The sequence below is a fragment of the Tessaracoccus coleopterorum genome (assembly GCF_011174705.1).
GTDB classification, from domain to species: Bacteria; Actinomycetota; Actinomycetes; order Propionibacteriales; family Propionibacteriaceae; genus Arachnia; species Arachnia coleopterorum.
On the sequence record NZ_JAANIJ010000001.1, the window covers coordinates 1153544 to 1262711 of the forward strand.

Genomic DNA, 109168 nt, shown 5'->3' on the forward strand with positions numbered 1-109168 from the left:
TACTACGGTGGCGACATCCATGGCTGCGAACTCAAGAGGTCGACTTTGGCCCTGTGACTTCAACGAGCATGACCATTACAGACGAGGGCTTGCGAAACTCTTCCGCGAAGTGGATCCCAAGCACTGCGTAATCGTTGCGATGTACGGCGCGACGGCAGCGAAGGTCGCGGTCAACGAGATCCCGCTCACCACGAACCAGGCATGCTGCAACCTTCAAATTGACCCAGAGCAAGCGGACTACCGCTACGTCTTTTATTGGATCGCCAGCCAGTACGAACGGCTCAAGAGCCTCGGAGAGGGCTCGCAGTCCAATCTGAACGCGAAGAAGGTCAAAGACTTCCCGATCCCAATACCGCCCGTCGAGATGCAGCGAGAGGTCGTCACGTTGCTTGAGAAGTTTGACGCATTGGTCAATGACATCGGTGTTGGCCTTCCGGCCGAGCTAAGCGCCCGACGCAAGCAGTACGAGTACTACCGCGACAAACTCCTCAGCTTTGAGGAGGCCCCGGCGTGATCGAGTCGCTCGCACGCAAGTTCGATCCAATTGCCGTCTCGGCCGAGAGCACGGTCGTCGCCGAGTACATCGCCGATCCAGCGTCGCAGGCGGCGTATCAGTCGGAGGCCGCGCTTGAGCAGGAGCTGATTCGCCTCCTGGAATCCCAGGCATACGAGTATCTGCCCGTGACCTCCGAGGCGCAGCTCGTCGCGAACCTGCGCGCTCAGCTGGAGGCGCTGAACGACATCTCCTTCTCCGACGCGGAATGGGCGGGCTTCTTCGAGACGAAGATCGCGGGAAGAACGATGGCATCGTCGAGAAGACCGTGCGGGTCCAGGAGGATCACGTCCAGCTCCTGAAGCGCGACGACGGCTCAACGAAGAACATCGCTCTGCTGGACAAGCAGAACGTCCACAACAACCGGCTCCAGGTGATCAACCAGTACGAGATCGGCCAGGGCGAGGGCGGCGCGAACTACGCGAACCGCTACGACGTGACGATCCTGGTCAATGGGCTGCCGATGGTGCACGTCGAGCTGAAGCGTCGCGGCGTCGACATCAGGGAGGCGTTCAACCAGATCAGCCGCTACCAGCGCGACAGCTTCTGGGCAGGCTCCGGTCTCTTCGAGTACGTGCAGCTGTTCGTCATCTCCAATGGCACGTTGACGAAGTACTACTCCAACACCACCCGCAGCCAGCACCTCAAGGAGGCGCGCAGACCGGGCAAGGCCGGAAGACGTCGAACTCGTTCGAGTTCACGTCGTGGTGGGCCGACGCGCAGAACAAGCCGATCCAGGATCTGGCCTCGTTCGCGAAGACCTTCTTCGCCAAGCACACGCTGCTCAACATCCTCACCCGCTACTGCGTGCTGACCGCCGACCGCCTGCTGCTGGTGATGCGGCCGTACCAGATCGTCGCGACAGAGCGGATCCTGCAGCGCATCGACATCGCCACGAACTACAAGAGGCTCGGCACCGTCGCCGCGGGCGGGTACGTGTGGCACACCACAGGCTCCGGCAAGACCCTGACCAGCTTCAAGGCCGCACAGCTGGCGTCGAAACTGTCGAGTGTCAGCAAGGTGCTGTTCGTCGTCGACCGCAAGGACCTCGACTACCAGACGATGCGCGAGTACGACCGCTTCGAGAAGGGTGCGGCGAACTCGAACACGTCGACGGCGGTGCTCAAGAAGCAGCTAGAGGACCCGGCTGCGCGGATCATCATCACGACGATCCAGAAGCTCTCGACGTTCATCAAGGCGAACAAGGGCCACGCGATCACCCACGATCACGTGGTGATCATCTTCGACGAGTGCCACCGCTCGCAGTTCGGCGACATGCACACCGCGATCACGCGCGCGTTCAAGCGCTACAACCTCTTCGGGTTCACCGGCACGCCGATCTTCGCCGTCAACGCCGGCGCCGGCGGCAACCCGCAGTTGAAGACCACGGAGCAGGCGTTCGGGGAGAAGCTCCACACCTACACGATCGTCGACGCCATCACCGACAAGAATGTGCTGCCGTTTCGGATCGACTACGTCAACACCATCCGGGTCGGTGACGTGACCGACGCGCAGGTCTCCGCGATCGACACGGAGAGGGCGTTGCTTGCGCCGGAGCGCATCAGCCAGGTTGTGCAGTACACGTTGGAGCATTTCGATCAGAAGACGAAGCGCTCCTCCAGCTACGAGCATTCCGTCGTGACGAACGTCGCTGCATCAACGCGTGTGCGCCGACAGGCTGAAGCGGTGCGTGAGCGCAAGCGCGTGCGAGGGTTCAACGCGATCTTCGCCACCGCCTCGATCGACGCGGCCCGGCGGTACTACAACCACTTCCAACTCCAGCAGGAGGACCTGCCTGCCGAGGGTCGCCTCAAGATCGGCCTGATCTACTCCTACGGCGCCAACAACGCCACCGACGACGGCATCCTTGACGACGAGGCCTTCGACACCGATGCCTCAGCCTGGACGCCCGGGCATTCCTCGAGGACGCGATCCAGGACTACAACGACATCTTCGGCACCAGCTACGACACCAGCGCCGACAAGTTCCAGAACTACTACAAGGATCTCTCGCAGCGGCTGAAGAACCGGGAACTGGACCTCGTCATCGTGGTCAACATGTTCCTCACCGGCTTCGACGCCACCACCTCAACACGTTGTTCGTGGACAAGAACCTGCGCGCGCACGGCCTGATCCAGGCCTACTCACGCACCAACCGCATCCTCAACTCCGTGAAGACCTACGGCAACATCGTCGCCTTCCGAGACCTCGAGGACGAGACCAACGCCGCGCTGGAGCTGTTCGGCAACAAGGACGCCCGCGGGTTGTGCTCCTCAAACCCTACGGCGACTACTACAGCGAGTACGCCGAGAAGGTCACCGAGTTGCTGGATGCGTTCCCGCTGGGGCAGCAGATCATCGGCGAGGCTGCGCAGAAGGAGTTCATCCAGCTGTTCGGGCAGATCTTGCGGCTGGAGAACATCCTGACCTCGTTCGACGACTTCACCCGTAACGAGATCCTCACCGCACGCCAGGGCAGGATTACCGCAGCGTCTACCTCGACCTGTACGCCGAGTTCCGCAAGGACAAGGACGCCGACAAGGAGAGCATCAACGACGACATCGTCTTCGAGATCGAGCTGATCAAGCAGGTCGAGATCAACGTCGACTACATCCTGATGCTCGTCCAGAAGTACCGCGAGCAGCACGGCGACGGTGAAGACAAGGAGATCCGCGCCGAGATCTCCCGCGCCGTCGACGCCAGCCCCAGCCTGCGTAACAAGCGCGACCTGATCGAGGACTTCGTCGATCGCATCAGCATCGACGGCTCCGTCGACGACCAGTGGCAGGCCTACATCGCCCAACGCCGCGAGGCGGAGCTGCAGACCATCATCGACGACGAGCACCTCAGACCCGCCGAGACCCGGCGCTTCGTCGAGCGCGCGTTCACCCACGGCGCGATCCAGACCGGTGGCACCGCCGTCACGACGATCCTCCCGCCGATGTCGCGATTCGCCCCACCGGCGGGCACGGCGAGAAGAAGCAGCGGGTCCTCGACCGGCTCACTGCGTTCTTCGAGCGCTTCTTCGGCCTGGGCTCGGGCAGCGACCCGCAGCCGTAGCCCCGCCAGCTCCCAACCGGCTAGTCGGCGGCGCTGAGAGCGAAAAGCGCCTGCTCATCGACTTGCCGCGCTTTGCGTTAGTGCGAGTCGGCTCTGGGCTGCGACGCGCATGCGTTCTGCCACCTTGTCATACACGGATCGCTAGACGCTCGTCCGCCTTGCGCCAGAGCCATCCGGAGGACCGCACGGTGACCGCGCTCGCCACCAGTCGTTGGGCTAGGGAGGTCAGGAGTCCGTCGTAGTCGTTGGCCGCGGACTCGAAGATTAGCGGCACATCCAGAGGCTGGAAGCCCGACTCCCGAGGCACCTGCCAGCCGTTGTGGGACCAATGCACCGTGGTGGCGTCCCGGCTCACATCCACGCTGAGCGCGCCACACTCGAGGTCGCCACATTGCTGGCAGACGAGCATGGCTGCTCGGCCGTCGGGGAACTCGCCGGCGCCCGCGGATCTGAGGCTCTCAAGCCAAGCCAGCCCGCCCGCTAGGTCCCAACCCGTCACCATCCAAGTGGTGTTATCCGGGGTGTCTCCCAGCCGAGCATGCTTCGCAGTAGTTGGCCGTTCACCGTCCAGTCCAGGAATGCGTGCTCCTTGGCCTCAGCTGTGTCGCGATTCAGCAGCGACGTCGCCGTTGTTGCTTCGGCTACGGCGAGGAGGCCCATGTTGCCAGCCTAGAAGCCGTCGCACGGATGGAACCCCAGACGCCTGGATCTGACCCGAACACGGTGCCGACGAGGGCGGGTCTGTCAAACGAACGGTGTAACTGGGTTGTGTTGTCATGCTGGTCTGGGGCTGCTGAGGCGGCCGTCGAATCGGATGTCGAAAGCGTTGAGGGCTTCCTTCCATCTCTGGGTCCAGCGGCCTTGCCTTTGCCTGTGGGGTCGAGCGCCATGACGGCGAGGTAGACGCACTTGAGCGCGGCCTGCTCGTTGGGGAAGTGCCCGCGGGCTCGGACTGCCTTGCGGATGCGGGCGTTGACCGACTCGATCGCATTCGTGGTGCACACGATGCGTCGGATCTCGCGGTCGAAGCCGAGGAACGGGACGAACTCGGCCCAGGCGTTCTCCCACAGCCGCACGATTGCCGGGTACTTGTCGCCCCACGCTTCGGCGAACTCGAGGAATCGTTCCTCGGCCTCGGTGAGGGTCGCAGCCTGGTAGACGGGCTTCAAGGCCCGGGAGATGGCGTCCCAGTGCTGCCGGGCGGAGTACTTGAAGCTGTTGCGCATCAGGTGCACGATGCAGGTCTGCACGATCGTCTCCTTCCACACCGTGTTCACCGACTCGGGCAGCCCCTTGAGGCCGTCGCACACCACCATCAGGACGTCGTTCACGCCGCGGTTCTTGAGCTCCGTGAGGACCTGCAGCCCGTACTTGGCGCCTTCCCACCGTCTCCTGCCCACAGGCCGAGGATGTCCCGGTTGCCCTCCGTCGTGACCGCAAGGGCGACGTAGATGGGGCGGTTGGCGACCTGGCCGTCTCGGACCTTGACGTGGATCGCGTCGATGAACACGACCGGGTAGACCGGGTCCAGGGGCCGGTTCTGCCACTCCGACATCCCGTCGAGCACCTTGTCGGTGATCGTGGAGATCGTGGTCTTCGACACCTCCGAGCCGTACACCTCGGCCAGGTGAGCGCTGATATCGCCGTGGGTCATGCCCGCGCCGACAAGGACAAGACGATGTTCTCGATCGACCCCAACCGGCGCTGCCGCTTCGCGACGATCGTTGGTTCGAACGTTCCGGCACGGTCTCTAGGGACGCCGATGGTGACCGGACCGGCCTTCGTCAGCACCGTCTTCGTCCGGGTGCCGTTGCGGGCGTTGCCGTCCGCAGAGGCGCCCTTGGTGTGCTTGTCGTAGCCGAGGTGGTCGGTGATCTCACCTTCCAGCGCGGACTCCAGCACCAGTCGGGTCAACTCAGACAGCAGACCGCCCTCCCGTCGACCGACAGGCCCTGGCGTTGCGCGTCACCCACGAGCTGGGCACCCAGCCCCGGTCCACCACCGGCGGCTGTGTCGCCTCCGTCATCACAGCCAATCCGGCTCCCTCCACCACAGCCGCTGGGGCCATGCCAACCTGCTTGCTCATCGTGTTCCTCCTTGATCGGAGTTACACCGTTGACCGTACAGTCCCGCACATCGCGCCAGCTCCGGGGCAGCGCCGCACACATGGCCGCTATCTCCAGGATGCAGCTGGCGACACCGAGGAGGCTTCGGGCCGCCTGCCCGAATCCGCGTAACCCAACATTCGAGCGACCTCATCGAACGATGGGGCTGTGCCCCTGGCGGCCACAGACGATGGCCGCAGCAGCGACACCGCGATCAAGCGCTCTTTGGACATCGTCGAAGTCCGGGAGAGGGACGACAAAAACCCAGCCATGAACGTATCGCCCGCGCCGACGGTATCCACCACTGCCACTTCTCTACCAGGAGAAGCGACCTGCCGGCCGTCGGGTGTCACAGCCATCGCGCCCTCGGCACCGAGTGTGACTACGAACATAGAGAGGCCGAAGTCGCTGGCCCAGCGCTGCGCGTAGTAGAGGGGATCCGAACCGTCCTCCACCAACCACGCGATGTCTTCGTCACTTGCTTTGACGATGCCCGCATTTCGCCCAACAGCGCGCATGAGGCTGGAGACCCGCTCAAGGTATCGCGATCTGTCGGGCATCGTTGAGGGCCGTACGTTGATGTCGTAACTCAAGGAGGCGGCAGTCTGGTTAACGAAATCCAGCAGCGCCGGGGCACCAGCTCCGACCACGGTTCCGATCGAACCAAAATGCAACCAGTCGCCGGCTTGCAGCGTGGGGAAATCACCAGCCTGCCAACCGAAATTTGAGGTCTTGTCGAAGTGGAAGCAGTAGTCCGCCTTTCCCACATCATCCAGGGACACGATTGCCAGGGACGTTGCTTCCTCCGTACTGGTCGAGAGGCCCAGCCCCACACCGGCACCTGCCAGATGCATCCGCAACTGCTGCCCGAAGGCGTCGGTACTGAGCCTTCCCAGGAAGTCGACGTCCTCGCCCAACGTCGCGAGGGCTCTGGCAGTGTTGAAAGGGCCACCGCCCGAATAGGCGGTCCACTTCCCAGCGGTTGCCGCAGGCGCATGATCAGGGATCAGATCGATCAGTGCCTCGCCACAGACGACAAACCTCATCCGTCACTCCTTGTCGTACTATCGTGATCGCCTCGGGTACAAGGAACGCGACAGGCGCGATTCCCCGGATACTCCGGTGCTCATCCCTCTCCCAAGGGGTGGGGTGGGCACGACAGAGCGCCGTGCCCACCGCGCTAGACCCGCGACGCTTTGATCCAACCCTGCATCATGCTGCGGGCGTGGGTCGCCAGGGCTTCTCCGCTGTCCCAGAGATTGCGCCAGATCGCCAAGTCGCTACTCAGGCTCTCCATCACCACTGCGCTGGAGAAACTCTCGAAGGTGATGGCACCTTCGTACCGAATATCTGCCAGCGCGCTGAAGAACGATCCGAAGTCGATGTGCCCGGATCCCAGATAGCCGCGGTGGTTTTCGCCAATGTGGACGTACCCCAACCTGTCGCCCACCAACCGCACGGGTCGCGAGAAGTCCGACTCCTCAATGTTCATGTGATAAACGTCCAAGTGGATGAACATGTTCTCCGCCCCGATGTCGTCGATGAGGCTCAGGGCATCCGCTGCTGTGTTGATCACGTTCGTCTCGTAGCGATTGCAGACCTCCAGGCCCAGATCGACGCCCAATTCAGCAGCCATCTGGGCTGCATCCTTGAGGCTTGCGACGATGTTGGCGCGACCCTTCGCAGACAAGGGAGCCTTAGCCTTGCCGAAGGCGCCATAGAGAGCGCCCGTCAGGACCTTGCCACCCAGTTCATGGGTGATCTTGATCGATTCCTCGATCAGCTCGAGCCCACGCTTCACCACAGCAGGGTCGTCGCTGGAGACATCCGCATCCGGAGCCAACCCCGAGAGCAAGCGACGGACAGTCCTGCCTCTTTCAGGAGGCTGGACGCCTCATCTGGGTCAGAGTCGAAACCAGCGTGGAGCGAGAACTCCAGCAGATCGAAGCCAGCCGCTTTGGTACTGGCGACGGCCTTCTGCACGGATGCTGCACTTGTGTCGCCGGCCCAGACCAGAGCGTGAATTCCTAGCTGGTTCATGGGGCTTCCTCTCAAACGTTCTCAACAAGTTCGACGGGCGTGCCGTCAGGGTCATTCAGGTAAACGACCTTGTTGCCGGCCCAGGGCCCATCGCAACCACCTGCGGTGCAGAGTTGAATTCAATGCTGTCCTTTAGCTCGCCGTAGAGCTTCTCGACATCCTCTACGTTGAGGGCGACATGCATAGCTCCGGCATCGCGGTTGGGGCGATCGTTTGTCGGGCGTCCCTGGGCGTCTGGTACTCAAGCAACTCGAGCACCGAACCCTCATCCATTGGAAGGAAGGCAACGCGGATGACCGCTTCCTCTTCCTGCACCAGCTTGCTGAGCCAGTCGCCTTCAATCGTGAAGATCCACTCCGCCGGCGGCTCGCCGAAACCGAGTCGCGTGTAGAACTCGACGGAGCGCTCGAGATTCGAGACGGTGATTCCAACGTGATTCAAAATGCCCATGACATTTTCCTTTCATAATTGGGCTGCTATGCAGCCACAGAGGGAACTGATTGCTTGGTCAGCTTTCGGCGTTTCCAAGGGAACTTCAACGGGGAGTTGAGCAACGACGCCCCAAGAGCAGGACGCCGAGTGCCAACAACTGCATCTGAGACCCGGCGTTGCCAGGGACCAGCAGCAGGATTCCGGCGTTTAGCCAGACGACCACGAGCGTCGCCAGCAGCACACCGGCGACTCGTCCGATTCCGCCGGTAATGGCGACACCGCCCAACACAGCGATGGTGATTGCAGGAAGCGCCATTCCATTGCCCGAGACCCCAGCGTCCGGCCTCGCAGATGCGAACTGCGCGACGACGAAGACTCCTGCGAGCGCCGAGATGCCACCGGACAGGGCGTAGCTCAAGGCCCGGTAGAGCCGGTTGGGGAGCGCAGCCCAACGTGCCGCCTCATCGTTGGTGCCGGCGGCGTACAGGACCCTACCGAAGGTGGTCCGGTTGAGGAGGGCCCAGACCAACACCGCCACCGGAACCAGGAATGTCAGCAGACCCAGCGGGACGAGAGGCAGGAACCGGCCAATCAGCGGGATCTCAACTGACTGTGCAGCCGAGTAGAAGTCTTGGATGGGCTGCGTGTTGATTGGTGACTGGTTGCTCACCAAGATCGCAATGGACTTCAGTGCGTAGAAGCTCGCCAAGGTCGCAATGATGGGGGGAAAGTCGATGTAGGCGATCAGGACGCCGTTGACCGCCCCGCACGCTGCTCCGACAAGCACTGCCAAGAGAATTGCTAGGAACAGCGGCCAGCCCCACACACCGTAGGCGAAACCGAAAACGATCCCGCTAAGTGAAACCACTGCTCCCACCGACAGATCGATGCCGGCCCGCCCCGAGAGGATCACAAGGAGTTGCGCAAGCCCAACATGGCGAGCGGAATCGCATTGATCAGGGCCATAGCCATGTAGTCGGGCGTGTAGCGGGCGGAGGTGAATCCTGCGGCGCTGAGGGACATCATGCCCACCACCACGACCACAAGCAGCACAGCAAGCAGCAGCACCCGATTCGTGGTCAGATTGGCAAGAACTCGCTGGATTGGGTTTTGCTTCATGCTTCTCTCCTATGGCGGCGCTCACGGATGATGTCGACGCCAACAGCCAGGACGATGGCGATACCTACGAAGAGGTCAGCCGACTGTGACGGCCATCCGAGCTGGGTCACACCCGAACGCACCGTCTGCACAAGGACGGCGCCCAGGAGCGTCCCGAGCACTGAACCTCGGCCTCCGAGGACGGACGTGCCACCGATGACGACTGACGCAATCACGAGCAACTCCATGCCGATGCCCACCGACTGCTCAACGGTGCTCGTGCCCGAAGCAATCACGAAGGTGGCGGCGAATCCGGCCAGCAGTCCTGTGACGGCGTACGCCATGATGGCCAGGCCAGACACGCGAACGCCGGCTCTCACGGCTGCCGTCTGGTTGCCGCCAACGGCATAGAGATGGCGCCCAGCGCGGTATTGGCGAAGAAACACCCAGGCGAACGCCACCAAGATGCACGTCAACACGAAGCTATGGGGAATGCCGAACGTCCGTCCGTTGACGCCCCGCCCGAACACATCCAGGACCGACGGGATGCCGCTGACCGTGGACGAATCGAAGATCCTGAAGGCCACGAACTGGAACAGGTTTGCAGTGCCAAACGTGACGATGATCGGGTGGATCTTGCCGAGGGCGACGACCGTGCCGTTGAACAGGCCCAAGACCGCACCCAAGGCGACGGAGACGACGATGGCCAGCACCGCCGGGGTACCGTTCACGAGGAGCTTCGCCGTGACGACGGCGGCCAACATGACCATGCCGCCGACTGAGACGTCGATTCCTCCTGTGATCATGACGAACGTCATGCCAACGCCTATGAGGGCGATGGGAGCAACACTCACCAGCAGGGGAACGATCGAACCTTGGGTGAGGAAGGCTGGCGTGGTGAGCGCCAAGAATCCCCACAGCGCCGCGATGAGAACTATGAGGACCCATTCTTGGCCGGTCACCAGGTTCGGTAACACCCGTGGCGCTTTACCCTCGGCTGAGCGGGCTGAGCAGCGTCATACTCATGCTGAAGCTCCTTCTTCCTCGGTCACTCCTGAAGCAGCTGCAAGGAGTTGAGACTGTGTGAACCCAGAGCGGAACTCACGCACGATCCCGCCTTCCCGGAAGACGAGGACCCGGTCACACATGCGCGTCAGTTCAGTGAGATCAGTCGTGGCCATGAGGACTGCGGAACCCTCTTCGGCCATCTTCTCGATCAGCTGATGGATCTCTTCCTTCGCGCCGACGTCGACGCCCTGGGTCGGTTCGGCGAGGAGGAGGAGCCTTGGCGAACCGACCATCTGGCGAGCCATGACCACCTTCTGCGCGTTACCGCCCGACATCGCTGCAACGTGCTGATGAGGAGAAGGAGTCTTGATGCGCAGCGCGGAGATGAGTTCCTTCGACCGCTTCAGTTCCTTTTGCAGAGTGAGGAATCCTGCTGAACTGAAGCGTTGCAGTTCGCGAATGGTGATGTTGAACTTGATGCTCTGGAAGGAAAACAGCGCTTGGCGGGCTCGGTTCGCAGGGACAACGCTGATACCGGCAGCCTTGGCTGACCGCGGATCGGAGATTTGAACCCTCTTGCCATCGAGGTGGACGTGGCCACCATGGGTCGAACGCATGCCATACAGGGATTCGACGAGTTCGAAGGTTCCAGATCCGAGCAGCCCGTAGAGCCCTACGACCTCTCCGGTGTGCACGGTCACGTCATTGAAGGGGCCTGCCTCCGAGAAGCCAATCGACTTGGCCTCGAGAACCGGTTCACCGCTCGTGGGACTGGTCGCCTTCTCCCTGGTCTGGATGTCGCCGACCATCCACTCGATGACGTCCCGCATTCTTGCTTCTTTGGTTTCCACGGAAGTCACGAGTTGGCCATCACGCAGCACGGTGATCGCATCGCTGATCTTGAAGACCTCGTCGAGGCGGTGCGTGATGTAGATGACGGCCACCCCACCTGAGGCGAGCCGGCGGACGATGTCGAAGAGGCGGCTGATCTCCGCGTCGGTCAGGATGGCCGAAGGCTCATCCAGGATGAGAATCCTCGCATCGTCAGCGACCGCCTTCGCGATGGCGACTTGCTGCTGTTCCGCTATGGAGAGTCTGCGCACTGGCATTGCAGCGCGTCCGTTGGGGAAGTCAATCAGATCCAGGATCTGCTCGGTTCGCCCGGCCTGCTCCTTCCACGAGATCCGTCCGCCTCGCGTCACCTCACGCCCCAAGAAGATGTTCTCGGTAACCGTTAGTTCGGGGACCAACTCCGGTTCTTGGTAAACAGTTCTCACGCCCAGGCGCATAGCTTCAGCGGTACTGGAAATGGTGACGCATTCTCCATCCATGAGGATCTCGCCCGCATCAGGCGATTCAAGACCGGCAATCATCTTGATCATGGTGGACTTGCCCGCACCGTTCTCACCGATGAGTGCGTGGATCGAGCCTGGCTCCACCACAAGGGACGCACCACGAAGGGCATGGACGCCGCCGAATCTCTTGTGGATATTTCTGAGTTCGATGCGCGGAGGGACGGAAGTCATATCTTTCTCCGGGGTTGAGAGTGCACGCCGGGCAGAGCCGCCAGGCCCGAGGCCCGGCGTGCAACCTGTGATCGCTGGATGGCCTAGTAGTCGAACTGGTCGACGTTCTCGGCAGTGAAGACGAAGGGGCCTCCGAGGAGCATCATCTTGGACTCGGGGTCGTACTCAACACCCTCAAGCTCTCCCACGCTGATGGACTCTTCGAATTCCTCGCCCTGGGCCAACTGCCATCCGGCCCAACCAGTCAGGTAGCCAAGATCCGACACGTTCCAGAGGACGGAGCCGCTCGACGAGCCATCCTTGAGGTAGGGCTTCAGGTCATTGGGGTGCCGCCACCGACCGTGAAGACCTCCCCGATCCTCCCTGCGTCCTGGACCGCCTGCGCGACCGCCGGAGCTGCCGAGGCGCAGATGCCGATGAGGCCGTTGATCTCCGGGTCAGCGTTCATGAGATCCGTTGCCATCTGTGCAGCTTTGGCCTGATCCTCGCCGGCGTAGACGGTTTGGGTGAACTCGATGTCGGGGTAGTCGGAGGTCATCTTCTCCTTGGCGGCATCGATGTAGGCGTTGAGGTTGGTCGCGGTCTCACCACAGGAGACGATTGCGAACTTGCCGCTACCGCCCATGGCATCGGCGAGCGTCTCAGCGAGGGTGGCACCGTGGTTCTGCGTAGTGGTCTGATTGACGAACAGTTCACGGATGGAGTTGGGGCATCGGTATCCGAGGTGGCGACGCGGATCCCTGCGCTCTGCGCCTCCTTCAGGAGGGGCGCAAGCGAATCGGGGTCGTTCGGTGCCACGATGAGCGTGTCGACGCCCTGCTGGATGAAGGAGCGCACGATATCGGACTGCGCGGCGGCGTCAGACGTCGTGGGGCCCTGGTAAAGCCATTCAAAACCGAACTCCGCGGCGGCCTTCTCTCCCCCGCGGTTCATCTCCTCAAAGTAGGGGATGCCCTGAAGCTTCGGGACGAAAGCCACCGTGATGTCACCATCGCCCTGGGCTGTGGCGCTGCTGGCCGTGGTGCCTGCTGTGGCTGCATTCTGGTCATCGCTCGTGCTGCGTTCAGTGCAGCCGGCTGCTAGGAGGAGAGAGGCGGTTGCGGCGAGCGCAACCAAGGAACGCGTCTTCATGATCAACTCCGATCTATGTGTGGTGGAGGGGCCACCCCGTGCCATGCCGCCTTGGAATGGCAATCGATTTCCTTTTATTAGTGTATTCCAGGACACGCGGGGCCGTCAAGCCCTACTATGTGACGATGGAACAGGGTGGTTTGACAGTGACGCAGGAAGTTTCGCAGTGACGCAGGAAACGGTACGGATCTCGGACGTGGCCCAAGCAGCGGGCGTCTCGCCCGCCACCGTTTCACGCGTTCTCGGTGGCAGCACGCATCGCGTGAGTGCGAAGACCCGGGCAAAGGTCGAATCCACCGCACGGGCTCTTGGCTACCGCGTTAACCCGATCGCACGCGCTCTGAGGCTATCCACCACCGGTTCTGTTGGCATGGTGGTTCCAAGCATCGGCAACCCCTTCTTCACCGAACTGGTCGAGGCAGTCGAACACCAACTCGCGGCGGCGCGGGTAAACCTCTACCTGTGTGATGCCCGAGGCGACATCGAGATGGAGGCCTCACGACTGAAATCGTTATCCAACGGAGCTGTCGACGGCATTTTGTCCGTGCCACTCCACGAAACGCTCAGCGAACCCGCCGCATCAGCCGCTGCCGCCAGAGTCCCCTTGTCCAGCTGGACCGTCAGGTAAGAGGGCTGGAAGCGCCTTGGGTGGGCGTCGAGGACCACAAGGGATCCAAGAGCTCATGTCTCACCTCAATGCGATCGGTGCCCGCACGATCGGCATGGTGACCAGCACCTCGGCCAGTATCTCCGCAGGCGTGAGAACACAAGAAGTGATGCGTCAAGCACAGCGGCTGAACATGGACCTCTCATCCGAGCACCTCATTGACACGCACCTCTCACTCGAAGACGGTGTTGCCGCCGCCGGAGTCCTTCTGAAGGCCGGCCCCTGCCAGACGCCATTGTCTGTGTGAACGACCTCCTGGGCATCGGACTCCTCAACGGCTTGCGGCGTCATGGGATCAGTTGTCCTAGAGACGTGCTGGTCACCGGCTTTGACGGCATGAGGTTCTCATCAATCATGGCTCCGAGCCTCACGACTGTGATCCAGCCACTGGCCGGGATCGCGGCGGAGGGGATCCGCCTGCTCTCCGATCCGCACAACGCCCGTACCGGCATCACGGTGGCGTTACCGGGAAAGCTCCGACTAGGAGAGAGCACCGGCGGTCCCATTTCGAGCCAGTAGGCAGTCAAGTCGAGCCAGTAGGCAGTCAAGTCGAGCCAGTAGGCACTCAAGCGTGGCATAAGGCCAAGTCGTGCCGATGGCGCACTCGCGCCGCCTGGAGTCGGAGTCTTGCTGCGTCACCAGCGGTGTTGCACCAGAAACCCGGTGGGCCTAGCGCGGCTCAAGTCCTGTGTGGTGGGCCGCGAAGGTAAGGAGGTCCGCCCACTCGCTGGCGATCGTGTCGAGAGACTTGCCCGCGCCGTGACCGGCTGAGGACTCGATGCGGAGCCAGGCGGGGTTTTCGACAGGCTCAACCAGCGCGTGCTGCAGCGCCGCGGCGAGTTGAAGCTGTGCAGCGGCACCACGCGGTCGTCGTGGTCAGCGGTCAGGATCATCGTCGGCGGGTACTCGACGCCCTCCTCGATGCGATGCAACGGCGAGTAGGCGTGCGCGGCCGCGAAGCCGTCGGGGGTGTCGGGGTCGCCGTAGTCGCTGATCCACGCGGCGCCCACGGTGAACTTGTGGAACTTCACGACGTCGAGCACGCCCACCGTCGAGAGGGCCGCGGCGAACAGGTCGGGGCGCTGCGTGAGCGACGCGCCGACGAGGAGGCCCCGTTGGAGCGGCCGTAGATCGCCAACTGCTGCGAGGTGGTGACCCCCGTCGCGATGAGGTGTTCGGCAACGCCGATGAAGTCGTCGAACACGTTCTGCTTGTTGGCCAGGCGGCCGTCGTCGTACCAGGTGGAGCCGAACTCCCCGCCGCCGCGGAGGTTGGCCAGGACGAGAGCGCCGCCGGCGGCGAGCCAGGCAGACCAGCCGGGCGGTAGTCGGCGAGGACGGGGACGTTGAAGCCCCGTAGCCGTAGAGGAGCGTGGGCGGGGCCCTGGTGGTCGCCGTCGGGGGTGATGAGGAAGTACGGGACTGGGGTGCCGTCGGCGGAGGGGCGCGGTGTCGCGTGATGGTGTGGTCCTTCGACCTGCCCGGCTCGTTCACTTCGACAAGCTCAGCACGGCGCCTCGCGGGGGCAGGCTCAGGAAGCGGCTGAATCCTCAGGTCGTGGAGGGAGACGTGGAAGGAGACTGTCGGGGTGTCGATGGTGCTGATGCCGACGAAGGCCTCGTCGCGCAGGGGCGAGGAGTCCCTGATGATCGCCGGATACTTGGTGCCCCAGGCTTCGGCGAACTCCAGGAACCGTTCCTCGGCTTCTGCCACGGTCGCGGCCTGGTAGACCGGCTTCAGGGCGCGGGAGATGGCGTCCCAGTCCTGCCGGGCGGAGTACTTGAAGCTGTTGCGCATCAGGTGCACTATGCAGGTTTGCACGATCGTGTCCTTCCAGACCGTGTTCACCGCGTCGGGCAGACCGGTCAGCCCGTCGCACACGACCATGAGCACGTCGCCCACGCCGCGGTTCTTGATCTCGGTCAAGACCTGCAGCCAGTACTTCGCGCCCTCGCCGCCGTCGCCGGCCCACAACCCGAGGATGTCCCGGTTGCCCTCCGTGGTGACGGCGAGCGCGATGTAGATGGGCCGGTTCGCGACTTGGCCGTCGCGGACCTTGACGTGAATGCAGTCGATGAACACCACCGGATACACCGGATCGAGCGGACGGTTCTGCCACTCCGACATGCCTTCGAGGACCTTGTCGGTGATCGTCGAGATCGTGGTCTTCGACACCTCCGAGCCGTACACATCGGCCAGGTGCGCGCTGATGTCGCCGTGGGTCATCCCGCGCGCCGACAACGACAACACGATGTCCTCGATCGACCCCAGCCGGCGCTGCCGCTTGGCCACGATCCGAGGTTGGAACGTCCCTTGACGGTCCCGGGCACGTCGACCTGGCCACGGCTGGTGGTTGAGAGTCTTCCTGGCCTTCATGGCCAGGCTCCATTGCGGCGAGCTCGGAGCACACGACCAAGCGGGCGCCTGCGAGCTGGTCTTCCTGGCCTTCATGGCCAGGCTCCATTGCGGCGAGCTCGGAGCACACGACCAAGCGGGCGCCTGCGAGCTGGTCTTCCTGGCCTTCATGGCCAGGCTCCATTGCGGCGAGGTCGGTCAGCTTCTCCTCGTTGATCGCATCAATCGTCTTCCTGGCCTTCATGGCCAGGCTCCATTGCGGCGACTTCGACTCTGACCGTGGCGCGTTGGCTGGCGCGGGTCTCCCTGGCCTTCATGGCCAGGCTCCATTGCGGCGAGCCCGCAGTCCTGACGCCGCTCCTCGCCCGCCAGGTATTCCTGGTCTTCAGGACCAGGCCCCATTGCGGCATCACCTCCACCGTGCTGCCCGACGCTCCAGCACCTCGGGTCTTCCTGGCCTTCATGGCCAGGCTCCAATACGGCGCGACGATGGAGCCATGCCGACTCGGCCCGGGAACCACTTCAACGAGCAGCGACGGGTCAACGTGGCTCGCCACCCAGCATCCGAGATCGACCACCCGCAGCATCGGCAGCCAGGAACCACGTCCCTACAACCACGCGCGGCCGACGTCACCCACGGGCGGGTGCTTGCTGCTCGTCTACCGCCATCGGATGCCCTGTCTCCATGCGTGCCCGATCGAGCCCGCCATGTGCCGGTTTGCGGCTTCGGGGTCGTGCCTGTTTGAGTTCGGGGTGCTGGGTGGGCTGGGTCAGCGAGGGTTCCCTACGGCTGGGCCAGGCCTCCGAACGTGAGCCTGCAGTCCGAGACCTCCGTCCTTCCATCAGGCCCGACGTCCAGCACCCCCAACGGGGCGTACCGGTGCTCGACACCGTCGGGGCGCCTGGGACGCGGAACCTGCACCCGTCGACCTCCTCGACCGGCCACAACACGTCACCGGTCGCCGTCCTCGCCGGGATCATCCAGTAATCGCCGGTCCGGTACTCGTTCGGCTCCCCGTCGACGACCGACGCGGGGAACTGCACACTCACCCCGTCCTCCAACTCGATCCACGCGTCCTCGGCCCCGGATGCCTCCTTCACGAGCAGCGCCCCGGCGTCGCTGGTGTTCGGATCGTCCGGCTTGTGGTCCCACCGCTTCAGCACGGGGTGCAACTCCGGCAGCCGGCCCGTGTCGTCGGCGTCGCCGGAGAGCACGACGGTGAACTCGTCGCGGTCGATGCTCTCCACCCGCAGGATCGGCGACCCGCCGCCCGCAAAGTGCTGACGTCATCGACCAGCTGCACCGCATCACCGGGCTGCAGCCCGGAACGCTCGTCGCGCCCCAGCGTCTCAAGCTCGACGACGACCGTGGTGCCGTCGTCGGAGCGCCGCAGCACCGGGAACAGCACCGAGCCGTTCTCCCGTGACCACACGAACGTCGCCCCGTCGCCGACGGTGCCGCTGCGGTGGATCTCCACCCGGTACAGCTGGTTCTCGGCCCCGCGGTAGCGGGACTCGGGATCGATCACGCACGCATCCATCGACTCCTTCGGCTGCCGGGCCCGCGCCCGCAGCAGCGGCCAGCTCAGCCGTCGGAGCGACCTGTAGTCGGCGCAGTCCAGCGGCCCGTCGCCCCGCAGGACGCGCACCTGCCAGACCAGCTCGGCCGGGTGGCCGTGTCGATCCCGCCAGCGCGACCTCCAGGAGGTCGGCCCGCTCGGCCCCGGAGACGTGCCGCTCCCACACGTCGAGGTACACCAGCGCGCCCCGCGCTCCCTGGAGCTCGTCGACGGTGGTGCCGTCGTCGAACGGGTAGCCCAGCTGCTCGCCGTAGGTCTGCCACGTGTCGCACTGGGCCTGCAGCCCGTCGACGTAGTAGCGGCCCTGCCCGATCAGGAGGTCGCCGTCCTGCATCCGCGCGGTCAGTTCCTTGATCCGCTCGGGCCGGAGCGGGCGCCCGAGGTCGTCCTTGAGGTTCTCCAGGAGGTCGGGGTTGCTGACCAGCTGGAACCCGCAGTTGCTCACCGGCCCACCGTGCGGCCCGATCAGGTCGGCGGCGAGCATCCGCAGCCGCTCGTGCCCGATCGCCGCCTGCTCGTTCCAGTCGGCGTCCAGCTGCACCCGCCCCTGCTGCATCAGCACCCGCGTGTAGTGGTTGCGCCCGCGGTAGGTGTCCCGCGTGAAGTCGCCGTTCATGTTCCCCTCCTGGTTTACGAGATGAAGAAGATGCCGGCCTCAGACCCGGCGGGGTGAACTCGTCGAGCCGGGCCCTGAGGTTGGCCGCCCGCTGAGGCTGGTACAGATCGTGGAAGGCGCCGAGCTCGGCCTCGTCGTCGGCCCCGCGCCAGATCTCCTCGGGCACCGGGTCGGCGAGCTGGCAGTAGCCCGGGTGCCCGTAGCGCAGGCTCGTGAACGACGGCCGCACCCTCTCGACGGCGAGGGCGCGGGAAAGGTCGTCTTCCGCGTCCGCCACGGCCGAGTCGGGCTGGCAGTGGTGCCGCCGCGGGGTGCGCGACCCGGGCGCGAGGTAGCTGTACCGCACGCACCCGACCTGCCGGCGCGCCACCGTCAGCGGCGACGTGAGGATGGAGTCGGTCACCAGGTCGACGGCGTGCACGAGCACCTCGCCGACGACGGTGCAGCGGGCCAGGCTCAACCGCACGAACGCCATCCGGCCGTCGTCGTCGGAGACGGCCACCCGCGCCGGCGACGTCGAGTCGAGGATGGAGTCGCTGAGCGACACCTCCACCGGGTCGCTGCGCCGCTCGTCGGCGGCCACCATGATCGACCCGAGGATGCTGTGCTCCACCGCCAGCCGGGCGCGCGTCCGGTCGAGCGTGATGCTCGGCTCGTCGGGCCGCCCGGGTGAGCAGTCACAGTCGAGATCCCAGCCCGGCACCAGGGTGCAGTGGCGGATCGTGACGTCGCACAGGTCGCCGCCCTCCCGCTCGCCGCCCTCCTCGGTGTCGTCGACGGCGTCGCGGTCACGCCCCGCGACCAGCAGCCCGCGCCCCGTCACGAGGAACCCGTCGAGCACGAACCGGGCGCCCGCCGCCCCGGAGATGCGGAACGGGTCGGGCTCGTTGACGCGGTAGTCGAGCAGCCGCAGCACGGGCCGGCAGCCGGAGGCGGCACGCAGCTGCACGTACTCCCCGCACCGAGGTCGAGCAAGAGCCGCTCCTCGTAGACGCCGCTGTCGGCCACCTCGATGACGGCCGCCCGGGTGGCGTCGCCGCCGTCGGCGAGCCGGTCGTCGCGCCACCGCTTCCAGGCGTCGGCGATGGACGCCGACTCGCCCTCGCGGGGGTCGCTCCCCGCACCCGGTAGACGAGCGCGCCGGCGGGCTCCGACAGCGTCCTTCGGTACTCGCCGCCGCCCATGTCGGCGCTGAATCCGTAGCGGTAGCCGACGGTGACGCCCCGCGGCAGCTGCCCCGACGGGAACACGATCCGCCCGCGTTCGGGATCGACCAGGATCTTCCCGCGCGGGGCCCGGTAGGCGTGCCAGTCGGACAGGTCGGCCGGGATCACCGACTCCGCCGCAACGACCCCGCCCTTCCCGCGCCGGGGCCAGTCCGCCACCCGCACCCACAGGCTCCTGCCCTCCCGTACCACGTCGGCGATGCGTCGGCCCGCAGCGGATGCTCCGATATGCGGTGCTCGAGGACGCGGCGCCGGAGGGGCACCGGGAGGTTGGCCTCGACGGCGATGTGGTCGGGGTCGGGCTCCTCGGTGGGCGCGATGTAGAGGGGCGTGTCGTTGCCGAGCACGCTGAACGTGAAGCACTGGCTGCCCTCCCGTTCGACGCAGTGGGCGGGGGTCTCGGTGACGGGATAGGAGCCGAGCCGCCACACAAACAGGCCGACGCCGGGCACCGAGGCGCGCCCGCGGGTGCGGTGCGAGATGGGGCGCCGCACGTCGACGGTGCGGGTGAGGTCGTCGAACGCCGGGCGGCCGAGTCGCTCCCCGAGCCGGAGGTCGACGGTGCGGGCGCGGTCGGGCCGCTGGTGGTCGAGGTGCTGGGTCCAGCCGAGCAGCCGGTAGAACTCCACCACGCGCGCCGGCCAGCCGGTCGCCCCGGCCGCCAGCTCCTCGAGCAGCGCGACGGTGCCCTTGCGGCGCCGGTTGGCGATGGTGTCGGCGACGTCACGGCGCGGCACCAGCAGGCGGGTGCGGCGCCCCGACCGGGCCGACGGCGGGTCGGGAGCGTCGGCCAGGCCAGCGTCGTCGATCGGGTGGTAGCCGACGAGATCGCCGAGGTAGGGGACGACCCAGTCGTCGCAGGTCTCGATGAACCAGTTGGCATACATCCGCTCGATGTCATCGTCGATGGAGCTGACCTGCTCGCCGATGACGCGCAGCACCTCCCGCAGCGGCCCGCCGAGCTCCTCGTCGCGCCTGCGGTGCAGGCCCGGGAGCAGGGAGTAGAGGTAGTCCACGTCGCGGCTCATCACGCCTCCTCGGTGATCTCATTCAGGATCAGGCAGTCGGGCACCCCGGGCTGCAGGTAGGCCAGCCCGGCGGGCTGGATGACGCCGCCCTCGAGCCGGGCGGTGCCGACCTCGATCCGCGCGGCCGGCCCCGCCCGCGACGCCCCGGGCCCGGGAGTCACATTGCCGGGCGCGACACCGATCCCCGCCTCCAGCCGTCTGGCCACCTCGTCGGCGTCGAGGGCGGCCAGCAGGTCGAGGTCGACGTAGTCGACGCCCGCACGGCCTGGGCGCAGGCGATCACCTCGCTGGCGAGGACGTCGCGGCCGAGCTCCCGGCGGTCGAAGCCGAACCCGTCGAGCAGCGCGGCCCGCAGCCTCGGCTCGACGACGTCCCAGTGGTGGTCGGGCAGCACCCGCACCCGCGCGCTGATCACCAGCGCGAGCAGGTGCCGCACCGCGAGCCGCAGCGGGAGGGCCGGGTCACCGAAGCGGTGCAGGGCCTCGCGGAGGTTGCGGAACAGGTCGGACGTCTCGTCGATGGGCCCGTCGTCGACGCCGGCGATGGTGACGTGCACCACGGTGCGCCTACCGTCGGTCAGCCGCGCCGCGGCGGCCTTCGCCACCCCGGCGAAGGTGCGCGCGAAGTCGGCGTGGTCGCGGGTCGACACCAGCCGGTCGAGCGCGAGCACCGCGGTGGGCACGTTGCCGCGGATCAGGTCGCGGCCCTCAGCGTCGGCTCCGCCGCCGGCCCGGACGGGGTTGACGACGTCCTTCACGCCGAGCGGGCGCGACCCGAGCTGACTCAACTGCCCGGCCCGCACGTTGCCGGCCCGGCCGAGGCCCTGCCGGTAGATGGCGCGCACATTGTCGACCCCGCTCGGAAGGCGCGCGCCGTGCACGCCGTCGCCGAAGGTGACGGTGGTGTAGCCGGCGTCGTCCTGCCGGGTGAGGAACCCGCGGGTCGAGGCGTCCAGCGCCCGGGCCCCGGGGCCTCATGCCAGGTGACGTCGTCGACGCGCACCTCCAGCGAACTCTCGATGCCCGACGTGGTGGGCGCCGACGTCCACGTCAACGGCGGCTGCCTCAGCCGGAACGCCTGCCGCGGCACCCGCGGGTCGCCGCCGCCGAGCACCTCCACCCGGGTCTCGCCGTGGGTGGCGGCCGCGACGTTGCCGTACAGGACGGCGGTGTCGCGGCGGTAGCAGTAGGCGAGCGGCGAGGCGAGGGTGACGAACGTGTGGAGCGCGTCGCCCGGCAGCGGTTGCGCCCCCTTCCCCGTGCTCCCGACCCCGGAGCCGGCCCGGTCGGCGACGGTCTGCACCCGTTGGGAGACTCCCGCCAGCATCACGACCTCGGCGGCCCGCACGCCGGGGATGCCCCGGATGTCGGCCCGTTCCCGGCAAGGATCATCCAGCGCCCGGAACGGAGCCCGTCGTAGAGGCCGTCGAGCTCGAGCTCGGCCCCGCACAGCGGGTCGGTGATGGGCGCCTCCGCCAGGGCCAGCTCCTCGGCGCCGCAGTGCACGACGGCGGCCCGGAGGACGTCCATCCCGTCGCCCCGTCCCCGCCCTCGACGTCCCGGGTGGGGCCCACCACCGGTCGGCGAACTGGAGCCAGGTCGACTTCCCCGTCATCGAGTACGCGTTGCGGGAGAGGTGCCGCACCGCGCTGATCCGGGTCAGGACGGCGGCGGGAAGCTGTCGGTCTCCGGTCGCGTGACCAGAGCCATCCCGCCCGCCAGCACCTCGGGTGGTCGCGGTCGAGGAAGGCGGCGTTCTCCGTCTCATCGCGGCGCAGATCCCATTCGGTGAAGCCGGTGAAGACGCCGTCGCTGAACAGCGCCTGCTGGGGTGCGTTGTGCCCGAACAGCGGCAGCGCGAGTCGCAGCGCCCACACCCTCAGCCCCCGGGAGGGGCAGCGGGCACCGAGCCAAGGGCCCGTACAGCGACGGCGCGAGCTCCGGACGCAGCCGCGCGAGGAGGGCCGGGTAGGTGTCGGCGCCCCGCTTGAGCGTCTCCTCCGCCGTCCGGCCGAGTTGGCGGGTGCTGCGCGGTGGGAGCGACCCCGGTCGCGCGAGATCGTCCAGCAGCGCGTCGAAGCCGTCGTTCTCGGCCCTGGCCAGCCGGCGGGTCTCGACTGGGCCGTCGGCCGGAAGCAGCCAGGCGAGCCGGTCGACGCCCTCCGACAGCCACGCGGTGAGCCTGCCCCATCCGTTGCGGCGGGCGAGGGCCAGCTGGGTGCCGGTGACGGCCAGCGCGTCGGCGATGGCGGAGTTGGGCACCTCTCCGCCACCCGCGGCGTGCCCGCTGAGCGTGCCGAGGGCCTTCAGCACCTTGACGGCGGTGGCGCCGTCGGGATCGACCTCGAAGGCCTGCGGGTGACCAGGTGCCTGACGGTGGCCTCGACGACGGCCGACGACAGGCTGGCGCCCGACCATGCCTCGAGGGTGACGGTGGTGCGCTCGGCCACCGGATCGGGCGTGACGGCGCGCACCCTGTACGGCTGCGGCCCGAGCCCGATCCCGAGCTCGACAAGCAGGGCGGTGCCGACGGCGAGCCCGGTGGCGGTCCCGGCCAGCACGAGGCCGCCGTTGACGACATCGGCCGCGGTCTGCGGGCGGTGGAGCCGGACGCCGATGCCGTTCCACTCGCGGCGCGCCTCGAGCGGCTCGGTGGTCTCGAAGGTCTGCATCGTCTCACCGGGGCCGGGCACGCTCGTGATGCGCGAGCCCGCCGGGATGACGACGGGGCCCGAGTTCTCGTCGATCGTGTAGGCGACGTGGGTGCCCGCCGCGACGCCGGGTCGCGGCCGGTAGCCGACCAGCGCGGCCAGTTCCACCAGCGAGCGCCGCTCGGTGGCGGTGCGCAGGTAGCCCTCGTTGCCGATCCGCTCCTGGTAGAAGGTGAGGACGTCGCCGACGACGGCCCACGCGTCGAGCAGGGCCATGGTCGGGTCGCCCGCTTCGCGGGTGGTGAGGCCCGCGAGCGCCGGGAACTCGGCGGCCGAGAGCCGCGCCGTCATATCGGCCAGCATCGAGGCGTGGGTGCCCACCCGCAGGGCGAGCGTACTCAGCCCCGGCCGGTTCACCACGCGCAGCGGCGCGACCGCCTGCCCACAGCATCCGCAGCCGCTCATCGTCCGCCTCCCATCGTCACGACCAGCCGGCCGAGCTCCGGCAGGTTCGGGTCGCCGGAGAGCCGGGCGATCTCCAGCCCGCGCACCGGCAGGATCCCGTCGTCCAGCTCGCCCCGGTCGGGCTCGCCGAGCCGGCGGAGCCGGGTGACCTCGACGCTGACCACGCCCGGCACCGCCTGCACCGCCGCGACGATCCGCGACAGCCGGACGGGGTGCCGAACGTGAGCCGGTCGGGGTGGAACAGCCCCGTCCGGCCGCCGGGCAGCCGCCTGCTGCTCAGCACATCGAGCACATCGGCCTTCACCGCGGCGCGCGACTGGTGCGGCGCCACGCAGACGGCGACCTCGAGGTCGACCGGCACCTGCGTCGCGGGCCGGACGGCGACGTCGTGGCCGAGGCGGCGCAGCGGTTCCAGGGCCGCGGCGGCCGCGGCCAGCAGGTCGGGGCCCGCCACGTCGGTGCCGACGGCGTCGAGGGCCACCCGGGCCTCGTACCAGCTGCCCGTCCAGGCGAGCCCGGCGGCGGCCGACTGGACGCCGGGCAGCTCCCGGGCGGCGGCCGCGTAGTCGTCGGCGGTGATGGCGCGGCGCTGCCGGAGCCGGAACGCGCCGGGCGCGAGCAGCCTCGCCTCGCCTACGGGTTGCTGGGCGGTGCCGCCGGTGGCCGGCAGCGGGTTGCGGGGCCGCACGTCGAGCCCGCTCCACGCCTGGTCGCGCAGCACGAGCACCGAGATGGCCTCCCGCCCGACGTTGCCGCCGGGCCCGCCGCCGACGCGGTAGCGGGCGGCGAAGGTGGTGCCGATCGCGGGCAGGGCGCCCAGCTGGCCGTCGCCGAAGCGCAGGTGGGCGCCCCGGTCGTCGTCGATCTCCACCACGAGGTCGCGGTCGTCGGGGAGGCTGTGCAGCAGGTCGGGTCGGGGCAGCCACACCCCGGGCGGGCCGTCGGTTGCGGTCAGGGTGACGGCGGGGTGCCGAGGTGCGGGTCGCGCGCGGCGACGGCGGAGGCGGGGCCGGCCCCGTCGACCGGGTCGGCGAACACGAGCGGCCGGGCGCCGAGCACGGGGTGAGCCGGTGCGGCCGCGTCGTCGACTCGACGACGGCGCCGTCGCAGGCGCACTCCCCGGTGTCGTCGTTCCGCCGACGGGCCGAGCGGCTCGGTGACGGTGGCACCCTCGTCGACGAGAACGACGTTGCCGCGGGCGAGCGACACGTCGCGCACCAGCTCGCAGCCGGGCGCGGGCAGGCGGACGGAGAGGCAGAGGCTGAACGGCAGGGCGTCATCGGGGCCCCAGCCGACCTCGACGATGTCGATCCCCAGCAGCTCGTCGCGCGACGGCTCCACCGAGGTGAGGCGAACGGGGTGACGGTGGGTGGGGTCGGCGTCGACGGGGTTGCCGGTGCGGGTGCCGCGCACCTCCTCGAGGATGAGCACGTCTCCGACGGCGAGGCGGAGGCCCGGCCGGGGTCGAGGAGGGTGGCGGAGGTGGCGCCGACGGGCAGGCAGCACTCGTCGTCGCCCCAGGTGTGGAGCCGGATGGCGCTGTGCGCGGCCAGGAAGACGACCTCCCCATCGGGGTCGCCGACCGGCTCGAAGATCAGCCGCCCGGCGCCGGTCAGTTCGTGTTCGGCGACGATGCGCCGGCCCTCGTCGACGGCGGTGGTGAAGCAGAACCGCGAGCGCGGCAGCGGCGGGGTGTCGCCGTCGGTCCAGACGCTCACCCAGGCGCGGGCGTTGAGGCCCTCGTGCAGCGCGTAGTCGACCAGCCGCAGGTGGCGGCGCACCGAGATCCGGCGCCGCGCAGTCATCAGGTACGCCTCGGTGCCGACCGCGTCCTGGTGGTAGCTGAGGTGGTCGGCGGCGTAGGCGAGCAGCTCCACCAGGGTGATGCCGAGGTCGGCCTCGTGACGTTCAGCCCAGTCCGGCATGGTGACGGCCATCCGGTCGAGCAGCAGCCTCCGGAAGGAGGCGTAGTCCTTGGCGAGGTAGTCGATCACGGGCCCGGGCGCCTCGGCGTCGTCGTCGCAGGGCACTGGAGCGCAGTCGAGGTCGGTGGCGCAGTCGAGCCGGAAGGCGACGTCGGCACAGGTGTAGCGGGGATCGGCGCCCGCGACGTCGACGAGGCACACCGAGTAGGTCGACAGGTCGCCCTCCCGGTCGAGCCGCAGCCGCAGGCAGTCGTCGCGTTCGGGGTCGTCGCTGGTCTCGAGCGAGATCCCGACGATGCGGATGCCGGTGATGCGCCGCCCGCCGCGCACCCCGAAGTTGGCCGCGGTCAGCCCATCCGGGTGCTCGGCGTCGCGGAGCGGGGGACGGCGCCGAAGAAGTGCACGCACAGCACCGGGCCGGGCAGCACCTCCACGAAGTCGATCCCGAAGACGGTGTCGCTGGCCAGCAGCGCGGCGCGCCGCCCACCGGGCGGCAGTCCAGGTCGCTCATGGCGTCACCTCCCGGGTGAACGTGGCTGATCCGGGGGCCCCGGTCGCGAGGTTGACGTAGGTGGCCTCGACGCGCAGGGTGGCGTCGTCGCTCGTCACGGTGAGCGTCTGGACGGCGAGCACGTCGCCGAGCCAGCGCTGCAGGGCCGCGCGGACGGTGAACTCGACGGTGGCGGCCAGCTCGGGGCTGTTCGGCCCGAACACCAGGCGGAGCAGGCCGCACCCGAAGTCGGGGCGGTCGACCCGCTCCCCAGGGGCGGTGAACAGCACCTGCTCGACCATGTCGCGCAGGTGGTCGTCGGCGTCGGTGCGGGCGGTGCGGCCCGTCTCGTCGATGCGGAACGGGAAGTCGATCTGCAACGGGCCGGTCATTGTGCCGTCACCCGGCTCTGCACGATGGTGGGGAACAGCGGCGTGCCGGTCGGCACGCAGGTGGCCTGGCTGTCCAGCAGGAGGAGCGGCACCCCGCCGGAGGTGACACGGGTGGCCGCCGTCACGAACGTGGCGGTGACGCACGGCCCGTTGCCTGCCGTGGGAGGCGGCAGGACGCAGCCCGCGATCATCCAGGGGCCGTTGAGGCCGACCACGGGCTGCCCGAGCACCGTCACCCTGGGGACCGGGACGGTGGGGTGGCCTGGCCGGCGTGTGCGCACAGGACGGTGGCGCCGACGTGGAGCAGTGGGCCGGGCATCTCACACCACCGTCAGCGCGCCGTTGTTGACGGTGACGCTCGGCCCGGTGAGGGTGATGGTGGCGCCCTTGCCGTTGCTGATGGTGATGCCGACGTCGTTGATCAGGATCATCGCCCCGGTGGAGCTCTTCAGCATGATGCCTCCCGTGGGGCCGGGGACGTCGCTCAGCACGATGGAGTGCTGCAGCGCCGTCTGCAGGACGATGCTGGGGCTGACGGGGTTACCCGCCAGCGCGAGGGCGGGCACGTCGGCCGCCGATCCCCAGAACCCGCCGTCCAGATGGGGTAGTCGAGGTCGCCCTGCTCGAACTCGATCCACACCCCGGAGCCGATCTGCGGCACGACGTAGGTGCCCATCGACTTCCCGGTGAGCGGCACGCACGCCGTCGCCCAGGTGCCGGGCACCATGCCGGTGGCGTCGGGCACGATCGCCTGGATGCGGCCGCGCTGCTCGGGGTCGACGTTCTGCACGACCGTGCCTCGGTACTTGCCGTAGAACCTGGTGGCGTTGTTGCTCATGCGGAAACCTCCGGAACCGTCGAGATGAGCCCGTTGCGGGTGAGGGTGAACGACTGGCGGTACTCGCCGCGCTTGATGGAGTGCTTGACCTCGGAGACGTAGTGGAGCCCGTCGAACGCGAGCCCGACGCCGCGGACCCCGACCAGCGAGCGGGCCCTGAGGATGTGTCCGTAGCGCTGCACGTCGAGGGAGCCGGTGCCCTTGACGCTGTCGGCCGAGCGGCTCGCCTCCGCGAGCCCGATCAGGATGGCCTGCACCGGCGTCAGCTTGGCGGTCTCCGGCAGCGCCTTGAACCTGCTCGGGATCGGCCCGATCAGCCCGAGCGGCGGGTTGAGGGGCCCGATGTCGGGCAGCGGGACGGGCAGCGGCACCTTCGTCTCCTCGTTCTGCACGTAGACGACAGGCAGGGTGCGCGACTGCGGGTCGTAGCTGAAGGTGATCGCATCGCAGTTGGTCGCGACGTCGAGGTCGACGTTGAGGGCGGGCTGCGGGACGCCGACCTTCACCTTCGGGCCCCAGTACGCCACCGACATGCCCGGCTCGGGGCCGGGCGTGAGGTAGAAGACGTAGCCGACGCGGTTCGCGAGCCACCTGACGTACTCGAGGTCGGTGCCCTTCTGCGTGGGGATCCGCTTGGTGGGATCGGCACGTCGATCATGATGCTCGGCACGATCAGCGCCACGATGCCGAGCGCGAGGTACTTCGCCAGGATCACGGCGACGATGGCCTCGCCGGGCATGGCGGGATACGGCAGGCCGGTCATCTCGATCTTGTCCATCACGGTGATGAGGTCCTCGCCGATCACCTTCAGCGTGGAGTGCTCCGCGTCGTCACCCGGAGCGACCTGGGTGCTGGTGACGACGCCGTCGACGATCACCTCGGGGGTGCCGTTGAGCGTCACCACGACGATGACCCGCACGATCGGGATGGGGCTGCCGCCGGCCACCATGAACAGGGTCGGCAGGATCGAGCGGTTGCTCATGGAAAACGACAGCGAGAAGCCGCCCATCCCCTCGTCCTTCGACGTCACCTCGACGGAGGTCAGCGCGTCGAGCACGTCGCGGGGCACCGGCACCGCCACCACGGGCCGACCATCAGCGTCAGGTGCACTCCCTCAAGCATCGAAACCCCCGGGATCCGGCGGGCAGCGTGATCCGCAGCCGTCGTCCGAGCTCGATCAGGTCGTCGGGGCGCAGCGCGCGGTTGGCGTCGGCGATCCGCCAGAACTGCTCCGGGTCGCCCAGGTGGGTGGCGGTGACGTTGTCGAGGCGGTCGCCCTGGGTGACCTCGTGCCAGCCGAGCAGCGCGAACGACTCGGGTTGAGGCACGGTGCGGCGCCGCAGGTAGGCGATCTCCTCGCCCGTTGCGGTCTCGAGGACGGCCACCTCGACGGTGGCGTAGCGGCTGGTGGGCGGAAATGCGGTGCTCATCATCGAAGTCCCGTCAGTCCGAGGGTGGAGAGGGCTGCAGAGGGCAGGAGGCCGGCGAGGCGTTCCTTCTGCCGCAGGTAGGTCATGAAGACGCCGCCGCCCTGGTGGGCGAAGCCGAGGTCGGCCACCGAGAGCACCCGCATCCCGAGGCTGACGCGGGCGCGGATGGGGTTGAGGGCCACATCGAAGGCCTCCTCGGTGACGGTGAACTCGGTCAGCCGCACCGGAACGACCCGGGTGCGGCTCCAGACGAACAGCACCAGCGCCGTCTCCATGGGCACGATCTCGAGGGTTCCGGCAGAGGCGAGGGCGTCGTTGGCCTGCAGCTGCGCGCTGGTCGGGTAGAGAATCGTCTCCAACGCAGACAGCGCGGGGAAGATGCCGGCCTCGGTGACGCCGGGGAAGCCGCCCGGCTGTTCCAGCTGGTCGGTGGCGTCGATCTCGGCGTCGAGCTTGATGGTCTCCACCGGTGGGCCGGTGAGCCGCAGCGCCTCGGCGTGGTCGGGCCGGTCGCGGCCGGCGTTGCTCGGCTGCAGGGTGCGGGTGAGGGTGTCGGGGTTGTACTGCAGCGCGATGACGCGGCGCAGCGCGAGCGTCGTCGGGTCGGCGAGCACGATCCCGCCCTTGAGGACGGGCGGCGAGCCGGGGAATCCGGTCATGGCGCCACCCCCTCCCGCCGCGCGACGCGGCCCCCGCCCACCGTGACCGACCCGTCGGGCGCGAACCCGACGACGACCTCCCTGGCCTCCGCGCCCCTGCACCACCAGAAGCGCACCTCCGCCAGCCGCCCGTCCGCCCCGAGGAGCGACCCGGGTGCGGCGACGACGCCGCCGTCGTCCGCGCGCCAGCCGGCCACGTCGCCGCCCGAGCGGAGCACCTCGCGGCGGCCGAGCGGGTCGAGCAGCAGCGCGACGGCGTCGCTCACGTCGGCGGCCGGGCGGCGACCGCCCCAGACCCCGGCCAGCAGCGCGAGCGCGCGGGTCGGGTCGAGCACCGGGGCCTCCCCCTCCCTGAGCAGGCCCGATGCCGCGTTCTCCGAGCCAGCCGCGCCCAGGCGGCCACCACGATCCGGTCGCCGGGGCTGCCCGGCACCGGCGCGAACGCCAGCGCCAGGTCGGAGGGTTCGAGCGTCGCGCCCAACTCCCGGGCCCGCTCCACGAAGGCCCGGCGCAGCTCCGCTCCCCGGCCCGTCATCGCGACGCCGCCACCGGGTCGACGTTCGCGTCAAACCACGCCTTGGTGTTGGGGTCGACGTCGTTCAGCCGGGCGCCCTTCCCGCGGGAGTCGGGCGTGTAGTAGAAGTCGTAGGCCTCGGCGAACCACTCACCCTCGTCACGGAACTGATAGGCGGTGAGAAGCCTGGCGCGGGCCGCGACGTCGTAGCGCACCCAGGTGGGCGTGTAGCTCTCCTGGTGCATGTGGAGGCCGAGCGCGGTGCCACCGTTGGGCTTGAACCAGGGCTGGGCCAGGCCGACCGTGACGGCGTCGAACGTCGGGTCGGCCGTCACGGCATCGCGGGTCGCCTGCGGCAGCGGCGCGAACCAGGGGCGCGCCTTCACCCGGGCGACCAGCCCGGCGGTGGTGCGGGAGTTCATCGAGGTCTCGATGTCGGTGACGACGTCGGCCTGCTCGGGACGGGAGGGCCGCGATCCCGCGGCGGCGTCGTTGATCATGCCGATGGCGGCGTCCGTGTGGGTCGCGTGCGTCACCCAGCCACCCGCTCCGGCTTGGCGGGCTCCGGGCCGGTGGAGTAGCCGATCTGCCGGTCGACGGAGTGGCCGGTCTCGTGGCGGATGGTGCCCTGCTTGTCGCCGGCTGGGGTGGCGTTGATGGTGAGCTCGCGGCGGGCCCCGCTGTAGACGCCCATCGTGATGGTGCCGTTGGTCCATGGCGCCGTGAACTGGGTGATCGACCGCAGGCTGGCGTTGCGCGCGGTGTGCGCCTCGGGCAGCTGCTCGAGCGTGAGGTAGGTCTCGCGGAGCGACCCGGCTCCCACGGCACGGGCGCGCGGCCGGGATCGTGGTGGGGCCGACGGTCATGTCGAACCGGATGCCCGCGGCCAGCGTGAGGGTCGGCAGGTCGTCGGTCTCCCGCACGATGGTGCGGAACACGCTGAGCTGGTTGGGCGTCAGCCTGCCCCGCGTCATCGTGTTCATCCAGGGGTGCAGGTAGAGGCTGAGGTGGCCGGCGTTGGAGTTGGCGATGAGCCGGCCGAGCCGGTTCGCGGTGTGGAGCCCCACCAGGAACGTCTCCTGCTGGGCGGGTTGCAGGTTGGCGAACGTGTTGTAGACCCGCACCACATCGGTGTCGGTGACGGCCCAGTCGAACAGGCCGTAGTTGAGGTCGGAGACGGCGGTGGCGAGCGTCCGTACCGGCCCGGCCACCCGCACCACGCGCTGATAGGCCGGGCCCGACCTGGCGGCGTCGGGCAGGTTGTCGAGCAGCCGGTCGACGTACTTCGTGCCGAGCCGCGTCATCCCCGCGGTGAGCGCCGCGTCGGGCAGCGCGTTGAGCAGGGCGAGGGCCTGCATGGCCTCGGATTCGGTGACGGCCCAGTCGAGCACGCCGTAGGACAGCAGGTTCTGGACGTCGTCGATCGCGTCGAGTTGGACGACCTGCGCGCCGCTCTGGGCCTGCGCGACGGCGTGGCCGACCTCGTGCACGAGCACGGCCTCGGAGGAGGCGGCGCGGGTGTCGCCCAGCAGCACGTGGCCGCCGACGGTGAGCGCGCGGGCGCCGAAGCGGTGGGCGGTGCCCGCGGAGTAGGAATCCGAATGGACGCGCACGCCGCTCAGGTCGTGGCCGAACGCCCCGCCGAGGGCGGCCGCGGTGGGCGCGGGGAGCGGCGCCCCGCCGTCGGGAGCTTCGCGATCACGCGGCTGGCCAGCAGCGCGGAGGCACGGCCTCCGGCGACGTGGCCGGCGTCCTCGCGGGTGGGGTGGGCGTGGGCGAGGTTGCTCATGGCCGGGCTCCTCCGATGTACAGGTACACCTGGCGCGCCACCCGGGCGGCGGTGTCGGCGGCCGGGCCGGGGAGCCTCAGCGGGGCGACGGCGCGGGGTCGGGCCGGTCGCGGCCGGGGTCCGGCAGGTCGTGCTCGGCGAGAAGCCGCGTCAGTTCGGCCTCGAGGGCCCGAGGAACCGGTCGCGCTCGCGCGGGGTGACGCGCACGCCGTCGAGCACCACCGTGTCGATGCTGAGCTCGATCCGGGCGTTCATGCCTGCCTCCCGCGGGTTCGGGCCAGCGGAAGTCGGCCTCGTTGACGGGCTTGTCCAGCTTGCGGAGCTCGGCGCGGGCCGCGTCCAGCAGCAGCGGCATCGTGACGGGCGACCCGGCGGCGGCCGCGAGGAACGCGGCGTTCAGCGCGATGGCCTGGATGCTGCCGCCGGTCAGGTCGAGGCGGGCGAGGCGGGCCGCGTCGATCCCCTCGACGGGCACCGCGGGAGGGAGGGCCGCTGCCACATCGCGGTGCGCTGGGCGAGGCCGGGGAACGGGAACGTGACGATGAAGCGGAGCCTGCGCACGAACGCCAGGTCGAGGGCGCTGCGGCGGTTGGTCGCGAGGATCGCGAGCCCTCGTAGCTCTCGAGCCGCTGCAGGAGGTAGTTGATCTCGATGTTGGCGTACCGGTCGTGGCTGTCGCGCACCTCGCTGCGGCGCCCGAACAGGGCGTCGGCCTCGTCGAAGAACAGGATGGCGCCGCCGCCCTCGGCCGCGTCGAACAGCCTGCGCAGGTTCTTCTCGGTCTCGCCGATGTACTTGTCCACGACCGCGGACAGGTCGATCCGGTAGAGCAGCAGGTCGAGGTCGCGGGCCAGCACCTCGGCGGCGGTGGTCTTCCCGGTGCCGCTCTCCCCGCGAACAGCACGCTGATGCCGAGGCCCCGGTTCATCCTCGTGCGGAAGCCCATGGTGTCGTAGACGTCGCCGCGGTGCGCCACCTGGTCGGCGATCCGCCGCAGCTGGGTCATCTCCTCGGCGGGCAGCTGCAGGTCATCCCAGCCGGCAAGGGGCGCAGCCGCCGGGCCAGTTCGTCGAGGCCGGGCGGGTGTGCACGAGGCAGGCGGCCCACGGGTCGGACCGCTGGTCGCCACCCGCACCCTCACCGATCCGGCCGATGGTGGTGAGGTCGAGGTCGAACTGCCCCGTCAGGCGCCGCGCGACGTCCCGTCGTCCCGGGAAGCGCCTCACGCCACGCGGCCAGCTGCTCGGCCTTCGTCGGGCGGCCCACGTCGGCCGCGAGGGCGCCGTCGGCGAGGTCCTGCCAGGGCTCACGGACGTCGACGAACACGAGGCCGGGCGCCTCCCGGAGCCAGCGACGCAGGGCGGGCGCGGTCGGGCCCGAGCGGTCGACATCGTGCGCGTCGATGTGGAGCGACACCGGCGCGAGCAGCGTCTCACGGTGCCACAGCCGGGCGAGCGTGGCCAGCTCGGACGGGTCGGTGGGCAGGTCGTCGGCGGTGAGCTCGAACAGGCGCAACTCCGAGCTGCGGGCCACCTCGGCCGCGACGAGCCGCTTGCCGTCACGGTCGGCACCGAGCAGGAGCACGGGCGGCGGGGGTGCGGATTCCCCGCGCAGCCTGGTGAGCCGGGCGGCGAGGTGGTCGGCGACCGCGCGCTGCGAGTCGGCGAGGCGGCCGGTTGCGGCCCCGGAAGGGCATGGACGACGGCCGCGAGGCGCTCGTCCAGATGGTGGAGGCCCTTGATGAAGTTGACCACCCGGTCGTCGGCGCGGAGCCTGGCGGAGGTGAGCGGTTCGGCGCCGATGCGCGCCGCGTCGATCAGCCGCCAGAAGCGCAGCGGGCCCTCCGGCGAGAGCGCGTCCCAGGACGGGTCGTCGAAGATCGTCATCGCGAGGGCGAAGGTGGGGTACGACATCGTGGGCGCGCGGTGGGCGCGGGCGCACAGCGCGGGGATGCGGGTGTCGAGCTCCATGGAGGCGGCGAGCAGCACCACGTTGCGTTCGAACGCCGTCAGGCCCGCCCGGTGGGCGAGCTCGACCAGCAGCGGCGGCTCGTCGAGGTCGCCGTCGGGCGGGGCGGCGGCACCCGCGGACACCTGCAGGGGTTCCTGGCCGGGAGGGGCGTCGCCCGGTGCGGCGCCGTCCGCCTGCCGAAGATGGCGCGCGGCTCGGCCCGCCCGGCGGCGGGCTGCGGCGCGGGGATGGTGGGTTCGGCCGCCGACTCGAGTCGCTCCCGCAGCCAGGTGAGGGCCTCGGCGAGGAACCGGTCGTTGGCGGCCAGGAAGGCCTCGTAGCCGGTCATGGCACCAGCACCTGCTGCCGGGATCGAACGACGGCACCGGCGGGTCGCCGGCGTAGAGCGCCGGGATGCTGTCGATCCCGTCGACGCGCAGCCGGACGGTGTGGGTGCCCGCCGGCACGTCGGGCACCTCGAAGGTGAGGGTGGTGGGCGTGGCCTGGAAGGCCGGGTCGCCCGGCGTCGGGTTGACCATCGACGTCGGGGCGACCTGGCGGCCACCGAGCAGCAACAGCACCCGTTGCCCGGGCCGGATCCGCGGGGCGCAGGTGACGGTGAGGGTGGAGCCGACGGCGGCGGGTCCCGCCGCCACGTCGGGAGCCACCGTGATCGCCGGGCGATGGCCGCGGTGACCTCGTTGCTGATCAGCACCGGGATGTCCGGCCGGCTGACGGCGGCGGCCACGGACAGGAAGCCGGGGCCCAGCGGCCGAGCGCGTCGGCGTCGTCGGCCAGCGCCGGGACCCTGACGGCCACCAGGTCGGCCGGCTCGCCGGGGTGGGCGGGCGCCCGGTGAGTTCGACGGGGGCGGCCCGTCGGGCAGCAGGGAGGTGAACCGGAACACGGTGCCGGGGCCGGTGAGCTGCGCGCCGTCGACCACGAGTTCCTCGCCCAGCCGCACGGCCTGCTGCCGGTTGGGTGGGGTGAGCGCCCGCAGCGACGGGCCGGCGGCGGCGACGGCCGTGATGCCGGAGTCGCCCGGGCCGCGGGTGAGCACCGGGAGGGGCTGGCGGTGGGCGGGAGCTGTCGATCAGGACGACGCTGACCTGGTAGGCCACCGACAACCGGTACTGGGTGGCGAACCCGCCCAGAGCTTGGAGATGTCGTCCACGGTGAGCGGGAGGGGCGTGACGCGGATGCGCTCCAGCTGCTCGTGCACGTCGGATCCCGCCAGCGCGGCCCGCAGCTCGTCGCCGTCGAGGACGGGGTGGTCGTGCAGCGCCCCCATCGCGGCGCCCAGCGCGCGGTGGCTGGCCGCGGTGGCGTCGCCTGCCTCGGCGCTGTAGGCGGTGAGGAGGTAGTTGAGGTCGAGCGCGAGCGATGGCAGGCCCGACTCGCCGGGCCGCACGACGCGGGGTGGGTCGAGGTTGGCCCAGGCGGCGTTGACCGCCGCGCGGTACAGGAACAGGTTGAGGGACTCGCCGGTCACGTTGGTGCGGGCCTGGTCGGGCGTGCGGGTGGTGATCTGGATGCCGAGCAGGCCGGGGTCCAGGCGCGGGACGGCGACGTCGAGCAGCCTGCGCAGGGCCAGGGTGACGGCGGCGATCGACAGCGAGTTGCTCATCGGTTCACCTCACGTCCCGGCCGGGCGGTTGCGGTGGTCGAGGTAGTCGTCGAGGCTGACCATCCGGCGCTCCCGGGGCGGGGCGGCGGCGCGGCGGCCGGCTCGGGCACGGCCCGGATCTCGAGCCGGCCGATGGTGACGTGCACCGTCGGCGGGGCCTCGGGGGCGGGATCGGGCTGACGGTCGGGGCCGCGGCGGCGGCGTCGGGTGGTGGCCTCAGGCTCGACGGGGGCGCGGTCGTGCCGGGCGGGGGCACCGGCGCAACCGCGGTCTCGGGGCCGGCCGTGGCGCGGGGCGGAGGGCCCCGTCGACCGCTGTCGGCGGCTTCCCCTGCGCCCTCGGGCGGGCTGCGGGTCGCTCCGGGCCGCACGGTCACGGCGCGTGGCGGGGCTGGTTCACCGACCGGTGCTCGCCCGGGGGCTCCGGGGCAGCGGTGCGACGGCGGCCGTCACCTCGCGCTCCACCCGGGTGACCTCGGAGTAGGCCTCCGTGTGCACCCGCACCGTCGCCTCCGCGGCGGGTGGGACGGTGGCCGCGCCGTCGACAGTGGTGGGGAGGGCGGCGGCTCGGGTGCAGGGAGCGACCGGGCGACCCGGGGCGCGACCGGCTCGTCCGGCACGGCGGTGGGGCCGGTGAGGGGTCCTCGAAGCGGGAGGGAAGCCGCGGCGCGAGGCCACCGGCGGTGCCGCGCTCGACGGCCAGCAGTGCCGCCAGAGGCTCGGGAACGGGTGCGGGTCGGGCCATGGCGCTCACTCCCCCACCAGTTGCAGGTAGGCCGCGCGGCGGGCGGGCGTCAGGGCGAGGATGTCGGCCTCGCGCCAGCCGTATGCGCCGGCCAGGGCGTGGACCTCGCGCAGGGTGCGGCGGGCCCACGCGTCGACCTCGCGCCAGAGAAAGCCGCCGACGTCGAGCGGTTCGCCCCAGCCGTGGCCGCATTCCGCACAGCTCAGCCCCACCTCGATCAGGGCCGCGGGGTCGCTCCCGGCGAGCGCGGCCGCCAGCGGCCCGACCAGCGCGTCGGGCACCGCGTCGAGGCGTGCGCCGTCGGGGCCGGTGAGGCAGAGGAGGCACCGGGCGACCAGCTCGGCGGCCGGGTCGACGGCGTCGAGCGCGGCGAGGGCGTCGGCGCTCGTGAGGGGACGCAGCACCGCGGTGTGGCCGTCGACGACCGACTCGGGTCGCTCGGTTGCCGGCCCGGGCAGCGAGGCCAGCAGGCCCGAGACGGTGAAGGCCACGTCCAGCTCCGCCCCGCACGCAGGGCAGGAGGCGAGCGCCTCGACCGGGTCGCCGAACAGCTGGGCGCGCAGCTCGAGCAGGGCGATGTTGCGCTCACCGAGCGGGAGGAGCGCCGGGTCATCCCGGTGGGTGGGCGGCGGCGAGCAGGCCGACGGCGCGGCCGGGCGGCCCGGCGGCCAGGGAGTCCTCCCAGGCGTCGAGCAGGATGCCCACCGCTGGTGCAGCCATTTCGCCGCTCCCGTCAGGCCGGCTCGGTGAAGCTGGGCTCGGACGGCTCCGCAACGTCGTAGTCACGCTCCCACCCCTCGTTCTCCAGCTTGATGTGCTGGATCGCGACGGCGTTGGCGTTGGCGTCGAGGTCGGGCAGGCACTGGTACTCGGAGACCCAGCAGCGGAACAGCTTGTACGAGATGGCGAGCTGGCCCGCCTCGTTGTAGAGCTCGATGGTGATGTCCTTGCGGAAATCCTTGAGCGACACCTCCGCCCCGAGCCCCGAGCCGAAGTTCCACACCTTGTTGGCCCACTGCTCGAAGTCGCGGTCGTGGGTGACGCCGCGTTCGAGGGTGACGGCGTCGTACTCGGTGCGGCCCGGCGACTTCCGGCTCGACGACGGATCGCCGCCCTCGCGGTGCTTGACCACCTCGGTGGTGCGCTTGAGCCCACCCACCTTGCTGATTCCGGCGACGTACCTGCCGTCCCACTTCACCCGGAACTTGAAGTTCTTGTAGGGATCGAATCGCTGCGCATTGACGCTGAACTGAGCCATCGTGATCACCTACACCTGAATCTGTCCGGCCAACTGCTGGATCGTGATGACGACGAACTCCGCAGGCTTGAGCGGGGCGAAGCCGACCACGATGTTGACGATGCCCAGGTCGATGTCGTTCTGGGTGGTCGTCTCCTTGCTGCACTTGACGAAGTAGGCCTCCTGCGGGGTGGCGCCCTGGAAGGCCCCGAGCCGGAAGAGGTTGTGCATGAACGCGCCGATGTTGAGCCGCACCTGCGCCCAAAGGGTTCGTCGTTGGGTTCGAAGACCACCCAGTGGGTGCCGCGGTAGAGGCTCTCCTCGAGGAACAGCGCGGTGCGGCGCACCGGCACGTACTTCCACTGCGACGCGAGCCGGTCGTCGCCCTGCAGCGTCCTCGCCCCCCAGACGACGCGGCCGGCGGCGGGCATCGCCCGGAGGCAGTTGACCGCGCGCGGGTTGAGCTCGCCATTCTCGCCGTCGGTGAGTTGGACGCTCAGCGCCGGAACCCCGACGAGGGTGGCCGACATGCCGGCGGGGCCTTCCAGACGCCGCGCTCGGTGTCGGTGCGGGCCATCACGCCCGCCACCGCCCCACAGGGCGCGAAGCTGCCGAGCTGCCCGCCGCGCAGGGGTCGGGTTGGGTGAGCCGCGGGAAGTAGAGGGCGGAGTTGGCGCTGTTGGTGCCGACGGCGGCGACTCCGTCACGGGCCTTGTCCTTGTCGTTCCACGTCGACGGCGGGTCGACGAGCAGCAGCGCGCGGCGCGACTCGCAGTAGGCGGCCGCCTTCGCGACCAGGTCGGCGTCGACATCGTCGGAGGCGAGGTAGGGCGGGATGCACAAGAGGTTGAACAGGTCGGCCCTGCTCAGCGCGTAGAGGCCCTCCTTGCCCGCCTCGGTGCCCGGGCCGGTGAAGTCGTTCTGGGCCAGGAGCCCACCGTCGGAGGCCATGCCCGCTGCCTCGACCTTGTGGTTGGTGGCCGGTTCGTGGTCGGCCCACACGTCGCTGTCGCCCGGAGCGAGGCCCGGGTGGCCGTCGGACGGTTGGCGGGAGGGTGGCGGGGTCGGCGACCCGCACGAGCCGCGACTCGTTGGCGAGCACGGTGTCGACGCGCCGGATGTGGCCGGCCGCGACCGAGAGGTTCCGGTGGCTCTCCACCTGGCCGGTGACGCCGTCGCGGACGGTGAGGTTGAACAGGTCGGCCGTTCCCCCGGCCACGTCGTGGTCGATCCGGGCCCTGAGCCGGTTGCCCCAGGATCCGGGCTGACCGCCACGAGGTCGAAGCCGACGTCGAGCACGGCCCTGTCGAGCGGGGTCGCCCGGACGCCGCGGTCTTGGCCGCCGCCGTCACCTGGTCGACCGTCACGACGCTGGCCGCCTCGGCCGCGTCGGCCACCTTCGCGGCCGACGTCTTGTCCGGGTCGGTGGCGTACGTGTCGGCCTTCGCGCGGCAGGCGGCTGCCGCCGCAACCGCGTCCGCCCCGTCGCGGCCGCCGCGGTGTCGCGGGCGGCCTGGGTGTTCTCGGCCTCCGCCGCGGCCCTCGCCGCCTTTGCGACGTCGCCCACGGATGGTGGGCCGGCGGCGGCGGTGGCCGCGTCGGCGACGATCTTCGCGGCCGACGACTCGTGGTCGCTGACGTATGTCGCGGCCTTGGTGCGGGCCGCGGCCGCGGCGGCGGCAGCGTCGGCCGCCCCACCGTCGCGTCGCTCGTGGCCTTCGCGGCGGCGACCGCGGCGGCGCGCTCCTCGTCGGAGCCGTAGACGCCGTGATGCAGGCGCACGATCACCGCCTGGCTACCGCCGTTGAGGTAGAAGTCGCGCACGGCGTAGCCGAGGCGGCTTCCGAGCGAGAGCCCGCCGAAGATGCGCTCGAAGTCGGCGTAGCTGTTGATGGTCACCGGGTCGTCGGTCGGGCCACGATCGGCGCGTCCGACGAAGGCTGCGATAGAGGTGGCGACGCCCGTGATGGTGCGGACCCCGCTCTGCGCTTCCTGGATGTAGACACCCGGATAGCTGGTCTGAACCGGCATTGGTCCCTCCCTCCGCGCCGACGGCGTCGGCGACATAGGTGAGCCTGCGTCGGAGGCCGATCCCGGCCAGGTGAGTCGCTCGCGGAGGGAATGTGCGACCGGCGCTGGGTTTGGTAGCGAGCCTAGGCCGGGTGAGCGGGGTCGCTCCCGGTGACGGGAGAGCCGGTGGACGGCATTCCGGCGTGTCACGCAAACCGTGAGGAACGCGAAAGGCTCCGGTGAGGAACGGGCAAGACTCCCGGCGCTCCCGCACCCCGCCCACCGCCGTTCGGAGGAGGGTGTATATGGTCAGACCAGGGAGGCCCCCATGAAGACCACCACGATCCAGATCGGCCCGCCTACCCGACCTGTGCGGCGCCGCAACAAGCACCGACTCCCTCGTGGGCGCTGAAGACCACGATGGCGGTCTCGGGCGCGCTGTGGGTGGCGTTCGTCTCGATCCACCTGTTCGGCAACCTCAAGGTGTTCCAGGGCCCCGAGGCGTTCAACGGTTACGCGGCCTGGCTGCGGGAGGCGTTCTATCCGCTGCTGCCGAAGTCGGGCGTGCTCTGGGCGCTGCGGGTGGCGCTGGTCGTCTCGCTCGTCGCGCACGTCGGCTCGGCCGCCGTGGTGTGGTGGCGCGGCCGCCGGGCCCGCGGCCCGCACCGGGCCAAGCTGCACGGCCTGGCCTCGTGGTCGTCCCGGCTGATGCCGGTGACAGGCGTCGTGCTGCTGCTGTTCCTGGTGATCCACCTGCTCGACCTCACCACCGGCACCGCGCCGGTCGCTCCCGACGGCTTCGCCCACCCGGCCGAGGGCACCGCACACGCCTACCAGAATCTCGTCGCAAGCTTCGGCAGGCCGCTGATGGCCTGGTTCTACGTCGCAGTGATGGCGCTGCTCAGCCTGCACATCGCGAAGGGCGCCACCACCATGGCCGCCGACCTCGGCGTCATGGGCAGGCGGTGGCGCGCCGGGTTCACCATCGTCGGCGGCATCCTCGCCGTTGCGATCCTGCTCGGCAACGCGGCCATCCCGGTCCTCGTCCAGATGGGAGTACTCGCATGAGGTGGCCACGCCGGGCAACCGGTACCCCAGAGGCGACGCCCGTCGACGACTGGCGCGCACCCCGCAGCACGGTGCACGGCGTGCGCACCGGACACACCCTCGACGGGCGCATCCCCGACGGCGACCCCGCCACCGCGTGGGACAGGAGGAGGGCCCAGTACAAGCTCGTCAGCCCGCTGAACGCGAAGAAGTTCACCGTCGTGGTGGTCGGCACCGGGCTCGCGGGTTCCGGCGCGGCGGCCGCGTTGGGCGAGCTCGGCTTCGACGTGCACGCCTTCACCTATCACGACTCCCCCAGACGGGCGCACTCCGTCGCGGCGCAGGGCGGCATCAACGCGGCCCGCGGCCGGAAGGTCGACGGCGACTCGCTGCGCCGGTTCGTGGTCGACACCGTCAAGGGCGGCGACTTCCGGGCCCGCGAGGCGGAGGCCTACCGGCTCGGCCAGGAGTCGGTGCGCGTCATCGACCACCTCAACGCCATCGGCGCGCCCTTCGCCCGCGAGTACGGCGGCATGCTCGCGACCCGCTCGTTCGGCGGGGTGCAGGTGTCGCGCACCTATTACACGCGCGGCCAGACGGGCCAGCAGCTGCAGATCGCCGGTGCGCAGGCGCTGCAACGGCAGGTCAAGCGCGGCACCGTCACGCTGCACGAGCGCACCGAGATGTGTGAGCTGATCGTCGACGACGGGGTGTGCCGCGGCGTGGTCGTCCGCGATCTCGTGACGGGCCAGGTGTGGGCGCAGCCCGCGCACGCCGTCATCCTCGCCACCGGCGGCTACGGCTCGGTGTACTTCCACTCGACGCTCGCGATGAACTCGAACGCGACGGCCGTGTGGCGGGCCGCCCGGCGCGGCGCGTACCTGTCGCACGCCTCCTTCGTGCAGTTCCATCCCACGGCGCTGCCGATCTCGACGCACTGGCAGTCGAAGACCATCCTGATGTCCGAGTCGCTCCGCAACGACGGCCGGATCTGGGTGCCGAAGCGCGCCGGCGACGAGCGTGCCCCGGGCGACATCCCCGAGGACGAGCGCGACTACTACCTGGAGCGCAAGTACCCGTCGTTCGGGAACCTGTCGCCGCGAGACATCTCGTCGCGGGCCGCGAAGGAGCAGATCGACGCGGGCCGCGGGGTCGGGCCGCTCTCCAACTCGGTGTACCTCGACTTCTCCGACGCGCTGCGCACCCACGGCCGCGAGACGATCGCCTCGCGCTACGGCAACCTGTTCGACATGTACGCCCACGCCACCGGCGAGGACCCGTACGAGGTGCCGATGCGGATCGCGCCCGGCGCACACTTCACGATGGGCGGGTTGTGGTCGGACTACGACCAGATGACGTCGCTGCCCGGCCTGTTCGTGGGCGGCGAGGCCAGCTGGGCCTACCACGGGGCCAACCGGCTCGGCGCGAACTCGCTTCTGTCTGCGTGCGTCGACGGCTGGTTCACGCTGCCGTTCTCGGTGCCCAACTACCTGTCGGGGCACCTCGGTGAGCGGCTGCCCGGCGCAGACGACGCGTGCGTGCGCGACGCCGTCGGCCGGGCTACGGAGCGGACGAGGGCGCTGCTCGGCGTGCGCGGCAAGCGCGCCGCGTCACACTTCCACCGCGAGCTGGGCTCGATCATGTACCGCGGGGTCGGTGTCGAGCGCACCGCCGAGGGGCTGCGGGCCGCCGTCGACGAGATCCGCGACCTGCGGGCCCGGTTCTGGCGCGAGGTGCGGGTGCCCGGCGAGGGTGCGCAGCTCAACCAGGCCCTGGAGAAGGCGGGCCGGATCGCTGACTTCCTCGAGTTGGCCGAGCTGATGGCCGTCGACGCGCTCGACCGGCAGGAGAGCTGCGGGGCGCACTTCCGCTCCGAGCACCAGGCAGAGGGCGAGGCGCTGCGCGACGACGGGACGTGGGCGTTCGCCTCCGCGTGGGAGACCCGCGACACGAAGGACCCGCACGAGCTGGCCTTCACCCGGCACGCGGAGCCCCTCACCTTCACGTCCGTTCCCCTGGCGACGAGGAGCTACAAATGAGGCTGCAGGTTGAGGTGTGGCGGCAGGCCGGCCCCGACGCGAAGGGCCGGTTCGAGGCCCACGAGATCGACGGCGTCGAGCCGCACCTGTCGGTGCTGGAGCTGCTGGACGCGCTCAACGAGCAGCTGATCGACGGCGGGCAGGAGCCGGTGGCGTTCGAGTCGGACTGCAGGAGGGCATCTGCGGGGCCTGCGGCGTCACCGTCGACGGCGACGTGCACGGGCCTGAGAAGAACGTGCCGAGCTGCCACCAGCGGCTCGTCCACTACGCCGACGGGTCGAGGATCCGGATCGAGCCGATGCGCTCGGCCGCGTTCCCGGTGCTGCGCGACCTGATCGTCGACCGGGGAGGCCTGGACGAGGTGATCCGCGCCGGCGGCCACGTCGCCGTCGACGCCGGCACTGCGCCCGACGCCGACTCCGTCCCCGTGGGCGGGCCGGTGGCGGAGGTGTCGCTCGACTTCGCGGCCTGCATCGGCTGCGGCGCCTGCGTCGCGGCCTGCCCCAACGGGCGGCGCACCTGTTCACGGGGGCGAAACTGACGCACCTGTCGCTCCTGCCGATCCCCGCCCTGGAACGCACCCGGCGGGCCACGGCGATGGTGGCCGAGATGGATGAGCTGTTCGGCCCGTGCTCGCTGTACGGGGAATGCGAGCAGGCCTGCCCCGCGGGCATCCCGTTGACGGCGATCGCCGCGGTCAACCACGAGCGCTTCGTGGCGGGCACCCGCAGGAGGCTGTGATGACCCATCACGGCCCGCGGACCACCCGGATGGAGGCCCCGACACCGCTCGGCATCCGTAGGAGGCTGTGATGACCCATTTTCGGCCCGCGGGCCACCCGGATGGAGGCCCCGACACCGCTCGGCACCCGCAGGAGGCTGTGATGACCCATTTTCGGCCCGCGGACCACCCGGATGGAGGCCCCGACACCGCTCGACCGGCAGGTGAAAGATCCTTGGCAGACGTTGGTCCTCTCGAGGCAACCGGTTGTTCCCTCGGCCCCTATGGCACCGGCCTCGCGCGGTCCACACAGGCCTCCGGCTAGTGTGTTTCCCATGAGCCACGTCCCTGACCCGTTCCCTGCCCGCCACGTGGCGGCTCGGAAATGGGGCGCTCTGATCGTGCGTTCCGACGGGCTCGCGGCTGAGGCCGTCTACCGGGCCAGACACCCGTGGATCGCCAGTTATGCGGCCCGCACGCAGAACAGCAACCGCGGCTGGCTACGGACCTGGGAGGAGGCGGTCGTCGGGATCGGCATTCCCGTCGCTGCGGTGTTCGCGGCCGGGTCGCTCCAGATGCCTGCCGTCCTGATGCTCCCTTCTGTGATCGTCTCGGTCGTGCTCGTCGTCCTGATGCGGATCCTTGCGGGCAGGGCCGTCACCGGGCGCATCCTCATCCCAGGGAAGGCGATCGCCAGCCTGGCGACCTCCGGCAACGACGACCTGATCGATGCGGCGATCGACCCTGTCATCCGATTCGATTCCGACCCCGCGGGTGCGGCCGCCCTCGTCGACGAGCTCCGCGACGCCTGGGCTGCCGCCGAGGCCAGCACCGCCAACGAGAAGGCCTCCATCATTGCGGCCCTGCGCGCCACGGCCGCGAACTTCCCGACCACCGATGAGGCCGTCAGGCAGGTGCGGGGAGAACTGGCGGTGATGCGCCGCTCGCTCGAGGCGCTCGACACCGCCCAGCGCGCCCTGGACGCGACCACCTCCACCGCGGCCATGGCCGACCCGCCGGCCCCGCCCGCCTCGCTGGGACTGCTGCGGGCGGCGGCCGAGTCGATCGCCGAGGACGCGAGATTGGTCAGCGAGGTAGCCGACGAGACCCGGCGTCAGCTCGATCAGGCCTGACTGCCCCAGCACTCGGTGCCGTCCCCGAGAGGAACCCGGCCCCAGCAGTCGGTTGAGCCGGCCCCGCGCGAAGCGCCGGGCCGGGTCGAAACCACCCCCAACCCGGTGCAGAGACACCACCGCAGCCTGGGGTAGGAGCGATGGCCGAGTACCTGCCCATCGACGGGAGTGGTTTCGACACGGGCGGCGACTCGTACCTCGCCGCCGGCCCGGCTCAACCGACTGCTACTGGCCGACCCCGACGAATACCCCCGACCCAGCGCAAGAAGCCCGGGCACAGCAAGAAGCCCGGGAAGAGCAGTCGATGCTGTCCCGAGAGAAACCCGAGCCCAGCAGTCGGTTGAGCCGGCCCCGCGCGAAGCGCCGGGCCGAGACGAAACCAACCACCCCCGACACGGTGCAGAGACCCCACCACCACAGAAGACAAGAAGTGCTGGTCGAGTGCCTGCCCATCGACGGGAGTGGCTTCGACACGGGCGACGACTCGTTCCTCGCCGCCGGCCCGGCTCAACCGGCAGCCACTGGCCGACCCCAGCTTCCACCGTGGCCCGGTGCAGGATCCCCGCCACAGCGAGGGCGCGCAGGAAGGGGGTCCCTCGACCCGATGTGCCGGGCGGCGCGCCCACCGCACCCCGCTACTGGGGTGACCTGCCCCAACGACCCGTATCGAACAGTGAGTCGCAATCCCATCGACATCCCGGTTTCACCGGAACCTGCGCACCGATCTGTCCGAGCAACACACATAGTCAAACGTCGAATCTGTTCCAAGAAATGTCTTGAGACTAGGTATCGAACGTTGTATCGTAGTTCCATGACAGGGCAGCCGGGTCAGAGTCGACGCGAGGAAGCGATCACGCTCCTCGAGACCGGCCTCGCACTGCTCACAGACATCACCCACGACACCTCCCTGTCCCCAGTGAAGAACTCGGCCTGTTCGCACGCCTCAACACCGCAGCCGACAAACTCGCCACCCGCCTCACCATCACGGCAGCCGACCTCGACCACCGGCACATCGCCGAAACCGCCACCGGCCTGAACCTCTCAACCTGGCTCATGTCGAAACGCCACGCCACAAGAGCCCAGGCCTCCAAAGTCATGCGCACCGGGCACGCCCTCGCAGCCCACCCCCAGGTACAGGAGGCCGCCATCAGCGGCGCCGTATCCAAGGATCAGGCCAACGCCATCACCACCCTCCTCGACAACCTCCCCACCCGCCTCCGAGACGAGCAGAAGGCCAGGGCCGCCGCATTCCTCGTCGAGAAGGCCAAGAGCAACAACACCAACCAGTTGCGAGGTCTCACCACCGAAGCGCTCGACGCCGCCGACCCGGCCATCTCGGAGGCCGACGCAGCCGAACGCGAACAGGCCCACCTCCAGGCCCAGCGCGAACGAGCCATCCGCAACCGCGCCTTCCGTCACCGCTACGAAGACGGCTCCCTCCACTTCAGCGGACAGGTCCCCACCAGCGAAGGCGCCGAACTCGTCCGGCTCCTCGAAGCGCAGGTCGCCGCCGACCGCCGCGACGAACGCGATCACCCCCAGGCAGGCGCCCTTCACCCACACCCGAGCAGCGCAACGCCGATGCCCTCCTCACAATCCTCCGCCGCCGCAACGGCTCAACGAAGGTCGCCGGCGACTCCGCCCGCATCGTCGTGATCATGCACGAAGAATCCCTGGCCGCACGCGTCGAACAGGCAGGCCTCCTCCCCGACGGAACCAAGATCCCCGCCGGTGACCTCCGCCGCATCGCCTGCGACGCCGACATCACCCCGATCGTGCTCGGCACCCATTCCGAAGTGCTCGACGTCGGCCGCAGCCACCGCCTCGTCACCGACCCCATCAGGCTGGCGCTCAGTATCCGCGACGGAGGCTGTGCCTTCCCAGGCTGCACCGAACCCGACTACCGGTGCAGCGCTCACCACCCCGTCCCCTGGTGGCAAGGTGGCACAACAGCCCTCAACAACCTCGTACTCCTCTGCAACCTCCACCACACCACCGTCGAACCACCCCGATTACACCCAACCCTGAACGGGCGGGTACGCGACGGAACCCCAACCAGGCGTGACGACAACCGGGAACGCTGGGAAGTCCGCATCAACACCAACGGACTCCCCGAGTTTCTCCCACCCGCCAGACTCGACCCCGACCGTAGACCGATCCCCGCCCACGGCACCCTGCCCATCGCCAGCTAGCTCGCAACCTCAGCAGCGTGGGCAAATGGTGCTTCGTGCCATTTGCGTCGTGGCCTCACGTCGACCTCCGATAACCCTGGGCAGTGAACCTTCCGTCGTCCGCTCCCTGGGCGGGCAGCGCAGGACCCTAGGGACGACGGCCGTGGCCATCAAGATCCGACGACCTTCCGGCCCAAAGGGCCTGTGTGCAGCGCGCTCACGTTCTCGCATCACAGTGTCCAGTCTCCGGGGCGGCGGACACCGGGGCGCATTGAGGGCGCTCACAGCACCGAGCGCAGCATGCGCCTGAAGATCGACCTCAACGGACCTCAGGGAGGCCAGTACGAAATGGGCGCGTAGCCCCTCGCAACATCCTGGCCAGCCGCTCCAAAGCAGAATCGGCGCCTGACCTAGTCAGACGCCGATTCTCTCGGTGGAGCTAAGGGGATTCGAACCCCTGGCCTTCTCATTGCGAACGAGACGCGCTACCAACTGCGCCATAGCCCCATGCTCTCTCAAGCGTCGACAAGTCTAGCAGCGCCCAGCGGCCGGTCACAAACCGGGCGCCTACTCCCCGACCGCCCGGGGCGGAACTCAGTGATGTTCTCGGCCAGCGTCAGCTCGTCGGACTCGACCACGTCGTGGGCCGGGTTGTCCGCCGTCGGCACCAGAGGCGCCTCCGCGACCACCGGGGCGGACAGGTCGATCGTGCGAACGGTGCGCGGCAGCAGCGGCTGCGACACGTACGTCGCGGGCGTCACGGGGATCGGGTCCCACAGCATGCCCGTCGTCGTCGGCATCGACAGGTCGACGGAGATCTCGATGCCCTCGGTGCGCTCGAGCACACCCAGGTCGATCGCCACGGTCTCCTCGTCCTCCAGGAAGCCCTCGTCGACGGCGGCGGCGCGCGCGTCGAGGCTCCGATGCATCGCCACCACCGAGAACCGGGCCACCGCGAGGAACGCCACAAGCAGGCCGGACGGGATCGCGACGCTCCACCAGGGCGTCACACCGGTGCCCGACAGCACCAGCAGCGTCAGGGCGGCGCCCAGCAGCGTGCCGACGACCGCGAGCCGGCGGCGGGCCGCCTGCCGGGCCGTCATCCGCAGCTCGTGGATCTCTGCGCGACGGGTCAGCGGCGTGGAGACCGCCGCGGTGTCCTCGTCACGGTAATCCTCGACGTCGCGACGCAGGATCCGCACCGAGTTGGAGAACCGCTCAGCGGGGTCACCCTCGAACTCGACATCGGTCGCCCGCTGCGCCATCACCCACGGAGGGCGAAGGCAAGCCCGGCGACGACAACGATTGAGATGAGGATTCCGGCGAGCATGGCCCTACCGTAAACAACAAGGCTGTAATTAGTCACCCGACAGGCCGGGCGCGTCCCCGGTTGCGAGAAGATTCTGGCCGATCAGCCCTCCTCGCGGAGGCGCCACATCCCCAGTCGCCCCAGAAGAGCCCCAGCTCAGTCCTCGTCGAGGAGCCACACCTTGACGGCCTCGCCCGCGCGCACCTGCTCGACGGTCTCGTCGACCACGATCAGGGCGTTGGCCGCGGCCAGCTCGCCGAGCGCGTGGGGCATCGAGACCGGCGCCACGTGACGCACCGAACCCTCCGAGGTGACGCGGCCGCGCAGCAGGTGCAGCTGCCCCGCGACGGAGCGCACCCCCTGGGTCGCGATCGCCCGGACGGCGCGGTGTTGCGTTCCGGCGCCCATCAGCTGGAGGATCAGCGGCCGGGCGAACGCCTGGAAGGTCACGTAGGCGCTGACGGGGTTGCCGGGCAGCATCAGCATCGGCACCCTGTCCTCGCCGATCAGGCCGAACGTCTGCATCCGGCCGGGCGACATCGCCACGTTGACCGAGTCGACGAGCCCGCTCTCCTCCATCACGGCGACGACGGCCTCGTAGTCCTCGCGGCGGCCACCGGTGGTGGAGATCACCAGGTCGGCGCGGATCAGCTGGTCGGTGATGGCCTGCCGGATCGCGTCGCGATCGTTGGAGTGGACGGCAACCCGGAAGACGGTTGCACCTGCGGCACGGGCGGCCGCGGCGATCATGAACGAGTTCGCGTCGGCGCTCTCCCCATGCCCGATGTGGGCGCTGGGATCGACCAGGTGCTCCCCGGAGCTGACCACCACGACCCGCGGCCGGGGCCGCACCATCACCTTGTCGATGCCCGCGCTGGCGAGCAGGCCGATCGAGCGGTCGTCCAGCCTCGCGCCCTGGGTCAGCAGCCGGGTGCCCGCGCTCAGATGCTCACCGGCGGCGCGCGTGTAGTCGCCGGCCTCGACGCGCTCGACGAGGCACACGGTGCCCTCGGCGACGGTGCCGAACGTGACGGGCAGGACGGCGGTGGCCCCGCGGGCAGCACGTCACCGGGAGCGACCACGACGGCGGCGCCCTCGGGCAACCGCTCGACGTCGGCGTCGACGATCCGCAGCGGCTCGGCGAGGTTGCCCTCCTCATCGACCAGGTCGGACGCACGGACGGCGTAGCCCTCGATCTTCGCGGTGCTGAACGGGGCACGTTCGACATCGAGTCGATGTCCTCGCACGCCACCTGATCCCAGGCATCCAGCAGCGACATGCCGAACGGGCGCAGCGGCTGCACCAGTTCGAGCAGGTAGTTCAGGTGATCCTCGACGCTGCGGAGCCCCGCCGCGTCGGCAGCGGGCGGCTCGGGCAGCCGCGGCTCCTCGACGACGGGTTCGGGAGCGACGGGCTCTTGCTTATTGCGGGCAAACCAAGCCATGGCACCTACCATATGGCAATGCACAGCGAGGGCCTGAACGCGGGCAGCAAGTCGCAACTCCGAGCCGCCGTCCTGCAGGCGCGGGAGGCGGTGCCCGCAGCCGAATGGCGGCTCGAGGACGCCGCCCGCCTACGCCACATCGTCGCGCACCTCCCACACTCCGCCGGCACCGTCGCGCTCTACGCCGCGCGGCACGGCGAGCCGGGCACGCACGACCTGATCGATGCGCTCGGCACGCTGGGGTGGCGGGTGCTGCTGCCCGTGCTGCGCCGTCAACCCGACTGGGCAGACTTCACCTCCTGGGACGACATGCGCCCTCGTGGGCGACATCCCGGAGCCGACCGGCCGACGGCTTGGCCCGGAGTCACTGAGCCGGGCCGACCTGATCCTGGTGCCCTGCCTCGCCGTCGGGCGCGACGGTTCCCGGCTCGGCACCGGCGGCGGCTGGTACGACAGGGCGCTCCCCACCGCCGCGACGACGCCCGGATCGTCGCCATCAGCCGGGCCCCGGAGGTGTTCGCGTCGGTGCCGATGCTGCCCCACGACGTCCCCGTAGGGGCGTTCGTCACCGAGACCGGTTGGGTCGATCTTTGAACCCTGAACTATCATGGCCGGGTAATCCCACAACCTGACCCGAAAGAGCCCATGCCTACGTACCAGTACCGCTGCACCAACTGTGGAAGCGAACTCGAGGCCGTGCAGAAGTTCTCCGACGCCGCGCTCACCGTGTGCCCCGAGTGCGACGGCGAACTCCGCAAGGTGTTCTCGGCGGTGGGCGTGGTATTCAAGGGCTCCGGCTTCTACCGCACCGACTCGCGCAAGTCGTCGACCATCCCGGCCGCCTCCACGGAGAAGAAGGCCGAATCGAAGCCCGCCGCCGCGAAGGTCGAGGCCAAGTCGGCCTGATCCGACCGGAACCCGCCTGTGGACAGGCGTGACGGAGGGGCTGCACCGCCGGATAAATCGGGGTATGCGTAACCTCCTCTCCCGGCTCGCCGGGTTCGTCTCCTGGCACCGCAGGTCCATCGGTGCGCTGCTGGCCGCCTCGGCCGTCCTGCTCCTCGCCCCGGGCCTCCGCCCCGAGGGCCCCACCCGGCGGGTCGTCGTCACGGTAACGTCCCTCACCGCCGGGCACCGTCTCGAACCCGCCGACCTGACGCTGCACGAGCTGCCCCTCGACGCGCTTCCCAGCGACCCCCTCACCTCGCTTGACGACGCCGTCGGCCGCACCCTGACGGCGCGCTCCGGCGGAGGCACGATCCTGCAGCCGGGCAGCCTCACCACCGACCATGCGGCAGGCCCCGGCCGGGCCGTGGTGCCCGTGTCCATCGCCGACGCGTCGCTGCGGTCGTTGCTCGACCCGGGCGACCTCCTGTCGCTGGTCGCGCAGGGCCCCGACGGCATGGAGGTGCTGAGCGGTGACGCGCGGGTGGTGACCCTGCCCGCCCGCCGGAGGAATCGTCCCGGCTGGCGGTGGCGACCTCCCGCGACGAGGGCATGATCCTGGTCGATGTCGCCGCCGCCGATGCGCCGATCGTGGCGAGCCTCGGGCAGGCCGGCGAGCTGGCTGTGGTGCTCGGCACGCTCGACGCCGCGGACGGCGGCCCCTGAGAGTTGGCCCGCAGGCGGCGGCCCTGAGAGTTGCTCCCGCAGGCCGGCCCCACGCCTGTGACGAGGCCCGATGCAGCCGGTGTCACGGCGGCGACGGGCGGGCAGAACCCGGTTGCCGCTATATTTCCGCCCGGGCCGCTCAGCCCACCCGTCGAAGGCACCACCCGACGGGACATCCGCCCCGCCTGAGAGCGGGGTGCACGAAAGGACTCATCGCATGAAGGGCTTCAAGGAGTTCCTGCTTCGCGGCAACCTGGTCGAGTTGGCCGTCGCATTCGTCATCGGCGGCGCGTTCGCCACGGTGGTGACCGCCTTCACCACCATGTTCATGGACATCCTCGGCAAGCTCGGCGGCACTCCCGACTTCTCCGGCTGGAACCCCGGCGGCATCAGCGTCGGCGCCTTCCTGACGGCGCTGGTGGCGTTCGTCATCATGGCCGGGATCGTCTACTTCGGCGTCGTGCTGCCCTACAACAAGGCCAAGGCGCTGTTCGAGAAGAAGCCCGCCGAGGAGGAGGCCACGGCCCCCACCGCCGAGGAGCTGCTCACCGACATCCGCGACGCGCTCGTGGCCAGGAACAACTGACCACCCGCTGAACAGACGAGGAGGGCGCCCCACACAACGGGGCGCCCTCCTCTTTTCATCTCTATCCCCAGTGGGGTGGCCGATCGGCTGAGAGCCGCTGCTCGTCCCGGTCGAGCGGACGGCGGGCCTGCAGGTGCCGGTTGAGGCCGTCCAACCCCAGCACGCGACGGGCCTCGGCGAGGGCGGCATCGAACCGGGCGAAGCCCAGCGCCCTCCGCTCCTCGAGCGGCACGGCGAACGGCCAGGGCCGCTGCCCCTCCTGAGCCGCGTGCCGGATACCGGCGAGTCGGTCGGCGTCGTAGCCGGCGGCCGCGAGGTCGTCGGGCAGGCTGGCCACGCTCACCGGCTCCAATCGGACGCCGGTCAGCGCCAGTGCGAGGGCCGAGGCCAGGTCGGCGTCAGTCGCCAACCCGCGACCCGGCGGGAACCGTGGCGGGGCCACCCTGATCGTGCAGGACGGCGTTGCCGACAACCTTGACGCCGGGCTCGAAGGTCCAGTCGCCCTCAACCTTGAGCGACCTCGCCTTCCGCAGCGACGGCGCGGACGGGATGCGCTCGCTGAACTCGTCGACGAGCTTGAAGTACGACGTGTCGAGCGAGATCTCCGGGGTCGCGTCGGTCTGCGCGATGAGCTTGCCCTCGGAGGTCAGCTCGTACACGTCGGAGCGCAGCAGGAGCAGCTCGTTGGTGGTCTTCACGGGCAGGAACCGGTCGCGCCCCACGCAGATGGCGGTCGCGCCCTCGAACACCTCGATGGCCGCGCCCATGGCCGACTCGATCTGGATCACCGGGGTCGACGACTTGTCGCCGGGATCGACGGTCTTCTCGTTGCGGATCAGCGGCAGGCCGAGCACCGAGCCGCGGGCCGTCAGCGCCTCGCGCAGCGCCACCAGGTCGAACCACAGGTTGTTGGTGTGGAAGAACGGGTGACGGTGCTCGTCGGTGAAGTAGTCCATCTCCTCGGGAGCAGTCTGGGCGGTGTCGCGCAGGATCAACTGGTTGTCGGCCCGGCGGATGGCGAGGTGACCACCCTTCTTGTCGTTGACGGTGCGGCGGCACAGCTCGGCCGCGTACGGGCGCCCGACTGGGCGAACCAGCCGGCGATCGTCGCGTTCGGGCAGGCACCCAGGTTGTCGCCATTGGAGACGCAGGCATAGCGGAAGCCGTGCTCGATCAGCTGGTCGAGGACGCCGGAGCCCTCGAGCGCCGGGTACAGGTCACCGTGGCCCGGCGGGCACCACTCCAGCGACGGGTCGGCAGGCCACTCGACCGGGGTGAGGTCGTCGGCGCGGAGCTTCGGCTCCTGGTTCTGCATGAAGCTGAGCGGGAGGCCCTCGACCGCCAGCTCGGGGTACTTCGCGAGGTATTCGAGGGTGTCGGCCTCGGTACGGAACGAGTTCATCAGCAGCAGCGGGAGCCGGGCGTCGTAGCGCTCGCGGGCAGCCAGCACCTGGCGCGCGATCAGGTCGAGGAAGTTGGAGCCGTCGCGCACGTTCAGCAGCGTCTTGGCCTTGTCGAGCCCCATCGACGTGCCGAGGCCGCCGTTGAGCTTGATGATGACGGTCTTTCCGATCGCCTCGCGGGCCTCCGCGTCCGTGATGTCGACATCGCTCAGCATGGGCGGATCGAGCAGCGGCGCGATCGTGTCCTCGGCGATGACACCGGTCGCCCCGGACCCCAGCAGCTCGTAGAACCGGGAGAACACCTCGATCGCGGGTGCGGAGACGCCAGCGGCGATCATCTTCTGACGGGCGGCTTCAAGACCGGCAACGGACACGACTGTTCCCTTCGATAAGAATCGCTCCGATCCTAACCGGCGGTGGCTCCACACGGGAAAGACACCCTCGGCGTCACTCACAAGCGCTGCCCAAGGGAGACACAGCTTCCGCACAGACTCGGCCTGTGTGGTGGGAACCAGCCGGAAACCCCATACCGGCGACAAACGGAAAGGGACCGACATGCCGCGCTACCCGCACGAGGCGACGTTCTCCGCTCTGGGACTCGACTGCCTGCTCATCACCACCTGCCCGGAAGATCTCCTCCGCTCGGTCGACCTGGTTGTCGAGGAGCTGGAGGAGCTCGCGGCCGTCACCTCCCTCGACCTCCACACGTCGGAGGCTTCCCGGCTCACCCGCCTGGCGTGGGCTGCCGACGTCACCGCACCGGCGAGCCCGGTGCTGATCGACTACCTGAGTGCCGCCCTGTGGGCCGCCGAGTTGACCGACTCCATGCCCAGCGGCGACTCGCGGCTCGGAGACTGGCGCCGCATCGAGATCGGCGACGGCACCGTCTCACTCCCCCGCGGCTGCGTGCTCGATCTGGGCGACACGGTGGCAGCGCACGCCGCCGACCTCCTCGTTCTGCTGCTGTCCGACCTGCACCCCGGCGGCGGCTTCCTGCTGGGCATCGGCAACGGCCTCGCCGTTGCGGGTGAGGCCCCCGACGACGGCTGGCAGATCCCGGTGACGGCGCCCAGCGGACGCACGCTCCAGGTCGTCTCGACGCGGAGGGCCGCCGTGTCCAGCACCATCGACCACGGGCACGGCACCTCCGATGCCGAACTCTGGGCCAAGGTCACGGTCGCAGCAGGTACCGCGCTGGAGGCGCAGGCCTGGGCCGCGGCCTCCCGCGTCAAGGGTGAGCTGGCACCCGCCTGGCTCACCAACCGCGGGGTGCCCGCGAGGCTCGAGCGTCGCACCGGCACCACGCGCTACACCGCGGGCTGGCCGGCCCCGGTGCGGATGCCCGCCTGACTCAGCTCACGTGGACGATGCCGTGCGCCCCGCGCTCCGCGTCGCTCATGATGTGGCTGACGACGGCGTAGTGACCCGGCTCGGTGAACGTCATCTCGACGAAGCCGCCTCGGCCGGCTGCAGCGCCAACGCCTGCGCCCCGCCCCGCTGGTGCCGAACGCGTCGATGCCGTCCATCAGGTGGTAGCCGCCCTCACGGTAGAGGGTGTCGAACTGGCCACCGACAACATGGAAGCTCATCGCCCGGTTGGGGCCGGCATCGAGCACGAAGAACCGCACCTTCTCCCCACCTTGGCGTCGAACATCTGCTGGTCGTACTGGTTGGCGATGCCGTTGAACACCACGAAGTCGGGCTCCCCTGTGATCCGGTCGGCCTGCACGTCGGTGGCCTCCGCGGCGGTGACAGCCTGGGTGGTGAACACCTCCGACTGCACGACCACGTATTCTCGGTCGACCTTCGGCAACCCACCCTCCGGGTCGATGATGACGGCGCCGTGCATGCCTGCGGCGATGTGGGCGCTCATCGGCATCGTCGAGCAGTGGTACATCCACACGCCCGCCCGCTCCGCTGTGAAGCGGTAGATCAGCGTCTCCCCGGCGCGATGGTGCGCATCGGCTCGTCGGGTGCGACGGCGCCGGCGTGGAAGTCGATCGAGTGGCCCATGGTGCCGTCGTTGATCAGCGTGATCTCGAACTGGTCGCCTACGCGGCCGCGCAGCGTCGGCCCGACAGAGCCGCCGTTGAACGTCCAGCGCCGTTGCCACACGCCGGGAGCGACCTCGAGCGGCACCTCGGTGACGCGGAAGTCGTAGCGGTGCACGCTCTCTCCGGTCAGTTGCGGTGCCACCGGGTCGATGACGGTGCTCAGCTTCGCGTCGGGGTCAGCGGTGGCGCCGTGGCCCGAGTGTCCGCCGTCGGTGGGTTCCGCCGTCGGCTCCGGGTTCGCCCCGCCGCGGACGATGACGTCGAAGGTCATGCCCATCTGGCGGTGACCGACGATGGTGCACCAGCCGTTGAGAGTGGAGCCGACGACGCCGAGGTCGAGCTCGGCCGTCTTCCCGACCGCGAGCCGCGGGTACGGGCGTCCCCGATCATCAGGTCGTGCAGGTTGGTGGGGTCGGTGTTGGTGAGCTCGATGACGACGCGGTCGCCGGGGTCGACCTCCACCGAGCTGGGCTCGAAGCGCATGTCGACGGCTCTGACCTCGACCCGCACCGTCTGGCCGGTGGGCGCGACGCCCGCCGTCGGGCCCGTTCCGGGCCGGTGAGGCCCGCCGCGCCCGGGTCGATCCCGAACCCGACGCTGAGAGCCAGCGCGAGTGCGGCGACGCCCGCGACGAGCCCGCTGCCGGTGAAGGCCGACCTGCGCTCGACGGGAGTGGACGGCTCCTCCCCCGCGGCGATGCGGCGGCGCTCCCGTACGGAGGCGAGCGTGCCCGCGATCAGGATCGGTACGAACGCGGCGAGGGCCACGAGGCCCACGGTGGAGACGGTCACCTTCGCCCAGCTGGGCAGCGGCAGCAGCCACAGCAGCAGGCCGCCGTTGATGACCGTGAGCCGCGCCGCGGCGGCCTTGTCGAACCAGGCGGCGCCTGCGCGCACCACGCGCGGGCCTCCGCCGAGCACCGACGGGATCAGGTAGGACAGGGCGCCGGTGACGAGTTGGAGCAGGAATCCGACGACCCAGACGCCCCGAGCAGCGGGTAGTTCGTGGCGAGCGTGACGTCGTCGGCGAACGCGACGTGCACCGCCGTCATCACCAGTGCGACGCACGCCCACAGGGCGCCGGCGAGAATGGAGGCGGGCGCGAACTCGCGCGGCGGCCGCTTCCGCAGCGGCGCGATGAGGCAGCGTCCGAACCAGACGAGCCCGACGGCGTAGCCGACGATGCCGACCGCAGACACGATGCGGACGCTGAGCAGCGAGCCCACGAGAATCACAGCCAGCGCCCCGAGCAGGATGGGCAGCGCCTGCCGGGCGAGTGCCTCGGCACGGTCGTCCATCCGGGTGCGCAGCACGGTGGGCCAGAAGGTGACGAGCGTACCGACCACGGTGAGCCCCACCCAGCCGAGCAGCATCGTCATCGAGTGGGCCACCAGCAGGTTGGCGTGCCAGCGGTCGTCCAGGCCGAACGCGAGCGCGACGCCGAACACGGCGCCCACCGGCAGGGTGCAGGCGGCGGCGATGTAGTAGCGGATGCAGATCCGGAACCGGCCGGGGAGCGCCCTACGCAGGTCGCGGACCAGGACGGCTGCGTGCCACAGCACGGCTGCCGACACGACGGTCGCTCCCACGATGACGAGCCACCAGGTGGCCGTCGGGACGCCGATGAACACCAGGAGCGAACCGACCGCGAGGACGCCGAGCCGCACGTCGGCCCTGCGGCGGGAGGCGTCGTCGTCGCGCGAGCGCAGCAACGCCGAGGTGAAGTGCGCGCTCCACACCATCACGGCGTGGGTGATGGCGCCGAGCGCGACGAGGTGGATCATCAGCCAGGTCGACTCGGGCACCCAGCGGTGCACGAGCGAGATCGCGACGGCGAGGACCAGCCAGAGGACGAGCACATAGTCGCGCACCGAGCGCTTGCCCCTCATCCCTTCACCACCGATGCGACGACGGTGACGGCGAACAGGAGCACGGCGACCACGGTGAGCGAGCCTCCAAACTGGTAGAGCGGGACGATCCGGGCGAGGCCGCCGGTGAGCCGGAGGGCCAGGCCGATGTTGAGGGTGACGAGTGGCACCCACATGAGCGGCCGGTACGGCAGCGGCCGGGAGATGACGGCTGGGAAGATGATCGGCGCGTGGGCCATGATCATCATCATCCCGAATCCGAGGAAGACGCCGTGGATGACGGCATCGTACGCGCCGGAGCTGGAGGGTCGGCCGACGATGAGCCAGACGGTGCCGGAGACTGCGAGCCACACGTTACCTGCCAGCAGGGAGGCGGCGTTGAACCGGCGCAGGCCGGTGGAGCGGATCATGCGCCTGCCGACGTCGTCGCGGATCAGCCACAGCGCCGTCAGCAGGCAGGCGAGGCCGAACGCGCGGGCTCCTGCGTCGGGCAGCACGAGGCTGAGGGCCGCGGCGAGCCCGGTCAGGGTGGCGACCGCGAGCAGCATCGGGACGGCGCGCCTGCCCATCGTCAGTTGGGCCAGCTCGGCGCGCTCGGCGGCGATCGTCATGACGAGGAACGCGGCGAGCATCGGCAGGATGGCGGGCAGCTCGGCCACCAGCCACAGCCCGGAGGCCAGCGCGGCGAACGTCGCGGCGAGCACCTGGGCGGCGACCAGACCGAGCGGCGCCCGTCGCCACAGCGCGAGGGTGAGGCCCACGAACGCGAGGGCGCCGTCGAAGAGGAGGAGCTTGCCGAGCGTCACAGGGGCGCCGACGATCAGGGTGAGGGCGCCGAGGCCGAGGAGCCCGGGCGCGAGGTAGGCGAGGGGTTGCGGAGGGCCTGGGCGCGCTCCAGTGAGATGAGGGTGCCCATGAAGCCGAGCACCATGACGGGGCCGTGGAGGTCTGCGATGCGGTCGGAGGCGACGGGCGCCCACACGCCGAGCCGGAGCAGGCCGGCGTTGAGGCCGGTGATCAACGAGACTCCCGCGAGCGCGATCAGCGCGACCCGGAGGGGTCGCGTGTCCTCACCCGGGGCGGCGCCGCGGAGGGCGGTCACGGGTGCGGCGCTTCGTGGTCGGTTCATGGCGCTTCGCGGGATGTTCGAGGGTGTCGAGCCGCGCAGCGGTGTGGCATGGTCCGCTGCGCGGCTCAGGTTCGGCATCAGACGTGGGTGAGCTTCAGCTTCCAGGCCTCGGGCCCACGCTGGACGTACTCGACGGCGATGTCGTCGCCGTGGCGCTCCGAGATCTGGGCGAGCAGCGGGATGGGGTCGTGGGGAGCGACCAGCACGAAGGCACCGCCGGGCTGCAGGCCGTCGACGACGCCGTGGATGGCTGCGTGCCGGACGGCGTGCGGGATGGTGCGGGCGTCGAGCTCGGGGAGATGGTCGTGGGCGCCGCCGCAGCCGCAGGAGGACTTGGGGGTGAGGTTGATCTCTGTCATGGCGGACATATTACTTATAAGTTTCTTGGTTTAATACCGGGGTCCGGTTTGGCGGCCCCTGGGCTTCCCCGATGCGGCCCCGGCGGCCCGCCGCGATGCGCGGCCCGGCCCATGGGGCTATCCTTGGTCGCGCTGGCCCCGTAGCTCAGGGGATAGAGCACCGCTCTCCTAAAGCGGGTGTCGTTGGTTCGAATCCAACCGGGGTCGCCAGCACGACGAGTCGTCGGAAACGAAACGACCCGGCGACATCGGTCGCCGGGTCGTTCGCGTGTGTCAGTTGACCTCGTTGGGGTCGGCGCTCACGCGACCCGAGCCGTCCGCGATGTCCAGGGCGGAGATGGCCGCGACCTCATCGGTGCTCAGCTCGAAGCCGAAGACGTCGAAGTTCTGCCGCAGGCGATCGGCATGCACCGACTTCGGGAACACGATCCGCCCCTCCTGCAGGTGCCAGCGCAGCACCACCTGGACGGCGCTCTTCCCGTGCGCCTCCGCGGCTGCCGAGATGGCGTCGAACCCGCCGAGGTCGTACTTGCCCTGGCCGAGCGGCCCCACGCCTCGACGGCGACACCGTGCTCGGCGCACCAGGCGGTGACGGCGCGCTGCTGGTGGCGCGGGTGGAGCTCGATCTGGTCGATCGACGGCGTCACGCCGACCTCGGCGACGAGCCGGTCGAGGTGCGCCACCAGGTGGTTGGAGACGCCCGCGCTGCGGGTGAGGCCGCGGTCGCGGATGGCGACGATCTTCTCCCACGCGTGCACGTAGTTGTCCTTGGCCGGGGTGGGCCAGTGCGTGAGGTAGAGGTCGACGTGGTCGAGGCCCAGCTTGGTGAGGCTGCGCTCGATCGCCTCGTCGGGCAGGTCACCGTCGTGCATGTCGTTCCACAGTTTCGTGGTGATGAACAACTCGTCGCGCGGGATGCCGCTCTTGGCGATGGCGGCGCCGACGCCCTCCTCGTTGCCGTAGATGGCCGCGGTGTCGATGTGGCGGTAGCCGATCTCGAGGGCCTCGCTGACGGCGCGCTCGGTGTCGGCGGGGTCGACGCGGAAGACGCCGTAGCCCAGCTGGGGAATCTGGACGCCGTCGTTCAGGGTGATGGGGGAACAGTCATGCCCCATGCAACCCCCTTCCTCCGGCGGCGCAACTTCCCGAAGGTCCGGTTCACCGCCGGGTGAAGCGAGGACCCGCGGGCAGTGGCCGAAACTTCCAGGCGGACCGACCAGAACCGGCCACTGGCCGATTTTTCCGGGGGCCCGACCCACGGCAGTGGCCGAAACTTCCAGGCGGACCAACCAGAACCGGCCACTGGCCGATTTTTCCGGGGGCCCGACCCACGTTTCCCGGGGCGGGCCCGAGCCGTCGGCGCGGGGTCAGCGGAGCGACCCGTACGTCGACTTGGCCTTCTCCAGGGCCGACACGTAGCCCTCACGCTCGTAGGCGTCGGCGGCCGCGTTCTTCGGCACGGCCAGCAGGCCCCTCGCCTTCGCAAGCGGGATCTCGTGCGACGTCAGCCACCGGTCGAGCCCGTCGACAAGCACCTGCGCGTACGCCGGCCCACGCCGCACCAGCGACGAGGTCGTCATGACGACGTCGGCGCCGGCCAGCACGTAGCGCACCACGTCGTCCGCGGTGTCGACGCCCGTGGTCGCGGCGAGCGACGCGTTCAGCCGCCCCTGCAGCACCGCGATCCAGGTGCGGGGCAGCCGGCCCTCGATCGGCGAGCTGAGCGACACCCCCGACTCCACGCTCACCCGGTCGATGTCGATGTCGGGCTGCAGGAACCGGTTGAACAGCACCAGAGCGTCGGCGCCCGCGGCGTCGAGTTGCACTGCCATGTTGCCCACCGACGAGAAGTACGGGCTGAGCTTCACGGCCACCGGGATGCTGACGGCCGACTTCACGGCGCTCAGGATCTCCAGGTGCCGCTCCTCCACCTCGGCCCCCGACACCGTGATGTCACCTGGCACGAAGTAGATGTTGAGCTCGACACCCGCGGCACCCGCGTCCTGCAGACGGCGCGCGGTCTGCGTCCAGCCGCCGACGTTGGCCCCGTTGAGCGACGCGATCAGCGGCACGTCGATCGCCTTCGCGCCCGCCTCCACGAGCCGCAGGTACGCGGAGCTCGCGTCGTCGTTCGAGCGCGGCACCGACGGGAAGTAGCTCATCGCCTCCGCGTTGGCGTCGTCGTACAGGTCCTCGAGCAGCGCCGTCGCCTCCGCCTCGCGGCGCAACTGCTCCTCGAACAGCGAGTACATGACGACCGCGCCGACGCCACCGTCGGCGAGCGACCGGATGCCCTCGACCGACTGCGACAGCGGACCGGCCGACGCGACGACGGGGTTGCGCAGCTGCAACCCCATGTAGCTGGTTGTCAGATCCATCTCAGTCCCTCCTGGGGTTGACGGCGAAGCGTTCGGCGCCGCGCACGGCGAGTTCCTCGTACTCCTCCCAGCGCCGGTCGACCTGCGCCTGCGCGAGCTCGGCCAGCCGGGCGGCCTCCTCCGGGTCGGCGGCCTTCAGCACCTTGTAGCGCAGCTCCGCCGAGCGGTACTTCTCCAGAGACATCCGCGGCCGCGGGAGTCGAGCAGGAACGGGTTGCCGCCCGCGTCGCGGATGATCGGGTTGTACCGCATCAGCGGCCAGTGGCCGGAGTTGACGGCCTTGTACTGCTGGTCGAGGCCCTTGCGGATGTCGTAGCCGTGCGCGATGCAGTGGCTGTAGGCGATGATCAGGCTCGGCCCGTCGTACGCCTCGGCCTCGCGGAACGCCTTCAGCGTCTGCTGCGGGTCGGCGCCCATCGCGACGCGCGCGACGTAGACCGAGCCGTAGGCCATCGCCTGCATGGCGAGGTCCTTCTTGTTGCTCAGCTTGCCGCCGGAGGCGAACTTCGCGACGGCGCCCAGCGGCGTCGACTTGGATGCCTGGCCGCCCGTGTTGGAGTACACCTCGGTGTCCAACACGAGGATGTTGACGTCACGGCCCGACGCGAGCACATGGTCGACACCCGACGAGCCGATGTCGTAGGCCCAGCCGTCGCCGCCGACGATCCACACGGATCGGCGCACCAGGGTGTCCGCGACGCTCTGCAGGTCGGCGATCAGCGGCCCGTCCAGCTCCGTGAGGCGCGACTTGAGCCGCTCCACCGCCTCCAACTGCTCGGCCAGCTCGGAGCCCTGCAGCTGCGCCGACCCGAGGATCGAATCGACGAGGGCGTCGTCGCCGATCTGGTCGCGCACCTGTTCGAGACGGACGCGGGCGAGGTCGCCGTGCAGGTCGGCGGCCAGCCGCATGCCGAGCCCGAACTCGGCGTTGTCCTCGAACAGCGAGTTCGACCATGCCGGCCCGCGGCCCTGCGCGTTCTTCGCCCACGGCGTCGTCGGCAGGTTGCCGCCGTAGATCGACGAGCAGCCGGTCGCGTTGGCGATCGTGGCGCGGTCGCCGAACAGCTGGCTGAGCAGCTTCAGGTACGGCGTCTCGCCGCAGCCGGAGCAGGCCCCGGAGAACTCGAACAGCGGCTCGAGGAACTGGGTGCCACGCACGGTTCCGAAGTCGACGCGCTTGCGGTCGTTCATGTCGATCGACTCGAAGAAGTCCACGGCCTGCCGGTCGGGCTCCCGCTCCAGCTTCGGCACCAGGTTGATCGCGCGACGCGACGGCTGGTCGATCGGCTTGACGGGGCACGCCTCCACGCAGAGGCCGCAACCGGTGCAGTCCTCGACGTAGACCTGCAGCGTGTAGCGGGTCGACGGGAGGCCGGCCGCGTTAAGCGGCGCGCTGAGGAAGCCGTCGGGGGCGCCGTCGAGCGCGGTATCCGGGTACGACTTGGCGCGCAGCACCGCGTGGGGGCAGACGAACGCGCAGTTGCCGCACTGGATGCAGCTCTCGGCATCCCATTCGGCGACGATCTCCGAGATGTTGCGCTTCTCGAACTTCGTGGTGCCGGACGGATAGGTGCCGTCGACCGGGAGCGCCGAGACGGGCAGGTCGTCGCCGCGGCCCTGCAGCATCGTCGCGGTGACGGTGCGCACGAACTCGGGCGCGTGGCCGGGCACCGGCGGGATGAAGCCGTGCTCCGACGTGGCCTCCCGGGTCGCTCAAGGTGGTGCAGGTCGGCGAGCGCGGAATCGACGGCGAGGTGGTTCTTGCGCACGACCTCCTCCGACTTGCGGGCATACGTCTTGGTGATCGCCTGCTTGATCTTCTCGATGGCCGCATCCCGCGGCATCACGCCCGAGATGGCGAAGAAGCACGTCTGCAGGATGGTGTTGGTGCGGCTGCCGAGGCCCGCCGCGCGCGCCACCCGGCCCGCGTCGATCGTGTAGACGTTGATGTCGAGATCGATGATCTTCTGCTGCATCTCCGCGGGCAGATGGTGCCAGGTGTCCTCGCCGTGGGGCGAGTTGATCAGCAGCGTGGTGCCCTTCCGGGCGAACTCGAGCACGTCGACGCGCTCCAGGATCGACCAGTGGTGGCAGCCGATGAACCCGGCCTGGCTCACCAGGTACGGGGCACGGATCGGGTTGGGCCCGAACCGCAGGTGCGACACCGTACGCGAACCCGACTTCTTCGAGTCGTAGACGAAGTAGCCCTGCGCGTACGTCTTCTCCTCGGAGCCGAGGATCTTGATGGTGTTCTTGTTCGCGCCGACGGTGCCGTCGGAGCCGAGGCCGTAGAACACGGCGCGCAGCGTCTCCGGGTCCTCGAGATCGAGGGTGGCGTCGTAGTCGAGCGACAGGTTGGTCACGTCGTCGGTGATGCCGACGGTGAACCGCGGCCGTGGCGCCTCGGCGTCGAGCTCGTCGAAGATGGCCTTGACCATGCCCGGCGTGAACTCCTTCGACGACAGGCCGTACCGGCCGCCGATGACCGTCGGGAGCGACCCGCGGCGGCCGCCGGCGACGGCCTCGGCCAGCACGCTGGTCACGTCGAGGAACATCGGCTCGCCCGAGGCTCCCGGTTCCTTCGTGCGGTCGAGGACGGCGACCCTGCGCGCCGTCGCGGGCAGCGCCTCGAGGAACGCGTCGCTCGGGAACGGGCGGTACAGGCGCACCTGGATGACGCCGACCTTGCCGCCCTCGGCGTTGAGCCGGTCGACCACGGGGATGATCGCCTCGATGCCCGAGCCCATCACGACGACGACGCGCTCGGCATCCTCGGCGCCGTGGTATTCCATCAGGTCGTAGTGGCGGCCGGTCAGCTCGCCGAACTTGGCCATCTCGTTCGCGATGACCTTGGGCGCCCACTCGTAGTAGAGGTTGGCCGTCTCGCGCGACTGGAAGTAGGTGTCGGGATTCTGCGCGGTGCCGCGGATGAACGGGTTGGCCGGGCTCAGCGCGCGGCCACGGTGTTCGAGCACCAGCTCGGTCGGGATGAGCTGACGCAGCTCGTCGTCGGTGAGCTTCTTCATGGTGTTCAGCTCGTGCGAGGTGCGGAAGCCGTCGAAGAAGTGCACGATCGGCAGGCGCGTGCGCAGCGTCACGGAGTGCGCGACGGCGGCCATGTCGTGGGCCTCCTGCACCGACGCCGAGCTCAGCAGGCAGACGCCGGTCTGGCGCACGGCCATCACGTCCTGGTGGTCCCCGAAGATCGAGAGGCCCTGCGTCGCGAGCGAGCGCGCGGCCACGTGGAACACGGTCGAGGTGAGCTCACCGGCGATCCGGTACATGTTGGGGATCATCAGAAGGAGGCCCTGCGACGCGGTGAACGTCGTGGAGAGCGCCCCGCCCTGCAGCGCGCCGTGCATCGCGCCGGCTGCGCCGCCCTCGGACTGCATCTCGATGACGGTGGGCACCTGGCCGAAGATGTTGGGGCGGCCGTGGGCGGCCCACTCGTCGGCCAGCTCGGCCATGGTCGAGCTGGGGGTGATCGGGTAGATCGAGCACAGCTCGCTCAACCGGTAGGCGACGTCGGCCGCAGCCTCGTTGCCGTCGATGATGGCCTTCATCGGTTGCCCTCCTGAATCATCTCGATGGCATGCACGGGGCACTGCTCGTAGCAGGTCGCGCAACCGGTGCATAGCTCGTAGTCGAACCGGTATCTGTTGCCCTTACCCAGCTTGATGACGGCGTCCTCGGGGCAGGCCCGAAGCAGCCGTCGCACTCGAAACAGTTCCCGCAGCTGAGGCAGCGGCGGGCCTCGAACTCGGCCTCGGCGTCCGTGAGTCCGGCGACGATCTCGCCGAAGCCCTCGATGCGGTCCTCGACGTCGGCCTCGGCCTGGGTGCGGCGGGCGTGGTCGCCGAAGTACCAGACGTTCATCTGGTCGAGGCTCACGATCGGATGCTTCGGGGTCTGGACCCATTCCTCGGTGTTGAGCCAGGCGTCGATCCGCTTGGCGGCCTTCTTGCCGTGGCCGACGCCGATGGTGACGGTGCGGTCGGACGGGACGGCGTCGCCGCCGGCGAAGATGCCGGGCACGGCGGTCATCAGCGAGTAGGGGTCGACGTCGACGACGTCGTCGTGGAAGCTCATGCCGGGGATCGCGTGCAGGAAGTCGGTGTCTGCGCGCTGCCCGAGGGCGAGGATGACGGTGTCGGCGGCCAGTTTCTCGTAGCGGCCGGTGCCGACGGCCTTGCCGTCCGCGTCGAGTTCCATGATCTCGACTGTGAGGTCGTCCTCATCCATCGAGGCGATGGTGCGCAGCCAGTTCATCTTGACGCCCTCGGTTTCGGCGCCCTCACGCTCCTCCTCGTGGGCGGGCATCTGCGCCTGGCTGCGGCGGTACACCACCACGGATTCCTCGGCGCCGAGGCGGCGGGCCACGCGGGCCGCGTCCATCGCGGTGTTGCCGCCGCCGTAGACGGCCACCTTCCGGCCGATGACGGGTCGCTCGCCGGATGCGACGTCGCGCAGGAAGCTGACGGCGTCGACCACGCGGGAGGCGTCGGCCGACGGGATGTCGACGCGCTTGGAGATGTGGGCACCGACGGCGACGAAGACGGCGTCGAAGTTGCCCTCGGCCTGCGTGGCGAGGAGGTCCTTGATGGGGGCGTTCTGGCGGAACACGACGCCCAGGGTGCGGAGGCGGTCGAGTTCGGCGTCCAGCACATCGCGCGGCAACCGGTACTCCGGGATGCCGTAGCGCATCATGCCGCCGGGCAGGTCTCCTGCATCGAAGATCTCGACGTGGTGGCCAAGGCGGGCGAGGTGGTAGGCGGCGGACAGCCCGGAGGGGCCGGCACCGACGACCATGACGCGACGGCCGGAGACGCGCTTCGGCTTCGGCACCTGCCAACCGTTGGTGATGGCGAGGTCGCCGAGGTAGCGCTCCACCGAGTGGATGGAGACGGCGTCGTCGAGGTCCTTGCGGTTGCAGGCGGTCTCACACGGGTGGTAGCAGACGCGGCCGTGGATGGCCGGAAAGGGGTTGTCGGTGACCAGTTGGCGCCAGGCGGCCTCGGCCTCGCCCGCCTTGATGAGGCGCAGCCACTCCTGGATGTTCTCCCGGCGGGGCACCCGGCGTTGCACGGCGGCAACATGTCGAGATAGATCGGCTTTCGTGAACGGACCGGGGCCACCCGGGCCTCGGTGCTGCTCAGGTCCGGCTGGACCGTCATATCCCGTCGTTCCGGCGCCATTGCCATCATCCTCCTCGGTTCTACTACAAAGCATCGTAGAACGTGGGGTGGGGAATGAGACAACCGGGTTGGACAAGCCCGGTGGATTGGCCTGCCTGCTTCGTCAGCCGGGCCCGGCCGCCACGGACCTGAAACGAGGCCCGACCCCGTCCGGGGCGGGCCTCGTCAGGATCGGCTCGGCGGGAGTGCCTTGTCAGGCCTGCTTCCTGGCCTCCGCCAGCGCGGCGTCGACGTCGAGATCCTTCACCTGCTCGATGAGGCTGTCGAGCTGCTTGCCGTTCAGCAGCCCGGCCTGGCGGAACACCAGCTGGCCCTTCTTGAAGGCCATGATCGTGGGGATCGACTGGATCTCGAGGGCCGCGGACAGGTCGCGGGCGTCCTCGGTGTCGACCTTGGCGAACACGACGTCCCCGTGACGCCCGGAGGCGTCCTCGTAGATCGGGGAGAAGCGCTTGCACGGCCGCACCAGTCGGCCCAGAAGTCGACGAGGACGATCTGGTTGTCTTCGACGGTGGTGGTGAAGTTCTCGGTGGTAAGGGCGGTGGTCGCCATGGGTGACCCCTTTCAGCGTTTGGTCCAATCAGGTTCAACGTTCAACCGTCGATCCGTATTCCCGATCCAGCCTAGGTGCCGGGGCGGCCGAAGCGAAGACCGGACGGTCTCCGTCCTCCTCCGGGCCGGCGGCGACACCTGCCGTGCCACACAGGTGGGGCGGAGCGACGTCGGTATCCGCGGAGAGCAGGCAGGTGCCCGGGTGGACTGCTACTTGATCGCGATGATCCGCCGCATCGGCAGCGGAACGCCGACGGGGCCGTCGACCATCCGGCTGCGGAGGAACTCCACCGCGGACGCCGCCCGCTCGGAGTCGACGGGGGCCCGCAACCCGGCCAGCAGCCGACGCGCGTCCTCCTCGTCGCCGACCTCGTAGTAGTACTTGGCCGCGCGTCCTCGGCCTTGGTGAGCCCGACCGCGGCGAGCGCCTCCCTTGCCCTGAACTCGGTGGTGCCCGGCAGGTGCGGCGGCACGCGCAGGTAGCTGGCGAGCCGGGAGATCAGCCGGATGTCGTCGAGGTTGGCGGGACGCATCGACGGCGTGAGCGCGGCGAAGATCCCTCCCGGGCGCAGCACCCGGGCGGCCTCGGACAGGAAGCGGGGCGGTCGGCCACCACACCGATGCCGAGCGACGTGACGACGGCGTCGAACGAGTTGTCCGCGAAGGGCAGGTAGGACGCGTGGCCGAGCACCAGCGGCCCGCGGCCACGGTCCTTTGCCGCGGCCAGTTCCGACTCGGAGCGGTCGACCCCGATGACGGTGCGCCCTCCCGCCCGAGCCGCTCGATCATCGCGCCCGCCCGCAGGCCAGATCGAGCACGAGGTTCGCCGACGACGAGACGGCGCGCGCGAGCCACTCATAGGGGTGCGGGTTCCGCCGTAGGAGCGGGAGAGCACCTCTTCCATGGCGCCGGGCTGACGGCTGCCGAACCACCTCAGCGTGCGGTCCACGGCCCTATCCCGCGTCCACGAACAGCAGTTCGGCCGCGAACGGGCTGAGGTCGACGACCTGGTCGCCCACGAACAGGGCGATGCCGTCGGCGCGCCGGGCCGCCTCGAACATGGTGCCGGGCCGCAGCCCTGCGGCCGCGATGGCGGCCAGCACCTCGGCGTCGGCCTGGATGTTCTCACTCATCCGGCGCAGCTTGAAGCTGCGCACGTCGGTGGCGACCACGTCGGCCAGCGGTTCCGCATCGTGCCGGAACGGCTCGTGCTGGGTCATGACGCCCAGCTCGCGGAGGCCGGGGATCGGGTTGCCGTACGGGGAGAAGGTGGGCTGGTCGAGGATCTCGACGAGGCGTTTCTCCACGTCGAGGGAGATGACGTGCTCCCAGCGGCAGGCCTCGTCGTGGACCTTGTCCCATTCGAGACCGATCACCTCGGTGAGCAGGCACTCGGCGAGGCGGTGCTTGCGCATGACGTCACGGGCGAGCTTTGCGCCCGCCGGCGTGAGCTTGATGGTGCGGTCGGGCTCGACCACGAGCAGAGCGTCGCGCTCCATCCTGGCCACGGTCTGGGACACGGTCGGCCCGGACTGGTGGAGACGCTCGGCGATCCGGGCACGCAGCGGTTGGACGCCCTCCTCCAGCAACTCGTACACCGTCCGGAGGTACATCTCTGTCGTGTCAATCAGATCGCCCATCACCAGCCCTTTCCGTGACCATCCTAGTGTTGCGCACCAGGGCCGCGTTGATCGTCGGCGGTGTACCCGTGGATGCATCGCACGGCCGACGACCCGAGCCGGACCGGGACGTTCGTCGTGGCCGGACAACGCCGCGAGGCACCTCGTGACGCACCGCGGCTCCCGCACGCAGACGCTCTGAGCGGTGTCACGGTTGACCCGCCCGTGCACAACACGTCGTAGGGTGGCGAGATGGACAGCAGGCACGTGAGCATCGTGATCGGCAGGGGCGCCGGCGAGGTCTACGAGTACATGGCGGATGTGGACAACCTGCCCGCTGGGCCGCCGGGCTCGCGGACAGCCCCGTCGCCCGCGACGGCGACGCCCTGCTGATCGACTCCCCATGGGCGCGATCCGCGTCGTGTTCGTCGGCCGCAACCCGTACGGGGTGCTCGACCACGACGTCGAGCTGCCGACCGGCGAGGTGGTCTACAACCCGCTGCGGGTGGTGCCGCACCCTGAGGGCGCCGAGGTGATCTTCACCGTGCGGCGTCTGGGGATGAGCGACGAGCAGTTCGAGCGGGACGTCGCGGCCGTGGCGGCCGACCTGCGTAGGCTCCGCGAGGTGCTCGAAGCGGGCCGCGGCTGAGCCGGGACCGGCTCAGCCAGCGCTGGGGCAACCACCCATGCGCCGCGACGGATGACCCGCGCAGCGTGCCCTCGTCGTCGACAAGGCAGACATCGGCGAGGCGGCCGGGCGTCAGCTCGCCCACCTCGGTCAGCCCGTGGAACCCCGCGGGCGTGGTGGCGGCCATCAGCGCGGCGTCGGCGATGCTGACGCCGACCTGCTGCACCACGAACTCGAACGCCCTGGCCATCGTCAGCGTGGAACCGGCGATGGAGCCCTGCGAGCCGTCGGACGTGACGAGGCGGGCCGTGCCGTCCTCGACGTCGACCTCCAGCTCACCGAGCACGTAGCGGCCGTCGCCGTGCCCGGTCGCGCTCATCGCGTCGGTGACGAGCGCCACGCGGCCGGGCCCGGCCGACTCGATCGACATCGCGGCGATGACGGGGCGTGGTGCACGCCGTCACAGATCAGCTCGACCATCACGCGCTCGTCGACCAGCAGCACCGGGACGGGCCGGGCTCGCGGTGGTGGATGGAGCGCATGGCGCTGAACAGGTGTGTGGCGATGGTGGCGCCCCACCCGATCTGCTGGGCGGTGACGACCTCGTCGGCGTTGGAGTGACCGAACGCGACCTTGACGCCCGCCTCGACGAAACGGCGGGTCGCGGCCTCGCCGAACTGCCGCTCCGGCGCCAGCGTGATCATCTTCAACGCGGGGCCGCCGGCCGCGATCAGCCGCTCGACCGACTCGGCGTCGGGGTCACGCAGCAGCGCCAGGTCGTGGGCGCCCTTCTTCTCGGGCGCCAGGAACGGGCCCTCGAGGTGGATGCCGCCGATCTCGCCCGCCTCCTGCAGGCCCGCAGCACGGTGAGCTGCGCCTCGAGCTTCTCGATCGGCTCGGTGACGGTGGAGGCGAAGATCGTGGTGGTGCCCTGGCTCAGGTGGTAGGCGATGGCCCGCCGGTTGGCCTCCACGTCGGGGTCGCCGAAGGCCACGCCGACGGCGCCGTGGCAGTGGCTGTCGACGAAGCCGGGAACGGCCCAGAGCCCGCCCGTAGGTCCGGCCTCGGCGCCGGGGGCCGCGGGAGCGACCGAGACGATCCTGTCGCCGTCGATCGTGATGACGGCGTCGTCGACGACGCCTCCGGGGTGACGGCGTGGGCGACATGCAGCTGGGTGACGGACATGCCTCCACGGTAGCCTCCTCCGTCCCGCTCCCGCCGCCCGTGGTGAACCCGACTGCGCGTTTCATGGGCACCCGCGCCGCAGGCCCCGCGGCGCACCGGTCGTAGGATGAGGCCGTGCAGATCCAGATTCCCCACGAGCTCCTGCCCGCAGACGGCCGCTTCGGCTCAGGCCCGGCCAAGGTGCGCGCAGAGGCCCTCGACTACCTCGCCATGCGCTCCGACATCATGGGCACCTCCCACCGCCAGGCGCCGGTCCGCGACCTGGTGCGCGTCGTCCAGGAGAGCCTCGCCGAGCTCTACCGGATCCCCGACGGCTACGAGGTCGTCCTCGGCAACGGCGGATCGACCCTGTTCTGGGACCTTGCCGTCTCCTCCCTGATCGGGAAGCGCTCCGCGCACGGCGTGTTCGGCGAGTTCTCCCGCAAGTTCGCCAAGGCCGCGGAACGCGCTCCCCACCTCGCGGCACCCGCCGTGTCGGAGGCCGCTCCCGGCTCGGTGGCCGTGCCCTCCGCGACTGACGCCGACACCTACGCCTGGGCGCAGAACGAAACGTCGACCGGCGCCGCGGCCCCGATCTCCCGGGTCGGTGACGGGCTGGTCCTGATCGACGCCACCTCGTCGGCCGGCGGCATGGACGCCCCGATCGCGGAGACGGACGTCTACTATTTCGCTCCGCAGAAGAACTTCTCCTCCGACGGCGGCCTATGGCTGGCCTTCGCGTCGCCGGCCGCGATCGAGCGGGCCGAGCGGATCAGGGAGTCGGGCCGCTGGATCCCGGAGATCCTCGACTTCTCCCTCGCGGTGAAGAACTCCCGCCAGCACCAGACGCTGAACACGCCGTCGCTGGCGACGCTGCTGCTGCTCGAGGACCAGCTCGGCTGGATGCTCGAGCTCGGCGGCATCTCAGCGGTCGCCGAGCGCTGCACCGCCTCCACGTCGACGCTCTACCGCTGGGCCGAGGCCCGCAGCTTCGCATCGCCATTCGTGGCCGACCCCGCGCACCGCTCCCCGTCGTCGCGACGATCGACCTGGACGAGGCGGTCGACGCGAAGGCCGTGATCGGGGTGCTGCGCGACAACGGCATCGTCGACGTCGATCCGTACCGCGCGCTGCAGCGCAACCAGCTGCGGGTGGGCTGCTACGCCTCGGTCGACCCGGCCGACGTGGAGGCGCTGACGGCGTGCCTCGACCACGTGATCGAACGCTTGTAGCGGTTCCCGGCCGACCGGCCGGGCCGGTGGCCCGTCAGCGCTTGACGAAATAGGTGACGGCGCCAGCCGCGACCGCGAGCAGCCCGGCCAGCGCGATCGCCACGATCGTGCCCGTCCGGGCGGGCGCGATCAGCGTGCCGTCGTCCGTGTCGTCGGGGCCGCGCTCGCCGAGGGCGCCGGGGTGGCCGCCGCGGTGGGCGACGCCGAACCGGAAGGGCGGCGGAGGGGCGGGTGTCACGGTCGTGGTGGTGTCGGAGGTGGGGACGTCCGCGGTGCGGATCGTCGGCGCCCCGCCGACATAGATCTCGTCGTCCTGGCCCACCGCGATCGACTCGCCCTTCGGCGCCCCGACGATGGTGTCGGTGAACCGGGTCTCCCAGGTGAATGCGTCGACGTAGTCGATGCCGGCGGCGGTGCGCAGCGCCATCGTGGCGCCGTCGGTGAGGAAGACGCCGTCGGTGACCCCCTTGGGCGCGTCAGCGACGCGGGTGAGCGTGTTCATCTGCTGGCGCGACGGCTGGGCGGGCGCCCGGTAGACGCCCGGATCGTCGCCGGTGGTCACGATGTAGATGTTGCCGCGACCCGAGATCATCATGGCCTTGGCGTCGCGCGGCCCGTCCTCGTACTCGAAGTCGTAGGCGAAGTAGGTGGAGCGGCCACCCTCCGGGGCGCCGAGGCGGAAGACGACCACGTGGTCACGTTCCGCGTCCTTGTCACCGATGTCACCGACCCAGAGCCGCCCTCGCTCCAGGCGAGGGCCTGCACCGAGACGGGGTCGCCACCGAAGGACCATTCCTTGCCGCTGTCGGCCTCCACGAACCGGCCGGAATCGGCCCGCGGCCCGGCGAGCCACAGCTCGGAGGAGCCGGGCTGGAAGGCCATGCCGACGACCGGGGTCGCGGCCTCGGGGGCGTGATCTCCTTGGCGGCAGCAGGCAGCGCCACGGCGCCGATGCCGAGGGCGAGGGCGGCGGCGGTCACGAGGCCGCGGGGAAGATTGCTCATCGGGAACCGATCATAGCCGGGCCGTCATGCGGCACCGTCCAGGGCGCCCAGGACGGCGCTGAGGACGGCAAGGAGCACCAGCGCCACCAGGACGCCGGTCACGATCACGCGGCGGGTTCTCGGATTCATCGTGGTCGATGGTACGCCAGCGCTACGGTGGGGCACATGTTGAGGCTCGTGGTCTTCGCCATCGGGATCGACGACGTGCGCGACATCTTCGGCGCCGAGCCCGGGCTCGCCTCCCGGTTACGTCAGGTTGCGGCGGACCGCTTCGGCGGTGGCCCGCCCCCAGCCGAAGCGGCGCTGGTTCAAGCCGATGCTGCGCGACGACCCGACACCGAGGTGCGCACAGACCGGCCGCTGCGCACCGACGTCGACACGCTCCTCTCGGGCGGTTACGTGGCCCCGACCGGCTCCCTACTGCTGGCAGGTCCTGACGGCGTGGCTGGAGGAACTGTCCGCCGCCACGTGCAGGTGCCGTGGGATGCCGACGCGTTCGACGCTGTCGAGTGGGACCTGGCGAGGGCCGGCCTGAACAGCGACTATTCCCTGCGCCGGCTCGCCGACCGCGACCTCGGGCCCCGCTGCGGCTGCTGCCCGGCCACCAGGCGGGCTACGCGAAGGCCGTCCACGTGGCCGAGACCCTCGACGCGCTGCGGGAAGCCATCGCCGACGAGGAGATGACACCTGGGACGGCGGCCTTCGTGGCCCGATACTCGACGTGCTGACCGTTGCCGTGGAGCGGCGCCTGGACGTGGTCGTCCTCAGCACCGCCTGACACTCAGGGGAAACGGAGGAGGCCGGGTGGGCTCCCTGCCACCCGGCCCGCCACGCACAATCAGGTCAGCCGATCACGACCACCAGGTCGCCACCCTCCAGCTGCGTGGTGCCGCTCAGCACGACGCGCTGCACGGTGCCGGCGACCGGGCGTTGATCGCCGCCTCCATCTTCATGGCCTCGATCGTGGCCACCTGGTCGCCGACGGCGATCGCGTCCCCAACCGCGACGGTGGGCGTCACGGCCCGGAGAACGGGCGGCCACGTGGCCCTTGTTGGACGGGTCGGCCTTCTCGGCGGCCGCCACCTCCGACATGATCGACAGGTCCCGCACCCGCACCGGGCGGAGTTGCCCGTTCAGTGTGCACATGACGGTGCGCTTTCCGCGCTTGTCCGGCTCGGAGATCGAGGCCACACCGGTGAGCAGCGTGACGCCGCGGTCGATCGTGATCGCGTACTCATTGCCCGGCCGCATGCCGTACAGGTACGGGATCGTGGGAAGCACGGAGATGTCACCGAAGTCGTCGCGCAACTGCTGGAACTCGCGTGTCGGGCCCGGGAACAGCAGCCGGTTGAGCGTCTCCTGCCGGGTGCGACCGGGTTCGGCGAGCAGCGCGAGGTCCTCGTCAGCCACCTCGGTGACGCGCACCGGGGTGCGACGGCCTTCCATGGCCCTGCTGCGGAACGGCTCCGGCCAGCCGCCTGCCGGACGCCGAGCTCGCCGTTCAGGAAGCCGATCACCGAATCGGGGATGTCGAAGCGCTGCGGGTCGGCCTCGAACTCGGCCGGGTCGGCACCCACCGCCACGAGGTGCAGCGCGAGGTCGCCCACCACCTTCGACGACGGCGTCACCTTCGTGGGCGGCCGAGGATCTTGTCCGCGGCCTCGTACATGTTCTCGATCGCCTCGAACTTCTCCCGAGGCCGAGCGCGATGGCCTGCTGGCGCAGGTTCGACAGCTGGCCGCCCGGGATCTCGTGCGAGTAGACGCGGCCGGTCGGGCGGGGAGGCCCGACTCGAACGGCGCGTACACCTTGCGCACGGCCTCCCAGTAGGGCTCGAGGTTGAGGACGGCATCCGGGTCGAGCTCGGGGCCCGCTCGGTCTGGTCGAGCGCCATCAGCAGTGCCGACATAGGGGCTGCGACGTCGTCGAGCTCATCGCGGAGTTGGCCACGTCGACCGCGTCGACCCGGCCTCGATGGCGGCCATCAGGGTGGCGAGCTGGCCGCCGGTGGTGTCGTGGGTGTGCAGGTGCACGGGCAGGTCGAAACGCTCGCGGAGTGCCCGCACGAGGCGGCGCGCGGCCTCGGGGCGCAGCAGCCCTGCCATGTCCTTGATGGCGAGGATGTGGGCGCCCGAGTCGACGATGCGCTCCGCGAGGCGGAGGTAGTAGTCGAGGGTGTAGATCTTCTCTGCGGGGTCGAGCAGATTCGCGGTGTAGCAGAGGGCGACCTCGGCCACCGACGACGTCCCGCGCACCGCGTCGATCGCGGCCGCATCTGCTCGACGTCGTTGAGGGCGTCGAAGATGCGGAAGATGTCGACGCCGGTGGCCGCGGCCTCCGCGACGAACGCCTCGGTGACCTGGGTCGGGTACGGCGTGTAGCCGACGGTGTTGCGGCCACGCAGCAGCATCTGCAGGTTCTGGTTCGGCATCGCCGCACGGAGCGTCGCGAGTCGCTCCCAGGGGTCCTCGCCCAGGAAGCGGAGCGCAACGTCGTAGGTCGCGCCGCCCCAGCACTCCACCGAGAACATCTGCGGCAGGAGGCGCGCCTGGATGGGGGCGACGGCGAGCAGGTCGCGGGTGCGGACCCGGGTGGCGAGCAGCGACTGGTGCGCGTCGCGGTAGGTGGTGTCGGTGACGGCGACCGGGACCTGCCGGCGGAGCGCCCGCGCGAATCCCTCGGCACCGAGCGCCTGGAGGCGCTGTCGGGCCCGTCGGGCGGGACGACGGTGAGGTCGACCTTCGGCAGTTTCACGCCTGGGTCGAGCATTGTCGGGGCTTCGCCGTTCGGCAGGTTGACCGTCACCTCGGCCAGGTGACGCAGCAGCTTGGTGGCGCGGTCGGCGGGCGTGCGGGCCGACAGGAGGTAGGGCCGCTCGTCGATGAAGGACGTGGTGACGCCACCCCGCTCGAAGTCGGGGTCGTCGAGCACAGCGCGCAGGAACGGGATGTTCGTGGCGACGCCGCGCACCCGGAACTCGGCGAGCGCGCGCCGGGCACGGGCGGTGGCCATCCTGAGGTCGTGGCCGCGGGCGGTGAGCTTCACGAGCAGGGAGTCGAAGTGCGGGCTGATCTCGACTCCGGTGCCGGTGGTGCCGCCGTCGAGGCGGATGCCCGCGCCGGAGGCGGAGCGGTAGGCCGTGATCAGGCCGGTGTCGGGCCGGAAGGAATTGAGCGGGTCCTCGGTGGTGATGCGGCACTGGAGTGCCGCGCCGCGGATCTGCAGGGTGTCCTGGCTGATGCCGATGTCGGCGAGGGTGTCGCCGTTGGCGATCCGCATCTGCGCCTGCACCAGATCGACGTCGGTGATCTCCTCGGTGACGGTGTGCTCGACCTGGATGCGCGGGTTCATCTCGATGAAGACATGCTGGCCGGCGCGCGGCCCCTCGGTCTCGACGAGGAACTCGACGGTGCCGGCGCAGGTGTAGTTGATCGCCTTGGCGAACTTGACCGCGTCCGAGGTGAGCGCCGCACGGAGCTCGTCGGAGATGTGCGGGCGGGCGCGATCTCGATCACCTTCTGGTGGCGACGTTGGATGGAGCAGTCGCGTTCGAAGAGGTGGACGGTGTTGCCCTGGTTGTCGGCGAGGATCTGCACCTCGATGTGACGCGGGGCGGCGACGGCCTGCTCGATGAAAACGGTCGGGTCACCGAAGGCGCCCTCGGCCTCGCGCATGGCCGCGCCGAGCTCCGACTCGAAGCGTTCGGGGTCGTCGACCCTGCGCATGCCGCGGCCGCCACCGCCGGCGACGGCCTTGATGAAGACGGGGAACCCGATCGCGGCGGCTCCCTTCCTGAGCGCCTCCACGTCCGTCGAGGGCGGGCACGATGCGAGCGTCGGCACACCCGCCTTGCGGGCCTGCTCGATGGCGGCGACCTTGTTGCCCGCCATCTCGAGGACGGAGGCGGCAGGGCCGATGAACGCGATGCCGTTGTCGGCGCAGGCCTGGGCGAGGTCGGGGTTCTCGGAGAGGAAACCGTAGCCGGGATAGATCGCGTCCGCGCCAGCCAGCTTGGCCGCGCGGATGATCTCGTCGATGTCCAGGTAGGCGCGGACCGGGTGGCCCTCCTCGCCGATCAGGTACGACTCGAGGGCCTTGACGCGGTGATCTGCGTTGCGGTCCTCGTAGGCGAACACCGCGACGGTGCCAAGGCCTAACTCGTACGCGGCCCGGAATGCGCGGACCGCAATTTCGCCTCGGTTGGCGACCAATACCTTCTGGAACATGTGCGTCAGGATAGCGGCGCGTCGCGGCACCCCTCTCTCCGTTCGCGCCGGCCACCGCCCTTGACGCGGCGACCCCGTTTCGCCTAGACGCCCGGCAACGCACCCGGCCCGGGCCTCCTCGTGGGAGACCCGGGCCGGGTGGTCGCGTTTGCGGACGCGTCAGCCGTTCAGCAGGCCGAGGATCACGCCCTGCGCGAAGTACAGGACGAACAGGCCCGCCACCACGTACATGAGCGGGTGGATCTTGCGCCATTCACCCTTGATGAGGCGGATGAAGACGTAGGAGAGGAAGCCCGCCCGATACCGACGGTGATCGAGTAGGAGAACGGCATCAGGATGATGGTGAGGAACACCGGGATGCCGATCTCGTGCTTTGTCCAGTCGATGTCGGTGACCTGCGAGATCATCAGGAAGCCGACGAACACCAGCACCGGACTGGCGGCCTCGAAAGGCACCAGGTTGACCAGCGGGGCCAGGAAGATGGCGAGCAGGAACGCGACGCCGGTGATGACGGAGGCGAATCCCGTGCGGGCGCCCTCGCCGACACCAGCGGTGGACTCGACGTAGCTCGTGGTCGAGGACACGGAGCCGAGGCCACCCGCGACGGCGCCGAGCGAGTCGATGAGCAGGATCTCGGTGGTGCGCGGCGGCATGCCGTCGGAGTCGTTCAGCCCACCCTCGGAGCCGACGGCGACCATGGTGCCCATGGTGTCGAAGAAGTCGGCGAGCAGCAGCGAGAAGACCAGTACCACGAGCGCGAGGAAGTGCGTGAAGGAGAACTGGCCGTCGACGAAGAAGGCACCGAACAGGTCGACGCGGCCGAGGAGGCCGAGGTCGGGCATCGTGAACTCGCTGAGGCTGGGAACGTTCAGCGACCAGCCGGTCGGGTGGGAACCGTCGATGGCCTGGCCACCGATCTTGAGCGTGGCCTCGAGGATGATCGCGAGCACGGTGGCCGAGACGATCGAGATGAGCATGGCTCCCTTGACCTTGAGCACGTGGAGCGTGACCAGGAGGACGAGGCCGATCATGAACACGAGGATCGGCCAGCCCATCAGGTGGCCGTCGACGCCCAGGGTAACGGGGGTGCCCGCGCCCTTACGGACGACGCCCGCGTTGACAAGGCCGATGAAGGCGATGAAGAGGCCGATGCCGACCGAGATCGCGGTGCGCAGCGGCGGGGGACGGCCTTGAATACCGCGGTGCGGAAGCCGGTCAGCACCAGGATGGTGATGATGATGCCCTCCCAGACCACGAGACCCATGGCCTGGGCCAGGTCATCTGCGGTGCGAGGGTGTAGGCGACGAGCGCGTTGAGGCCGAGGCCGGAGGCGATGGCCATCGGGAAGCGGCCGACGACGCCCATCAGGATCGTCATGATGCCCGCGATCAGCGCGGTCGCGGCGGCGACCATGGCGATCGACGCGCCGACGGCGGCGCCGTCAACCTGGGTCATCGCGGCGTCGGTGAACATCGGGGCGCCTGAGATCAGGTTGCCGTTCTTGTCGGCGACGGTTCCGATGATGAGGGGTTCAGGGCGATGATGTAGGCCATCGCGAAGAAGGTGACGAGGCCGCCGCGGACCTCCTGCGGGATGGAGGAGCGGCGCTTGGTGATGTCGAAGAACCGGTCGAGGCCGGAGACGGTGTCATGTGCTGGCGGGGCAGCCGAGGGAGAATTCGTAACCACGGATCCTCATCGTAGGGCGCGCACCGCCCCGGTGGTACACCGGTTCCACTTGGTGGCCAGCCGCTCACACCGGTTGCACCGACGCGGGGGTCGCGTTGCGGTGCTGCCCTATGCTGGGCGTCGGTTTCAGAAAGGGACACCCATGAACCGATTCACGACGACTCTTCTCGCCCTCCCGGCCGGGCTCGCCTTGCTCCTGACGGGCTGCTCCGGTGTGGGCGGCGGCCCGAGCCGGTGGGCCAGGGCACCGCGGCCGGCAACTCGGCCGTTCCCCAGCTCGGGCCGGCGACGGCCCCGACCGAGGTCTCCGTCGAGGCTCCCGCCGGCGGTGCCGCCGTGCGACTCGGCGACACCGAGGAGGCCATCACGCAGGTCGGCTGCACCGAGATCAACGACACCTTCGCCGTCAGCGGCAGCAACGAGGGCGGCGCGAAGGCCGCGGTGACCACCTCGCAGGACCGGCAGAGGGTGCTGGCCGCGAGCGTCGTCCTGGCCGACGGCAAGCTGGTCGACATGAGGAAGGCAGCGGCACCGCCACCATCGCCTGGGACGGCGACAACTTCACCGTCAGCGGCACCGGCCCCTACATCGACCTGATGCAGGGCGACGACGCGGGCGGCCAGGAGATCGGCTTCATGGTGAAGGGCTCCTGCGCGGCCTGACACGCCTGCCGGGGACCCACCCGGCACCCGGACATCCGGCCCCGGACGACACCCGTCGTCCGGGGCCGTCCCTTTCCGGGGCCTCATGAACGAAAGTTCCGAAAAGCATTGCGGGCCTGAGGTGTGACCGGTAACGTCGACGGAGACCCCAGTTTCCCGGCACAGCGGCCGGGACGTCAACGCTCACGGAGGAGCCACCACCCATGCAGATTCCGCACGGGATCCGTCTCTCCAGACGGACCCTTCTCGCAGGCACGGCCGTGGCCGGTGGGGCGCCGCGGCAGCCGCCCTCCTGCCACTGACCTCGTCCGCCTCCCCGCCGCACCCGGCACGACGGCGGCGGGCGCACCCGCCGTCCACCACCCGCCGGCTGGACGGTGCGTCCGTTCGCGCTGAGCGACGTGACCCTCGACGCGGGCAGCGTCTACGAGCGGGCCCAGAAGAACATGCTCGAACTCGCCCGCCGCTACCCCATCGACTCCCTGCTGGTGATCTTCCAACTGCAGGCCGGGCTGCTCACCAAGGAGCAGGCCCAGGCCGCCAAGCCGCGGGTGGCTGGGAGGGCTGGCCCGACGGCGGCGTCGACGCCGCGATCGCCCAGCGCTGGAACGACTCGTACGTGCGCGGCACGAACAAGGCGGGCGCGTCGGGCCTGCTCCGCGGCCACTACACCGGCCACATGCTCTCGATGTTCGCACTCTCCTACGCGTCGACCCACGACGAGGCGATCCTCGCGCGGGCAAAGCAGCTGGTCGACGGCCTCGAGGAGTGCCGCGAGGCGATGGCCGACGGAGTCAGCGGCATCAGCTACTCGCACCCCGGCTTCCTCTCGGCCTACGGAGAGTGGCAGTTCTCCGCGCTCGAGGAGTACGCCCCGTACGGCGAGATCTGGGCCCCGTACTACACGTTGGCCAAGATCCTCGCGGGCTGGTGGAGGTGTACCGGCACTGCGGCTACGAACCGGCCCTCAACCTCGCCCAGGGGATCGGGCACTGGGTCCACGGCAGGCTGTCGACGTGCACCGTCGAGCAGTTGCAGCGGATGTGGTCGATCTACATCGGCGGCGAGTACGGCGGCATGAACGAGGCACTCTACGACCTCTGGGTCGTCTCCGAGGGGAGGGACGATCCCTACGGCGAGCCCCGGAGCACTTCCTCGCCGCCGCCCAACTGTTCGACCAGGACAAGTTGATCTCGTCGTGCACCGCGGATGTGGATCCGCTGACCGACCTGCACGCGAACCAGCACATCCCGCAGTTCGTCGGCTACGCCAAGCTCGCGGCGGAGGGCATCACGCCCCGCGCCGGCACCGCCGCCTACGACTACAAGGCGACGGCCGAGAACTTCTACTCGATGATCACCCCGGCCGGATGTACAGCCACGGCGGCACCGGCGAGGGCGAGATGTGGGGCCCGCGGGCACCGTCGCGGGCGACATCGGCAGCCGCAACGCCGAGTCGTGCGCCGCCTACAACATGCTCAAGGTGTCCCGGTCACTGTTCTTCATGGACCAGGACCCCGCCTACATGGACTACTTCGAACGGACGCTGCTGAACCACATCCTCGGTGGCCGCAGCCGGGGACTGGACAATGCGGCGCTGGACGGCACCCGCCTCACGCCGGGCAACTGCTACATGTACCCCGTCAACCCGGGCACCACCAAGGAGTACGGCAACGGCAACATCGGCACCTGTTGCGGCGGAAGTGCGCTGGAGAGCCACGTGAAGTACCAGGACACCATCTGGACGCATTCCGCCGACGACGAGACGGTGCTCGTGAACCTCTACACCAACTCCACGCTCACCTGGGCATCGAAGTCGGTGACCCTCACGCAGGAGACGCGGTACCCGCAGTCGGACACCATCCGGATCACGGTCACCGGCGAGGCGACCTTCGGCGTGCAGGTGCGCATCCCGGGATGGACGCACGGCGCAACCGTCACCGTCGCGGGCGGTGCCGCGACCCAGGCCCCATCCGGTGCCTACTTCTCGATTCCGGGCCGCGCCTGGAAGACGGGCGACGTCATCGAGATCGTGCTCCCATGGAGCTGCGCACGGAGGCGACGCCCGACCGGCCCGACATCCAGTCGCTCTTCTACGGCCCGACCCTGCTCAACGCCCTCAACCGCGACAAGGCTTTCGCCTCGTTCGGCTTCTACAGCCGCCTCGGGCTCGACGGCACCATCAAGCACGGCTACACGGTGGGGACCGCCGCGACGGGTGAGTTCCAGTTCGTCATCGACGGCACCACCTTCGAGCCGGCCTGGAACGGCAACAACGCCTCGTACCACATGTACTTCGAGCGCTCGGAGAAGACGGTCGCCTTCGCCGGCATCGACTCCGGGGTCACGAACCCCTCCAAGTCCGTGGACGGGGCGAGCATCACGTTGCTCGACGACATCTGGTCGGCCGCCCCGTTCGCCGACCGCCCGGCGTTCATCCGCCGCGTCCAGTCGGTGACGGCGGACTGGCAGGCAGAGAACCGGCTCAACGCGCGCAACCGTCAGGCGATCCTGCTCGCGGCCGGGAAGGCGAAGGTCTGACCCATGACCCTCAAGGAGACATCACACATGCAAGCCACCCTGCGACGCGGCCTCTTCGGCGCCGTCGCGCTCGCCACGGCGCTGGCCGGGACGTTGATCGCGGTCGACGCCGCCGCCGACCCGGTCAACCTCGCGCTCCCGTCCAACCCGCAGAACACGCCCGTCGCGGCGGCCAGCTTCACCAACAGCAGCAACGTCGTCGGATACCTCTTCGACGGCACCGTCGGGGAAGGAACTGGAACTCCTGGAGCGAGGGCGCCACCTCGAGCGTCACCGTCTCGTGGCCGAGGTATGTCCAGGCGCAGGGCACACGGATCCACCTGTGGACCGACTGCCCCACCACCGACTCCTGCTCCGGCGGCGTGCTCCTGCCACGCCAGCTCCAGGTCCAGTACTACGACAAGGCGAGCGACTCCTACCTGCCGGTGGCCTACACCGACGGCGCGGCCCGACCATCCCGACCGGGGTGGCGGGCCAACGCGACTACCAGCTCGACGTCGCCTTCGAGACCGTGAAGACGAGCTCGCTGCGGATCGCCTTCACCAACGGGGCGACCGGTGCGGGCGCCACCGAGCTGCTCATCTTCGGCGAGAACACCACCGAGCACGTGGCCGACCCGGAGCCTGTCGACCCCGGTGATCCGGCCGCCTACCTGGACACCGAGCGGGTTGAGGCACGCACCACCCCTGGCGTGCTGCCGACGCTGCCGGACGGCATCTGGGTGACCTACGAGGCCACCTCGGAGCGCGCCGAGGCCGGCGACGCACCGCTCGTCAACGACGTGCCCGTCACCTGGGACCTCTCCGACATCCCGGCCGCCGACTACGACGCTGCCGGCGACGTCTTCACCGTCGACGGCACGATCGAGGGGTCGGGATTCAGCGTCGAGGCCACGGTGGCCGTCCACGCGGCGCCCCTCTCCGACGCGATCGCCGACGTCGACCCCGTGTCGACGCTGACGACCCCGGGCTCGCACCGGTGTTCCCCGGCACAGTCACGGCCACGTACGAGGACGGCTCGCGCGCCAGCGGCGTTCCCGCCACCTGGTCGACGCCCACCGGCTTCGACGAGGCCGAGGCGATCGGCTTCGCCGACGCGACGGTCGGGGCGCGTCCTACCCGGCCTCGGGCTCTTCTTCGTGGTGGCCCCTCCCCGCTGACGCGCTGCCCATCGTGTGGGTCGAGTTCGAGGAGGGCACCCTGGCGGCGAGCGGCTGGCACACGGCCAAGCCGACCTTCCGCGTGAGGGCCGACCGCGGTGTCAGCGGCTCGCAGATCGACTCGCTCGAGTACTGCCTGAGCGACTGCGGCGCCACCGGCACCGGATGGGAGTCCTTCCGGTACCCCGTCGAGTTGGACAGGCAGGGGCCGGTGAACATCAAGGTCCGCGCCACCGATGAGGGCGGCCGGGTCGGGCACAGCGAGACCGCTGCGAAGATCGACACCCACGCGCCGAAGACGGGCGAGACCCACACGGCCCAGGGACGCGACGCGGTCGTCACCCTCACCGCCACCGACGGGGAGGGCGAATCCGGCGTCAGCCGCACCGTCTGGTCATCGGGCCCCAACAGCAACCCGAACAGCTCGGAGAACGTGATGTGGGGCACCTACAACCCGGACGAGAAGATCCAGGTGCAGCTCTCAACGACCCGCATCACCTACGTGCACTACCGCTCGGAGGATGCGGCGGGGAACCTGGAAGCGGTGCGGACGATCACGTTCCAGAAGGTGAGCGAACCCGAGCCGACACCCACACCCACACCCACACCCACACCCACACCCACACCCACACCCACGCCCACACCCACACCCACCCGACGCCCACACCCACACCCACACCCACACCCACGCCCACACCCACACCCACCCCGACGCCCACACCCACGCCGAGCGTGACCCCCACGCGCACGCCCACCGTGACGCCGACCGCCGGGCCCACCGCCACGGTCACGCCGCCGAGGCCGGTGGACATCTACACGACGCCCGGGTTCCACATCGCCAACGGTCGCTGGTGGCTGACCAGCTGCGAGCCGTACTCGCAGACCAGCCGCTGCACCACGGAGATCTGGGCGACGCAGGTCGTGCGGGAGGGAAGCCGGTTCGTGAACAAGTCGGGCTGGTACTTCAACAGCCTGACGTATCTGCCCATGAACCGGGCCACCTGGGCGGGCAACCCGCTCGCCAGAACCGGTGAGTTCACGAGCTCCGGCCGCAGGTGGCGCACCGAGTGCGACACCCCGGTCACCGGAATGGGCGGGTGCCGCAACTACATCCGGGCCACCACAGTCCAGGCAGACAAGCTGGACGGACGCTGGACATTCCGACAGCAGGACACGTGGGTGCTGAACTCGATGATCAGGTTCAACTGATCCGCACCCGGGAACCACGAGGCGGCGGTCACCCTTTCCGGGTGACCGCCGCCTCGGCGTACGGGTGGATCAGTCGAAGAGGTTCTCGTCGATCCCGATGGTGTCGAACGCCGGGCCGGAAGCTCCTTCGACCGCTGCTCCGCGACGACGTCCGAGTGGCCGCCGCAGCCGTGGTCGAGCGACACGACCCGGCCGTCAGAGGGGAGTACTGGTTGGTGCACGCACCGAACAGGGTGCCGAGCGAGCCCCGCAGGGCCACGAAGTAGCCACAGGTGTGGCAGGGGGCGGGAGCCTCGTGGGAGCCATCGTCCTTCGGCCCGGGTGGGCCGGCGAGCCAACGCTCGGCCGCCTCGTCCCTGCCGAAGTGGCTGAGCACGCGGGCTCGCCCGAGGCCGAGCTCGGCGACGGTGGTGCGCAACTGCACCCAGTCGGCGCTGTCGGCATCGACCGGGAGGTCGGTGGCCGCGAAGCCCGGCTCGAGGCGCGGGTCGTTGTCGGGGGTGGCCATCAGCATTCCGGGGCTGATGTCACCGGCCCCGATGCGGTCCTCCCACGGCACCCAGTCGGGGGCCAGCAGCGCCCCTCCGCCGGGGAGCAGGACAACCTCGTTGACGGTCGGCGCCTTGGCCCTCGAGGCCCTGACGAGCGTCACGGCCCAGTGCCACTCGGCATAGCCCGGAAGCAGGCACTCGAAGGTGTGGGTGGCGATGCGGTCGCCCGGCTCCGCCGTGACGGCGAGATGCCCGCCGACTGCCTCCTCGCCGCCGCTCTCAACCGCGGCTGAACGGGCGAGGTCGACCGCGGCGGCGGTCACGGCGTCAAGCTTGGGCGCTGCCATCTACAACTCCAGTTCATCGGCGACGCGGCGCAGAACCTGCGCCACCTTTTCTGCCTGCCTGCTGTCGGGGTGACGACGATGCCGGTAGCCGTTGCCGATCCCGTCGAGCATCTTGATCAGATCCTCGATCAGGGCCGCCATGTCCTCCGGCTGGCGGCGCTGGGCCTTCGAGAGGGACGGCGGCGTCTCGAGGACCCGGAGGCTGAGCGCCTGCTCACCCTTCCGACCCTCGATGACGCCGAACTCGACCTTCTGTCCGGGCTTCAGCGAAGCCACGCCATCGGGAAGCGCGTTGGAGCGCACATACACGTCACCGCCGTCGTCCTTGGTGATGAAACCAAAGCCCTTCTCGGCGTCGAAGAAGCGCACTTTTCCGGTAGGCACGTCGTCCTCACTTCATTGGTAGTCAGGTGAACGCACAGTCTATCCGGTCGGGCACTGCGCCCCAATCCGAACTGTTGTCAGTCGCGCTGAAAGACCCCGTTGACTTCCTGGAGGTGGCGGAAGTAGTCGGAGTGCTTCAGGTTCGCCGCCGCGGCCTCGTCGATGACGACGATCGCGCGGGGGTGGAACTGCAGGACCGATGCGGGGCAGGTGGCCGCGACCGGGCCCTCCACCATGTCCGCGATGGCCTGTGCCTTGTTCTCGCCGGAGGCGACCATGAGCGTCACGGCGGCGTCCATGATCGTGCCCAGGCCCTGGGTGACGCAGTGGGTGGGCACCTGATCGATGGAGTCGAAGAAGCGCGCGTTGTCCTCGCGGGTCTGCGGGGTGAGCGTCTTGACGCGGGTGCGAGACGAGAAGGACGAGAAGGGCTCGTTGAAACCGATGTGGCCGTTGGACCCGATGCCGAGGATCTGGACATCGACGCCACCCGCGAGGTCGATGGCCTCGTCGTACTCGTCGGCCGCGCCCTGCAGGTCGTCAGCGAGGCCGTCAGGCACGCGGACCCGGGCGGGGTCCATCTTCAGCGGGCCCACCACGTTCTCGCGGATGACGCTGTAGTAGCTCTCCGGGTGCTCCAGCGGGATGCCGACGTACTCGTCGAGGGCGAAGCCGAGGGCGTGGGAGAAATCGAAGGATCCCTCCTCCGCGCGGCGGGCCAGCTCGGCGTAGAGGGCCTTGGGCGAGCCACCGGTCGCGAAGCCGATGACCGGCGTCGGGAGCCCCTCGAGGTGGGTGATCAGCCTATCGGCGGCGACCATGCCAACTTCCCGGGCGTCCTTGCAGATGACAATTTCCATGGCGGAGGTTTCCTCGCTTCGTTGGTCGGGATGACTTCCCTTCAGCCTAGATCCGGGCGGCGGAAATTGCTCATTGAGTGGGCAGATGGGCGGTTTCTGCGCAGAACGGCTGACGAAACGCTCACCTCATCCGCATGAGACTCACCGCCCTGGCGCGCAGGGGTCCGTTTCATCCCCTGCCACCGACCGGAACCCGGCCGCTCCTGCGGTCAGTAGGATGGCGCCATGGCGAGTTGGAAGGACGGGGCCGCGTACGCGCCCATCGAGAGGCCCGACGGGTTCGCCACGCCCCTCGCCGACCCGCTCCCCGTCGGGGACCCCTACGCGGCTGCCACGCCCGGCCCGATCGCCCATCCCGACCGGTTCGACAGCGATCCCGCGCAGGCCGACCTCACCGGGTTGGGCACCCACACCCAGACTCGACGCGACCCCCGCGACCAGTTCGAGGTCGCCTCGATGGCCATGACCGCCGGCCCGGGAAGAGCAGCGGCCGAGACCCGCGCGAGGCCTTCGCGATGAGCGCCTCGACCATCACCGCCCCCGGCCCGCCGCCCCCACCGGAACGCCACTGAGCATCGGGCCCGCGAACCAGACCTGGCCCGACCCCGCCCGGCCCGCGCCTGTGGCTACGGGCCACGCCGGCCAGCCCGGCCCCGTCCCGCCCGGCGCCGTCGCTCCGCAGCAGGGGAACCCGTCGGCCCCCGGAACCGGATGGCCCCCGCCCGAGGCGGGCAACAGATGGCTCCCCAGCAGCGGGCAGGGCAACCGCCCGCCCCAAGGGCGCGGAGCAGTCGCGCACCCTGTGCTGGATCGGCGCAGGGCTCTGCGGGTTCGGGTGATGCTGACCGGCGCCGCCCCGTTCCTGCTGCTGGTTGCCGGGGCGCTCGGCCTCCGCACCACCACCCGCACGTCCTACCTCGGGCCGGCCGCGCTCGTGGTCGGCGCTCTGCTGATCCTGTTCCAGCTGTTCAGCGCCACGCTCGGCAACTCCAGCCTGCTCGGTTACGTGGCCTCGCTGGCGGCCTGCATCTGGTTCGTGAAGGGCGCCCTCAACCGCGACTGACCCGTCACACGGGAACGGTCGATTCCTCCACCTCGCCGAGCTCGATGACGGCGCCACCGTCCCATGCCGCGAGCCCGCCCAGTTCGGAGGGCCACACCGGCTCCGGGAGCGCGGCCAGCGGGAACCAGGCCGTCTCGACCCGCCTCCTGCGCTCCGCGTCCGTCAGGTCGGCGTCGACGGCGTCGAAGCGGGCGGTGCGGAACAGGTAGAACGTCTCGGCCTGGATCAGGATCCGGTCGGAGTAGCCGTGCGTGACGACCCGCCTTGCGACGGGCCCGACGAGGTCACCCCGGTCGATCTCGAGGCCGGTCTCCTCCCGCACCTCGCGGACCGCTGCATCCCGGAGGGCCTCCCCGGCGTCAACTCCCCCGCCGGGCACCTGCCAGAACCGCGAGCCCGGCAGCCCGGGGTCGGTGTCGCCCTGCAGCAGCACCTCGTCGTCGGCGACGACGATGACGCGGGCCCCCTGCCTGCGACGGACGGGTCGCTCAGGCGGGATGCCGGACATGTGAGACCTCGTCCTCGATCAGGTCGCGCCAGGAGGCCACCAGGTCGGCGTCGACGTACGCCTTGAACGACCTGCCCGGGCGTGCGGGCGAGCCGATGTGGAACGCACGCACCCCGGCCCGCACCAGCCACGGCACGTGCTCGGCGGCGAGCCCACCGCCGGCCATGATCAGCCGGGCGACGCCCTGGTCGGCCTTCGCACGGGCCACGAGATCGTCGAGCCCCTGCTCCACCCCGCGTACCGACCCGGCGGTCAGCACCTGGGTGAGGCCCGGCAGCGTCAGCACGTCACCCCAGGCGCGGTTCACGTCGAGGCAGTGGTCGATGGCCCGGTGGAACGTCCACGGGAAGTCGCCCTGGCCGACCAGTTCGCCCATCACCTCGAGGTCGACGCGGTTGGCCCCGTTCAGGTAGCCGAGGACGACGCCGTCGGCGCCGGCGTCCCGGTAGGCGCTGATGAGGCCCTTGAGGCGGGTGGCCTCGCCGCCGTCGGTACCGAACCCTGCGCGGAGCCGCACCATCGGGCGCACCTGGATCGATGTGGCGCGTCGGACCTTCTCGACGACGCGCGGTTCAGGGGAGAGCCCGTCGTCATCCATGGTGCCCACCAGTTCGATCCGGTCGGCGCCGCCGGCCTCGGCGCGCTCGGCATCGGCGGCGTGGAGCGCGATCACCTCAAGCAGACTCATGGCCACATTGTGCCGGGTTGCGGGCGGTGGCGGTCGGCGACCCGCGCGAATCGACGCTCCGGGTCGGCATGCGGCGGGGCCGCCGCTAGTGTTGCCCGGTGCCCGAACCCATGCTTCGTCCCCGACCCCCGACGACGCCGGGGCCTGGTTCGACTTCCTCGTGGAACAGCAGGCCCTGACCTACCGGGCATCGTGCCCGCCGACTTCGCCGACCTCCAGCGGAGACACCGGGACGGGTGGGTGGCCGGGTTGGCCGCGAAGTTCTCCTCCCCGGCACCGCTGCGCGGCTCGTGGCCGTCGCGGACGGCGAACTGGTGGGCCTCGCGTCGATCGTCGACGGCCCGCCGACTGGGAGATCGGGGCCGGGTTCGTGCCCGCCCGGCCGGGCGCGAGCTGAGCAGGCTGTACGTTGCGCCGTCGTTCCAGGGGACGGGGCTCGCCGCCAGCCTGTTCGAGGCGATCGACGACGGGAGCGACCTGTATCTCTGGCTGATCGACGGCAACGAGCGCGGGCGGCGCTTCTACCTGCGCCGGGGTTCGTCGATCTGGACGAGTCGTTCGAGGCCGGCGAGAGCTGGGGCCACGTGGCGATGCACCGGATGGCCCGGCTCCGAGGTTGATGGGAAGGGTCCGCCCGGCCTGAGCCGGGCGGACCCTGGGTTCAGCTGAACAACACGATGTTGTTGAACACCCACTTCCCTCGGATCCACCGGAACGTGGCCCTGCCATCCACCCTCACCTCGGTGAGGACGTCCGCGCGCAGGTAGCTGCGGCAGCCGTTACGCCCGGTGGCCGGGGTGTCGCACTCCGTTCGCCACTGGCGCCCGGACGCGTCGGTCCAGGCCCCGGCGTGGCCGAGGGGTTCCTCGTCCAGGCCGACCGCGGCGACGGGAGGTAGGTGAGGTTGTTGAACACCCAGGCGTTGCGCTTCACGAATCTGCCGTGCTCCTGGGTGATGGTCGTCGCCCAGATGTAGGTGCGGCAGCGCTCCGTGATCGAGTAGGGCTCGCAGGAGGTCTGCCACCAGCGCCCGTTGTAGTGATGGGTGCCCGGCGTGGTGTAGACGCTGAAGGGCGGCTTCGGCGTCGGCGACGCGGTCGGCTTGGGCGTCGGCGACGCGGTCGGCGTCGGCGACGCGGTCGGCGTCGGCGACGCGGTCGGCGTGGGCGTGGGGGTCGGGGTGGGATCGACCCCGCCCGCTTCTGCACGAAGACCACCGCGGAGCGGGCAGGCACCGTGACGGCGCCCGTTGCCCGGTCCCAGGCGGCCGTGGCGAGGACCGGGTCGTCGTGCACGCCGTCGGTGAGCACCGGCGACAGCGCCAGATCGAGCCCGGCCATGCCGTCGACGGCCTGGGTGACCGGCTCGGGCGACGCGTTCAGCGCCACCAGCAGGCCGTCGGAATCCCGGTCGACCTTCGTGCCCACCGTGTCGTCAACCCGCATCAGGATCAGGCCGGCGGTCTGCTCCGCCCCCGCATTCGGGAACGACACCTTCTGCCCGATGGCCTCCGCCGATCCGAGCGTCAGCAGCGGGTGCGCCGAGCGGAGCCGCAGCAGCTCGAGCGCCCGGTCGCGGGATTCGGCGATGTCGGCCGCCGTCGGCTTGTTGGCCGCGTCCGTCAGGAACGGCGTCATGGCCGGCCACTTCGACGAGTTGTCCGCCGCGGGCGGGAGCCCGACGCCGAAGTTGTTGCCCTGCAGCGACCAGTCGAGCGTGTTGAAGTGGTCGCCCGAGTTGTACGAGTTGCGGTCCATCGACTTCGAGCGCAGCAGGTCGGTGCCCGCGTGCCAGAACGACGGCGACTGGCCGAGCGTCACCGTGGCGAGCGACAGCGTGTTCATCCGGATCCGGTCGGCCATCGACGTGTCGGCGGGCAGCTTCCAGACGCCGAGGTCGAACAGCGTCTCGTTGTCGTGCGCGTCGACGTAGTTGACCGACTCGTCGGGCTCGCTGGCGTAGCCGGCGGGCTGGCCGTTGTAGTCGATCTCGCTGCCCTTCTGGACCTTGCCCTCCGCCGTCTCGAACGCGTAGTCGGCGAGGTTGCCCGCCATGCCGATGCGGATCAGGTCCTGCCGGTGCCTGAGATCTGCCAGCTGTTCGGCCGGCGTCGCCGTCGACACGCCGTTGGGGTCGAGGTAGAGGCCCGTGCCGAAGCCCTGGAACTCCGACTTGTTCTCGTCGAAGGGTCCTCCGCCGTGGACGGCGTCGCGGAGCCGGTCGTTGAAGGCGCCGATGTGGGTGCCGCCGAGCTGGCCCTGCGTGGCCTGCGTGAAGCGGGCGTTTCCAGCCACCTCGCCGAAGTCCCAGCCCTCGCCGTACAGGTAGATCGACCTGCCGTCGACACCGTCGTCCGCGAGGGTCAGCCCGTCGAGCGCGGCACGCACGGCCCGCATGTTGGCGACGCTGTGGTGGCCCATCAGGTCGAAGCGGAAGCCGTCGACGTGGTAGTCGGCGGCCCAGGTGACCACGGAATCGACCATCAACTGCTCGGCCATCGCGTGTTCGGTTGCGATGTTCTGGCAGCAGGTCGACGTCTCGACGGCGCCCTTGAGGTTGAGGCGGTGGTAGTAGCCGGGGACGACCTTGTCGAGCACGGACGTGTCGCCCTGCCCGGAGGCTGAGGTGTGGTTGAACACCTGGTCGAGGACGACCTGGTAGCCGAGCCTGTGCAGCCCGCCGACCATCTCACGGAAGGCACCGGTGCGGGCTCCCCCGAACTGGTTGGCGTCGGTGGCGTACGAGCCCTCCGGCGTCGAGAAGTGGAACGGGTCGTAGCCCCAGTTGAAGCCGTCCTCGTCGGCGACCGCCATCACGGCGGCCTGCTGCTCCTCGGAGGCCGGGCCCGCTTCGGGCACCGTCGCGACGGCCTGGTCGGCCCGGCTCTCCTCGATGGTGGCGATGTCGAAGCTCGGCAGCAGGTGGATGGTGTTCATGCCCGCCTCGGCCAGCTCGGCCAACGCCCCGACGCCGTCGGTGCCCTCCAGCGCGAACGCCTCGTAGGTGCCGCGGAGCGCAGCCGGCACCGTCTCATCGGAGATGGAGAAGTCGCGGATGTGGAGTTCGTAGATCGCGCGGTCGACGAACTGCGCGATCTTCGGGGCCACGCTCTCCCTCCAGATCCTGGGCGCCCAGCGCGGGTCGTCGAGGTCGACCAGCACCGAGTGCGTCGAGTTGAGCGTCAACCCTTCGAGTACGGGTCGGTGACCACGTTGTGCGTCACGGCGTCGAGCGACGGCACGAACACCGCGACATCGAACCGGTAGGCGCGGTCGACCCAGTCGGCCTCGCCGGTGACCGACCAGACGCCGTCGGCGTCGCGGGTCATGGCCACCCGCGTCGGTTCCCGGTGCCGAACAGGTCGTCGGAGAGGAGCAGGTCGACGGTGGTGGCTGTGGGGGCCCACAGCCGCAGCGTCGGGACTCCCGCCGCGTAGGTGGCGCCCAACGCGGCGGTGCGGGCGCCCTCGGCGTAGAGGGCGTCGAGCACGCCGGGGAGCTGGACCCCGGTGAAGGCCTGCGCGAGGCCGTCGGAGCCGCGCTGCACGATCGCGAGGTCGCCCTTGAGCGCCTCACGGATGGCCGCGTCGGCGGCGGTGAGCCGGAGCGCCGCGAAGCCGGTGAGGTGGCGTCGGCCCTCCACCTGGGCGTCGGTGAGGCCGGCCGGGTCGCGGTTGAGGTCGCCGAGCTTGACCGCGGCGGCGCCTCCCCGCCCACGACGGCCCCTCCTCGAGGGCAAGGCCGCCGTCCGGGTCGCTCCAGAGCTCCCAGGTGGTGTCGTCGCCGTCGGTGATCAGCGCGGAAGGCCACGCGACGGTGGTGGCGTCGACCCAGTGGCCGAGGAACTCACCGGTGCCCGCGAGCGGAGGATCCTCCACGACGATCTCCAGGGTGTGGTCGGACAGGGTGTAACGGAACGTGACCAGCTTGCCCGCCGCGACGGTGAAGCCGTAGTTCGACCCGCCGGGCACGCCGCCGACGCCGTAGTTCTCGTCCCACGAGCGGCCGTGGGCGACCTTCACCTCGTAGGCGCCGGCCGGGATGGCCGACGACGACCAGGTGAGGACCCCGTCGCCGTCGGCGTCGAACATCAGGGTGCGCAGGCAGTCGGGCTGCCAGTCGCCCGGGCAGCCGACGGCCGCCTGGAACGAGCCGGCCAGCGTGACGACCGGCCCCTGTGCGGTGTTGAAGAACGCGTGGCTGACCGGGTCGTAGTAGAACGTCACTGCACCAGGGCGACGAGCGTGTAGGCGACGTTGTCGCCGTTCGGGACGCCGCCCGAGCCGTAGTTCACATCCCACGAGCCGCCGACGGCCACCTTGTACTCGAAACTGCCGGCGGGCAGGTCGAAGGTGCCGATGTAGAGGCCCGAGGCCTCGTCGAGGTGAGCAGGGCGTCGGCGCAGTCGGGCTGCCAGTCGCCGGGGCAGCCCATCGCCGCGTTGTGGCTGCCGGGCACCGTGACCATGGTGCCGGGATCGACGACCGGGCCCTCCGGTGCGGCGGCGCCGAGGTCGGTGCCGACGACGGCCGTGGTGGAGGCGGCGACCGCCGAGCCGGAGGCGTCGACGGAGACGGCGCGGACCTCGACCACGGTGCCCGCGGGCAGGTCGCCGAGGTCGGCGAACACGCGGGCGCGTCGGTGGTGGCGGTGCCCAGCGGGGTGTAGTCGGCATCGCCGAGGGCGCGGTAGGCGAACGAGGTCTCGGCCCAGCGGTGGTCGGCGACGTCGGCGGTGACGGGAATCAGCCCGTTCTCCGGGGCGCCGGTGACCACCGTGATCGCCTGCGCGGCGCCGGCGTCCGCGACGGGGCGCCCGCCTTGTAGGCCACGGCACCGAGAGCGGGGATGGTGAGCAGGACGGTGCCGTCGGCGTCGGCGGTGACCGGGGCGGTCGCTCCGTAGAGCGGCGCGTAGGAGGCGCCCGGCGTCAGGGTCGTGATCTCGACGCTCGTCGCCTCGGTCGCATTGTTGAGCGCCACCAGGTGCTCGACCTTCTCTTCGCGGTCTACCCGCGCCAGGGCGTAGACGGCGCCGTCGGAGTGGAGCTCGATCTGGGCCCGGTGGCGAGCGCAGGGTGAGCCGAGCGGAGCGCGCCGAGCTCGGCGATGGTGGTGTAGAGCTCACCATCGGTGCCGAAGTGGTCGCCGGTGCCGTAGGCGGAGCCGTCGAGGAGGGTGTTGTCGAGGTAGCTCGGCACCTCAGAGGCGAACATCGACTCGCGGGCGTCCTTGTCGTTCCGGTCTCCGATGAAGCCCTGCTCGTCTCCGTAGTAGACGACGGGCTGGCCGCGGGTGAGGAACATCAGCTCATGGGCGAGCGTGCTGCGCTCGAGCTTGCGGTCCGCGGTGTCGAGCAGGTAGCCGATGCGGCCCATGTCGTGGTTGCCGAGGAAGGTCGGAAGTGATGCGGCCGAGCTGTGGTCGGTGGTGTAGCGGTCGTCGTCGGCGAACAGCGCCGAGAGGCCCTTCGCGGTGAAGCCCTTGGCGTAGTTCAGGGCGGAGGCCTGGTAGGCGAAGTCGAGCACGGAGTTCATGTCGGTGTCGCGGACGTAGGGCGAGAGCAACTTCGCGTCGGCGTCGTAGACCTCGCCGAACATGAAGAAGTCGGGTTGGAGGCGGCGGTGTGGTCACTGATGCGGCGGGTGAACTCCTGCCAGAAGGTGAAGTCGACGTGCTTGGCGGTGTCGATGCGGAAGCCGTCGATGCCGAGATCGGCCCATGCCTCGTAGATGTCGCTCATGCCGTCGACCACGATCTGGTTCTCGGTCATCAGGTCGTCGAGGTCGGCGAAGTCCATCGTGGTGGCGGCCTCACCGGCCGGCCAACCAGGGTCGAAGCCGCGGTTGTGGTAGAGCGTGACGTCGTTGAGCCATTCCGGATACCTGGCGTCCTCCATGCCCGGGGGACCTCCGGGTCGTACGGGAATGACGTGTCGTCGGGTTCAGCAGCGGCATGGCCCGGTTGCCCGCCGCGTAGTCGGAGGGTCGAACGGGTTGCCGTCGACGTCGACGTACGGGCTGGTCGCCTTGGTGACGTAGGGCGGGTTGGTGCCCTCGTGTCCGGCGTAGTAGATGACGTCTGCGGTGTGGTTGGCGATGATGTCGAAGTAGACCTTGATGCCGCGCTCGTGGGCGGCGTCGATGAGGTCGCCGAGCTCGGCGTTGGTGCCGAGATGCGGGTCGATCCGGGTGAAGTCGGTCACCCAGTACCCGTGGTAGCCGGCCGAAGCTTCCGTCCCGGCGCCCTGGACGGGCCGGTTGACGAACGACGGGGTGAGCCAGATGGCGGTGGTGCCGAGGCCCTCGATGTAGTCGAGCCGGTCGTGCAGGCCCTGGATGTCGCCGCCGTTGAAGAAGCCCTTGTCGGTGGGGTCGAAGCCGGTGACGAGCCGGTCGGTGCCGTCGCAGTCGACGGGGAGCACGCCGTCGGCCCCGGCGTGGCCGGTTGCGATGCAGGAGTCGTTGGCGGTCGATCCGTTGTCGAAGCGGTCGGTCATCACGAAGTAGAAGTTGTTGCCCGCGCCTTCATCGGCGAACGGCGCCGCGACGAGCGCGTCGTCGGCTGCCTCGTAGCCGCCCGGGAGGTCGGCGGCCGCGACGGAGACCTTGTTGGTGGCGTCGTCGAAGCTGAAGGTGAGCTTCCGGGTGCACCGAGTTTCAGCGGCCAGTTCCCTCGGCCGGGCCGTAGGCCTCATCCCAGGAGCGGTTGATCGCGATCTTGAACTCGTGGTCACCGGCAGGCACGGTGAAGTCGGCGGTCCAGGTGCCGTCGCCGTCCGGGTCGCCGAGCGCGGTGGCGTCGCAGTCCGGCTGCCAGTCGCCGGCGCAGCCGAGCTCGTCCTGGAGGTCGCCCACCAGCGTGACCGCGGTGGTGGCGGCGGACGCGCTCGGGTGGGGACGGCGGCCGTGACGACCGCGCTGGAGGCTATCAGGGCCGTCATGGCCAAACCCGAGGTGAAGCGGGACATGCGCATTGCGTGACTCCTTCGTCATCTGTGCCCGGACGTCACCGACGATAAGCGGGATCAGCGACGAAACTGTCGCGTTCGCGAACCCGCAACGCCGACCGGGCACCGTTTTGAACGTGCAACTGGGGAAACTCTGGCATTTGAACGTGCAACTGCGCAAGGGTTTTTCGGTTCTTCCTACCTGAGTGTGGGGAGAGCGTGAATCCGACGCTCAGGTACGAAGAGTCGGATTTTGCGTTGGTCAGCCCATCGAAGGGCCTAGCCGAGGGCCGACACGACGGCCGCGGCCACCACCTCCCGCGGGATCCGTTCCTGTTCGAGGCGCAGGTCGTCTCGTCGCAGCAGCGCGAGCGCCGCGAGTTCTTCGAGGTTGAGGTGGCCGATCTCGCCGCGGTAGGGACGCGGCTCCGTCACGGCGAACCCCTGGCCGCAGCCAGCGTCGCCTCGTCCATCAGGACGGAGCGGGTCTGAGGCAGGACCTCACGCACCCGGCCGAGGATCTGGAAGCCGTAGGTGTCTAGGTCGCCCCAGTAGGAGACCTCGGCGTCGCGGATCCAGCCCACCTCGGCCAACGATGGCGCCGCGAACCCATGCCGTGCACCGCGACGGTGTCCTTGAGCTGCGGCAGGGTGGCCACCGAGGTGAGGTTCTCTGAGATCAGCACGTGGTGCGGGCGCCAGGCCAGGTCATGCAACCCGCGAGCGGAACCGAGAAAGGGGTGACGGCGGGCCACGCCGCCTCGTCGAGGCTGCGCACCCGGAACGAGACGCCTTGCCGCACCAGGCCGGTGCCGGCGCCCGTCAGCGCGGCTGCGAGGGGCTCGACCAGCGCGCGGTGGCGCTCGAACCATTTGGTGTCGACCCCGGCACGGGCAGCTCCCGCTCCCACAGCCCGACCGGGGTGCGCGGCCAGCCAGCCGAGGACCGCCGCCAGCCGGTCGAGGTCGTCGTGTTCGCAGCGGGTGAGCGGCCTCGCGACCGCCGCCCAGGCGGCGGCGAGATCGGCCTCGGGCCAGGCCCGTTGCAGCAGGTCGACGGCCTCCAGCGCCAGCCGCCACTGCCGTGCCTGTCCCGCCAGCTCGGCGACAGCCGACGGCGTGGCCGTCACCCGGGCGGGAGGAGCTGCCGCCCAAGCGAGGCCCATCGGCGCTCGACCCATTCGACGGCGATCCCGGGCCGTTCCTCGAGCCGCCGCCAGGCCGAGGCCCAGGCGGCGACGGTGTCGGGGCGGCCAGGGCCGCCGCCTGTGTCGGGGGTTGCAGCGGCCAGGAGAGAGGGTCCTCGGCGCCGGCGGATGCCGCGGCCAACCAGCCGGGAAGCCGCCGGGGCCACTGCCGCCCGGCGAACGCCCGGAACTCATCCACCGTCCTCACAGCAGCGAGTCCTGCTCCGCCTCGGCCTCGGCGTGAGCGGCTGGCCGCTCAAGGTCGTAGTGGAGTTCCTGCAGCGTCGAGCCGCGGCCGGGCTGGTTGGTGACCATGACGACGCCGCCCACGTAGTCGTCGATCGTCTGCAGCATCTTCATGGGGTTGCGAGCAGCAACTGGAACCCGAAGGTGCGGAACACCTCGAGGCCGGCCTGCGTGAAGGTGTGGTCGGCCTTGTCGAAGGCCTCGTCGATGACCACCAGCGCGTAGGTCGGCGCGGTGTGCCCTCGGGGCGAGTTGGAAGCGCAGTGCCGCGGCGAGGCAGAACGTCACGAGCTTCTGCCGCTCGCCGCCGGAGCGCCCGCCCGAGCCGGTGTAGACGTCGACCTGGACGCCGTCGTCGTCGATCACCCGGCCTGGAACGTCACGTGCTGGCGGGTGTCGAGGCACTGTTCGCGCCAGGTCCTGTCCCCGGCTCGGCGGAGCCCAGCCGGTCGAGGAGCGCCTCCATGCGGGCGAAGCGTTCCTCCGCGGCGCGCCGTCCGGCCTGGGCGTCGGTGCCGCCGAGGTCGAGGAGGGAGCCCTCGGTGATCTGGTTGAGGGTGCGGCGGAACTCCTCCACGGCGGGAAGCGAGCGGTCGAGGACCTTGATCTGCAGCATTCCGTCGCGACTGAACCGCGTCAGCAGGAGGGAGCGGTTGACGTCGTCGACCCGGCTGCGGATCTCGGAGCGGGCGCCGCGGATCTGCGAGGCGAGGCTGCTGATGTTGTTGCGGGCCTGGCTGTTGAGCAGGTCGAAGAAGCGGTCCTCGAAGTCGGGGAGCCGGTCGGCCTCCAGCTCTCCCAGCCGGGTGAGGAACTCGGGCAGATACTCGCGCGCGCTGTCCCAGTCGGCCGCAGCGGCGGCCCAGCCGGCCCGGAAGCGGTCCATGAGCCGCACGGCCTGCTTCTCGGCGCGGGCCAGCGCCTGCGCGAGCTCCGTGTCGCGCCGGTGGAGCCGGTCGCGCAGCCGGGCATCGAGGTCGCCCTCGGCGAGCCCGGCCGCCTCCCGCGCGAGCTCGGCAGCCACGTCGTCAGGGATGACGGCGGCCTGTGCCAGGTAGCCGACGAGGCCTCGGCCTCCTTCTCGAGCCGGGCTACGCCGTCCGCGTGGCGCTGCTGTTCGACGTTCAGGTCGCGGAGCTGCGCGTCGGCCGCGACCTTTGCGGCCTCGGCCCGTCGCAGCGCGGCCTCCATCGCGGCGAGGTCGACGTTGCGCTCCCGCAGCTGTTCGAGGCGCCGCTCCACCCCGGCGATGCGCTGGTCATGGGCGGCCACGTCGATCTGCTCCCACGTGAAGCGGGCGAGGTCGCGCAGGGCGTCGGCGCGGGTCTTCACCTCGGCCCGTTCGTCGTCCCAGCGGGTCAGCTCCGCGTCGATCTCGGCGACCTTCGCTTCCGCCTCCGCGATGCGGGCCTCGAGGTCGGCCTCCTTCGCCCTCGTGGAGAAGCCGAGCACCCAGCGCGAACGGTCGTCGACGCGGCTGCGGTCATCCTTCTCGTGCAGCCCCTGCGAGTGCCGGACCTGGCCGTTGACGGTGACGGCCCGCTCCCGGTCGCGAAGGCCTGCGACGTCGGCGACACAGGCGTACATGAACCGGTGCTGGAGCCGCTGCGCCAGCCAGCCGGTGTACTCGCCGTCGGCGAGTTCCAGCTTGCCGGGGAGCTGCTCCGCCTCGAACTGCGGCACTCCCAGGCGGTCCGGCTCGACGAACTCGTAGACGAGCCGCGTGAAGAGGTGCTCGCGGTCGATGTATTCGGAGGCGGCCCGCTGGTGCCGGGCCGGGATGATGAGCGTCCTGGCGAAGTTGCCGAGCACGCGCTCGATGGCGCCGGTCCAGCGGGCCTCGTCGGCGCGGACCTGGAGCAGCTCACCCACGAAGGGGAGCCGGTTGGCCGGCACCTGCAGCACGGCCGCGAGGTCCTCGCGGACCTGCAGGAGCCGCGCGTCCAGGTTGGAGCGGTGGCGGCGCAGCGCCGTCAGGTCGGCCTGCAGGCCCTTCAGCGTTCTTCGCGCATCGCCCAGCTCCGGCAGCAGCCGCCCTGCGCGGCGTCAAACGCCTCCTGCCGGGACACCAGCTCTTCGCGGGCTCCCGCCAGCTCCTCCTCGAAGCGGCCGACGTCGTCGGCGGTGGCGGGAGGGACGAGCGTCAGCCTGCCTGCCGCGCTGGCGAAGGTGTCGCGGTCGCCACGGGCCCGGTCACGGTCGGCGAGGTGGGCCCGCCGGAGGTCCTCGAGCACCGTGAGGTCGCCGCCGCCGGAGTTGTCCACCGCCTGCTGGCAGCGACGGCGTTCGACCTCGGCGGCCTCCGCCGCGTTCGCGGCCGCGCCGACCTCGGCCTCCAGCCTCGCCGTGACCGGGCGTCGGTTCTCCAGCTCGGCCGAGACGGCGGCGAGGCGGCGGGCCCGCAGCCAGGAGTCGAGGTGTTCCACCTGCTGTGCCACGACGTCGCGCCGCGCGTCGAGGGAGTCCAGCTCGGCGGCCAGCGGCCGCAGGGGACGAGGGCCTCGACCTGGTTGCGCGCATCGACGACCGAGCTGTGGGCCGATCGAAGCTCGCCGAACTGCTCGATCATGACCTCCGCCAGGTCGAAGGTCGCGGGCACGTCGAGCATGAAGTCGCGGAACAGCGAGTCGAGATTCGTGAGGTTCTTGGCCGACTGGGTCTTGTGCAGCAGCACCTGAGCCTGCTCCGACCCGATGCCGAGCAGCCGCCGGAAACGCTCGGCGAACGAGCCGTACCGGTCGGCCGGGTAGGCGTTCCAGTCGGGAACGCGGCCTTGAGCTGCCGCGACTCGATGCCGTTGGCCACGTAGCCCTGCAGCGAGAGGAGGTCCACCTCGCCGGGCGCGACGGCGAACAGCGACTTCAGGTCCTCGCGCTGCGTCGAGCTGCCGCTGATGTGGAAGAGCCGGAGCAGGGTGGTGGCGGCGCCTGCCTCGTCGACGAAGGTGAGCGCGATGCCGCTCCACGTCGGGCCCTTGCGCAGGAAGGCGGCCCCGACCTCGCCGGTCTCCTCGTCGGCCTCGCGCTTGTGTGCGCCGCGCACGTAGGTGACGAGGTTGCGGTCGTGGTCACGGGTGTCGGTTCCCTGGGCGGCGGCGTTGAAGCGCAGCTTGCCCGGTGCCACGAGCACGGCGGCCATGGCGTCGAGCACGGACGACTTGCCTGCGCCGGACGGCCCGTCAGGAGAAGGCCCTTCCACGGGACGGCGAAGCTCCAGGCACCGTTGAAGGTGCCCAGTTCACGAGCTGGACGCGGGAGAGTCGACGCTGGATCATTGCGCGGCCATCCGTTCCAGGTCGGCGGTCAGGGCGGCGACCTCGTCGGCCCCGAACACCAGCCGCAGCACCGGCGAGATCTCCCACCGGTCCTCCACCTCGGCCCGAAGCAGGATCGAGTTGTCGGTCATCTTGGCGATGGAGCGGCCGACCTTCGCCTCCTGCGCCTTCTTGTCTGTGCTGTCGTTCTGCAGGAAGCCCGCAGGTGGTCCTCGATCTCGTCGCGGCCCACGAAGACGCGGGCGCCACTTCCCTGGCCGGCCAGCAGCAGCCGCCGCAGGTACAGGACGAGGACGGTGTCGAGGAGGTGAGCGGCTGGCGACGCACGACCTTCGGGCGTCGTCGAGGGCGAGGTTGCGCACGAAGGCGACACCCGCGTCGCGGTCGATGACGAGCTGGAGGTAGAGGTCGGCGAGGCGGGAGCGGACGACGCTCTCGCTCCGCTCGAGCGCCGCCCACAGCTTGGCGTGTTCCTCGGCCCGCACATAGGGGCCGTTGAGCAGCTTGAGGAGGAGCCGTCGCGTGGCGGGATCCAGTTCGCCCGGATCCTCGGGAGCCTCGACCTGCTCGGCGTCATCGAAGTCTTCGAGTTCGCCGTCGGCCCGGCGGGGGCGCTGCTCAGGCTCATGGGAGTCTCCAGTGCAGAGGGACGTCGGTGAAAACATAGCGGGGCGCGCTGACGGTTCGGGGAACCCCTGCGAGGAGACCCACGTCCATTCCTCACGCCCGGGCGCCTCGGTGGCGTTGTCCTCGGCGAGCACGAGCAGGCCGATCACGGAGGCGAGGCCCTGGGTCGCCGGGTGCGCGGCCAGCACGTCGGCCACGGTCGCGCCCGGTGTGCGATCGACGGTGTCGGCGATCTGGCGCTCGAGCTCGGGGAAGTCGATCTCGGTCAACCGGACGAGCAGCCGCAGGTGCTCGAGGTCCAGCTCGGGCACCTCGTTGGCCACGACCTCGTCGACGGTGCGCAGGTCGGCCGGGTTGTGGAGGGCCCAGGAGCCGACCGATGAGATCCGAAGCGACGTCAGGTCGAGGTCGCGGCCAAGCGGGGTGGTCGGCGAGTGCTTCCTGAGCGCGGCGAGGGCCGCCTGGTCGGCGCGGGTCAGCGCCTCCGCCAGGCGCTTGTGCTCGCGGTACTCCTGCGTCTCGACGAAGCGGCGGAGGCTCCGCGAGAACTCGGTGAGGCTGCGGCGCACCTGGTTGCTCTCGCGCTGCAGCAGCGTGAGGTAGCGGCGCAGGAACACGGCGTCGGCGGCCGGCATTGTGCCGGCGAACCCGCGCCCGAGCAGGGCCTCGACGGCACCGTCGAAGCGGTCGGCGAGGACGCTGTCCAGCAGCAGCTCGTGGAAGGCGTTGAACGTGCGGCCGGCCTCGCTGGTCTCGATGAGGTCGACCCCGGCGAAGACGCCCTCGAGGACCCGCCGCGGGAGCCGTCGTGGTTGATGATCTGTTCGCGCAGCTCGCCGTTCAGCGACTCGAGGTCGTCGGCCACCTTCGCGAAGTCGCCGGGCACCTCGCCGGCCAGCCGCAGGATCTCGGTGAGCCGCTCGCGGGCGATGCGGTCGTCAAGGGGCTGGTACTGGCCGGCCTCGATGCGCTCGATCTCCCGGTCGATCCGGTCGCGCTCCTCGCGTAGCCCTGGATGCGTGTGGTGGCGTCGGGGTCGGACTCCCTGGCGAGGGAGTCGAGCAGGCCGGCCACGTTGCTCAGCCGTGAGGACGTCACGGCGGAGCGGGACTCCTGCGCGTCGCCGACGAAGCGCACCACGTCGGCGGCGCTGCGAGACAGCTCGACGGTCTCCTCGCGGGCCGCGGCGCCGGGCCGGCGCACCAGATAGCCGCCGGAGATCCAGTCGGCCACATACTCCTGCGCCGTGCGCGGGAGCGCAAAGCCGGCGTCACGCAGCTCGTCGAGATCCTCGCCGACCTGTTCGAGGAACTCGGCGTAGCCGACGACACGCGTCGCCTCGAAGCGATATGAGAGGACGGCGACGACGACAGGCAGCAGGTCGGCGCGCAGCAGCCGGAAGGGGCCCTCGACGGCCCGCTGCGCGGTGATGGCCCGCGCCGCCACCCCGTCATCCCAGTTCAGCGCCTTCCGGGCGCCCAGGCGCCGCAGCGCGTCCCCGTCGAGGCGGCGGGTGCTCCAGCCGTCCATGCTGTGCGAGCCGATCGACTCGTAGAAGGCGATGGCGGGCGCGTTCCAGTCGAGCACCGTCCACTCGAGGCGGCGGTAGCCGCGCTCCACGCAGATCTCTGCGAGGGTCTTCAGCAGGGCGAAGCCGGTGCCCTTGCCGCGGTGTTCGGGCGAGATGTAGAGGTCGTCGAGGTGGATGCCGTGGCGCCCTCCCAGGTGGAGTAGGTGAGGAACCACAGCGCCAGGCCGATGACCCGGCCCTCATGCTCCGCGACGTGGCAGAAGACGGCGGGCTGGGCGCCGAACAGGTGGGCCTCGAGCGCCTCGACGGTGTTGACCACCGCGTCGGGCTCGCGCTCGTAGGTGGCAAGTTCCCGGATCAGGTCGAGGATGCTCTGACAGTCCTCACGGCGGGCTTCTCTGATCAGGGTCATGGGGACGAGGCTACCGCCCGGCTGGGCGGGGACGCTGCTGGGCGCTCTCCGGGGACATGGTGACGGCGTGGACACGTCCCGTGAACATGTACAGGAAACGCCGTTTCGTGTACGTATCGGCACAAGATGGTCACCCTCGGAACATGTCCTTCGAGGCCATGCTCCCTACCAGGAGTTGCCGCCCTCCCGCCACGGGCGGACATCGAGACGCCCGCGGTATTCAGGGCCGCACTCGATGCGAGCCGTCAGCTCGCTTCCCTCGACATGGCCTGTCAGCGGATGCCCGATCCATCCCTTCTGATCAACATCACACCGCTGATCGAGGCGCAGGCGTCCAGCCACATCGAGAACATCGTCACCACCAACGACGAGCTGTTCCGCGCGGCCAGCGGCGCCTTTGACGAGCTGACGCCAGCCGCGAAGGAGGCTCTGCGCTACCGCGAGGCTCTCTGGGCCGGGTTCGCGTCCGTCACGCAGCGTCCCCTCACAGTTCAGACGGCGCGCACCGTATGCAGCACCCTGCACGGAGCGGAGATGCCGATCCGCAACCGACCGGGCACGTTCATCGGCAATCCCGTCACGGGACACCGGGCCTACGCCCGCCCGAGGGCGAGGCACTCATCCTGGAGAAGCTGGGGCAATGGGAGCGATTCATCCATGAACACGAGCCACTGGACGCCCTCGTGGCGATGGCTCTCCAGCACTACCAGTTCGAGGCGATCCACCCGTTCTTCGACGGGAACGGTCGCACCGGACGCATCCTCAACCTGCTGGTTCTGCGGCAGCACGGCCTCCTGACGAGGCCGGTGCTGTATCTCTCCGGCTACCTGGTCCGGCACAGGGACGACTATTACCGGTTGCTCCGCGCAGTCACCGCGGACGGGGCGTGGGAGGAATGGGTCATCTTCATGGCCCGGGCCGTTGAGGAGTCGGCCAGGTCCGCGCTTCAGCTGGTGACCACGGTCATCGGCCAGCGCGATCGGATCGAGGCCTCGATCCGCGAGTCCCACCCGACGTTCCATGCGGCCGAGCTGGCGCGCATCCTGACCCGGCAGCCATACGCCCGCATCGAAGACGTCGTGGCCGCGGGGCTCGCGCAGCGCCAGACGGCCTCACGCTGGCTGACCGCGCTGGCCGACGACGGGCTCATTGACCGGCAGAAGGTCGGGCGCAACGTCGTGTTCATCAACTCCGAACTCCTGGCTGCGCTCTTCGACACCGACCTGGTCGGCCGCTGAGAACGCGAAAGGAGGGCGGCCCTTGCGGGACCGCCCTCCCCTCAGACGTTGCGCGTCAGGTGCGGATCAGAAGCCACCCATGCCGCCCATGCCGCCCATGTCGTCGCCACCGGGCATCGGGGCAGCCTTCTCGGGCTTGTCCGCGATGACGGCCTCGGTGGTGAGGAACAGGGCCGCGATCGAGGCCGCGTTCTGCAGCGCCGAGCGGGTGACCTTCGCCGGGTCGATGATGCCGCTGTCGACCATGTTGACGTACTCGCCGCTTGCCGCGTTGAGACCCTCGCCGACCGGCAGGTTGGCGACCTTCTCAGCAACGACGCCACCCTCGAGGCCGGCGTTGGCGGCGATCTGCTTCAGCGGAGCCGAGGCGGCGGCCAGCACGCTGGCGGCACCGACGGCCTCGTCACCGGTCAGAGCAGACAGGTCGACGGCCTTGGCCGCCTGCAGCAGCGCCACGCCACCGCCGGGACGATGCCCTCTTCGACGGCCGCCTTCGCGTTGCGGACGGCGTCCTCGATGCGGTGCTTGCGCTCCTTCAGCTCGACCTCGGTGGCCGCGCCGACCTTGATGACGGCGACGCCACCGGCCAGCTTGGCGAGGCGCTCCTGGAGCTTCTCGCGGTCGTAGTCGGAGTCCGAGTTCTCGATCTCCTTGCGGATCTGCGAGACGCGGCCCTCGATCTGGGCCTGGTCGCCGGCGCCGTCGATGATCGTGGTCTCGTCCTTGGAGACGAGCACGGAGCGGGCGCGGCCGAGCAGGTCGAGGGTGACGGCGTCGAGCGAGAGGCCGACCTCCTCGGAGATGACCTCGGCGCCGGTGAGGATGGCGATGTCGGTCAGCATGGCCTTGCGGCGGTCGCCGAAGCCCGGGGCCTTGACGGCGATGGACTTGAAGGTGCCGCGGATCTTGTTGACGATCAGGCCGGCGAGGGCCTCACCCTCGACGTCCTCGGCGATGACCAGCAGCGGCTTGCCCGACTGCATGACCTTCTCGAGGACCGGCAGGAGGTCCTTCAGCGAGGAGATCTTCGAGTTGGCGATCAGGATGTACGGATCGTCGAGGGTGGCCTCCATGCGCTCCGTGTCAGTGACGAAGTACGGGAGATGTAGCCCTTGTCGAAGCGCATGCCCTCGGTGAGTTCGAGGTCGAGCCCGAAGGTGTTCGACTCCTCGACGGTGATGACGCCTTCCTTGCCGACCTTGTCCATCGCCTCGGCGATGATCTCACCGACGGTGGTGTCGGCGGCCGAGATCGACGCGGTGGCGGCGATCTGGTCCTTGGTCTCGACGTCGATGGCCATGTCGGAGAGCTGGTCGATGATCGCGGCGACCGCGGTCTCGATGCCCTTCTTCAGACCCATCGGGTTGGCGCCGGCCGACACGTTGCGGAGGCCCTCGCGGACCATCGCCTGGGCCAGCACGGTGGCGGTGGTGGTGCCGTCGCCTGCGACGTCGTCGGTCTTCTTGGCGACCTCCTTGACGAGCTCGGCACCGATGCGCTCGTAGGGATCCTCGAGCTCGATCTCCTTGGCGATGGACACGCCGTCGTTGGTGATCGTGGGTGCGCCCCACTTCTTCTCAAGGACGACATTGCGGCCCTTGGGGCCGAGGGTCACCTTGACCGCATCGGCCAGGGTGTTCATGCCGCGCTCGAGGGCGCGACGCGCGTCCTCGTTGAACTGAATTAGCTTTGCCATGGTGGTTCGGGAGTCCTCCGTTATGGGGTGTCAACCCGGTTAACGTTCTTGGTCATTGGACCGCCGATGCCCGCGACGGACGGCCTGAGCCTCATCCACGATCCGGTAGCACTCACTGGTAGAGAGTGCTAAGTCCATTATTAGCACTCGACCCAAGAGAGTGCAAAGAATCCGCGACACGACACGGCGTCGCCCGGGTGGAACGCCGCCGCTTCGTGGGTCGGTCAGACGACGGCCTTGGGCCACGCTCCACCGGGGACGGCCTGGTTGGCCGCGTTCGACATGGTGTTCATCGACGAGATCATCGACGCCATGGCGTTGATCCACACCATCACGTAGCTGATGATGGCCGCGATGAGGCCGACGATCTGGGCCGCGCCCAGGGCGGTGCCGACGGGGACGGCCGCCATCTCGAGGACGGAGATGATCACGCCGACGGCGGCGGTGATGTACTGCGTCACGAAGTTGACGGTGGTCTCGACGCCCTTGGCTCCCATCTCATGGACGGCCTCGCCGAACTTCCTGGCACCGTCGGCCACCCGGGCCGCGGCGTCCTGCTGAGCGGTCAGCGAGGAGAAGAACGAGGATGAGGCCTCACCGCTCCACGAGCCGGCCGACCTGAGCCGGCCCAACTCGTACTGGAGGGCGAAGGCCTCGCACTTCGGGACGAGCTGGTCGACGATCGACTTGCCGGCCGAGCGCACCTCCCAGGGTGCCAGCACGTGCTTGAACACCTCGAGGGTGCCCTGGATGCCGCGGTTGATGACGTTGACGGTCGATTGGATGATCCGGCAGGCCCGCTCGACGAAGCTCTTCGCGAACTTGCCGAGGCCGGGCACCCAGCAGAACCAGTCGAGGATGCCGCTGAGCGCCTTCAGGAAGCGCCGGGCGACGTCGAGTACCTGGTTGACGACCTGGCTGATCCTCTCGACCGTCTTCTTGACCCGGTCGACGATGTCGAGGATCCACTGGACGTCGAGGGTGAAGGCGCAACCACCGGTTGCGAGGGCTGGTGAGGTCACTGCACTCCCCTTACTTGTTGATCTGGCCGGAGAGGTGGACGCCGCTGGCCTCCGCCTCCTCGTAGCGCTTGGCGGTGTCGGTCAGGGCGTCGCTGACGGCCTGGAGTTCGGCCGCCGCGCCCTCGTAGAGGGAGGCGAACTGCTGGCAGGCCCCCGGTAGGCGCCCGCGACGGGGAGCCACAGCCCCAGTGCTGTACCAGGCCCGACACGGACTCCCAGCAGCCCGAGAGCTCGTCGGCCGAGGGGATCAGGTTCGCCACGTATCTGGCGTCATCGCGCAGGTCGGAGAGGTCGACGATGAAGTCGGTGCCGCCCGCACCACCCGGGTTGCCGGAGCTCGGGTTCCCGCCACTGGGACTTCCGCCGCCCGGGTTCCCGCCACTGGGACTTCCGCCGCCCGGGTTGCCGCCGCCCGGTTCAACCGTCGGGTTGCCGCCGTCCGGGTTGCCGGTGGGAACGTCATTTCCCGGCCCGTTCGTCCCGGTACCGGGAGGCACATCGGTGGGATCCTTCGGCCGGCGTTGCCGAGCGCCTCGACCGCGTCGGGGATGCCGTCGTTGTCGGAGTCGGTGTCCCGGTAGTCGGGATGCCGTCTCCGTCGGTGTCGACGGGGTTCCAGACCAGGCCGTCGCCGTCACGGACACCGGGTCGCCGGTCCCCACACCCGGCGCGCCGACAACGGTTCCCGGGACGTTGCCCGGGCCACCGGAGGCCTGCGGCCCCCGGGCACGAACGTGTCCGGCAGCACCGGGCCACCCGGGCCATCGGGTCGTTGATCGTGGTGTCGCCCATCGGCACGCGGCCCGACCCGAGGTCGGTACCGCCGACCGGGGACCCTCCCCCATAGGGGCCCTCCGCCAGGGAGCCTCCACCCACGGGCGATCCTCCGCCGAGATCGCCCCCGCCGCCCGCTCCGCTGCCGGAACCACCGGTATCGCCACCACCCGAGGGAGCCCTGAGCCGGCACCGCCGTCGGCATCCTGCGGGGTGTCCGCACCCGGCTCAGCGGCACCGGATTCGCCGCCGCCACCGCCGGAGCCGGCGCCCGACCCAGCGCCGCTGCCCATCTGCTCGTACTCGGAGGGCAGGTCAACGTCGACCGTCCCGTCCGCGTTGATCGTCATCGTCTGGCCGTTGGCCTGCTCGACGGTGACGGTCCCGTCATCGTTGAGGGTGACGGTCGTGCCCTCGGCCGTCTCGAAGGATCCGCCCGCGGCGAGCGTCGACACGTCGCTTGAGTCGTTGTCCATGAAGTCGGCGTCGACGGTGACCTTCCCGTCGGCACCGAGGGAGATCTCGACGCCGTCGGACGTCGAGATGACGGTCGCCTCGGCAGAGGTGTCGATCACGGTGCCGTCGGGTGCGACGGCCACAGCCTCGTCGGAGACGGTCACGTCCGAGGTGATCTCGATCGCATCGTCCGGGACGGCGGTGACGGCCTCACCCGTGACGTAGCCGCTCTGCGGTTCCTGCGCGGCGCCGGCGTCGCCCGGGCGGCCTGCGCCGTCGGGCTCTGCCCGCCACGCATGGCCCGATGTGTTCGCCCTGCGTGGGCCACTCGAACGCGCCCCGTGCGATTGTTGTCTCTGACATGGCTCCCCTCCTCAGCCTGCGTGGTTCAGCTGGTCGATGATCTGGTCGAAGCACTCGCTGATGACGATCCCCGACCTGCCCTCGACCCAGTTGCGGTGGATTCCGAGATCGACCACCGAGCCCTGGTTCACGGTGAGGGTGACCATCGAGTTCTGCGAGCGGAACCGGACGCCCTCGACCTCGGTCAGGCCGAGCTGGGCGGCCTCCTCCAGCGACACGGGCTCCGCGACCTCCTGCAGTCGCTCGCCCAGGCGCTGCAGCGCGTCGTCGAGCTGGTCGAAGAGGTTCGGCAGGTTGTCGATCCTGGCCTGCAGGTCGGTATCGGTACCGGGCGTCTCCAGCACGGCCTCGGCGCGACGCGTCATCTCGTCGCGCCTGGCCGCAACCTCCGCGTCGGTGGGTTCCGGCCCGTCCGCCTCGAGACCGGACGCGCTCAACTGCGCCTCGGCGATGGTCGTCAGGATCGTCGTCTCGAGCGCTCCGGCCTCCACCTTGTCCGACCAGCGGGGCTCGACGGCGACCTTCGCCAGCCGTCCGTCCGCCGCGATCGTCACGGCCACCTGCGCCTCGGAGTCGCGGACGGTCACATCCTCCCCTCTCGGCTGCATGCGCAGCATGACGCGCACCAGCTCGTTGAGCTGTGCCTCCATCGCCTGTGGGCTGGTGGTGATGTCGTCCATTCGGGCCCTTTCCGTTCTCGCGTCGCCCCAACTCTTTCAGCGGATAGGGTCAGGAGCCGTAGGTACCCGCGCTCAAACACACTGAAGTGGAGGCTCCCCCATGGCACTGCTGCGCACGCTCCGCGAGGTGGCCAATGTCGTGAATCTCTCCACGCCGCTCGGGCTCGTCCTGGCCCGCGTAGGAGGGGGAAGGATCCGGCGTCTGCGGGGCCTCTGGATCGCGGACGGCCTACGGATGCCGTTCCCGAACGCGAGCGCCATGACCGTCGGGTGCGTGGTGCTGCTGCCCGGCCGGACGCTGGAAGAGGCAGAGGCGCGGATCCCGGGCTGATCGCGCACGAGGACGAGCACGCGTGGCAGTGGTCGGCCTGTCTGGGCCTCCCCTTCATCCCGCTGTACTTCGCGGCGGCGGGATGGTCGATGCTGCGCTGCGGGACAGGGCCTCGGCCAACCCGTTCGAGCGGCAGGCGGGCTCGCGCGCGGCGGCTACTCCGAGAATCCGCGGCAGCCGCTGCGGCGGACCATCGCGCGGATGTTCAGCGCGAGGTGAGGATCAGGAGTGCAGGCGTCGCGCGGATCGGGCCGCCTGGCGCTGGGTGCGCATCCTGCGTAGCCGCTTGACGAGCAGGGCTTGTAAGCGAGTGCCTCAGGCGTGTCGATGAGCTGATTGAGGTGCTGGTAGTACCTGGCGGAGGAGAGCGAGAAGTGCTCCATGATCGCCTGCTCCTTCGGAACCGCGGCCGTGAACCAGTTGTCCTCGAAGTCGAGGATGGCTGCGTCGCGCTCGGCCAGAACGACCGATTCGGAAAGGGATGCTGCCTCAGACATGCAACCCATGGTAAATGGTAATCACACCAGTGTCATTAGGTCGGCTCTGCGCGCCCTCCGTACCGGACGGACCCCGTCACCGGACGCGGGTAGAGTTGTCCTGACCAGCTTCCACCGTCAATGAGGATTGATTCGAGCATGCGCCGACTGACCGGCTACGTCCAGCACTTCCCCTGGGGAGTACCGAGGCGATCCCGACCCTGCTGGGCCGGGAGCCGGACGGTAGGCCATGGGCCGAGTACTGGCTCGGCACCCACGCGAACGGCCCGACGGGTCTCG

General features: G+C 69.8%; 132 protein-coding genes, 2 tRNA genes and 27 pseudogenes (2 of these 161 cut by a window edge). 47 read left to right on the forward strand and 114 right to left on the reverse strand.

All coding sequences use genetic code 11. The annotated features are described in order from the left end of the window. From G7085_RS07315 to G7085_RS24835, 8 genes and pseudogenes are all read left to right on the forward strand, one after another. Positions 1–57: the final stretch of a restriction endonuclease subunit S gene (locus G7085_RS07315; RefSeq protein ID WP_231979308.1), read on the forward strand. Its footprint begins 615 nt before the window's first position; the window shows 57 of its 672 coding nt (coding positions 616–672); its start codon lies beyond the left edge, outside the window; the stop codon is at positions 55–57. A gap of 52 nt (positions 58–109) precedes the next feature. After that, positions 110–514: a restriction endonuclease subunit S gene (locus G7085_RS07320; RefSeq protein ID WP_331715537.1), complete on the forward strand. Its 405-nt coding sequence runs from the start codon at positions 110–112 to the stop codon at positions 512–514. Beyond that, positions 511–855 carry a PDDEXK family nuclease gene (locus G7085_RS24815; protein ID WP_231979309.1) on the forward strand — a complete coding sequence of 115 codons (345 nt, stop codon included), beginning with the start codon at positions 511–513 and terminating at the stop codon, positions 853–855. Before G7085_RS07320 ends, G7085_RS24815 begins: the two co-directional genes overlap by 4 nt. Then, a complete protein-coding gene (locus G7085_RS32285) occupies positions 822–1367 on the forward strand; it encodes a type I restriction endonuclease (RefSeq protein WP_331715538.1) in 546 nt (181 codons plus the stop codon). Before G7085_RS24815 ends, G7085_RS32285 begins: the two co-directional genes overlap by 34 nt. Then, complete coding sequence (locus G7085_RS24825; RefSeq protein WP_331715949.1) at positions 1286–2575, forward strand: HsdR family type I site-specific deoxyribonuclease; 1290 nt, start codon at positions 1286–1288, stop codon at positions 2573–2575. The genes G7085_RS32285 and G7085_RS24825 overlap by 82 nt, the downstream gene beginning before the upstream one ends. Continuing rightward, a pseudogene (locus tag G7085_RS24830) lies at positions 2503–2978 on the forward strand (type I restriction enzyme subunit R domain-containing protein). Before G7085_RS24825 ends, G7085_RS24830 begins: the two are co-directional and overlap by 73 nt. Beyond that, positions 2876–3133: a type I restriction endonuclease subunit R, EcoR124 family gene (locus tag G7085_RS29840; protein ID WP_269452075.1), complete on the forward strand. Its 258-nt coding sequence runs from the start codon at positions 2876–2878 to the stop codon at positions 3131–3133. The pseudogene G7085_RS24830 and the gene G7085_RS29840 overlap by 103 nt, the downstream one beginning before the upstream one ends. Next, complete coding sequence (locus tag G7085_RS24835; protein ID WP_269452076.1) at positions 3055–3648, forward strand: type I restriction endonuclease subunit R, EcoR124 family; 594 nt, start codon at positions 3055–3057, stop codon at positions 3646–3648. The genes G7085_RS29840 and G7085_RS24835 overlap by 79 nt, the downstream gene beginning before the upstream one ends. Positions 3649–3738: 90 nt before the next feature. On the opposite strand, the gene G7085_RS07330 is transcribed toward G7085_RS24835, so the two are convergent. From G7085_RS07330 to G7085_RS34430, 12 genes and pseudogenes are all read right to left on the reverse strand, one after another. Next, positions 3739–4113, reverse strand: coding sequence for a hypothetical protein (locus G7085_RS07330; protein ID WP_197510455.1), 375 nt, complete (start codon positions 4111–4113; stop codon positions 3739–3741). 272 nt (positions 4114–4385) lie between these two features. Continuing rightward, positions 4386–5599 (reverse strand): annotated as a pseudogene (locus G7085_RS07335) (IS256 family transposase). Between the two features lie 185 nt (positions 5600–5784). After that, a complete protein-coding gene (locus G7085_RS07340) occupies positions 5785–6762 on the reverse strand; it encodes a PfkB family carbohydrate kinase (protein ID WP_197510456.1) in 978 nt (325 codons plus the stop codon). Positions 6763–6896: 134 nt separating this feature from the next. Further along, the gene (locus G7085_RS07345) at positions 6897–7571 is read right to left on the reverse strand and encodes a sugar phosphate isomerase/epimerase family protein (RefSeq protein WP_331715539.1); all 675 of its coding nucleotides are present in this window, start codon (positions 7569–7571) and stop codon (positions 6897–6899) included. A gap of 347 nt (positions 7572–7918) precedes the next feature. Beyond that, positions 7919–8206, reverse strand: coding sequence for a VOC family protein (locus G7085_RS07350; protein ID WP_197510458.1), 288 nt, complete (start codon positions 8204–8206; stop codon positions 7919–7921). Positions 8207–8291: 85 nt separating this feature from the next. After that, positions 8292–9101, reverse strand: a complete 810-nt coding sequence (locus tag G7085_RS07355) for an ABC transporter permease (protein WP_197510459.1) — start codon at positions 9099–9101, stop codon at positions 8292–8294. After that, positions 9098–9307 (reverse strand): hypothetical protein, encoded by a 210-nt coding sequence (locus tag G7085_RS07360; protein ID WP_197510460.1) that lies wholly within the window; start codon positions 9305–9307, stop codon positions 9098–9100. The genes G7085_RS07355 and G7085_RS07360 overlap by 4 nt, the downstream gene beginning before the upstream one ends. Beyond that, positions 9304–10248 carry an ABC transporter permease gene (locus G7085_RS07365; RefSeq protein ID WP_197510461.1) on the reverse strand — a complete coding sequence of 315 codons (945 nt, stop codon included), beginning with the start codon at positions 10246–10248 and terminating at the stop codon, positions 9304–9306. The genes G7085_RS07360 and G7085_RS07365 overlap by 4 nt, the downstream gene beginning before the upstream one ends. A 60-nt stretch (positions 10249–10308) precedes the next feature. Then, positions 10309–11820 carry a sugar ABC transporter ATP-binding protein gene (locus G7085_RS07370; protein WP_231979311.1) on the reverse strand — a complete coding sequence of 504 codons (1512 nt, stop codon included), beginning with the start codon at positions 11818–11820 and terminating at the stop codon, positions 10309–10311. Positions 11821–11903: 83 nt separating this feature from the next. Further along, a complete protein-coding gene (locus G7085_RS07375) occupies positions 11904–12086 on the reverse strand; it encodes a hypothetical protein (RefSeq protein ID WP_197510463.1) in 183 nt (60 codons plus the stop codon). Positions 12087–12133: 47 nt separating this feature from the next. Further along, on the reverse strand, positions 12134–12520 hold the full coding sequence (locus tag G7085_RS32290) for a substrate-binding domain-containing protein (RefSeq protein ID WP_331715950.1): 387 nt from the start codon (positions 12518–12520) through the stop codon (positions 12134–12136). Between the two features lie 5 nt (positions 12521–12525). Continuing rightward, positions 12526–12951, reverse strand: a pseudogene (locus G7085_RS34430) (substrate-binding domain-containing protein); the annotation flags it as partial. Between G7085_RS34430 and G7085_RS07390 the strand changes: the two are divergent. The 3 genes from G7085_RS07390 to G7085_RS34435 are packed head-to-tail and all read left to right on the forward strand — an operon-like array spanning position 12833 to position 14137. Further along, a complete protein-coding gene (locus tag G7085_RS07390) occupies positions 12833–13579 on the forward strand; it encodes a LacI family DNA-binding transcriptional regulator (RefSeq protein ID WP_269452078.1) in 747 nt (248 codons plus the stop codon). The pseudogene G7085_RS34430 and the gene G7085_RS07390 sit on opposite strands and share 119 nt — an antisense overlap. A 55-nt stretch (positions 13580–13634) precedes the next feature. Then, on the forward strand, positions 13635–13865 hold the full coding sequence (locus tag G7085_RS07395) for a hypothetical protein (RefSeq protein ID WP_197510466.1): 231 nt from the start codon (positions 13635–13637) through the stop codon (positions 13863–13865). Next, the gene (locus G7085_RS34435) at positions 13862–14137 is read left to right on the forward strand and encodes a substrate-binding domain-containing protein (RefSeq protein WP_197510467.1); all 276 of its coding nucleotides are present in this window, start codon (positions 13862–13864) and stop codon (positions 14135–14137) included. Before G7085_RS07395 ends, G7085_RS34435 begins: the two co-directional genes overlap by 4 nt. A 116-nt stretch (positions 14138–14253) precedes the next feature. Here G7085_RS34435 and G7085_RS24845 read toward each other — a convergent pair. The 16 genes and pseudogenes from G7085_RS24845 to G7085_RS07470 form a co-directional block, all read right to left on the reverse strand. Next, positions 14254–14897 (reverse strand): annotated as a pseudogene (locus tag G7085_RS24845) (prolyl oligopeptidase family serine peptidase). Between the two features lie 361 nt (positions 14898–15258). Next, positions 15259–15942, reverse strand: a pseudogene (locus G7085_RS24850) (IS256 family transposase); the annotation flags it as partial. 251 nt (positions 15943–16193) lie between these two features. Further along, positions 16194–16559, reverse strand: coding sequence for a hypothetical protein (locus G7085_RS07410; RefSeq protein WP_197510469.1), 366 nt, complete (start codon positions 16557–16559; stop codon positions 16194–16196). A 43-nt stretch (positions 16560–16602) separates the two neighbouring features. Continuing rightward, positions 16603–17220 (reverse strand): DUF6519 domain-containing protein, encoded by a 618-nt coding sequence (locus G7085_RS07415; RefSeq protein ID WP_197510470.1) that lies wholly within the window; start codon positions 17218–17220, stop codon positions 16603–16605. Next, positions 17130–17621: a DUF6519 domain-containing protein gene (locus tag G7085_RS29845; protein ID WP_197510471.1), complete on the reverse strand. Its 492-nt coding sequence runs from the start codon at positions 17619–17621 to the stop codon at positions 17130–17132. The genes G7085_RS07415 and G7085_RS29845 overlap by 91 nt, the downstream gene beginning before the upstream one ends. A 91-nt stretch (positions 17622–17712) precedes the next feature. Then, positions 17713–18168: pseudogene (locus G7085_RS34440) on the reverse strand (DUF6519 domain-containing protein); the annotation flags it as partial. Between the two features lie 788 nt (positions 18169–18956). After that, positions 18957–19502, reverse strand: a complete 546-nt coding sequence (locus G7085_RS34445) for a hypothetical protein (RefSeq protein ID WP_408647076.1) — start codon at positions 19500–19502, stop codon at positions 18957–18959. Next, on the reverse strand, positions 19499–20422 hold the full coding sequence (locus tag G7085_RS07430) for a hypothetical protein (protein WP_197510473.1): 924 nt from the start codon (positions 20420–20422) through the stop codon (positions 19499–19501). The genes G7085_RS34445 and G7085_RS07430 overlap by 4 nt, the downstream gene beginning before the upstream one ends. Continuing rightward, positions 20422–20628: a hypothetical protein gene (locus G7085_RS07435; RefSeq protein WP_197510474.1), complete on the reverse strand. Its 207-nt coding sequence runs from the start codon at positions 20626–20628 to the stop codon at positions 20422–20424. The genes G7085_RS07430 and G7085_RS07435 overlap by 1 nt, the downstream gene beginning before the upstream one ends. After that, positions 20580–21302 carry a baseplate J/gp47 family protein gene (locus G7085_RS07440; protein WP_197510475.1) on the reverse strand — a complete coding sequence of 241 codons (723 nt, stop codon included), beginning with the start codon at positions 21300–21302 and terminating at the stop codon, positions 20580–20582. Before G7085_RS07440 ends, G7085_RS07435 begins: the two co-directional genes overlap by 49 nt. Beyond that, positions 21206–21769 (reverse strand): hypothetical protein, encoded by a 564-nt coding sequence (locus tag G7085_RS32295; protein ID WP_197510476.1) that lies wholly within the window; start codon positions 21767–21769, stop codon positions 21206–21208. Before G7085_RS32295 ends, G7085_RS07440 begins: the two co-directional genes overlap by 97 nt. Then, the gene (locus G7085_RS07450; RefSeq protein ID WP_197510477.1) at positions 21748–21951 is read right to left on the reverse strand and encodes a hypothetical protein; all 204 of its coding nucleotides are present in this window, start codon (positions 21949–21951) and stop codon (positions 21748–21750) included. Before G7085_RS07450 ends, G7085_RS32295 begins: the two co-directional genes overlap by 22 nt. A gap of 234 nt (positions 21952–22185) precedes the next feature. Further along, complete coding sequence (locus G7085_RS07455; RefSeq protein WP_197510478.1) at positions 22186–22734, reverse strand: hypothetical protein; 549 nt, start codon at positions 22732–22734, stop codon at positions 22186–22188. Next, on the reverse strand, positions 22728–23537 hold the full coding sequence (locus G7085_RS07460) for a hypothetical protein (protein WP_197510479.1): 810 nt from the start codon (positions 23535–23537) through the stop codon (positions 22728–22730). Before G7085_RS07460 ends, G7085_RS07455 begins: the two co-directional genes overlap by 7 nt. 16 nt (positions 23538–23553) lie before the next feature. After that, positions 23554–24465, reverse strand: a complete 912-nt coding sequence (locus tag G7085_RS07465) for a baseplate J/gp47 family protein (RefSeq protein WP_197510480.1) — start codon at positions 24463–24465, stop codon at positions 23554–23556. A 23-nt stretch (positions 24466–24488) separates the two neighbouring features. Continuing rightward, positions 24489–24968, reverse strand: coding sequence for a hypothetical protein (locus G7085_RS07470; protein WP_197510481.1), 480 nt, complete (start codon positions 24966–24968; stop codon positions 24489–24491). Between the two features lie 42 nt (positions 24969–25010). Here G7085_RS07470 and G7085_RS07475 point away from each other — a divergent pair, with 42 nt between their 5' ends. Then, positions 25011–25292 (forward strand): hypothetical protein, encoded by a 282-nt coding sequence (locus G7085_RS07475; protein ID WP_197510482.1) that lies wholly within the window; start codon positions 25011–25013, stop codon positions 25290–25292. A gap of 92 nt (positions 25293–25384) precedes the next feature. Continuing rightward, a complete protein-coding gene (locus G7085_RS07480) occupies positions 25385–26002 on the forward strand; it encodes a hypothetical protein (protein WP_197510483.1) in 618 nt (205 codons plus the stop codon). On the opposite strand, the gene G7085_RS07485 is transcribed toward G7085_RS07480, so the two are convergent. The 20 genes from G7085_RS07485 to G7085_RS07580 all read right to left on the reverse strand — a co-directional run bounded on the left by G7085_RS07485 (position 25970) and on the right by G7085_RS07580 (position 39163). Next, positions 25970–26332, reverse strand: a complete 363-nt coding sequence (locus G7085_RS07485; RefSeq protein ID WP_197510484.1) for a GPW/gp25 family protein — start codon at positions 26330–26332, stop codon at positions 25970–25972. The genes G7085_RS07480 and G7085_RS07485 overlap by 33 nt on opposite strands. A gap of 8 nt (positions 26333–26340) precedes the next feature. Then, on the reverse strand, positions 26341–26574 hold the full coding sequence (locus G7085_RS07490) for a hypothetical protein (RefSeq protein WP_197510485.1): 234 nt from the start codon (positions 26572–26574) through the stop codon (positions 26341–26343). Between the two features lie 90 nt (positions 26575–26664). Then, positions 26665–26835, reverse strand: coding sequence for a hypothetical protein (locus G7085_RS07495; RefSeq protein ID WP_197510486.1), 171 nt, complete (start codon positions 26833–26835; stop codon positions 26665–26667). Then, complete coding sequence (locus G7085_RS07500; protein ID WP_197510487.1) at positions 26829–27182, reverse strand: phage baseplate assembly protein V; 354 nt, start codon at positions 27180–27182, stop codon at positions 26829–26831. Before G7085_RS07500 ends, G7085_RS07495 begins: the two co-directional genes overlap by 7 nt. Further along, entirely contained in the window at positions 27179–27688 is a 510-nt protein-coding gene (locus G7085_RS07505) for a hypothetical protein (protein ID WP_197510488.1), read from the reverse strand. Before G7085_RS07505 ends, G7085_RS07500 begins: the two co-directional genes overlap by 4 nt. Continuing rightward, entirely contained in the window at positions 27685–28266 is a 582-nt protein-coding gene (locus G7085_RS07510) for a hypothetical protein (RefSeq protein WP_197510489.1), read from the reverse strand. The genes G7085_RS07505 and G7085_RS07510 overlap by 4 nt, the downstream gene beginning before the upstream one ends. A gap of 16 nt (positions 28267–28282) precedes the next feature. After that, entirely contained in the window at positions 28283–28615 is a 333-nt protein-coding gene (locus G7085_RS07515) for a LysM peptidoglycan-binding domain-containing protein (RefSeq protein WP_197510490.1), read from the reverse strand. Further along, complete coding sequence (locus tag G7085_RS07520; protein WP_197510491.1) at positions 28612–29271, reverse strand: hypothetical protein; 660 nt, start codon at positions 29269–29271, stop codon at positions 28612–28614. Before G7085_RS07520 ends, G7085_RS07515 begins: the two co-directional genes overlap by 4 nt. Further along, positions 29268–29606, reverse strand: a complete 339-nt coding sequence (locus G7085_RS07525; protein ID WP_197510492.1) for a hypothetical protein — start codon at positions 29604–29606, stop codon at positions 29268–29270. Before G7085_RS07525 ends, G7085_RS07520 begins: the two co-directional genes overlap by 4 nt. Then, positions 29534–29806, reverse strand: a complete 273-nt coding sequence (locus tag G7085_RS07530; RefSeq protein ID WP_197510493.1) for a hypothetical protein — start codon at positions 29804–29806, stop codon at positions 29534–29536. Before G7085_RS07530 ends, G7085_RS07525 begins: the two co-directional genes overlap by 73 nt. Continuing rightward, positions 29803–31398, reverse strand: coding sequence for an eCIS core domain-containing protein (locus tag G7085_RS07535; RefSeq protein WP_331715540.1), 1596 nt, complete (start codon positions 31396–31398; stop codon positions 29803–29805). Before G7085_RS07535 ends, G7085_RS07530 begins: the two co-directional genes overlap by 4 nt. A 5-nt stretch (positions 31399–31403) precedes the next feature. Further along, positions 31404–31574, reverse strand: a complete 171-nt coding sequence (locus G7085_RS07540) for a hypothetical protein (RefSeq protein ID WP_197510494.1) — start codon at positions 31572–31574, stop codon at positions 31404–31406. A gap of 251 nt (positions 31575–31825) precedes the next feature. Next, the gene (locus G7085_RS07545) at positions 31826–32431 is read right to left on the reverse strand and encodes an AAA family ATPase (protein WP_197510495.1); all 606 of its coding nucleotides are present in this window, start codon (positions 32429–32431) and stop codon (positions 31826–31828) included. Between the two features lie 171 nt (positions 32432–32602). Then, entirely contained in the window at positions 32603–33667 is a 1065-nt protein-coding gene (locus G7085_RS07550) for a hypothetical protein (protein ID WP_197510496.1), read from the reverse strand. Then, entirely contained in the window at positions 33583–34584 is a 1002-nt protein-coding gene (locus G7085_RS07555) for a hypothetical protein (RefSeq protein ID WP_197510497.1), read from the reverse strand. Before G7085_RS07555 ends, G7085_RS07550 begins: the two co-directional genes overlap by 85 nt. A gap of 33 nt (positions 34585–34617) precedes the next feature. After that, a complete protein-coding gene (locus tag G7085_RS07560) occupies positions 34618–35151 on the reverse strand; it encodes a DUF4255 domain-containing protein (protein ID WP_197510498.1) in 534 nt (177 codons plus the stop codon). 749 nt (positions 35152–35900) lie between these two features. Beyond that, the gene (locus G7085_RS07565) at positions 35901–36386 is read right to left on the reverse strand and encodes a hypothetical protein (protein WP_197510499.1); all 486 of its coding nucleotides are present in this window, start codon (positions 36384–36386) and stop codon (positions 35901–35903) included. Between the two features lie 242 nt (positions 36387–36628). Further along, complete coding sequence (locus G7085_RS07570) at positions 36629–37153, reverse strand: phage tail protein (RefSeq protein ID WP_197510500.1); 525 nt, start codon at positions 37151–37153, stop codon at positions 36629–36631. Positions 37154–37162: 9 nt separating this feature from the next. After that, positions 37163–37387: a hypothetical protein gene (locus G7085_RS07575; RefSeq protein ID WP_197510501.1), complete on the reverse strand. Its 225-nt coding sequence runs from the start codon at positions 37385–37387 to the stop codon at positions 37163–37165. Positions 37388–37708: 321 nt separating this feature from the next. Then, positions 37709–39163, reverse strand: a complete 1455-nt coding sequence (locus tag G7085_RS07580) for a hypothetical protein (protein ID WP_197510502.1) — start codon at positions 39161–39163, stop codon at positions 37709–37711. A 399-nt stretch (positions 39164–39562) separates the two neighbouring features. Here G7085_RS07580 and G7085_RS07585 point away from each other — a divergent pair, with 399 nt between their 5' ends. The 7 genes and pseudogenes from G7085_RS07585 to G7085_RS32305 all read left to right on the forward strand — a co-directional run bounded on the left by G7085_RS07585 (position 39563) and on the right by G7085_RS32305 (position 46273). Continuing rightward, a complete protein-coding gene (locus G7085_RS07585; protein WP_197510503.1) occupies positions 39563–40210 on the forward strand; it encodes a succinate dehydrogenase cytochrome b subunit in 648 nt (215 codons plus the stop codon). Further along, positions 40207–42228 carry a fumarate reductase/succinate dehydrogenase flavoprotein subunit gene (locus G7085_RS07590; protein WP_197510504.1) on the forward strand — a complete coding sequence of 674 codons (2022 nt, stop codon included), beginning with the start codon at positions 40207–40209 and terminating at the stop codon, positions 42226–42228. The genes G7085_RS07585 and G7085_RS07590 overlap by 4 nt, the downstream gene beginning before the upstream one ends. Then, positions 42225–42969 (forward strand): annotated as a pseudogene (locus tag G7085_RS07595) (succinate dehydrogenase/fumarate reductase iron-sulfur subunit). The gene G7085_RS07590 and the pseudogene G7085_RS07595 overlap by 4 nt, the downstream one beginning before the upstream one ends. A 380-nt stretch (positions 42970–43349) precedes the next feature. After that, positions 43350–44081 carry a hypothetical protein gene (locus G7085_RS07600; RefSeq protein WP_197510505.1) on the forward strand — a complete coding sequence of 244 codons (732 nt, stop codon included), beginning with the start codon at positions 43350–43352 and terminating at the stop codon, positions 44079–44081. 811 nt (positions 44082–44892) lie between these two features. Beyond that, positions 44893–45117, forward strand: a complete 225-nt coding sequence (locus G7085_RS07605; protein WP_197510506.1) for a hypothetical protein — start codon at positions 44893–44895, stop codon at positions 45115–45117. Beyond that, positions 45063–45886: pseudogene (locus tag G7085_RS32300) on the forward strand (DUF222 domain-containing protein); the annotation flags it as partial. The gene G7085_RS07605 and the pseudogene G7085_RS32300, both read left to right, overlap by 55 nt. Further along, positions 45878–46273 carry an HNH endonuclease gene (locus G7085_RS32305; RefSeq protein ID WP_331715952.1) on the forward strand — a complete coding sequence of 132 codons (396 nt, stop codon included), beginning with the start codon at positions 45878–45880 and terminating at the stop codon, positions 46271–46273. The pseudogene G7085_RS32300 and the gene G7085_RS32305, both read left to right, overlap by 9 nt. Positions 46274–46686: 413 nt before the next feature. On the opposite strand, the gene G7085_RS07620 is transcribed toward G7085_RS32305, so the two are convergent. The 4 genes from G7085_RS07620 to G7085_RS07635 all read right to left on the reverse strand — a co-directional run bounded on the left by G7085_RS07620 (position 46687) and on the right by G7085_RS07635 (position 48808). Continuing rightward, positions 46687–46759 (reverse strand) — tRNA-Ala (locus tag G7085_RS07620). 8 nt (positions 46760–46767) lie between these two features. Then, positions 46768–47517, reverse strand: coding sequence for a hypothetical protein (locus tag G7085_RS07625; RefSeq protein WP_197510507.1), 750 nt, complete (start codon positions 47515–47517; stop codon positions 46768–46770). Between the two features lie 200 nt (positions 47518–47717). Continuing rightward, complete coding sequence (locus tag G7085_RS07630) at positions 47718–48563, reverse strand: molybdopterin-binding protein (protein WP_197510508.1); 846 nt, start codon at positions 48561–48563, stop codon at positions 47718–47720. Beyond that, a complete protein-coding gene (locus G7085_RS07635) occupies positions 48503–48808 on the reverse strand; it encodes a hypothetical protein (RefSeq protein ID WP_197510509.1) in 306 nt (101 codons plus the stop codon). Before G7085_RS07635 ends, G7085_RS07630 begins: the two co-directional genes overlap by 61 nt. Positions 48809–48885: 77 nt before the next feature. On the opposite strand from G7085_RS07635, the gene G7085_RS36235 reads away from it, so the two are divergent. From G7085_RS36235 to G7085_RS07655, 4 genes are all read left to right on the forward strand, one after another. Beyond that, positions 48886–49599, forward strand: coding sequence for a 5-formyltetrahydrofolate cyclo-ligase (locus G7085_RS36235; RefSeq protein WP_197510510.1), 714 nt, complete (start codon positions 48886–48888; stop codon positions 49597–49599). Positions 49600–49650: 51 nt separating this feature from the next. Beyond that, complete coding sequence (locus tag G7085_RS07645) at positions 49651–49911, forward strand: FmdB family zinc ribbon protein (protein WP_197510511.1); 261 nt, start codon at positions 49651–49653, stop codon at positions 49909–49911. A gap of 28 nt (positions 49912–49939) precedes the next feature. Continuing rightward, a complete protein-coding gene (locus G7085_RS07650) occupies positions 49940–50506 on the forward strand; it encodes an SAF domain-containing protein (RefSeq protein ID WP_197510512.1) in 567 nt (188 codons plus the stop codon). 327 nt (positions 50507–50833) lie between these two features. Then, positions 50834–51202, forward strand: coding sequence for an MscL family protein (locus G7085_RS07655; RefSeq protein WP_197510513.1), 369 nt, complete (start codon positions 50834–50836; stop codon positions 51200–51202). Between the two features lie 61 nt (positions 51203–51263). Here the strand turns inward: G7085_RS07655 and G7085_RS07660 are convergent, their stop codons facing one another. Both G7085_RS07660 and G7085_RS07665 read right to left on the reverse strand, forming a co-directional pair. Beyond that, a complete protein-coding gene (locus tag G7085_RS07660; protein WP_197510514.1) occupies positions 51264–51545 on the reverse strand; it encodes a hypothetical protein in 282 nt (93 codons plus the stop codon). A gap of 55 nt (positions 51546–51600) precedes the next feature. Further along, positions 51601–52979: pseudogene (locus G7085_RS07665) on the reverse strand (UTP--glucose-1-phosphate uridylyltransferase). Positions 52980–53160: 181 nt separating this feature from the next. On the opposite strand from G7085_RS07665, the gene G7085_RS07670 reads away from it, so the two are divergent. Then, entirely contained in the window at positions 53161–53955 is a 795-nt protein-coding gene (locus tag G7085_RS07670; protein ID WP_197510515.1) for a hypothetical protein, read from the forward strand. Between the two features lie 235 nt (positions 53956–54190). On the opposite strand, the gene G7085_RS07675 is transcribed toward G7085_RS07670, so the two are convergent. The 7 genes from G7085_RS07675 to G7085_RS07695 all read right to left on the reverse strand — a co-directional run bounded on the left by G7085_RS07675 (position 54191) and on the right by G7085_RS07695 (position 58014). Further along, positions 54191–54502, reverse strand: a complete 312-nt coding sequence (locus tag G7085_RS07675) for a cupredoxin domain-containing protein (RefSeq protein ID WP_331715953.1) — start codon at positions 54500–54502, stop codon at positions 54191–54193. Positions 54503–54537: 35 nt separating this feature from the next. Then, positions 54538–54936, reverse strand: a complete 399-nt coding sequence (locus G7085_RS24860) for a multicopper oxidase domain-containing protein (RefSeq protein WP_231979313.1) — start codon at positions 54934–54936, stop codon at positions 54538–54540. Positions 54937–55048: 112 nt separating this feature from the next. Continuing rightward, the gene (locus G7085_RS07680) at positions 55049–55579 is read right to left on the reverse strand and encodes a hypothetical protein (RefSeq protein WP_197510517.1); all 531 of its coding nucleotides are present in this window, start codon (positions 55577–55579) and stop codon (positions 55049–55051) included. 8 nt (positions 55580–55587) lie between these two features. Beyond that, positions 55588–56547 (reverse strand): hypothetical protein, encoded by a 960-nt coding sequence (locus G7085_RS07685; RefSeq protein WP_197510518.1) that lies wholly within the window; start codon positions 56545–56547, stop codon positions 55588–55590. Beyond that, a complete protein-coding gene (locus G7085_RS07690) occupies positions 56544–57332 on the reverse strand; it encodes a hypothetical protein (protein ID WP_231979314.1) in 789 nt (262 codons plus the stop codon). The genes G7085_RS07685 and G7085_RS07690 overlap by 4 nt, the downstream gene beginning before the upstream one ends. Before the next feature lie 14 nt (positions 57333–57346). Then, on the reverse strand, positions 57347–57733 hold the full coding sequence (locus G7085_RS24865; RefSeq protein ID WP_231979315.1) for a hypothetical protein: 387 nt from the start codon (positions 57731–57733) through the stop codon (positions 57347–57349). Beyond that, entirely contained in the window at positions 57733–58014 is a 282-nt protein-coding gene (locus tag G7085_RS07695) for a DUF2249 domain-containing protein (RefSeq protein ID WP_408647077.1), read from the reverse strand. The genes G7085_RS24865 and G7085_RS07695 overlap by 1 nt, the downstream gene beginning before the upstream one ends. A 134-nt stretch (positions 58015–58148) precedes the next feature. Between G7085_RS07695 and G7085_RS07700 the strand changes: the two genes are divergently transcribed. Beyond that, positions 58149–58224: transfer RNA gene (locus G7085_RS07700), tRNA-Arg, on the forward strand. Between the two features lie 63 nt (positions 58225–58287). Here the strand turns inward: G7085_RS07700 and G7085_RS07705 are convergent. From G7085_RS07705 to G7085_RS07740, 8 genes and pseudogenes are all read right to left on the reverse strand, one after another. Continuing rightward, positions 58288–59129: pseudogene (locus tag G7085_RS07705) on the reverse strand (aldo/keto reductase). A 252-nt stretch (positions 59130–59381) separates the two neighbouring features. Further along, a complete protein-coding gene (locus tag G7085_RS07710; RefSeq protein ID WP_197510520.1) occupies positions 59382–60392 on the reverse strand; it encodes a dihydroorotate dehydrogenase-like protein in 1011 nt (336 codons plus the stop codon). 1 nt (position 60393) lies between these two features. Further along, positions 60394–64027, reverse strand: a pseudogene (gene nifJ / locus G7085_RS07715) (pyruvate:ferredoxin (flavodoxin) oxidoreductase). After that, positions 63952–65587: pseudogene (locus tag G7085_RS07720) on the reverse strand (NAD(P)-binding protein). The pseudogenes nifJ and G7085_RS07720 overlap by 76 nt, the downstream one beginning before the upstream one ends. A 193-nt stretch (positions 65588–65780) precedes the next feature. Continuing rightward, positions 65781–66139 (reverse strand): annotated as a pseudogene (gene trxA / locus G7085_RS07725) (thioredoxin). A gap of 71 nt (positions 66140–66210) precedes the next feature. Next, positions 66211–66672: a hypothetical protein gene (locus tag G7085_RS07730; protein ID WP_197510521.1), complete on the reverse strand. Its 462-nt coding sequence runs from the start codon at positions 66670–66672 to the stop codon at positions 66211–66213. After that, complete coding sequence (locus tag G7085_RS07735) at positions 66639–67088, reverse strand: methyltransferase domain-containing protein (protein ID WP_197510522.1); 450 nt, start codon at positions 67086–67088, stop codon at positions 66639–66641. The genes G7085_RS07730 and G7085_RS07735 overlap by 34 nt, the downstream gene beginning before the upstream one ends. A 4-nt stretch (positions 67089–67092) precedes the next feature. Then, a complete protein-coding gene (locus G7085_RS07740) occupies positions 67093–67779 on the reverse strand; it encodes a metal-dependent transcriptional regulator (protein WP_197510523.1) in 687 nt (228 codons plus the stop codon). Between the two features lie 246 nt (positions 67780–68025). Between G7085_RS07740 and G7085_RS29850 the strand changes: the two genes are divergently transcribed. Together G7085_RS29850 and G7085_RS07745 are read left to right on the forward strand one after the other, a co-directional pair. After that, the gene (locus G7085_RS29850) at positions 68026–68151 is read left to right on the forward strand and encodes an SRPBCC family protein (protein ID WP_269451806.1); all 126 of its coding nucleotides are present in this window, start codon (positions 68026–68028) and stop codon (positions 68149–68151) included. A gap of 10 nt (positions 68152–68161) precedes the next feature. Beyond that, the gene (locus G7085_RS07745; protein WP_197513056.1) at positions 68162–68407 is read left to right on the forward strand and encodes a hypothetical protein; all 246 of its coding nucleotides are present in this window, start codon (positions 68162–68164) and stop codon (positions 68405–68407) included. Between the two features lie 32 nt (positions 68408–68439). Here the strand turns inward: G7085_RS07745 and G7085_RS32310 are convergent. Continuing rightward, positions 68440–69571 (reverse strand): annotated as a pseudogene (locus G7085_RS32310) (N-acetylglucosamine-6-phosphate deacetylase); the annotation flags it as partial. 114 nt (positions 69572–69685) lie between these two features. Here G7085_RS32310 and serC point away from each other — a divergent pair. After that, positions 69686–70782, forward strand: a pseudogene (gene serC, locus G7085_RS07755) (phosphoserine transaminase). Between the two features lie 34 nt (positions 70783–70816). Here the strand turns inward: serC and G7085_RS07760 are convergent. Together G7085_RS07760 and G7085_RS07765 are read right to left on the reverse strand one after the other, a co-directional pair. Next, on the reverse strand, positions 70817–71473 hold the full coding sequence (locus G7085_RS07760) for a hypothetical protein (protein ID WP_197510524.1): 657 nt from the start codon (positions 71471–71473) through the stop codon (positions 70817–70819). Next, positions 71374–71664, reverse strand: coding sequence for a hypothetical protein (locus G7085_RS07765; protein WP_197510525.1), 291 nt, complete (start codon positions 71662–71664; stop codon positions 71374–71376). The genes G7085_RS07760 and G7085_RS07765 overlap by 100 nt, the downstream gene beginning before the upstream one ends. Positions 71665–71951: 287 nt before the next feature. Between G7085_RS07765 and G7085_RS07770 the strand changes: the two genes are divergently transcribed. Further along, the gene (locus G7085_RS07770) at positions 71952–72470 is read left to right on the forward strand and encodes a hypothetical protein (protein ID WP_197510526.1); all 519 of its coding nucleotides are present in this window, start codon (positions 71952–71954) and stop codon (positions 72468–72470) included. 159 nt (positions 72471–72629) lie between these two features. Here the strand turns inward: G7085_RS07770 and G7085_RS36240 are convergent. From G7085_RS36240 to G7085_RS32325, 3 genes and pseudogenes are all read right to left on the reverse strand, one after another. After that, a pseudogene (locus G7085_RS36240) lies at positions 72630–73414 on the reverse strand (hypothetical protein). A 94-nt stretch (positions 73415–73508) separates the two neighbouring features. Further along, positions 73509–73613, reverse strand: a pseudogene (locus tag G7085_RS34465) (hypothetical protein); the annotation flags it as partial. A 104-nt stretch (positions 73614–73717) separates the two neighbouring features. Further along, positions 73718–74302, reverse strand: a complete 585-nt coding sequence (locus G7085_RS32325; RefSeq protein ID WP_331715543.1) for a hypothetical protein — start codon at positions 74300–74302, stop codon at positions 73718–73720. Positions 74303–74394: 92 nt separating this feature from the next. Here G7085_RS32325 and G7085_RS24910 point away from each other — a divergent pair, with 92 nt between their 5' ends. Further along, positions 74395–74604 carry a hypothetical protein gene (locus tag G7085_RS24910; RefSeq protein ID WP_231979320.1) on the forward strand — a complete coding sequence of 70 codons (210 nt, stop codon included), beginning with the start codon at positions 74395–74397 and terminating at the stop codon, positions 74602–74604. Here G7085_RS24910 and G7085_RS34470 read toward each other — a convergent pair. Then, positions 74591–76012 (reverse strand): annotated as a pseudogene (locus tag G7085_RS34470) (ATP-binding protein); the annotation flags it as partial. The gene G7085_RS24910 and the pseudogene G7085_RS34470 overlap by 14 nt on opposite strands. Positions 76013–76171: 159 nt before the next feature. Next, a pseudogene (locus G7085_RS07780) lies at positions 76172–77565 on the reverse strand (NCS2 family permease). Between the two features lie 369 nt (positions 77566–77934). On the opposite strand from G7085_RS07780, the gene G7085_RS07785 reads away from it, so the two are divergent. The 3 genes and pseudogenes from G7085_RS07785 to G7085_RS07795 all read left to right on the forward strand — a co-directional run bounded on the left by G7085_RS07785 (position 77935) and on the right by G7085_RS07795 (position 80819). Beyond that, positions 77935–78297, forward strand: coding sequence for a hypothetical protein (locus G7085_RS07785; protein ID WP_197510527.1), 363 nt, complete (start codon positions 77935–77937; stop codon positions 78295–78297). 435 nt (positions 78298–78732) lie between these two features. Next, positions 78733–79412, forward strand: a pseudogene (locus G7085_RS34475) (beta-L-arabinofuranosidase domain-containing protein); the annotation flags it as partial. A gap of 354 nt (positions 79413–79766) precedes the next feature. Then, on the forward strand, positions 79767–80819 hold the full coding sequence (locus G7085_RS07795) for a beta-L-arabinofuranosidase domain-containing protein (protein WP_197510528.1): 1053 nt from the start codon (positions 79767–79769) through the stop codon (positions 80817–80819). Positions 80820–80862: 43 nt separating this feature from the next. Here the strand turns inward: G7085_RS07795 and G7085_RS07800 are convergent, their stop codons facing one another. Continuing rightward, positions 80863–81096 (reverse strand): hypothetical protein, encoded by a 234-nt coding sequence (locus G7085_RS07800; RefSeq protein WP_197510529.1) that lies wholly within the window; start codon positions 81094–81096, stop codon positions 80863–80865. Next, a complete protein-coding gene (locus G7085_RS07805) occupies positions 81081–81242 on the reverse strand; it encodes a DNA-3-methyladenine glycosylase (protein WP_197510530.1) in 162 nt (53 codons plus the stop codon). The genes G7085_RS07800 and G7085_RS07805 overlap by 16 nt, the downstream gene beginning before the upstream one ends. Before the next feature lie 22 nt (positions 81243–81264). Here G7085_RS07805 and G7085_RS07810 point away from each other — a divergent pair, with 22 nt between their 5' ends. From G7085_RS07810 to G7085_RS07825, 4 genes are read left to right on the forward strand one after another with little or no spacing between them, the layout of a single operon-like run. Continuing rightward, positions 81265–81417 (forward strand): hypothetical protein, encoded by a 153-nt coding sequence (locus G7085_RS07810; protein ID WP_197510531.1) that lies wholly within the window; start codon positions 81265–81267, stop codon positions 81415–81417. After that, positions 81369–82061: an Ig-like domain-containing protein gene (locus G7085_RS07815; protein ID WP_197510532.1), complete on the forward strand. Its 693-nt coding sequence runs from the start codon at positions 81369–81371 to the stop codon at positions 82059–82061. The genes G7085_RS07810 and G7085_RS07815 overlap by 49 nt, the downstream gene beginning before the upstream one ends. A 13-nt stretch (positions 82062–82074) precedes the next feature. Then, on the forward strand, positions 82075–82797 hold the full coding sequence (locus G7085_RS07820; protein ID WP_197510533.1) for a hypothetical protein: 723 nt from the start codon (positions 82075–82077) through the stop codon (positions 82795–82797). Next, complete coding sequence (locus tag G7085_RS07825; RefSeq protein WP_197510534.1) at positions 82794–83270, forward strand: hypothetical protein; 477 nt, start codon at positions 82794–82796, stop codon at positions 83268–83270. The genes G7085_RS07820 and G7085_RS07825 overlap by 4 nt, the downstream gene beginning before the upstream one ends. Positions 83271–83339: 69 nt before the next feature. Here G7085_RS07825 and G7085_RS07830 read toward each other — a convergent pair. The 3 genes and pseudogenes from G7085_RS07830 to nagB all read right to left on the reverse strand — a co-directional run bounded on the left by G7085_RS07830 (position 83340) and on the right by nagB (position 85352). Next, positions 83340–84108: pseudogene (locus G7085_RS07830) on the reverse strand (DUF3027 domain-containing protein). Beyond that, positions 84109–84492 carry a cold-shock protein gene (locus G7085_RS07835; protein WP_197510535.1) on the reverse strand — a complete coding sequence of 128 codons (384 nt, stop codon included), beginning with the start codon at positions 84490–84492 and terminating at the stop codon, positions 84109–84111. A 77-nt stretch (positions 84493–84569) separates the two neighbouring features. Continuing rightward, positions 84570–85352, reverse strand: a complete 783-nt coding sequence (gene nagB, locus G7085_RS07840) for a glucosamine-6-phosphate deaminase (RefSeq protein ID WP_197510536.1) — start codon at positions 85350–85352, stop codon at positions 84570–84572. 225 nt (positions 85353–85577) lie between these two features. Between nagB and G7085_RS07845 the strand changes: the two genes are divergently transcribed. Both G7085_RS07845 and G7085_RS07850 read left to right on the forward strand, forming a co-directional pair. Next, positions 85578–85871 carry a hypothetical protein gene (locus G7085_RS07845; RefSeq protein ID WP_197510537.1) on the forward strand — a complete coding sequence of 98 codons (294 nt, stop codon included), beginning with the start codon at positions 85578–85580 and terminating at the stop codon, positions 85869–85871. A gap of 319 nt (positions 85872–86190) precedes the next feature. After that, positions 86191–86415 carry a hypothetical protein gene (locus tag G7085_RS07850; protein WP_197510538.1) on the forward strand — a complete coding sequence of 75 codons (225 nt, stop codon included), beginning with the start codon at positions 86191–86193 and terminating at the stop codon, positions 86413–86415. 4 nt (positions 86416–86419) lie between these two features. Here the strand turns inward: G7085_RS07850 and G7085_RS07855 are convergent, their stop codons facing one another. Both G7085_RS07855 and G7085_RS07860 read right to left on the reverse strand, forming a co-directional pair. Continuing rightward, the gene (locus G7085_RS07855) at positions 86420–86923 is read right to left on the reverse strand and encodes an NUDIX hydrolase (RefSeq protein WP_197510539.1); all 504 of its coding nucleotides are present in this window, start codon (positions 86921–86923) and stop codon (positions 86420–86422) included. Beyond that, positions 86904–87611 (reverse strand): copper homeostasis protein CutC, encoded by a 708-nt coding sequence (locus tag G7085_RS07860; protein ID WP_197510540.1) that lies wholly within the window; start codon positions 87609–87611, stop codon positions 86904–86906. The genes G7085_RS07855 and G7085_RS07860 overlap by 20 nt, the downstream gene beginning before the upstream one ends. A 192-nt stretch (positions 87612–87803) precedes the next feature. Between G7085_RS07860 and G7085_RS07865 the strand changes: the two genes are divergently transcribed. Continuing rightward, positions 87804–88280 carry a GNAT family N-acetyltransferase gene (locus G7085_RS07865; protein WP_197510541.1) on the forward strand — a complete coding sequence of 159 codons (477 nt, stop codon included), beginning with the start codon at positions 87804–87806 and terminating at the stop codon, positions 88278–88280. A gap of 260 nt (positions 88281–88540) precedes the next feature. On the opposite strand, the gene pulA is transcribed toward G7085_RS07865, so the two are convergent. From pulA to G7085_RS24940, 25 genes and pseudogenes are all read right to left on the reverse strand, one after another. Next, positions 88541–90796: a pullulanase-type alpha-1,6-glucosidase gene (gene pulA, locus G7085_RS07870; protein ID WP_197510542.1), complete on the reverse strand. Its 2256-nt coding sequence runs from the start codon at positions 90794–90796 to the stop codon at positions 88541–88543. Continuing rightward, positions 90793–90939, reverse strand: a complete 147-nt coding sequence (locus tag G7085_RS07875) for a hypothetical protein (RefSeq protein ID WP_197510543.1) — start codon at positions 90937–90939, stop codon at positions 90793–90795. The genes pulA and G7085_RS07875 overlap by 4 nt, the downstream gene beginning before the upstream one ends. Continuing rightward, positions 90936–91253, reverse strand: coding sequence for a hypothetical protein (locus tag G7085_RS07880; RefSeq protein WP_331715545.1), 318 nt, complete (start codon positions 91251–91253; stop codon positions 90936–90938). The genes G7085_RS07875 and G7085_RS07880 overlap by 4 nt, the downstream gene beginning before the upstream one ends. Then, entirely contained in the window at positions 91183–91836 is a 654-nt protein-coding gene (locus G7085_RS32335) for a pullulanase X25 domain-containing protein (protein ID WP_331715546.1), read from the reverse strand. The genes G7085_RS07880 and G7085_RS32335 overlap by 71 nt, the downstream gene beginning before the upstream one ends. Then, positions 91833–91955, reverse strand: a complete 123-nt coding sequence (locus G7085_RS34480) for a pullulanase X25 domain-containing protein (protein WP_408647189.1) — start codon at positions 91953–91955, stop codon at positions 91833–91835. Before G7085_RS34480 ends, G7085_RS32335 begins: the two co-directional genes overlap by 4 nt. Continuing rightward, positions 91901–92239 carry a hypothetical protein gene (locus G7085_RS07885; RefSeq protein ID WP_197510545.1) on the reverse strand — a complete coding sequence of 113 codons (339 nt, stop codon included), beginning with the start codon at positions 92237–92239 and terminating at the stop codon, positions 91901–91903. Before G7085_RS07885 ends, G7085_RS34480 begins: the two co-directional genes overlap by 55 nt. A gap of 115 nt (positions 92240–92354) precedes the next feature. Then, positions 92355–92591 carry a hypothetical protein gene (locus G7085_RS07890; RefSeq protein ID WP_197510546.1) on the reverse strand — a complete coding sequence of 79 codons (237 nt, stop codon included), beginning with the start codon at positions 92589–92591 and terminating at the stop codon, positions 92355–92357. A gap of 26 nt (positions 92592–92617) precedes the next feature. Continuing rightward, positions 92618–93208, reverse strand: a complete 591-nt coding sequence (locus tag G7085_RS07895) for an alpha-amylase family glycosyl hydrolase (protein WP_197510547.1) — start codon at positions 93206–93208, stop codon at positions 92618–92620. Further along, positions 93142–93507 (reverse strand): alpha-amylase family glycosyl hydrolase, encoded by a 366-nt coding sequence (locus G7085_RS29860; RefSeq protein ID WP_197510548.1) that lies wholly within the window; start codon positions 93505–93507, stop codon positions 93142–93144. The genes G7085_RS07895 and G7085_RS29860 overlap by 67 nt, the downstream gene beginning before the upstream one ends. 45 nt (positions 93508–93552) lie before the next feature. Further along, a complete protein-coding gene (locus G7085_RS07905; RefSeq protein ID WP_197510549.1) occupies positions 93553–94305 on the reverse strand; it encodes an alpha-amylase family glycosyl hydrolase in 753 nt (250 codons plus the stop codon). Then, entirely contained in the window at positions 94268–94603 is a 336-nt protein-coding gene (locus G7085_RS07910) for a pullulanase X25 domain-containing protein (protein ID WP_197510550.1), read from the reverse strand. Before G7085_RS07910 ends, G7085_RS07905 begins: the two co-directional genes overlap by 38 nt. Before the next feature lie 233 nt (positions 94604–94836). Continuing rightward, positions 94837–94992, reverse strand: coding sequence for a hypothetical protein (locus G7085_RS07915; protein WP_197510551.1), 156 nt, complete (start codon positions 94990–94992; stop codon positions 94837–94839). Beyond that, the gene (locus G7085_RS29865) at positions 94989–95258 is read right to left on the reverse strand and encodes a Wadjet anti-phage system protein JetD domain-containing protein (RefSeq protein ID WP_269452083.1); all 270 of its coding nucleotides are present in this window, start codon (positions 95256–95258) and stop codon (positions 94989–94991) included. The genes G7085_RS07915 and G7085_RS29865 overlap by 4 nt, the downstream gene beginning before the upstream one ends. After that, positions 95236–95721, reverse strand: a complete 486-nt coding sequence (locus tag G7085_RS07925) for a DUF3322 domain-containing protein (RefSeq protein WP_231979323.1) — start codon at positions 95719–95721, stop codon at positions 95236–95238. The genes G7085_RS29865 and G7085_RS07925 overlap by 23 nt, the downstream gene beginning before the upstream one ends. After that, positions 95682–95909 (reverse strand): DUF3322 domain-containing protein, encoded by a 228-nt coding sequence (locus G7085_RS34485; RefSeq protein WP_197510554.1) that lies wholly within the window; start codon positions 95907–95909, stop codon positions 95682–95684. Before G7085_RS34485 ends, G7085_RS07925 begins: the two co-directional genes overlap by 40 nt. A 37-nt stretch (positions 95910–95946) precedes the next feature. Further along, complete coding sequence (locus tag G7085_RS07935) at positions 95947–96096, reverse strand: hypothetical protein (RefSeq protein WP_197513058.1); 150 nt, start codon at positions 96094–96096, stop codon at positions 95947–95949. A 2-nt stretch (positions 96097–96098) separates the two neighbouring features. Beyond that, a pseudogene (locus G7085_RS34490) lies at positions 96099–96393 on the reverse strand (SbcC/MukB-like Walker B domain-containing protein). Beyond that, a complete protein-coding gene (locus G7085_RS07945) occupies positions 96368–96604 on the reverse strand; it encodes a hypothetical protein (protein ID WP_197510555.1) in 237 nt (78 codons plus the stop codon). Before G7085_RS07945 ends, G7085_RS34490 begins: the two are co-directional and overlap by 26 nt. A 20-nt stretch (positions 96605–96624) precedes the next feature. Continuing rightward, positions 96625–97893 carry a hypothetical protein gene (locus G7085_RS07950; protein ID WP_197510556.1) on the reverse strand — a complete coding sequence of 423 codons (1269 nt, stop codon included), beginning with the start codon at positions 97891–97893 and terminating at the stop codon, positions 96625–96627. An 89-nt stretch (positions 97894–97982) separates the two neighbouring features. Beyond that, complete coding sequence (locus G7085_RS07955; RefSeq protein WP_197510557.1) at positions 97983–98426, reverse strand: hypothetical protein; 444 nt, start codon at positions 98424–98426, stop codon at positions 97983–97985. Positions 98427–98553: 127 nt separating this feature from the next. Further along, complete coding sequence (locus G7085_RS07960) at positions 98554–99186, reverse strand: ATP-binding protein (protein ID WP_331715547.1); 633 nt, start codon at positions 99184–99186, stop codon at positions 98554–98556. A gap of 72 nt (positions 99187–99258) precedes the next feature. Next, a complete protein-coding gene (locus G7085_RS24925) occupies positions 99259–99927 on the reverse strand; it encodes a DUF4194 domain-containing protein (RefSeq protein ID WP_231980074.1) in 669 nt (222 codons plus the stop codon). A gap of 84 nt (positions 99928–100011) precedes the next feature. Next, positions 100012–100838, reverse strand: a pseudogene (locus G7085_RS24930) (DUF3375 family protein); the annotation flags it as partial. Beyond that, positions 100730–101635 carry a GNAT family N-acetyltransferase gene (locus G7085_RS24935; RefSeq protein WP_331715548.1) on the reverse strand — a complete coding sequence of 302 codons (906 nt, stop codon included), beginning with the start codon at positions 101633–101635 and terminating at the stop codon, positions 100730–100732. The gene G7085_RS24935 and the pseudogene G7085_RS24930, both read right to left, overlap by 109 nt. Next, a complete protein-coding gene (locus tag G7085_RS24940) occupies positions 101530–101832 on the reverse strand; it encodes a GNAT family N-acetyltransferase (protein ID WP_231979324.1) in 303 nt (100 codons plus the stop codon). Before G7085_RS24940 ends, G7085_RS24935 begins: the two co-directional genes overlap by 106 nt. A 279-nt stretch (positions 101833–102111) precedes the next feature. Between G7085_RS24940 and G7085_RS24945 the strand changes: the two are divergent. The 3 genes and pseudogenes from G7085_RS24945 to G7085_RS24955 all read left to right on the forward strand — a co-directional run. Further along, positions 102112–102234 (forward strand): annotated as a pseudogene (locus G7085_RS24945) (Fic/DOC family N-terminal domain-containing protein); the annotation flags it as partial. Between the two features lie 107 nt (positions 102235–102341). Continuing rightward, positions 102342–102551, forward strand: a pseudogene (locus tag G7085_RS24950) (hypothetical protein); the annotation flags it as partial. A gap of 87 nt (positions 102552–102638) precedes the next feature. Next, positions 102639–103070: a Fic family protein gene (locus G7085_RS24955; protein WP_231980818.1), complete on the forward strand. Its 432-nt coding sequence runs from the start codon at positions 102639–102641 to the stop codon at positions 103068–103070. Positions 103071–103136: 66 nt separating this feature from the next. On the opposite strand, the pseudogene groL reads toward G7085_RS24955, so the two are convergent. The 3 genes and pseudogenes from groL to G7085_RS07995 form a co-directional block, all read right to left on the reverse strand. Next, a pseudogene (gene groL, locus G7085_RS07985) lies at positions 103137–104766 on the reverse strand (chaperonin GroEL). Between the two features lie 224 nt (positions 104767–104990). Then, complete coding sequence (locus tag G7085_RS07990) at positions 104991–105788, reverse strand: hypothetical protein (RefSeq protein WP_197510560.1); 798 nt, start codon at positions 105786–105788, stop codon at positions 104991–104993. Positions 105789–105798: 10 nt separating this feature from the next. Further along, positions 105799–105969: a hypothetical protein gene (locus G7085_RS07995; RefSeq protein ID WP_197510561.1), complete on the reverse strand. Its 171-nt coding sequence runs from the start codon at positions 105967–105969 to the stop codon at positions 105799–105801. An 806-nt stretch (positions 105970–106775) separates the two neighbouring features. Here G7085_RS07995 and G7085_RS08000 point away from each other — a divergent pair. Next, entirely contained in the window at positions 106776–107243 is a 468-nt protein-coding gene (locus tag G7085_RS08000; protein WP_197510562.1) for a hypothetical protein, read from the forward strand. A 149-nt stretch (positions 107244–107392) separates the two neighbouring features. Here G7085_RS08000 and G7085_RS08005 read toward each other — a convergent pair whose 3' ends face one another. Beyond that, complete coding sequence (locus G7085_RS08005) at positions 107393–108061, reverse strand: hypothetical protein (RefSeq protein WP_197510563.1); 669 nt, start codon at positions 108059–108061, stop codon at positions 107393–107395. A gap of 100 nt (positions 108062–108161) precedes the next feature. On the opposite strand from G7085_RS08005, the gene G7085_RS08010 reads away from it, so the two are divergent. Beyond that, a complete protein-coding gene (locus G7085_RS08010; RefSeq protein WP_197510564.1) occupies positions 108162–108392 on the forward strand; it encodes a hypothetical protein in 231 nt (76 codons plus the stop codon). Positions 108393–108547: 155 nt separating this feature from the next. On the opposite strand, the gene G7085_RS08015 is transcribed toward G7085_RS08010, so the two are convergent. Beyond that, positions 108548–108889: a DUF3263 domain-containing protein gene (locus G7085_RS08015; RefSeq protein WP_331715549.1), complete on the reverse strand. Its 342-nt coding sequence runs from the start codon at positions 108887–108889 to the stop codon at positions 108548–108550. Between the two features lie 138 nt (positions 108890–109027). Between G7085_RS08015 and manA the strand changes: the two are divergent. Next, a pseudogene (manA, locus tag G7085_RS08020) lies at positions 109028–109168 on the forward strand (mannose-6-phosphate isomerase, class I); it runs 1027 nt beyond the window's last position.

What these genes read in the sequence shown, in the direction of transcription:
- G7085_RS07730 (WP_197510521.1), bottom strand. Translation starts at nt 66,672, where the DNA reads ATGCGTCCCGCCAACCTCGACGACATCCGGCTGATCTCCCGGCTCGCC.
- G7085_RS07430 (WP_197510473.1), bottom strand. Translation starts at nt 20,422, where the DNA reads ATGAGCCGCGACGTGGACTACCTCTACTCCCTGCTCCCGGGCCTGCAC.
- G7085_RS07450 (WP_197510477.1), bottom strand. Translation starts at nt 21,951, where the DNA reads ATGGACGTCCTCCGGGCCGCCGTCGTGCACTGCGGCGCCGAGGAGCTG.
- G7085_RS07410 (WP_197510469.1), bottom strand. Translation starts at nt 16,559, where the DNA reads ATGCTGCGGGTGGTCGATCTCGGATGCTGGGTGGCGAGCCACGTTGAC.
- G7085_RS07515 (WP_197510490.1), bottom strand. Translation starts at nt 28,615, where the DNA reads ATGATGAGCACCGCATTTCCGCCCACCAGCCGCTACGCCACCGTCGAG.
- G7085_RS24865 (WP_231979315.1), bottom strand. Translation starts at nt 57,733, where the DNA reads ATGCCGAACCTGAGCCGCGCAGCGGACCATGCCACACCGCTGCGCGGC.
- G7085_RS07695 (WP_408647077.1), bottom strand. Translation starts at nt 58,014, where the DNA reads ATGACAGAGATCAACCTCACCCCCAAGTCCTCCTGCGGCTGCGGCGGC.
- G7085_RS07350 (WP_197510458.1), bottom strand. Translation starts at nt 8,206, where the DNA reads ATGGGCATTTTGAATCACGTTGGAATCACCGTCTCGAATCTCGAGCGC.
- G7085_RS07685 (WP_197510518.1), bottom strand. Translation starts at nt 56,547, where the DNA reads ATGAGGGGCAAGCGCTCGGTGCGCGACTATGTGCTCGTCCTCTGGCTG.
- G7085_RS07670 (WP_197510515.1), top strand. Translation starts at nt 53,161, where the DNA reads ATGCCGCGCTACCCGCACGAGGCGACGTTCTCCGCTCTGGGACTCGAC.
- G7085_RS07855 (WP_197510539.1), bottom strand. Translation starts at nt 86,923, where the DNA reads ATGTCCGGCATCCCGCCTGAGCGACCCGTCCGTCGCAGGCAGGGGGCC.
- G7085_RS07570 (WP_197510500.1), bottom strand. Translation starts at nt 37,153, where the DNA reads ATGGCTCAGTTCAGCGTCAATGCGCAGCGATTCGATCCCTACAAGAAC.
- G7085_RS07675 (WP_331715953.1), bottom strand. Translation starts at nt 54,502, where the DNA reads ATGTACCACTGCTCGACGATGCCGATGAGCGCCCACATCGCCGCAGGC.
- G7085_RS07770 (WP_197510526.1), top strand. Translation starts at nt 71,952, where the DNA reads ATGTTGAGGCTCGTGGTCTTCGCCATCGGGATCGACGACGTGCGCGAC.
- nagB (WP_197510536.1), bottom strand. Translation starts at nt 85,352, where the DNA reads ATGGAAATTGTCATCTGCAAGGACGCCCGGGAAGTTGGCATGGTCGCC.
- G7085_RS07330 (WP_197510455.1), bottom strand. Translation starts at nt 4,113, where the DNA reads ATGGTGACGGGTTGGGACCTAGCGGGCGGGCTGGCTTGGCTTGAGAGC.
- G7085_RS07845 (WP_197510537.1), top strand. Translation starts at nt 85,578, where the DNA reads ATGGCGAGTTGGAAGGACGGGGCCGCGTACGCGCCCATCGAGAGGCCC.
- G7085_RS07585 (WP_197510503.1), top strand. Translation starts at nt 39,563, where the DNA reads ATGGCGGTCTCGGGCGCGCTGTGGGTGGCGTTCGTCTCGATCCACCTG.
- G7085_RS07580 (WP_197510502.1), bottom strand. Translation starts at nt 39,163, where the DNA reads ATGCCGGTTCAGACCAGCTATCCGGGTGTCTACATCCAGGAAGCGCAG.
- G7085_RS07460 (WP_197510479.1), bottom strand. Translation starts at nt 23,537, where the DNA reads ATGAGCGGCTGCGGATGCTGTGGGCAGGCGGTCGCGCCGCTGCGCGTG.
- G7085_RS07895 (WP_197510547.1), bottom strand. Translation starts at nt 93,208, where the DNA reads ATGTTCGGCGAGGTCTACGACGCCGACGCGAAGTTGCTCTCGCCCTAC.
- G7085_RS24860 (WP_231979313.1), bottom strand. Translation starts at nt 54,936, where the DNA reads ATGGGCATGACCTTCGACGTCATCGTCCGCGGCGGGGCGAACCCGGAG.
- G7085_RS08015 (WP_331715549.1), bottom strand. Translation starts at nt 108,889, where the DNA reads ATGTCTGAGGCAGCATCCCTTTCCGAATCGGTCGTTCTGGCCGAGCGC.
- G7085_RS07625 (WP_197510507.1), bottom strand. Translation starts at nt 47,517, where the DNA reads ATGGCGCAGCGGGCGACCGATGTCGAGTTCGAGGGTGACCCCGCTGAG.
- G7085_RS07530 (WP_197510493.1), bottom strand. Translation starts at nt 29,806, where the DNA reads ATGACGGGCCGGGGAGCGGAGCTGCGCCGGGCCTTCGTGGAGCGGGCC.
- G7085_RS08005 (WP_197510563.1), bottom strand. Translation starts at nt 108,061, where the DNA reads ATGGACGACATCACCACCAGCCCACAGGCGATGGAGGCACAGCTCAAC.
- G7085_RS24925 (WP_231980074.1), bottom strand. Translation starts at nt 99,927, where the DNA reads ATGTTTTCACCGACGTCCCTCTGCACTGGAGACTCCCATGAGCCTGAG.
- G7085_RS08010 (WP_197510564.1), top strand. Translation starts at nt 108,162, where the DNA reads ATGGCACTGCTGCGCACGCTCCGCGAGGTGGCCAATGTCGTGAATCTC.
- G7085_RS07910 (WP_197510550.1), bottom strand. Translation starts at nt 94,603, where the DNA reads ATGACGAAGGAGTCACGCAATGCGCATGTCCCGCTTCACCTCGGGTTT.
- G7085_RS07935 (WP_197513058.1), bottom strand. Translation starts at nt 96,096, where the DNA reads ATGCTGCAGACGATCGACGACTACGTGGGCGGCGTCGTCATGGTCACC.
- G7085_RS07590 (WP_197510504.1), top strand. Translation starts at nt 40,207, where the DNA reads ATGAGGTGGCCACGCCGGGCAACCGGTACCCCAGAGGCGACGCCCGTC.
- G7085_RS07945 (WP_197510555.1), bottom strand. Translation starts at nt 96,604, where the DNA reads ATGCTGCAGATCAAGGTCCTCGACCGCTCGCTTCCCGCCGTGGAGGAG.
- G7085_RS07740 (WP_197510523.1), bottom strand. Translation starts at nt 67,779, where the DNA reads ATGGGCGATCTGATTGACACGACAGAGATGTACCTCCGGACGGTGTAC.
- G7085_RS07560 (WP_197510498.1), bottom strand. Translation starts at nt 35,151, where the DNA reads ATGAGCAACTCGCTGTCGATCGCCGCCGTCACCCTGGCCCTGCGCAGG.
- G7085_RS07745 (WP_197513056.1), top strand. Translation starts at nt 68,162, where the DNA reads ATGGGCGCGATCCGCGTCGTGTTCGTCGGCCGCAACCCGTACGGGGTG.
- G7085_RS07875 (WP_197510543.1), bottom strand. Translation starts at nt 90,939, where the DNA reads ATGACCCGCGACGCCGACGGCGTCTGGTCGGTCACCGGCGAGGCCGAC.
- G7085_RS07860 (WP_197510540.1), bottom strand. Translation starts at nt 87,611, where the DNA reads ATGAGTCTGCTTGAGGTGATCGCGCTCCACGCCGCCGATGCCGAGCGC.
- G7085_RS07710 (WP_197510520.1), bottom strand. Translation starts at nt 60,392, where the DNA reads ATGGATCTGACAACCAGCTACATGGGGTTGCAGCTGCGCAACCCCGTC.
- G7085_RS07905 (WP_197510549.1), bottom strand. Translation starts at nt 94,305, where the DNA reads ATGAGGCCTACGGCCCGGCCGAGGGAACTGGCCGCTGAAACTCGGTGC.
- G7085_RS07395 (WP_197510466.1), top strand. Translation starts at nt 13,635, where the DNA reads ATGTCTCACCTCAATGCGATCGGTGCCCGCACGATCGGCATGGTGACC.
- G7085_RS07850 (WP_197510538.1), top strand. Translation starts at nt 86,191, where the DNA reads ATGCTGACCGGCGCCGCCCCGTTCCTGCTGCTGGTTGCCGGGGCGCTC.
- G7085_RS07340 (WP_197510456.1), bottom strand. Translation starts at nt 6,762, where the DNA reads ATGAGGTTTGTCGTCTGTGGCGAGGCACTGATCGATCTGATCCCTGAT.
- G7085_RS29860 (WP_197510548.1), bottom strand. Translation starts at nt 93,507, where the DNA reads ATGGAGGACGCCAGGTATCCGGAATGGCTCAACGACGTCACGCTCTAC.
- G7085_RS07655 (WP_197510513.1), top strand. Translation starts at nt 50,834, where the DNA reads ATGAAGGGCTTCAAGGAGTTCCTGCTTCGCGGCAACCTGGTCGAGTTG.
- G7085_RS07520 (WP_197510491.1), bottom strand. Translation starts at nt 29,271, where the DNA reads ATGACCGGATTCCCCGGCTCGCCGCCCGTCCTCAAGGGCGGGATCGTG.
- G7085_RS07645 (WP_197510511.1), top strand. Translation starts at nt 49,651, where the DNA reads ATGCCTACGTACCAGTACCGCTGCACCAACTGTGGAAGCGAACTCGAG.
- G7085_RS07370 (WP_231979311.1), bottom strand. Translation starts at nt 11,820, where the DNA reads ATGACTTCCGTCCCTCCGCGCATCGAACTCAGAAATATCCACAAGAGA.
- G7085_RS07605 (WP_197510506.1), top strand. Translation starts at nt 44,893, where the DNA reads ATGACAGGGCAGCCGGGTCAGAGTCGACGCGAGGAAGCGATCACGCTC.
- G7085_RS07765 (WP_197510525.1), bottom strand. Translation starts at nt 71,664, where the DNA reads ATGGCCTTCCAGCCCGGCTCCTCCGAGCTGTGGCTCGCCGGGCCGCGG.
- G7085_RS07925 (WP_231979323.1), bottom strand. Translation starts at nt 95,721, where the DNA reads ATGGGCCTCGCTTGGGCGGCAGCTCCTCCCGCCCGGGTGACGGCCACG.
- G7085_RS07540 (WP_197510494.1), bottom strand. Translation starts at nt 31,574, where the DNA reads ATGAGCAACCTCGCCCACGCCCACCCCACCCGCGAGGACGCCGGCCAC.
- G7085_RS24940 (WP_231979324.1), bottom strand. Translation starts at nt 101,832, where the DNA reads ATGACCCTGATCAGAGAAGCCCGCCGTGAGGACTGTCAGAGCATCCTC.
- G7085_RS07360 (WP_197510460.1), bottom strand. Translation starts at nt 9,307, where the DNA reads ATGAAGCAAAACCCAATCCAGCGAGTTCTTGCCAATCTGACCACGAAT.
- G7085_RS07500 (WP_197510487.1), bottom strand. Translation starts at nt 27,182, where the DNA reads ATGAGCAACAACGCCACCAGGTTCTACGGCAAGTACCGAGGCACGGTC.